Consider the following 82989-nt stretch of genomic DNA (forward strand, 5'->3'; position numbering starts at 1 on the left):
GCGCTACAACTCCCTGACCTCCGCGGCGATCTTGTCGCTGTCGCGATCGCGGGCAGAGGGTCCGACAAGATCAGCCGAGCAGCGCGTCCACGAAGGCGCCCGGCTCGAACGGCGCCAGGTGGTCGGCCCCTTCACCCAGCCCGACCAGCTTCACCGGCACCCCGAGCTCGCGCTGCACCTGGAACACGATGCCGCCCTTGGCGGTGCCGTCGAGCTTCGTCAGCACGATGCCGGTGATGTCCACCTGCTCGGCGAACACCCGAGCCTGGGTGAGCCCGTTCTGGCCGGTGGTGGCGTCGAGAACCAGCAGGACCTCGTCCACCACGGCCTGCTTCTCGACGACGCGCTTGACCTTGCCGAGCTCGTCCATCAGCCCGACCTTGGTGTGCAACCGGCCGGCCGTGTCGATCAGCACCGTGTCGACGCCGGAGTCCATGCCGCGCTTGACCGCGTCGAACGCCACCGAAGCCGGGTCGCCGCCCTCGGGCCCGCGCACGGTCTCCGCACCGACCCGCTTGCCCCAGGTCTCCAGCTGGTCGGCGGCAGCGGCGCGGAACGTGTCGGCGGCCCCCAGCAGCACCGTGCGCCCGTCAGCCACGAGCACGCGTGCGAGCTTGCCGGTGGTGGTGGTCTTGCCGACACCGTTGACGCCCACCACGAGCAGCACAGCGGGCTTCCCGGAGTGCGGCAGCGCCTTCAGGGACCGGTCCATCGACGGATCGAGCGCTTCGACGAGCACCGAGCGCAGCAAGGCCTGAGCCTCAGCCTCGGTCCGCACACCGGAGCCGGCGATCTTCGTGCGCAGCTTGTCCACGATCTCGGTGGTGGTGGCCGCGCCGAGGTCGGCGATCAGCAGCGTGTCCTCGACGTCCTGCCAGGAGTCCTCATCCAGGTCGCCGGCACCCAGCAGCCCGAGCAGCGAGGACCCGAACGCGTTGCGCGACTTCGAGAGCTTCCCGCGCAGCCGCTCCAGACGTCCCTCGGTGGGCTCGATCTCCTCGACCTCGGACGCCTCTTCCGGCAGGTCGACCTCGACGAAGCCGCGCTTCACCGAGTCGCGCGGCACGGAGGCGTCGTCCCCCACCCCCGGCTGGCCGTCCACCTCGGTCCGCTCGGCCACCGGATGCTCGACCGGTTCGGCGACGTCCGGCTTGGCCGGGGCCAGCGAGATCCCGGACGTGGCCTCGTAACCGCCAGGGCGGGGCGCCTCCTCCTTCTGGGTCAGGCTGATGCGACGGCGACGCGTCAGCACCACGCCGGTCACCAGCGCGGCGATCAGCACGACCGCAACGACGATGAGGATCAGGACAAGGGAAGATGTCGGCACGGCCTTATGGTTTCACAGGGTGCCATGTGACCTGCCAACCACATATTGCTCATTTAGGCGAAGATTTCACCAAAGCCCTTGCGCGCGACCACGGTGTGGAATACACCACACGTCGTGAGGGTGATCGGACTGATTTCCGGCACGTCGATGGACGGCATCGACGTGGCCGTCGCAGACCTGTCGATCAACGGCGACGTCGTCGAGCTCGTGCCGGTGCAGTGCGCCGAGCACCCCTTCCCCAAGGACCTGCTGGAGAAACCGCGGGACCTCGCCGAAGTGTGCGCCTTCGACACGTCGCTCGGGCAGGCTTTCGGCGAAGTCGCCGCCGGGTACCTTCCGGCAGACCTGATCTCCTCGCTAGGCCAGACCGTCCACCACGAGGTGCAGGACGGCGACTGCCTCGGCACGCTGCAGCTCGGGCAGCCGGCGTGGATCGCTGAACGCACCGGTGTTCCCGTCATCGCCGATCTGCGCGTGCGCGACGTCGCCGCCGGCGGCCAGGGAGCCCCGCTGGCGAGCACCCTCGACGCGCTCTGGCTGGCCGGTGACGCCCCCGCCGTCGCGTTGAACATCGGCGGTATCGCGAACATCACCGTCGTCCGGCCGGGAACCCCGCCGATCGCCTACGACACGGGGCCTGGCAACGCGCTGATGGACGCCGTCATGGAGGTCATCTCCAACGGCCAGAGGCGGCAGGACACCAACGGCGAGTTCGCGCGCAGGGGCACCGTCCGGGAGGACATCCTCAAGAAGCTGCTCGCGGACCCGTACTACTCGAAGCCCTGGCCCAAGTCGACGGGCAAGGAGCACTTCAACGCCGGGTACCTGCAGGGGTTCCCGACCGTGCCCGCCGAGGACATGCTGAGAACGCTCGTCGAGGTGACCGCCCGCACCATCGCGGACGCCTGCCGCGCCCACGACGCCAGCACCGTCGTCGCGTCCGGTGGCGGCATGCGCAACCCGGTGCTCGTCGAGGCGCTCGCGAAGGCGCTCGACCCGATCCCGCTGCGGATCAGCGACTCGCTGGGCCTGCCGCGCGACGGCAAGGAGGCCTACCTCGCCGCGCTGCTCGGATTCCTGACGTGGCACGGAGTTCCAGGCAACACGCCGTCCGCGACCGGTGCGTCCGGGCCGCGGCTGCTCGGGAGCATCACGCCCGGCAACGGGCCGCTGCGGCTGCCTGAGCCCGTCACCACCGCCGTGACCAAGCTGAAAGTGGGGGAACCGAAATGCGTGGACTAGATCTCGCGATCATCGCCCTGTTCCTCGTCGGCATGCCGTTGCTCGGCACGTGGATCGGCGGCAGGCAGAGATCGTCCACCGACTACTTCGTCAGCGAGAAGCGCATCTCGTGGTGGGTCGTCTGCCTGTCGGTCGTGTCCGCGGAGACGTCGACGCTCACCGTGCTGAGCGTGCCGGTGATCGCCTACATGGCGACGCCGGCGCAGGGCGGCATGACGTACCTGACGCTCGCGCTGGGCTACATCGTCGGTCGCATCATCGTCAGCTTCGTGCTGCTGCCGCGCTACGTCGCCGGTGACCTCGTCACGGCGTACGCGTTCCTGGGCAAGCGGTACGGCGACGGCATGCGTGCCACGGCGTCCGTCACGTTCCTCTTCACCCGCCTGCTCGCGGACGGCATCCGGCTCTTCGCGACGGCGATTCCGATCAAGGTCGTGCTGGCGCAGTACGGGATCACGGCTTCGTACTGGGCCATCGTGCTCGCGCTCGGCATCGCGATGGTCTTCTACAGCTTCTTCGGCGGCGCCCGCGCGGTCGTGTGGGTCGACGCCATCCAGATGCTCTGGTACGTCCTCGGCGGCGTCGTGGTGATCTGGGTGCTGGCCGGTCAGCTGCCGGACGGCTGGTTCTCGAAGGCCGCGGACGCCAACAAGTTCCAGCTCTTCGACTTCGCCTCGTCACCGCTGACGGGCTCGTTCCCGTTCATCGCGGCGTTCTTCGGTGGCGCGTTGCTCTCGATGGCGTCGCACGGCGCGGACCAGATGATCGTGCAACGGTTGATGGCCACGCGTGACGTGAAGTCCGCGCAGAAGGCGTTGATCGCCTCCGGTGTCGTGGTGTTCCTGCAGTTCGCGTTCTTCCTCTTCATCGGCGTGATGATGTGGGCGTTCTACAACGGCGTCGACCCGGTGAAGGACCTGAAGCTCAGCAACAAGGACGAGCTCTTCGCCCACTTCATCGTCAACGACCTGCCGTCGGGGCTCTCCGGCTTCGTGATCGCCGGCATCCTCGCGGCCGCGCTGTCGTCGTCGTTGGGCGCCTTGGCTTCCTCGACCGTGACGGACGTCTACGAACGCGTCCGCAAGACCCCGATGACCGACGACGAACGCCTGCGCCACGGCCGGATCTGGACGCTCGTGTGGGCGGGACTGCTGATCGTCTGCGCAGGCCTGTTCGCCTCCTCGAACAAGACCACGGCGGATCCGATCGTGGTGCAGGCGCTCGGCATCGCCGGCTACACCTACGGCGCGCTGCTCGGGGCCTTCCTCCTCGGCCTGATCTTCAGGCGCGTCACGCAGGCGGACGCGATCATCGCGTTCGTGACGACGGTGCTGGTCGTCGGTTTCGTGATTCTCGGGGTCAAGTTCGTCGGCAGCACACCGACGATCGACTTCGCGAAGGCCGACGCGACCAGGAAGTCCTTGACCGGCTGGTGGAACACGCCCCTGGGGGTGGCGGTCACCTTGCTGGTGGGTGGGTTGTTGTCGTTGCGGCACTCACGCGGTGTGCCGGTACGAGACGAGCTCGATGTGGAGGCGAAAGCCTAGGCGGGCGAACATGTTCTGCGACGACTCGTTGCCCGAGTAGATCGACGCGGCGGCCTGCGGTCGTGCTCCGTGGTCCGCCGCGAGCTTCCACAGCAGTTCCGTGATCAACGCGGCGCCCACGCCCTGGCCGCGAACATCCGGTTCGACGGCCACGAAGTCGATGTAGTACTCCTCGGGCTGGGCCTTGCCCGCCGCGTACCCGATGACGCGTTCGCCGTCCATGGCGACGACGACGGTGCGGTTCTCCGGTTTGGATTCGACGAGTTGCTTGCCGGACAGGTACGTCCGCGGGAAACATCGCTCGTGCAACACGGCCACGGCCTCGTGCACGTAACGGTCGGTGGGCAGCACGCGCATCTCACGTTCGCTGGGGCACTTCGCGTCCCTCAGCAGCAACGTGCGCAGCTCCCCGTTGTCCAGTATGTGGATCGCACTGGCTTTGCCGGCGCTGAAGCCGTGGCGTTCGGCGAACGCCGCCAGCCGCCGGTGGGCGGTGTGCCCGTAGAGCTCGAGGTCGGTGATGCCGGTGAGGAGTTCGGCGGCGCGCCGGAACATCGCGTCGGCGGTCTGGTCCCAGATGCGGCTGCCCGCCGGGTGGTTGACCGGTACGTCGACGAACGGCCCGTGCAGCCACGCGCGGCCCAGGTCAGCGTCGATCTCCACGCTGAGCATGCCCGTGATGTTGTCGTCGGCGTCGACGGCCACCACCGTGCAGTCGGCCCAGCTGGGCTCGAACTCGCCGAGTTCCGCGCGGAGCTCGTCGACTGTCTCACCGAGGTACCCGATGTGATGCGCGTTGTCGGCCTGGAGCCGGACCAGCAGCGCCATCGTGGCGCCGAGGTCGCCAGGTTCGGCGAAACGGATGTCGTACATGGAAGGAATGGTTGCTCCCTCGACGGCTCGGCGCGAGGGAGTTTTCGGCCGGGTAAAATGGCGCGGATGTCCGCGAAATCGCGCTCGTCGATCTCCGGCACGGTCCACGGGCCCGTCACCCAGATCGGCAACGTGCGCGGCGACGTGCACATCAGCACGTCACCAGGGGTGTCCTGGCCCGTGCACGTGGGCGTCGTCCCACGTCAGTCCGACTGCTACCAGGACCGCCCCACGACCCGTCTGACCGGCCTCGCGGTGCTGCGCGGTATGGGAGGCGTCGGCAAGGTGCTCGGTCCGCAACGCTCTCCAGCCGCAACGACCTCGCGAGCCTGCGCAGGACCGCAGGCGATCCCCTCGGCTCCGTTCGAGAACTGGAAGAACTCTTGACCGATCAGCGGGCGGCGCTCGGCGCCGACCACCCCGACACCCAGACCTCTCGGAACAGCCTGGCGGAAAGCCTCCTGGACGCGGGCGATCCGGCCGGTGCCGTCCGCGAGTTCGAACGGCTCGCCGAGGACCAGGGCCGCCGGTACGGCGTACGGCACCCGGAAACGCTGACAACGCGGACCAACCTGGCCAGGACCAGGGCTCACGCGGGCGATTTCAAGCGAGCGATCACGGAGTTCAGGGCGCTCGTCGAGGACTACACCGACGTCGCGGGTGCGGACCACCCCCAGACCCTCGACGCGCGGCTGAACCTGGCGAGGATGCTCGGCGCCGCATCGCAGTTCGCGAAGGCCATCCGCGCCTGCGAGCCGCTGCTGCGCGACCAGGTCCGCGTGCTGGGCCCTGAGCACGCCGACACGGTGGAGACCTGGCAGCTGCTGGCCAACCTGCGCTACCGGACGGGCGACGTCGAAGGGGCGATCGAGGAGCAGGAACAGTTGCTGGCGGCACTGTCGCGCACCCTCATGCCCACCCACGACCGGATCACCAAGCTGAAGCGCGACATCGCGTTCTTGAAGAGATCCACCTGAGGTACGCCTCACACGACCGGGCCGCCACCCAGATTCGGGCTTGCAGGGCTGGTGAGGGTGGGGGACTCTTCTACAGTGAGTGAGGAAACGATCCAACTCGATCTCAACGAAACCGGGGTGGCCGTCGACCTGCCCTTGCCGACGAACAACCGGGACGGCGTCCAGGGTGTTCCGTACCGGCCGGTCGAATTCCGTGACGATGACCTGCCCACCGCACTCGAGCGCGCGGCCGCGTGGTTGCGGCAGACGCAAGAGTGGCTGGGCGAGCCCGTGGACGTCATCGCAGTTCATCTCGACTACGACGACACCCATGGCAACCCGTACTACGACCTCAAGCTGCTGTGCAACGACGAGGACCTCGCGGGCGTGCCGAAGGTCATGCGAGAACACGAAGGGGCCGCTACCGGTCAGTAGCTTTTCCGGCTACCGTTCGGAAGCATGTCGGATCGCGTATATCCCCCGGTGATCGCCGCAGCCAAGCTCATGTTCAAGCTGCTGGACCTGCAGATCACCGTCGAAGGGGCGCACCACGTCCCGCGTACCGGAGGAGCGGTGCTGGCGTCCAACCACGTCAGCTACCTCGACTTCATCTTCGCGGGCTACGGCGCGCGTCCTTCGGGGCGCCTCACGCGGTTCATGGCGAAGCACGAGATCTTCGCCAACAAGATCGCAGGCCCGCTCATGCGCGGCATGCACCACATCCCCGTCGACCGGAGCGCGGGCCAGGCCTCCTTCCAGCAGGCCCTGTCCGCGCTCCGCACCGGCGAGGTCGTCGGGATCTTCCCCGAGGCCACCATCAGCCGGTCGTTCACGGTCAAGGACATCAAGTCCGGCGCCAACCGCCTGGCGCACGAGGCCGGAGTGCCGCTCGTCCCGATGGCGCTGTGGGGCACCCAGCGCCTGTGGACCAAGGGCCGGCCCAAGAACCTGACGCAACGGCACGTGCCGATCAAGATCCTCATCGGCGAGCCGTTCGAGCCCTCCCCCGGCGACTCCGGTGACGCGTTGCTGCGCAAGCGCATGCAGGACCTGCTGGACGTCGCGCAGGCGAGCTACCCCGTCGAGCCGGGCGCGTGGTGGGCGCCGGCACACCTGGGCGGCGGCGCACCGACGCCGGAAGAGGCGGCGCGACTCGACGCCAGCGGGCGCTGACCTGCGGATACAAGGTTTTCACAAGCCTCGTCGGGCAGAGTGGTCTCTGCGCACCCGAAGAGGTGAGGCTGAACTGGGGGACTTCACCTCTTCTGGCGCAAGGGCTGCGTCTGCCCGGTGATATGGGGGACCTCCCTCCCCTGAGAGGAAGGTCACCGAGCCAGACGCGGCCCGACGTGAGAGGCCGCGGCCGGGGTTGGTCTTAGCCCCCCAGGCACCGCTCCGGCCGCCCTCTTCACGCCTCGGCTTCCGCCGCCTCCGCAGCTTCCGGCACAGCAGCCTCAACGGGCTTGGCAGGCTCGTCGCCACGCGTGCGCAGCCGCTGCGAGATCACCTGCGAGATGCCGTCACCGCGCATCGAAACGCCGTAGAGGGCGTCCGCGATCTCCATGGTCGGCTTCTGGTGCGTGATGATCAGCAACTGCGATCGTTCCCGCAGCTGTTCGAACAGGCTGATCAGCCGGTGCAGGTTCGTGTCGTCCAGCGCCGCCTCGACCTCGTCCATCACGTAGAACGGCGAGGGGCGGGCACGGAAGATCGCGACCAGCATCGCGACCGCGGCCAGCGACTTCTCGCCACCGGACAGCAGCGACAGGCGCTTGACCTTCTTGCCGGGCGGGCGGGCCTCCAGCTCGATGCCGGTGGTCAGCATGTCCTCGGGCTCGGTCAGCACCAGGCGGCCCTCGCCGCCGGGGAACAGGACCTTGAAGACGATCTCGAACTCGCGCGCCACGTCCTCGTAGGCCGACGTGAAGACCTCCAGGATCTTGTCGTCGACCTCCTTCACGACCGTGAGCAGGTCACGGCGGGTGTCCTTGATGTCCTCCAGCTGCGTCGAGAGGAACTTGTAGCGCTCCTCGAGCGCGGCGAACTCCTCCAGCGCGAGCGGGTTGACCTTGCCGAGCAGCGACAGGTCGCGCTCGGCACGCTTGGCGCGGCGGGCCTGGGTGTCGCGGTCGTACGGCATCGGCTGCGGCTCGGAGACCTGCTCACCGCGTTCCTTCGCGGCCTGGTACTCGGCCATCTCGCCGGCTGACGGCGGCACAGGCTGGTCAGGGCCGTACTCGGCGATGAGGTCGTCGAGGCCGATACCGAAGTCCTCGGCGATCTTGGTCTCGAGCTGTTCGATGCGCAGGCGCTGCTCGGCGCGCAGGACCTCGTCGCGGTGCACGGCGTCGACGAGCTTCTCCAGCTCGCCGGACATCTCGCGCACCAGGTTGCGCACCTGGGTCAGCAGCAGCTCGTGCTGCGTGCGGCGTTCCTGGGCCTGGTCGCGCTCACGGGCGGCGCGGGCCAGCGAAATTTCGATGCGTTCCAGCGCCTGCTCGCCACCACGGACCACGGCCTTCGCGACCTGGGCACCGCGCGCACGGTGCTGCGTGGCGCGGGCGTGGCGTTCGCGGGCCTCACGCTCGGCGCGCGCGGCACGGCGCAGACCGTCCGCTTTACCCTGCAACGCCCGTGCGCGCTCCTCGGCGGTGCGCTGCACCAGGCGGGCGTCCATCTCGGCCTGGCGGGCCTGGGCGAGCTCAGCGGCCAGCGCGTCGCGCTGGTCGGTGTCCGGCTCGTCGTCGAGGGTCTGCTCCTCCTCGGCCATCAGCAGCCGCTCTTCGAGCTCGCCCAGCTTCAGCAGGGCTTCCTCCCGCGACCGCTCGACCTTCGAGCGCTGCTCGGCGATGCGGTTGACCTCGGCCTCCGCCGACCGCACCGCCGCGGCCATCCGGTTCAGCCGCTCGCCGGAGCGCGCCTGGCGAACCTTGGCCTCCTGCATGGCCTCCTTGACCGCGTCGAGCACCTTGCGGCGGGCCTGCTGCTCGGCGCGGGCGCCTTCCAGCGCCGCCGAAGCGTGCTCCAGTGCGCGTTCCGCCGTCGCCAGCTGCTCCTGGGCCTCGTCGACGGCCGCCTGCACCTCGATGACGCTCTGGCCCTGGCCGCCGGAACCACCGACCGCCCAGTCCGTGCCGAAGAGGTCGCCGTCTCGGGTCACGGCGCGGACGTTCAGCCGGGCCGCGGTGTCCAGATCCTCGACGACCGCAAGGCGATCCAGCGCGCGGGTCAGTGCCGGACGCAACGCCTCGGGCGCGTGCACGACGTCGACGGCCCACCGCGCGCCGTGCGGGAGATGACCCCACTGCGACGTGTCCACAGTGGACCCGTGGGAGCCGATCAGCACACCCGCGCGACCGGCGTCCTTCTCCTTCAACAGCTTCAGGGCATGCAACGCGCCTTCACCGGACGACACCGCGACGGCGTCCGCGATGGGGCCGAGCGCGGCGGCCATCGCCACCTCGTAGCCCGGTTCGACGGTCAACAGCGCCGCGACCGACCCCAGCAGGCCCGGCACGTCGGACGCGAGCAGCGCGCCGGCACCGTCCTTGCGGGTCAGGCCGAGCGAAAGCGCGTCGACACGGGCACGCCACGACGCGATGTCGCGTTCCGCGGTGCGTTCGGCCTTCACCAGCTCCTCGACGCGCTGCCTCGCCGCGTCGTCGGCCTGCACGGCCTGGCGGTGGCGCTCGTCGAGGTCGTGGTCGTCCTCGTCCTCGGTGCCGGTGATCTCGCGTGCCTCGGCCAGTTCCATCGACGCGAACTCGACGCGCTCGGTGGCCTCGGAGAGCGTGACGGAGAGGCGCTCGATCTCCTCGGCGGTGGCGTTCGTCTTGCTGCGCAACGCTTCCACCTGACCGGAGAGCCGCGCGAGGCCCTCCCGGCGGTCGGCGATCGCGCGGACGGCGGCCATGTGCGCCTTCTCCGCCTGGGAGACCATGCGCTCCAGCTCCGACCGCGTCTCGACGGCCTCGGCCAGCGCGATGCGCGCCTCGGTCACGCCCTCCTGGAGCTCCAGCTCCATCGCGGCGGTCTCCTCGGCCTCGCGCTCGAGGTCGTCGGGATCGCGGCCGCGCGACGGCGCGTCCAGCTCGGCGGACAGGTGCCGCGCTCGTTCCGCGGCGAGGCGCACGGTGCCGCGAAGACGCTCCTCCAGAGCGGACAGCCGGTACCAGGTGTCCTGCGCGGCCTGCAGCTTCGGCGTGTCGGCGGCGACGCGCTCCTCCAGCTCGTTCTGCTGGTACTGCGCGGCCTGCAACGACTTCTCGACCTCGGCGCGGCGCTCGCGGGCCTTCGCCTCGTCGTGTTCCTCCTGCGCGATGGCTTCCCGCTGCGTGACGAGGTCGTCGGCGAGCAGGCGGAGCTTGCTGTCCCGCAGCTCGGACTGCACGACCTGGGCGCGGCGGGCGATCTCGGCCTGCTTGCCCAGCGGCTTGAGCTGACGGCGGAGCTCAGCGGTGAGGTCGGTGAGGCGCGTCAGGTTCGCCTGCATCGCCTCCAGCTTGCGCAGCGCCTTTTCCTTGCGCTTGCGGTGCTTGAGGACACCGGCGGCCTCTTCGACGAACGCGCGCCGTTCCTCCGGTTTGGACTCGAGGATCGCGGCGAGCTGGCCCTGACCGACGATCACGTGCATCTCGCGGCCGATGCCGGAGTCCGAGAGCAGTTCCTGGATGTCCATCAGGCGGCACGAGTTGCCGTTGATCTCGTACTCGGTGGCGCCCTCGCGGAACATGCGGCGCGTGATCGACACCTCGGTGTACTCGATCGGCAGGACGCCGTCGGAGTTGTCGATCGTGAGCGTCACCTCGGCGCGGCCGAGCGGCGCGCGGCCGGACGTGCCGGCGAAGATGACGTCCTCCATCTTGCCGCCGCGCAGGTCCTTGGCACCCTGCGTGCCCATCACCCAGCGCAGCGCGTCGAGCACGTTGGACTTGCCGGACCCGTTGGGGCCGACCACACAGGTGATGCCGGGCTCGAAGCGCAGCGTGGTAGCCGAGGCGAAGGACTTGAAGCCCTTCAGCGTCAGGCTCTTGAGATGCACGCGGGGCAGAGTACCCAAACGCTTGCGGGTGATGCGGGACGCGGGCCGTGGCCTGCGTTTCTATGGACGGAGAGTAACCAGAGGCCCGCTCTCGTCCGACACTTCCAGGCGATCGATCCGATCGAGCCGGAACGACGTGGAACCGGGAATCCGCTCGTCAGGCGCGTGGTCCGAGCCCCACCAGCCACCGATCTCGCGCTGGCCGTCCCGGTCGAACACCATGACCTTGCAGCGCGCGCCCGGCCTCACGTTGTGGAGCGTGAACCACATCTCGGTGCCCCAGGACTTGGTGACCATGGAGACGCTGGCGTTCACGCCCGTCGCCTGGTCCTGCGCGGCCCACGTCGGCGCAGACGGGGGCTTCAGGAACAACACGCCGCCGGCCAGCGCCAGCACCGCCAGGACGGCCGCGCAGAGGATCAGCACGCGACGGTGGTGGTTCGGTCTGGGCGGGGCGGGGATCTCGTCGAGGTTCTCGACGTCCGCCAGGCTCAGGCGGCCGAGCAGTCCCGGCAGCGGGGCGAGCCGCAGCATCTCGGCCTGGCAGGTGTCGCAGCTGCCGAGGTGCCGTTCGAACGCGGACCGTTCCTTGAGCTCGAGCGATCCGAAGAGGTAGGCGCCGACGTCGACGGTGTGCTGGCAGCTCACGCCTCGGTCACCCCTCTCTCCTCCAGTGCGTCGCGCAGCGCCCGCAGCGCGTAGAAGCAGCGCGACTTGACCGTGCCCGGCGGGATGCCGAGCGTCTTGGCGGCCTCCGCGACGGTGCGGCGGCGGTAGTAGAGCTCGATGACGACCGTCCGGTGCTCAGGCGTGAGCGCCCGCAGCGCCGACGCGATCTGCCACGTCTGCAGCACGTGTTCGACCTCGTCGCCGACCGGCGGCAGATCCACCGGTTCGAGCGGCACCTCGGTCGCACGTGCGTTGCGCCGGCGATATCCGGAGATCACCAGGTTGCGGGCGACCGTGTAGAGCCACGGTGCCGCGTCGTCCGGGTTCAGCTCGTCGTAGTGCCGCCAGGCGCGGAGCAAGGTCTCCTGCACGACGTCCTCCGCCTGCTGGTAGTCGCCGTCGACCAGCCGCAGCACGTAGTGCAGCAGCGGGCCTCTCCAGCGGTCGTACAGCTGGATGAGGACGTCTTCGGCGGAGTCCACGCTCCCTTACTACGCCACTTCTTTCGGAAAGGTTCAGCGCTCGGAGAACCCGGTCAGGTCACCCCTGGCCTCGGACCACTGCTCACCGACAGATTCGACGTGTCCGGGGGTTTCACCCGAACGGAGAGCCTTCAGCAGTTGTTCACACTTCTCGCGCGGACCCTCGGCAACGACCTCGACCCGTCCGTCAGGCCGGTTCGAAGCGCTGCCCACCAGGCCCAGCTCTAGCGCCCTGGCTCGCGTCCACCAGCGAAAACCGACACCCTGAACCCGTCCACGCACCCACGCGTTTAGTCGCACGTCCACCTCCGAATGGTTGCGTAGTCACCCAAGGTGACCGAAGAGGCACTCGGGGCTTATCACCCATTAGTGGTACGGTGCCGACCCGTGAGTGCCCGCAGCCTCTTACTCGGCCTGCTGATCGGCGCAACCGGCGTCGGCGGTCTCGCCGTCACCGGTACCTCCCCTCTCGGCCTCGGGTTCACGCCCGCCGCGCAGCAGGAGAGCACCGACGCAGCGAACCAGTTCGGTACCGGCAGCGCCGCCGCACCCAACAGACAGACGCCGGCCGGCAACCCCGGTGTAGGCGCCCCCGCTGAGTCCGCGCCGTCTCCCGCTCCCACCACTTCTTCGACGACGGCGGCTCCCACTTCCTCTTCTACTTCGTCAGCGGCTCCCACCACCACGACAACGCCTCCCGAAGCACCGAAGCCGCCCGCCCAGCCACCGCAGCCGCCGTCCGGCCAGACACCGGAGCAGGCCGTCCTCAAGCTCGTGAACGACCAGCGCGCCGTGAAGGGCTGCAAAGCCCTCGTCATCGACGACCGCATCACGACCGCAGCGCAGGCGCACAGCACGGACATGGCGAACAAGAACTACTTCTCGCACACGTCGCAGGACGGCAGGACCTTCGACCAGCGCATGAAGGACGCGAGCTACCCGAAGCCCGGCGGCGAGAACATCGCGATGGGCTATCCCACCCCCGCGGCGGTGATGGACGGCTGGATGAAGTCCCAGGGTCACCGGGAAAACATCCTGAACTGTGAATTCGCGACCATGGGCGTCGGCCTCGACACCCGCGGGAACTACTGGACCCAGAACTTCGGCTTCTGACGCTTGAGCAGGGGAAACTTCGTGTACGAGAGCCCGGAACCGGACTCGCGCTCGCGCTTTCGCGGTGCACCTCAGATCATCCTCGCCGCGTCCGGCGTCGTACTGGCGACCGTCTTCGCAGCCGTGGCCTCGCTCGCGGCCGGCTCGGACAGCGCCTCCCAGACCCCGTCCACGCAGCCGCCGCGCAAGGAGGCCGTGCGCGACGCGCTGAGCATCGTGCCGACGTCCGCGCCCACGTCCTCGGTGGAGCCGACCTCGTCGACCTCCTCGGAGACCGCGACGTCGACCACCACGACGACGAAGAAGCCCACGCGCGTCACGACCATCACGCGCCCCGACGGCACCACGACCACCGTGACGACCGAAGAGCCGCCGCCGGTCACCACGACGACCACGAAGCAGGATCCGGTCACGACGACACCGCCGCCGGTCACGACGACGACCACCACGCCGCCGCCGGACCCGACAACAACGACTTCGCCCGCTTAGGGTTACGCCCGTCACCGCCCAGTGACGCAGAGCTACACGAAGGTGTGGCGTAGCTGAGGCTTTGGTGCGTTTCCGCCGATAACTCGAACGCAAGACCATCCGACCGGGTTTCCCACGAGGAGATGGGTGTGTTCGAGGAAGATCATCCGCAGTCACCAACCGAGCCCGCGCCGCAGAAGAAGCGCGTGGGCACGGCCGTCATGCTGGCTGCGGGCGGTGTGGTCGTGGCGACCCTGTTCGCGACCGTCGCGTCCATGCTGGCCGCGAGCGGCCAGGAGGCGAACCCGGAACGCAGGTCCGCGGACGTCGTCGAGACCATCACCAGCGTGGCGCCTGACGGCAGCACCAGCACGGTCGTCGTCACCGTGCCCTCCAGCACCGCCGCCTCGTCGGCCAAGCCGGACCGCAAGCAGGCCGCGCGCCCGAACGAGCAGCCCAAGCCGGACGCTCCGGTGCAGCAACCGCAGGTGACGACCAACCCGGGCGAGCCGTCGCAGCCGCAGAGCAACCCGCCCACGTCGTGGACGGAGCCGACGACGTCTTCCACTTCTTCGACGTCGCAGACGACCGCGCCGCCGTCGTCGTCCGCGAGCTCCAGCTCGGCAGTGCCGGACCCGAAGCCCTAGTTCAGAGCTCGAACCGGTAACCCATCCCGGGTTCGGTCAGCAGGTGCCGGGGCCGCGCGGGCTCCGGCTCCAGCTTGCGCCGCAGCTGCGCGAGGTAAACCCGCAGGTAGTGGGTCTCCTTCTCGTACGCAGGTCCCCACACGTCACGCAACAGCTGCTTCTGCGCGACGAGCTTCCCGGCGTTGCGCGCCAGCACCTCCAGCAGTCCCCATTCGGTGGGCGTGAGGTGCACCTCGACGTCGTCCTTCAACACCCGCTTGGCCGCCAGGTCGACGGTGAACGACGCGGTCTTCACGATCGGCTCGTCCTCGGGCCCCGCGACGGCCGAGCGGCGGACCGCGGCACGCAGGCGGGCCAGGAGCTCGTCCATGCCGAACGGCTTGGTCACGTAGTCGTCGGCGCCGGCGTCGAGGGCGTCGACCTTGTCGGTCGAGCCGCTGCGGGCGGAGAGCACGATGATCGGCAGGGTGGTCCAGCCGCGCAGGCCCGCGATGACGTCGGTGCCGTCCATGTCCGGCAAACCCAGGTCGAGGACGACGACGTCGGGCTTGCCGTCGGCGGCCAGGCGCAGGGCCGTGGCGCCGTCGGGGGCCGTGAGCACCTCGTAGCCGCGGGCCGTGAGGTTGATCCGCAGCGCGCGCACGATCTGCGGTTCGTCGTCGACCACCAGTACCTTCGTCACGAAGCCCTCTCATCGACCGGGAGCGAGATCACCACGGTGAGGCCGCCGCCAGGCGTGTCCTCCATGCTGATCGTGCCTTCCATCGCCTCGGTGAAGCCCTTCGCCACGCTCAGACCGAGACCAACGCCACCCGGCGTGCGGTCGCCGAGGCGCTGGAACGGGGCGAAGACCTGGTCGGCCGTGCCGCGGGGCAGGCCGCGGCCGTGGTCGACGACGCGCAGCTCCACCTCGGAACCGTGTGCCGACGCCCGGAGTGCCACGGCACCGGCGTAGCGCAGCGCGTTGCCCACGACGTTCGCGATGACCCGTTCGAGGAGCCCGACGTCGGCCCGCACGGGAGGCAGCGCCTCCGGGACGTCCACCTCGATGTCGCCGTTCAGGCCGCTCAACGCCCGTGCCACGGCCTCGTAGTAGCCGACGGCGCGGAACTGCGGCTCCACGGCTCCGGTCGCCAGCCGCGAGGAGTCGAGCAGGTTGTCGACGAGGCCGGTGAGCCGGTCCGCGGACTCCTCGACGGCCTCCAGCAGCTCGGCGGTGTCGGACTCGGACAGCTGGAGCTCCGGGTCGCGCAACGAGCCCACGGAGGCCTTGATCGAGGTCAGCGGTGTGCGGAGGTCGTGACCGACAGCGCTCAGGAGCGCCGTGCGCAGCTCGGTCCGAGACGCCTGACGTTGAGCTTCCACAGCTTGCTCGGCCATGCGTTGTTGCCGTAGCGCCAGCAGCGCTTGGCCTGCGGCCGCCTCCAGCACACGGCGGTCGGACGCGGGCAACGACCGGCCGCGCAACGCCAGGTGCACGTCCGGGGTCACCGCGATGTCGACGTCAGCCTCCTCCGGCTCGTCGCACGGGTTCGCGCCAACGCACGCCACGCGCTGCCACTCGCCGTCGGCGCGCTCCAGCAGTGCGACGGAGATCAGGCCGAAGTTCTCCTTCACCTTCTCGAGGAGCCGCACGAGCGGATACGGGTTCGTGAGCACAGTGCGCGCGTACGACGCGAGAAGCGTGGCCTCGGTGCGTGCCCGAGCTGCTTGCGTCGCACGGCGGGCGGCGTAATCCACCACCAACGCGGTGGAGACACCGACGATGATCATCGCGAAGAAGGTGAGCACGTTCTGCTGCGCGTCGATGGTGAACGTGTGGACGGGCTCGGTGAAGAAGAAGTTCAGCAGCAACGCGCTGACCAGCGCGGTAGTGATCGCCGGGCCGAGTCCGCCGACGATGGCGACGACGAGCGTGACCAGCAGGTAGGCGATGACGTTCGTGGAGAAGTTCAGGCTGCCCCGCATCGACGCGCCGGCCGCCGTGACCAGCGCGGGACCCGCGATCGTGAGGAACCAGCCCCACGCGAGCCTGCCCGGCTTGAGCGGACTGCCCGCGAGCCGTGCGCGCCAGCCGCTGGTCGTGGCCGCGTGCGTGACCATGTGCACGTCGATCGCGCCGGACTCCTGCACCACGGTGGAGCCGATACCAGCGGAGAACACGCGCGCGAACCGTGAACGGCGTGATGTGCCGACCACGAGCTGCGTGGCGTTCACACCGCGTGAGAACTCCAGCAAGGCCGTGGGCACGTCATCGCCGACGACGGTGTGGAAGGTGGCGCCGACGTCCTCCGCGAGTTTGCGGTACCTCGTCAGTGCGTGTGGGTCGGCTCCTGCGAGCCCATCACCGCGAAGGACGTGCACGACCAGAAGGTCGCCTCCCGCGCGCGTGGCGATGCGACGAGCGCGCCGGATCAGCGTCTCGCTCTCATCACCGCCGGTGATGGCGACGACGACACGTTCGCGCGTCTCCCATGTGTCGGTGATCTGCTGTTCGGCCCGGTAGCGCAGCAACGCGACGTCGACCTGGTCTGCGACCCACAACAACGCGAGCTCACGGAGTGCGGTGAGGTTGCCGACGCGGAAGTAGTTTCCGAGGGCGGCGTCGATCTTGGTGGCCGCGTAGACGTCGCCGTGGGCGAGCCTGCGGCGCAGTGCTTCCGGCGTGAGGTCGACGAGCTGCATCTGGCCGGCTTTGCGCACGACCTCGTCCGGCACCGTTTCCCGCTGAGGAACGCCGGTTATGCGGTGCACGACGTCGTTGAGCGATTCCAGGTGCTGCACGTTGACGGTGGAGAGCACGTCAATCCCGGCTTCGAGGAGTTCCTCGACGTCCTGCCACCTTTTTGCATTACGGGATCCCGGCGCGTTCGTGTGCGCGAGCTCGTCGACGACCGCGACCTCGGGCGCACGGGCCAGCACGGCGTCGACGTCCATCTCGGTCAGCTCGACACCACGGTGGGTGAAGCGCCTGCGCGGCACGATTTCCAGACCGTCGACCAGTTCAGCGGTCTTGGCACGGCCGTGGGTCTCCACAAATCCGATGACCACATCTGTGCCGCGTTCGCGGCGCCTGTGGGCCTCATCGAGCATCGAGAACGTCTTGCCGACACCGGGAGCGGCTCCGAAGAAGATGCGGAGCTCCCCACGCCTGGGTTTCGCACTCACCGGACCAGTCTGCTCCTGGCCCCGCATGGGCTGTTCGGGGGTACGCACTGCGCCGCCCGGCGACTCACGTGCTCCTTCCCACATCTTTGACCACAGATCTGTCTCGTTGAATCATGCTTCAGCACGGCGCCCGTTCGAGTGAGCCCCACTGCGCTTTTTACGCCGTTTACCAGCACATTTAACTGTGCTGGACGCGCGCCGTGACACCCCGCGTCACCACAACGGCCGAATGGGTTATCGGCAGTTGGCGGATAGCGCGCAGAGCGTGAATGAGGGAAAGTGCCAGGGTTCGTGTCCGAATTCGGACAATCACATGCGCGCGGAGAAACGATGCCCACCACCGTCACCAACCACGAGGCACTTCAACTCGTGGTGGCCGTGCACCGGCTGGTGCGAAGTCTTCGGCAGGCCGCTCCGGCCCGTCGTTTGCAACCCACCCAGTTATTGGTGCTGTCAGAACTGAGCGCCCACGGCCCGATGCGGATCGGCGAGATCGCGGTGCGCGCGCTGTGTTCGCAGCCGACCGCGACAACCGTCGTGACCAGCCTCGAGTCCACCGGCCTCGTACGTCGCGAGCCCGACGCCGCCGACGGCAGAGCGACGATAGTCGTGCTGACCGAAGTCGGTCGCGAGACGATCCTGTCGCTGGCTCACGGCGAGGCCGAGCTATTGAGTGAAAGAATGTCCGAACTTTCGCCGGAAGACAGAGAACTCCTGCGTTCGGCCATGCCGGTATTGCGCCACCTGGCGGAACCGCAGGAAAACAAGTAGGAGCGGGACCCCCCGACGGGTCCCGCTCCTCGCCATTACTTGCTGGGTGACACAGAAGTCGGTGCCACCGAGTTCGAAGGTGCGCTTCCAGAACTCGACGGCGGTGCACTCTCCGTCGATGACGGAGCGACAACGCTCGGTGCCACCGTGTAACAGCTGCCGTTTTCGTAGTCGATCTTCGGCCGCGGATACCGGTTAGCCGGAATCATCGGCTGCGGGTCGTCTCCGTTGCAGCCGTAGTACTGCCGGGGCGCGTTGATGGGATTGCCGTCCTGGTCGTACAACAGCACGTTGGTGAGCAACTTGCCGTTCTCGTCGTACGCGTAGATGTTCTCGTAGCTCTGCATGGCCGGCGGCTGATACACCTGCCGCGACGAGCTGTACGCGAGGTTGTTCGCAGTCACGTCGATCACCTGGAACAGCAGCCCGATCGCCAGCGCGGACGCCGGCAGGCTGAACCACAGCCACCGCCGGTCGACCTTGGCGCGCGGCCCAGCGAACACCGACAGCACGGCGATCCCGGCGATGAACAGGAACCCGAGGATGTCGCGGCTGGCGAGCAACACGGCCCCGAGCCCGAGCAGGCCGGCCCGCGCCAGCCACCACGCGGGCTGCAGCGACTTGAGGTAGGTCAGCGCCCGCTCCCCCGGCGTGCCTTCCTCCGGCGTCAGCCACTGCTGGATCTTGCGAGTCTCCGGCAGGTCCATGATCTCCTGCTGAGCCGGCCCGCGATCGTGCACCAGCGCCAGGCTGAGCACCAGGAGCACCGCCGGCAGCAGGAGGATCGCCGACTGCCGCAGCACCGCCGTCCCCGCCAGCAACGTGACAGCCGTGGCGATCGCCAGCCCCCAAGCCGCCACCCGAGGCCTGGTGACCAGCTGCTTCTTGGTGGTGACCGGCAGCCGTTCGGTCCGCGGCGGGTACCCGGCGGCCTGCCGGAGCTCCTGCGCGTACTGCTCGGGCGATCCCAGCCGCTGCTCGAGGGTCTCGTTCTCCCCCAGTTCGGTGGACAGCTCGGCGACGTGCGCCTCGACGTCCTCCATGATCTCGGCGACCTCGTTGGGCGGCAGGTCGTCGAGGGCCGCACGCATCCCGGCCAGGTAGTACTCGACACCGAGCGCTTGCGTGTTCATGCTGCGACCTCCTCAAGCAGGCCGTCCAGCGTGCTGGCGAACGACCTCCACGTCTCCCTCGACTCAGCCAGGCGCGCCCGCCCGGTCTCGTTGATGCTGTAGTACTTGCGGTGCGGCCCCTCTTCACTCGGCACCACGTACGAGGTCAGCATCCCCGCGTTGTAGAGCCGTCGCAGCGTGCCGTACACCGACGCGTCCCCCACGTCGTTCAATCCCCCGGCGCGCAGTCTGCGCACCACGTCGTACCCGTACCCGTCGTCCTTGCGCAGAACCGCAAGCACGGCCAGATCCAGCACCCCTTTGAGCAGCTGACTGGTGTCCATGACCCCTCCGACCCGCTGTTGCGCCGTGAACACTACTACGCATCGCACAGTACTGTCGAATGCGCTGTCGGTCGGTGTCGCGCCGTGCGGGGTGTGTTCATCTGCTGTCGCTGGTCGCCGTTCCACATCGGGCTGCAAGTGCAGTTCAGCGGACTGTTCGGTGGCTCGAACGTGTTCCTGGACGGCACCGGCGGCCATCTCGGCGGGCGCTATCCGGACCGGCCGCGGCGCCGCCTCGGCCGGTCCGCGGTGGTGATCGGGGTGGTGCACGCCGGCTGTGTGCGGGACTTCGACGACGGCTTGGTGCGGGACGTGCGCGACGGCAGAGGCGGGGTCTGCGAGGAGATCGAGGGCGCCTTCACCAAGGGCAGGACGATCATCCGGCTGCTGAACGGCACTCCGATGTCCACCGCGACGCCCGCCGCGACGGACCTGCCCCGTTCGATCAGGGGGTTCGCCCACCTGCAGGTCCACACCATTCAGGACGGCCACGGCTTCGGCGCGTTGCTCGACGAGGTCGACGCTCCGGCGACCAGCGCCACCCGACCGAGTGAACGTTGTCCGGATTCAGCCGGACGGCCGTCTAGTAGGTGTCACAAAATCATGGTCATCTTCGCCGCGCCAATGAGGAAGCGCGCGAGGGAGCAACGGGAGAAAGCCGCGAATATGCAGGTCAGGACCGCAGTAATGAGAGGACTGAAGCCGTCCAGCCGCAGATCACCGACATGTCCGCCACTCGACGTGGCCTGGCGATGGCGAGCGTGGAACCGGTGACCGCAGCCGCCCCGCACGAACGACCCGGCCGTGTGCCGCACACCGAACGATGAGGCGGTCGGCCACACCGCCCGAACGATGCGGAGGTCGGCTGCACACCCGAACGACGCGCCGTGCTGCAGCACCACCCGAACAGTGCGGCGGTGGGCCGCACTCACGTTCGCGATCACCGATGCTGCCGCACGACCCGAACAGTGCGGCGGGGGCCGCACTCACGTTCGCGATCACCGATGCGGTCGGCCCGCCCACCGTCGAAGCCGCGTTCCGGCAGCACCGGGGCACGCCACCAGGTCGCTGACGAGGTGCAGCCGCAGGTCCGCCCGCAGGTGCAACGCCTGCCGGACGCCCGCCGAGGTCAGAGCCGCGGCCGGGGCTGGCAGCGCGGGCACGAGTACGAGGACCGGTTCATGAACGGCTCGCGCACGATCGCCGCCCCGCACCGCTTGCACGGCCGGTTCTCCTGCCCGTAGGCGTTCAGCGACCGGTCGAAGTACCCGGACTGACCGTTGATGTTGACGTACAGGGCGTCGAAGGACGTGCCGCCCTGCCCGAGCGCCTCGCGCATCACGTCGGTCGCGTGGTCCAGCAGCTCGGCGGCCTTCGCCTTGGTCAGCTTGTCGGTCATGCGGGTGCCGTGCAGCCGGGCACGCCACAGGGCCTCGTCGGCGTAGATGTTGCCGATGCCGGAGACCAGGGTCTGGTCGAGGAGGGCGCGTTTGATCTCCGTGTGACGCAGGCGCAACGCGCGCACGGCAGCATCGCGGGAGAACAGCGGGTCCATCGGGTCGCGGGCGATGTGGGCGACCGAGTCGGGAACGAGGGTGCCGTCGACTTCCACCAGTTCGGCCAGGGCGAGGCCGCCGAAGGTTCGTTGGTCGACAAAGCGCAGTTCCGGGCCGTTGTCAGCGAAGCGGAACCGTACGCGGAGGTGCTTCTCGTCCGGGGCCGTGGAGGGCTGGACGAGCATTTGGCCGCTCATGCCCAGGTGGGCCAGCATGGCGGCTTTGTCAGCCAGTTCTACCCAGAGGTACTTGCCGCGGCGCCTGGCAGCTGCCATTGGCTGGCCTGCCAGGCGCGCGCAGAAGTCCGCAGAGCCCAGGTCGTGCCGGCGGATCGCTCTCGGGTGGAGTACTTCCACCGAAGAGATGATCCGGCCGACGACATGGGCTTCAAGGCCGAGGCGGACCACCTCGACCTCTGGGAGTTCGGGCACGTCAGGCTTCGGACTTGCCCTCGTCGACGGGCTGTGCCTCGATCACGGCAGCCTGCGGCTTGGTGGGCTTGAGCACCCACACGCCGGCACGGCTCGTGTCCCTGACCAGCACAAGTCCCTGGATGCCTCCGTTGCGGGAGGTGTTCACCGGGCCGCGAGCGGAGCGGCTGCGGCGGTTCGTGCGGTACCTGGTCGCATACATTGCGTGTCTCAGTCTTCCTCGGATGGGAGGGTCCCTGGCGTCACCGAGGCGCCGTTCTGTCCGTTTGCGGATGCGGCCGACTCCTGCTCGGCCTTGACCCGCTCCGACAGAACATGATAAGCCGCTTCAGCGGCTTTCTGCTCGGCTTCCTTCTTGGTGCGCCCATCACCCTTGCCGTAGGGCTGGCCACCGACGAGCACCGTGGCGGTGAACTCCTTGCGGTGGTCCGGCCCCTGGTCGTCCACGCGGTACTCCGGGACGCCGAGACTGGCTTGAGCGGTGAGCTCCTGCAGGCTTGTCTTCCAGTCCAGTCCAGCACCGAGAAGCGGAGCTTTGGCCAAGAGTGGATCGAACAGCCGGTGAACGAACGTTCGTGCGGTATCGATACCGAACTGCAGGTACACCGCACCGATGACGGCTTCCAGGCCGTCGGCGAGGATGCTCGCCTTGTCCCTGCCGCCGGTCAGCTCTTCGCCGCGGCCGAGCAGCAGGTGTGCTCCCAAACCGCCTTCTCCCAGGTCACGCGCTACGCCCGCGAGTGCGTGCATGTTCACCACGCTGGCGCGGAGCTTCGCGAGCTGTCCCTCGGGAAGATCGGGGTGAGTGCGGTAGAGGTGGTCGGTGACGACCAACCCGAGCACGGCGTCTCCCAGGAACTCGAGACGCTCGTTCGGCGGCAGACCGCCGTTCTCGTACGCGTAGGACCGGTGGGTGAGTGCAAGCCCGAGCAGCTCGGCGTCCAGGTGGACGCCGAGCGCTTCGGACAAAGTCGCGCGGTCGGCTTGCGGAGCGCGCGGCGGCTTTCCCCCCACTACGTTGCCGAGGAGATCAGGCCGGCTGAGCGACCTGGCGGCCAGCGTACTGACCACAGGCCGGGCAGGCGACGTGCTGCGGCTTCGGCTGGCGGCAAGCCTTGTTGGAGCACGCCACCAGGTGCACGGCAGACGTCTTCCACTGGGAACGGCGCGCACGGGTGTTCGAGCGCGACATCTTCCGCTTCGGGACGGCCACGACTACTTCTCCTCGTTGTTGTCATCGCTGAACCGCTCTTGCAACGCGGCCCAACGAGGGTCGATCGTCTCATGCCCGTGGTCGGGCCCGAGCTCCGCCCACCTGCCGCCACACTCGGAGCAAAGCCCCTTGCAGTCCGGCTCGCAGAGCGGCGCCTGCGGCAGCGCGAGGACGATGGCGTCCCGCACCACAGGTTCGAGGTCGATCAGATCGTTGACGATCCGGCTGACCTCGTCTTCGTCCGTGGTCTCGTCAGTGGTGCTGTCCGGCCACGCGTACAACTCCGTGATCCGGACCTCTACCTCGTCGGCGATCGGCTCGAGGCACCTCGAGCAGTCACCGGTGACCTTGGCATACGCGGTCCCCGACACGAGCACGCCCTCCACGACCGACTCGGTCAGGAGGTCGAGCTCCACCTCTCCGCCATCCGGCACCGCGATCACCCCGAGCAGCCCTACGCCTGCTGCGGGAACCGACCGGACGAAGGGTCGGCTAGACCCGGCGCGACGGCCGAGGTCCCTGGTGTCGATGACCCAGGGTCCTGATGCTGTGGGACGCGTGGACGCGTGACGATGCTCAGTCATGATCAGATTGGTTGCCGGCGGGGACCTACCACGTCCAGCCGGTCCAGGGTACGGGACGACGGGCTCACGCGTGAAATCGGCAGGTGATCGCACCTGTCAGACGTAGCGCGAATCACACGTTCAGTCGTGCCGAACCCCGGCTGGTTCGTCAGGAACCGTAGTCGAACGGTGCGGCAGCCCCTGCGACGGCAGGCCCGCGCAGGTGCGAACGGCCCTTGCCGACCGACCTGAGCGTGTGCGCAAGGAGGTCCTCGAAGTCCGCGAGCTTGCTGTCCACGTACGCGTCGCACTCCGAACGCAGCCGGATGGCCTCGCTCTGCGCCGCGTCGAGCACGCGCGCCGACTCGGCGTGCGCCGCCCGGACGACCTCCTGCTCGTTGACGAGCCTGGCCTGCTCGGCCCGGCCGTCCTCGGTGGCGCGCTCGTAGTTGGCACGGCCCGCCTGGATCATCCGCTCGGCCTCGCTGTGGGCACGACCCACCAGGTCGTCGTACTCCTGCCGGCCGGCGGCGACTGTGCGCTCCGCCTGGTCCTCCGCCTCGGCGATCATCCGCTCGGCACGGGCGCGGGCGTCGGACAGCATCGCCTCCGCCTCGGCCTGGGCCTCCGCGAGAATCCGCTCGGCGTCCGCTCGCGCCTTCGACACACCGGCCTCGGCCTCGTGCTTGGCCTTGCCGACGACCTCGTCGCGGTGGTCCAGCACGTCCTGCGCGTCGTCGAGCTCCGCGGGAATCGCGTCACGCACGTCGTCGAGCAGTTCGAGCACATCCCCGCGCGGCACGACGCAGCCCGAGGTCATCGGTACTCCGCGCGCTTCCTCGACGATCGTGACGAGCTCGTCGAGTGCCTCGAACACCCGGTACACGTCTCACTCCCTAACCCACCTGTTGCTCCCACTCACAAGTGTGCCCTGCGGATCTCCCCGAAAGAGGGAGATCGGCAGGGCGTGTCAGGATTTGGCGTGACCATCACGATCAGGCGGGCGACCGCCGCCGATGTCGACCCGATCGTGGCGATGCTGGCGGACGATCCGCTGGGCGCCACGCGCGAGAAGCCGGGCGATCCGGCGTATCTCAAGGCCTTCGAGGTGATCGACGCCGACCCGCACCAGTTCCTCGCGGTGGCCGACGCCGGCGGTGAGGTCGTCGGCACGCTCCAGCTCACGTTCACGTCCGGTCTGTCGCGCCTGGGCATGACCCGCGCGACCGTCGAGGCCGTCCGGGTGCGTTCCGACCAGCGCGGCAGCGGCCTCGGCGAACGCCTGGTGAGGTGGGCGATCGACGAGGCGCGCGCACGCGGCTGTGGTCTGGTGCAGCTGACGACGGACGCGTCACGCGTGGACGCACACCGGTTCTACGAGCGGCTCGGGTTCACCGCGTCCCACGTGGGAATGAAGCTGTCGCTCTAGCGGGTTTCGGCGAGGCGCTGCTGCAGCCGCTGCTCGACGATCGCGGGCAGCAGCGTGGACACGTCGCCGCCGTACGTCGCCACTTCCTTGACCAGCGAGGACGCCAGGAACGAGTACTGCGGGCTGGCCTGCATGAACAGCGTGTCGACACCCGTGAGCTGGTGGTTCATCTGCGCCATCTGCAGCTCGTAGTCGTAGTCGCTGACCGCGCGCAGGCCCTTCACGATGGCCTTGATGTCGTTCTCGCGGCAGTAGTCGACCAGGAGGCCGTGCCAGGCGTCGACGCGCACGTTGTCCCACTGCTTGGTGACTTCGCGGAGCATGTCCTGGCGCTCTTCAACGCTGAACAAGGTGCGCTTGTTCTTGTTGATGAGCACGGCGACGACGACCTCGTCGAAGAGGTGCGCGGCTCTCCCGATGATGTCCAGGTGGCCGTTCGTTACCGGGTCGTAGGAGCCGGGGTACACGGCACGCGTCATGAGGCGGACGTTAGCACCCGATCGGACGCCTCCAGGCGTGTCCGTGGTTCTCATCACCCATCAGCACGTAGCCGCCCCCAGTAGACCGCGGTGTCGCCGTACCGCTTGGCGCGCAAGGGTTCTACTCCGTCCGGCCACCCTGGTTCGGCGCTCTTCGAACCACGCTCCACGATGAGCACCGCGTCCTCGGCGAGCCGACCGGCGAGCCCGTGCAGGACCTTGGTGAGCTCCTCGTCCGTCACCGCGTACGGCGGGTCGGCGAACACGACGTCGAACTTCTCGCCCTCGGCCGTGACGTACGCCTCGGCGCTGCGGTTCGCGATCGTGGTGTTGCCGAAGCCGAGGTCCTTGGCGTTGGCCTTGAGCACGTCGGCCGCCCGCCGGTCCGACTCCACGAAGGTCGCGTGCCCGGCACCGCGGGACAGGGCCTCGAAGCCGAGCGCGCCCGACCCCGCGTACAGGTCCAGCACGTTCGCTCCGTCGAGGTCCATCATCGACTCCAGCGAGCTGAAGAGGGCCTCACGCACCCGCTCGGACGTGGGCCTGGTGCCCTTGGGCGGCACCTTGAGCCTGCGGCCTCCCGCGGTCCCGGCAACGATTCGTGTCACCTGCTCATCGTCCCAGGTGGGCTCCGCCGTTCACCGCCAGCACCTGCCCGGTGATGTGGCCCGCGTGCTCCGAGGCGAGGAACGCCACGAGCGCCGCCACGTCCTGCGGCGTGCCCGCGCGGCCGTTCTTGGTCTGCCCGATGAGCGTGTTCAACCGCTCCTCGGTCATCGAGTCGCCGAAGAACTCCGTGTCGACGATCAGTCCCGGCGAGACGACGTTGGCGGTGATTCCGCGCGGGCCGAGCTCGCCCGCGAGGTCCGCGGTCCACGCCTCGATCGCGGCCTTCGAGGCGCCGTAGCTGCCGCCGCCCCTGCGACCCGCGATGGAGCCGATGTTGATCACGCGGCCGTTGTCGGCGAGCCTCGGCGCGAGTGCCTCGGTGACGAGCACCGCGCTGACGACGTTGGCCTCGTAGTTGGCGAGCCACCGCGACTTGGTGTCGGCGTGGCTGATGACGCCGCCCGCGTTGTTGACCAGAACGTCCACCTTGGACGGAAGGCTGCCGAGCGCCTCGCTGACCGCGTCCGGGTCGGTGGCGTCGAACGCGGCGTGGCGGACATCCGGAACCTCGGCGAGCACTTCCGCGCGGCGGCCGGTGATCGTGACGTCCAGACCCTGTCCGGCAAGTGCGAGGGCGATGGCCCGGCCGATGCCGGTGCCACCGCCCGTGACTACTGCAGTGCGCATGTTCTCCCCAACGAAAGTCATCAGGAGAGAGCCTGCCACCACCCGTCAACCTCATTTGGCGCGTCGACGTCGACCCGCTCCCCCGGCCGCGGCACGGCGAGCTTCAGGCCGCGCGCCTTGGCTTCCCGCCACACGCGGTCGACCGGCTCGGTCCAGGAGTGCAGCGCGAGGTTGAACGTGGCCCAGTGCACCGGGATCAGCAGGCCGCCGCCGAGATCCTCGAACGCCTGCACCCCTTCCTCCGGCGTCATGTGGATGTCCGGCCAGGCGTCGTTGTACGCGCCGACCTGCATGAGCACCGCGTCGAACGGGCCGTGTGCCTCGCCGATCGTCTTGTAGCCGGGGAAGTACCCCGTGTCGCCGCTGTAGAACACCGAGCGAGACCCGCGAGCGATCACCCAGGACGCCCACAGCGTGACGTTTCGCTGCACGGAGCGGCCCGAGAAGTGTTGTGCCGCGGTGCAGGTGAGCGTGAAGCCGTCGACGGAGAACGACTCGTCCCAGTCCAGCTCGACGATCCGCTCCTCCGGAACGTCCCACCGCCGCAGGTGCGCGCCGAGGCCCAGCGGCACCACGAACACCGCGGACGAACCCGTGACCAGCGCCTGCACGGTTTCCATGTCGAGGTGGTCGTAGTGGTCGTGCGACACCACCACCGCGCTCAAGGCGGGCAAATCCGACAACTGGTGCGGAACCGGATGCAGACGGCGGGGGCCGAGGTGCGCGGAAGGCGAGACGCGGTCGCTCCACACGGGATCGACCAGCACCGCGGCGCCGTCGATCTCGATCAGCGCGGAAGCGTGGCCGTACCAGGTGATGTGCAGGCCAGAGGTCACCGGCGCGGCGGGACCGACGAGGGGCACGGCGGCGGACGGCTTGCGGTCCTCGCCGCCGAAGATGAAGTCGCGCAAGGAGAAGGAGTCGCGGTCCGGGACCGTGCTGACCACCTTGTCGTTGTGGAACTTGCCGTCGCGGTAGCGCGGTGAGCGCGCCATCCGAGCCGGATCCGGCTTGCCGCCCAGCTGCTTCGGCACGTCCCGCAACGCCCACGCCACGCCCGCCAGTCCGAGCAGGCCGGCCAACGCCTTCTTCATGTCACAACCCTTCCCCTGACCCCGTGCCCGGTGCAACGCAGGGAATGGTCGTGGAGTTCCGCACGGCGCGCAGAACGACGCGGGGCCCGGCCGAAGCCGGGCCCCGCACGCTCACTCCAGCACGATCAGGAGGTCGCCGCCCTCGACCTGCTGGGCGCCGCGCAACGCCAGGCGCTGCACGCGTCCCGCCTTCGGGGCGGTGATCGCGGCCTCCATTTTCATGGCCTCGATCGTCGCGACGGTCTGGCCGGCCTCCACGCTGTCGCCCTCGGCCACCGCCGCCGTCACCACTCCCGCGAACGGGGCCGCGACGTGGTTCGGGTTGGCGCGGTCGGCCTTCTCCGCGGCCGGGATGTCGGCGGCCACGGAGCGGTCGCGGACCTGGATCGGGCGCAGCTGGCCGTTCAGGGTCGCCATGACCGTGCGGAGGCCGCGCGCGTCGGCCTCGGAGATCGCCTCCAGGCCGATCAGCAGCCGGACACCCGGCTCCAGGTCGACGGAGTACTCCTCACCCGGTCGCAGGCCGTAGAAGAAGTCCTTGGACCGCAACACCGACGTGTCGCCGTAGGCGTCGCGGTGGGCGCGGAACTCCTTCGTGGGCCCCGGGAAGAGCAGGCGGTTCAGCGTCGCGCGGCGGTCGTCGACGAGTCCCGCCTCGTCCTCCGGCGAGAGCTCCTCGATCGGCTTCGGTGCCGTCCGGCCGGCCAGAGCCTTGGTGCGGAACGGCTCCGGCCACCCGCCGGGCGGATCGCCCAGCTCGCCGTGCAGGAAGCCGATCACCGACGCCGGGATGTCGAACTTGCCGGGGTCGGCCTCGAAGTCCTCCGGGGACACGCCCGCGCCCACGAGGTGCAGTGCGAGGTCGCCGACGACCTTGGACGACGGCGTCACCTTCACAAGGTGGCCGAGCATGCGGTCGGCGGCCGCGTACATGGACTCGATCTCCTCGAACTTCTCGCCCAGGCCCAGTGCGACGGCCTGGGTGCGCAGGTTCGAGAGCTGACCACCGGGGATCTCGTGGTGGTAGACGCGGCCGGTCGGGCCGGGGATGCCGGACTCGAACGGCGCGTAGATCTTGCGCACGGCCTCCCAGTACGGCTCGAGGTCGCACACGTTCTGCAGGTCGAGGCCCGTGGCGTGCTCGGTGTGGTCGGTCAGCGCCACGATCGACGACAGCGGCGGCTGCGACGTCGTGCCCGCCATCGACGCGGTCGCGCCGTCGATCGCGTCCACACCGGCCTGGATCGCGGCCAGGTAGGTCGCCAGCTGGCCACCGGCCGTGTCGTGCGTGTGGAGGTGGACCGGGAGGTCGAACTCCTTGCGCAGAGCCGAGATCAGGCGAGCGGCGGCCGGGGCCCGCAGGAGCCCCGCCATGTCCTTCACCGCCAGGACGTGCGCACCCGCGCCGACGATCTGCTCGGCCAGCTTGAGGTAGTAGTCCAGTGTGTACAGACGTTCGTCCGGGTTGGACAGGTCGCTCGTGTAGCAGAGGGCGACCTCGGCGACGGCCGTGCCGGTCTCGCGCACCGCCTCGATGGCCGGGCGCATCTGCTCGACGTCGTTCAGCGCGTCGAAGATCCGGAAGATGTCGATGCCGGTGTCCGTGGCCTCCTGCACGAACGCCTTGGTGACCGCCTCGGGGTACGGCGTGTAGCCGACCGTGTTGCGGCCGCGCAGCAGCATCTGCAGGTTGATGTTCGGCACGGCCTCGCGCAGTGCGGCCAGGCGCTCCCACGGGTCCTCGGCGAGGAACCGCAGCGCCACGTCGTAGGTCGCGCCGCCCCAGCACTCCAGGGACAGCAGCTCCGGCGTCATGCGCGCGACGTGCGGTGCGACGGCGAGCAGGTCCTTGGTGCGTACTCGGGTGGCGAGCAGCGACTGGTGCGCGTCGCGGAACGTCGTGTCCGTGACACCGACGGCCTTGCTCTCGCGCATCCAGCGCGCGAAGCCCTCGGGGCCCAGCTCCACGAGCCGCTGCTTCGACCCGGCCGGCGGTTCGGCGTTGAGGTCGATGATCGGCAGCTTCTCCCGCGGGTCCACCGCGGTCGGGCGGGTGCCGTTCGGGTGGTTGACCGTGACGTCCGCGAGGTAGGTCAGCAGGCGCGTGCCGCGGTCGGCCGAGTGGCGCGCGGTCAGCAGGTGGGGGCGCTTCTCGATGAACGACGTGGTGACGCGGCCCTCGTAGAAGTCCGGGTCGTCGAGCACCGCCTGCAGGAACGGGATGTTCGTGGAGACACCGCGGATGCGGAACTCCGCGATCGCCCGGCGCGCACGGGCCACGGCGAGGGCGAAGTTGCGGCCGCGGCAGGTGAGCTTCACGAGCATCGAGTCGAAGTGGGCGCCGATGGCCATGCCGGCGCCGGCCGTGCCGCCGTCGAGGCGGATGCCGGAACCACCCGGCGAGCGGTAGGCGCTGATCATGCCGGTGTCCGGGCGGAAGCCGTTGGCGGGGTCTTCCGTGGTGATGCGGCACTGCAGCGCCGCGCCGCGCAGCTGGACGGTGTCCTGGCTGAGCCCGAGGTCCTCCAGCGTCTCGCCGGACGCGATGCGCATCTGCGACTGCACCAGGTCGACGTCGGTCACCTCTTCGGTGACCGTGTGCTCGACCTGGATGCGCGGGTTCATCTCGATGAAGACGTAGTGGCCCTGCGGGTCGAGCAGGAACTCGACGGTGCCCGCGTTGCGGTAGCCGATGTGGCGGGCGAACTTCACCGCGTCGTTGCAGATGCGCTCGCGCAGCTCGGGGTCGAGGTTCGGCGCGGGAGCGATCTCGATGACCTTCTGGTGACGCCGCTGCACCGAGCAGTCGCGCTCGAACAGGTGGATCACGTTGCCCTGGCCGTCGGCGAGGATCTGCACCTCGATGTGGCGCGGCTCGACCACGGCCTGCTCGAGGAACACCGTCGGGTCGCCGAACGCCGACTCCGCCTCGCGCGACGCCGCTTCGAGCGCCTCACGCAGCGCGGCCGGGTCGTCGACCTTGCGCATGCCGCGGCCACCGCCACCGGCGACGGCCTTCACGAACACGGGGAAGCGCATCGACTTCGACGCTTCGAGCAGCACGCCGATGTCCGACGACGGCGCGCTCGACTCCAGCACCGGCAGCCCGGCCTCGCGGGCGGCGGCGATGGCACGCGCCTTGTTGCCCGTGAGCTCCAGCACCTCGGCGACGGGGCCGATGAACGTCAGGCCCGCCTCCCGGCACGCCATCGCGAGCTCGGGGTTCTCGGACAGGAAGCCGTAACCCGGGTAGATCGCGTCGGCGCCGGCCTTGCGGGCAGCCTTGATGATCTCGTCAACAGAGAGGTACGCGCGAACAGGATGACCGGGCTCGCCGATCTCGTACGACTCGTCCGCCTTCAACCGGTGCAGGGAGTTGCGGTCTTCGTGAGGGAAAACGGCGACCGTTCCCGCGCCCAGTTCGTAGGCGGCCCGGAACGCGCGAATCGCGATCTCGCCGCGGTTGGCGACAAGAACCTTGCGGAACATCCGTAGCCCTCCCGGATTTGCTCGTCGGTCAGTTCGGGCACGTTACCGTGCGACTCTTGCCTGTTGGGAGGACTGTCTCACGTGATGGGTGTCATCCTGATCGGTCTTGCCCGTGAGGATTCTCGCGGTTTGGGAGCTAGGTTGATACCCACCACCCGGTCAGACTCCGCCCGGTAGTGGGTTTAACCAGATCGAGTGACGATCTTGGTAACTATCTCGGTAGGGTGAGCCATATGGCCGGGGCTGATGGAGCCGGGCAGCCTACTGCCCGCACACCGCATTTCGACGTTGTCCTTCGTGGTTACAACCAGCGACAGGTGAACGAACGAGTCACCCGCTTGGAGTTCGACCTCAAGAACTCGAACCGCTCCCGTGACGCGGCCGCCGCCCAGGTGGGGGAGCTCACGAAGCTCCTGAACGCGACGCGTGCCGAGCTCGACAAGACCAAGATGCAGCTGTCGAACCTCGCCAACAGCCCCGTCAGCGCGTCGAACGTCACCGAGCGTGTTCGCGTGATGATGAGCCTGGCCGAGGAAGAGATCGCGGACATCCGCAAGGACGCCCTCGACAAGGCCGCCGCCACGCGCGGCGAGGCCGAGAAGTGGGCGGCGGAGCAGCGCGAGAAGCACAACCGCCTGCTCGCCGAGACCGAGGCCCGCCGCAAGCAGCTGGAGGTCGGCCACCAGCAGCGCACGGCTGAGCTCGAACAGCAGTTCGCCTCCCGCAGGTCCGAGCTGGAGGCCGAGCACGAGGCGTTGCGCGCGAAGCTGACCGCCGAGCACGAGGCCCTGGTCGCCGAGGTGCGCGCGGAAGGCGAGCGCGTGGCCGCCGAGTTCGAGAAGAAGTCGGCCGACCTGGACACCCGCCGCGTGGAGCTCGACCAGAAGTACAAGGCCTACCACGACGAGCTGGACAAGGAGTACGACGGCCTCAAGGCGACGCTGACCGCCGAGCACAAGAAGGTGCTGGCGGACGCGAAGGCCGAGGCCGAGCGGATCGCCGCCGAGTCCGAGGCCACGCGGGTCGAGGCGCTGCGGAAGCTCGACGAAGCGCTGAAGGCCAAGCAGGCCGAGGCCGAGAAGGCGATCGCCGAGCTCGAGGCGGAGTCGCAGGCGTTGGCCGAGAAGATCACCTCCGAAGCGTCCGCGCAGGCAACCGCCCTGGTCAGCGCGGCGGAGGAGAAGGCCGAGACGGTCGTGCGCGAGGCCTCCGGCAAGGCCGAGTCGACGCTGGCCGAAGCCACGCAGAAGGCCGAGACGGTCGTGCGTGAGGCCGACGAGAAGGCCACCACGCTGGTCCGCGACGCCGAAGCAAAGACCTCCGCCCTGGTCCGTGAGGCCGAGGAGAGGTCAGCGGCCGCGGTGGCCGAGGCCGACCAGCGCGCTGCCGCCGCGGCCGAGAAGGAAGCGGCACTGCGTTCGGCGCACGACAACCTCGCCACGCAGTTCCACGCCGCGCAGGCAGCGGTCGAGGCGGCGATGTCGGTGCTGAAGCCGCTGGACTCCGAGGGCTCCAACGACTCGGACGACTCGGACGACGGCGAGACCCAGCAGCTGCCGAAGCCGCGATAGGTCAGCCGGGGAACGGTGGCCGGCTGCTCGTGCCCCAGCTGGTGAAGCACTTGCCGTTCGGCGCGTAGTCGCTCGCGAACCCGATGAGCGACTTTCCGTCGAGCGACGCGACATCGGCGGGGTGGAAGTTCAGGCAGACGGGCTGCTTGGCCCGCGCGCACTCGGACAGGTACCACCACGTCTCGCCGGCGTCGTCGCTGCGCCAGATGCGGCCCTTCACCGTCTCTTCCCGCAGGCCGACCGAGCCGGCCCACAGCTTGTGCTCGCAGGCATGTCCCGACCTGGCGCGGGAGCTCGTAGAGATGGCCGCGGCAGAGCACCATGGTGCTGGCCGGGTCGGTGAACTCGCTGATCTTCTTGAACTTCTTGCCGGATTTGGGGCGCGCAGGTGGAAGGTACGGCTCGGGGCGGGTGTTGCTGGCGCAGCGCGAAAGACTGGTGTGGCGGTGGGGATCGCGGTGATCGGGTGGCGCGGTCCGGCAATCTGGTCCAGCAGCGTGGTTCGGCAGCGCGACCCAGCAGCGCGACGTTCACCGGTGCCCAGCCGCGCGGCACACGCGCGGCTACGTCTTCTCCAGGAAGTCCGCCCTCTCCTCCGTCAGCAACGTCGCCACCATGCCCGCCAGGCCGGGGTGCTTCTCCAGGTCCGGGTCCTCGTCCACGACGTGCTGGGCCGCCAGGCGGGCCTCCGCGATGATGTCCTCGTCGCGCAGCAGGGAGAGCATCTTCAGGGCTGAGCGGCGGCCCGACTGCGCGGCGCCGAGGATGTCGCCCTCGCGGCGGAGCTCGAGGTCCAGCTGGGCCAGTTCGAAGCCGTCCAGAGTGGACTCGACGGCGCGGAGGCGTTCCATCGTCGCGGTCATCTCGGGCATCTCGGTCACCAGCAGGCAGAGGCCGGGGGCGCTGCCTCGGCCCACTCGGCCGCGCAGCTGGTGGAGCTGTGAGACGCCGAAGCGGTCGGCGTCCATGATGGCCATGACGGTGGCGTTCGGGACGTTCACACCCACCTCGATGACGGTGGTGGCGACCAGGACCTGGACCTGGTTGGCCGCGAAGGCTCGCATCACGGCGTCCTTCTCGTCCGGGGGCATGCGGCCGTGCAGGATTTCCACGCGCAGGCCGCGCAACGGGCCCTGCGCCAGCATGTTCGCCACGTCGATCACGGAGAGGGCCGGGCGCTTGTCCTCGTCGTCGGACTTCGCGGGCTCCTCGTCGCCGATGCGCGGGCAGACGAAGTAGGCCTGGTGGCCTGCGGCCACCTCCTCGCGGACGCGGGCGAAGGCGCGGTCCAGCCACGCGGGCTTTTCTCGGACGGGGACGACCGAGGTTTTGATGGGTGAGCGGCCGCCTGGGAGCTCGCGCAGTGCCGACACTTCGAGGTCGCCGTAGACGGTCATGGCCACCGTGCGCGGGATCGGGGTCGCGGTCATCACCAGGACGTGCGGGTTCTCCACGGAGCCGCGGGCGCGCAGGGCGTCGCGTTGTTCCACGCCGAAGCGGTGTTGTTCGTCGACGACGACCAGGCCCAGCGAGTGGAACTCCACCTTGTCCTGGATGATCGCGTGCGTGCCGACGACGATGCCCGCCTCGCCGGTCACGATGTCCAGCAGGGCCTGGCGGCGCTGCGCCGTGTTCATCGAGCCGGTCAGCAACGTGACGCGCGTGGCGACGTCGGCGCCGCCCAGCTGGCCGGCCTGGGCCAGGTCGCCGAGCATCTCCTGCAGCGAGCGGGCGTGTTGTGCCGCAAGGACTTCCGTCGGGGCGAGCATCGCCGACTGACGGCCCGCGTCGACGGCCTGCAGCATCGCTCGCAGCGCGACCATGGTCTTGCCGCTACCGACTTCTCCTTGCAGGAGGCGGTTCATCGGCACCGTGGCTTCGAGGTCTGCTGCGATCTGCTCGCCCACCTCCACCTGGCCCGCCGTCAGCTTGAACGGCAGGCGCGCGTCGAACGCGTCCAGGATGCCGCCGGAACGACGTGCGCACGACGGCGCCGGACGAGCTGTGGAGGCCTTGCGGCGCTGCGCCAGGGCCAGCTGCACGGCAAGAGCCTCGTCCCACTTCAGGCGTTGCTGCGCCACGGAGATCTGCGCCCAGCTCTCCGGGCGGTGGATCGCCCGCAGCGCCTCCTCCAGCCCGATCAGGCCGTGCTCCTCGCGGAACGCGAGCGGCAGCGGGTCCTCGGGCACGCCGTCCCAGATCTCCAGCAGCTGCTTCACGCAGTTCGCGATGTTCCAGGTGTTGATGTGCTGCGAGGCCGGGTAGACGGGCAGGAACGCCTGCAGGAACTCGGAGCCGTCCGACTCGGGGGTGAGGATCTCGAACGCCGGGTGCACCAGCTGCAGGTTCTGGCGGTAACGGCCGACCTTGCCCGCGAACAGGGCCCTGGTGCCGGGCAGGAGCTCCTGCTCGGCCACGAAGGCCACCTTGCCGAAGAACACCAGGTGCAGTTCGGAGGTGCCGTCCGTGATCACCGCCTCGGTCATGTGGCCGTGCCTGGCCTTCATGCGGCGCTTGGTGCACTTGCGGACCTCGGCCTGCACCGTGACGTGCTCGTCGATTTCCAGCGACCTGATGTCGGTCAGCTGCCCGCGCTCGTCGTAGCGGCGCGGGTAGTGGCGCAGCAGGTCACCGACCGTCGTGAGGCCGAGGCCGGTCTCCAGTGCGTCGGCGGTCTTCTTGCCGAGCAGCGGCTGCAGCTTGTCGTCGAAGGAGATCATCGCGTCCCATTGAACTACTCGACACCGACAAAGATGACCGCGTCGGGCTGGCCGCCCGGATAAGCGGTCACCTCGACCTCCGGATGGGTCACCCGCAGGTGGTCCTCCAGCACGTCGGCCAGGCCGTCCGGGGCATCGGCGCCCAGGATCACCGTCACCAGTTCGCCGCCGCCGTTCAGCATGCGGTCGACCAGGCGGCAGGAGAGATCCAGCAACGACTCCGGCGTGGCCGGGCCGGGCTCGATCAGCACGACCTCGCCGTCCAGCATGCCCAGCACATCGCCCGGCTGGCAGCGGCCCACCCACGTGATGGCCTCGTCGGCGGCGATCGACAGCTCGCCGCGGCGGGTGGCGGCAGCGGCCTCGGCCATGGCGACGACGTCGTCGCCGGCGCGGCGGGACGCGTCGTGCACGGCCAGCGCGGAGAGGGCCTGCACGGGCGAGAACGTCGGCACCACCACCACGTCCTGCCCTGCGGCCTGTGCGTACGCCACGGCTTCGTCGAGAACCTCGACGAGGTCCGGATCACCCGGCAGAACCGCGACGTGACGCGCGCGCGTCGACACGATGGCCGACAACAGGTCCGTGGGCGTCGCCGAAGCAGAGGCCAGATCGAACACCGTGGCGCCTTCCGCCCGGAACAGGTCCACGGCGCCGCTCACCACCACCACGATCGCCCGGTCGCGCACGAACCGTGAAGCCTGCGCCGCGATCTGGTCGGCGAACCGCGCCACCGTGATGCGGTGCGGACGCCCGGCGCGCACACCCGCCTCGACGGCCGCGCCGATGTCGTTGCAGTGCACGTGCACGGTCCACAGAGAAGCGCCGTCGCCCACGACCGACACGCAGTCGCCGAGCAGGTTCAACGACGCGCGCAGCTCCGCGACGGCCTCCTCCGAGGTGCCGTCGAGCAGGTACATGACCTCGTACTCGAACTCCGATGAGCCGCTCTCGCGCTCGGTCGTCAGCGACTCGGGCGTGCGCGGCACCAGCGGTGCGTCCGTCGGCGTTTCCACGGTCTGACCGGTGATCACCGCGGCCAGTGTGTCCAACAACACAACGAGACCGCGTCCGCCTGCGTCGACCACCCCGGCCTTGGCCAGCACCGCGAGCTGACGCGGTGTGTCGGCCAACGCGACGGCACCCGCGCGCGACGCCGCCATCACCACCTCGTCGAGGTCGTCCGACGGGCAGTCGCGAGCGGCCTCCGCGGCGGCGTGCAGCACTGTCAGGACCGTGCCGGGAACCGGATTGGACACAGCGGCGGTGGCCAGCTCGTCAGCCCGGTGCAGCGCCTTGCGCAGTGCGGATCCCGTGACGACGGACACCTCCTGCACTGACTCCGCCAGGCCCCTGAGCACCTGGGACAGGATCACGCCGGAGTTGCCGCGGGCCCCGGCCAGCGCGCCGCGGGCCAGCGCGGACAGCGCGTCACCCACCGTGGCGATGGGCGAGCGCAGCAGCGCGTCGAGCGCCGACTGCATCGTGTGCAGCAGGTTGGTGCCTGTGTCACCATCCGGCACGGGAAAGACGTTGATCTGGTCGATCGACTCCCGGTTGGCGTCCAGCGACCGCACGCACGCGTCCGCCCACCTGCGCACCGCGACCGCATCCATGACCTGCATGGCGGCGAGAGTATCCACCCGGTTTGGTCGCTGGTGAGGCCACCGGCTACCCTGATTGGGTTGCCGTGCCCGGTTGAGGCTTGTGCACGCTTGCGCGCCCACCGGGACGCGAGACACCCGCTTGAGGAACCTGAAGGAGTGGCTGACGTGGCTGCCGTGTGCGACGTCTGTGGCAAGGGGCCGGGCTTCGGCCATTCGGTTTCGCACTCCCAGCGGAAGACGAACCGCCGCTGGAACCCGAACATCCAGTCTGTGCGCGCGAAGGTCTCGGCCTCGCAGCGCCAGCGCATCAACGTGTGCACCTCGTGCCTCAAGGCCGGCAAGGTCGTGCGCGGCTGATAACGCCACAGCTCGTTAGTTCGAGAGGAGCCCGGCTTCGGCCGGGCTCCTCTCGCGTTTCAGGGCCCGGTGCACGAACATCAGGCAGGCCGCACCGCTGAGCAACGCCCCGGTACCGCTCAGCGCAAACACCGCTCGCGGCCCCATGACCAGCAACAACCCGCCTGCGGCAGCCGTTCTGAGCAGGTTCGCGCCCATCACCGGCGACGAGACCGCGGCGAAGGCCCGCCCGCGCATCTCCTCAGGTGTGCGCAACCGCACGATCGCGTTCGCCGTCACGTTGTCGACGCCGTTCGAGACACCGCCGATGAACCAGCCGATCCCCGCGGCCACCACGTACGGGAACGCGGCGGGGATCAGGACCGCGATCCCGGTGGTGATGCCGGTGATGGCGAGTGCGTGAGCCGCCTGCGAAACCGTCCCGAGCCGCGCGGCCAGCCGGTTGCCGACGAGAATGCCGACCATCCAGCACGCCTGCATCGCGCCCAGCAGGAACTCGTCGCCGTGCAGCACGAACCGCACGAACGCGGGGGTCGGCCACGTTGATCACCACGACGGCACCGACGAAGAACGCCAGCCCGAGGATCGCCGCGAACAGCACGGGATCCCGCCGGACGTGCCGGATCCCCGCGAGCGCGCTCGGCCGCTGCTCGTGCTCGCCGGAAGGTCTGCGGTCCGACCGCACGAACGCCAGCAACACCGCGTAGACACCGAAGGTGGCGCCGTCGATGAGCAGCGCGGCGGGATGCCCGAAGATCCCGGCGAGCAGCGCGCCACCGGTCACGCCCGCGATGTTGCCGACGCTGCGCGCGGTGCCCAGCCACGCATAACCACGCGTGGCTTCTTCTTCGCCCGCGATGTGCGGCACCAGAGCGGCGATCGCGGGCATGGCGATGGCACGACCGCAGCCGGAGAGGAACACGAGCGCCAGCACGAAGGCGGGCTGGCCCATCAACGGTGCGATGGCCGCGATCGCGATGCCCTGGAACAGCAACGCGATGGTCAGCAGTCTGCGGTTGGGCAGCCGGTCGACGAGCACACCCGCGAGCGGCGCACCGAGCACGAGCGGCAGCAGTTCGGCGACCAGGATCGCGGCGACCAGCAACGGGCTGATCGCCGTGGCCCAGAACAGCAGCACGAGCAGCGACAACGAGCTGCCGAACTCGGAGACGGCCGCTCCCGCGGCCGTCAACGTCAGATCACGTCTCGCGTGCGGAACTACGGAAGCTTCCAGTCGACCGGCTCCGCGCCCTGCTTCTCCAGCAGTTCGTTGGCGCGGCTGAACGGCTTCGAGCCGAAGAACCCGGCGTGCGCGGACAGCGGCGACGGGTGCGCGGACTCGATGCAGGGCAACGGCTCGAGCAACGGACGCAGGTTGCGCGCGTTGCGGCCCCACAGAATCGAGACCAGCGGTGCGTCGCGAGAGGCGAGCGCCTTGATCGCCTGCTCCGTCACGGCCTCCCAGCCCTTGCCCTGGTGGGAGTTCGCCTTGCCGGGCTGCACGGTCAGCGCCCTGTTGAGCAGCAGCACGCCGCGCTCGGACCACGGGGTCAGGTCGCCGTTGGACGGCAGCGGATGACCGAGGTCCTCCGCATATTCCTTGTAGATGTTGACCAGCGACTTCGGGATCGGCCGCACGTCGGGGGCTACGGAGAACGACAGGCCGACCGCGTGGCCGGGCGTCGGGTACGGGTCCTGGCCGACGATCAGCACCTTCACCTGGTGGAACGGCTGCTTGAACGCGCGCAGCACGTTGTCGCCCGCGGGGAGGTAGGTGCGGCCGGCGGCGACCTCCGCGCGCAGGAACTCACCCATGGCGGCGATCTGATCAGCAACGGGGGCGAGAGCTTCAGCCCAGCCGGCTTCGACGATTTCGTTGAGGGGACGAGCCACGGCTGTGAACCCTATCTCACTCAATCCAGACGACGGAGCTTCTCCCGGTACAGCGCGATGTTCTGCACATATTTCTCGACGATGAATGCCCACGCCTGTTCTGGCACAACAAATCCAGCACGCTCGCGGGCAGGAACTCCCAGCACCATCGTGCGTTCACGAACATGGCCGTCGAACGAGACCACCGCGCCGGCACCGACGATCGCGCCCTTTTCCACGATGGAACCGTTGAGCACCACGGAACCTGACGCGATCAGGCAGTCGTCGGCGACCGTCGCGCCCTCGATGTGCACGTTGTGGCCGATGACGCACGACGAACCGATGTGCACCGGGTGGACCTCGGTGCAGTGGATCACGGTGCCGTCCTGGATCGACGTGCGCTCGTCCACGACGATGCGGCCGTAGTCGCCGCGCAGCACGGCTTGAGGCCACACCGACGAATGCGCGCCGATGCGCACGTCGCCGATCACAGTCGCATCCGGGTGCACGTACGCGTCCGGGTGGATCTGCGGCGTGTACTCCCCCAACGCATAGATGGCCATGCGCCCGAACCTACAACGGCTTCCCGAAGCAACGACTCTCCGGGTGGTCGCGGTACACGCCGAAGTTGTCGATCCGCACGTAACCGCTGGTGGTGTACAGGCTGATCGCCTCGGGCTGGCGCAGGCCGGTTTCCAGCACCATCCGCCGAAGGCCCGCCTCGCGCGCGGTTTCCTCCAGGTTGGCGAGCACGAGGCGGGAGTAGCCCTTCCCGCGCACGGAGTCGACGACGTACATCCGCTTGATCTCGGCGGCACCTTCGAGCTCGTCGTTGATCCGCCAGCCACCGCACGCGACGGGAACGCCGTCGAGGTAGCCGATCACGAAGTAGCCGAGGGGTGCGGCGAACTGCGCCGGGTCGACCGGTGTGACGTCCACGTCGCCGTACCGGTCGACGTAGACCTGCTGCAGGTCGGCGATCATCTTGACCGAATCTGGATGGTCATACGCGCGCGTGCATAGTTCCACATCGACCAGTTTACGCGCGCCAGTGCTCCCAGCCAGGCGGTTTTTCGTAAACCCTGCCGTCGACGGTCACGCCCTCGCCCGCACGGACCGTGCCGATCGTCGTCCAGCCCTCCGGCACCGCCTTGGGTCCGGGGAACGTCGCCGCGAGGGCGTGATCCTCGCCTCCGGTCAGCGCCCAGTGCCGTGCGTCACCGCCGAGCGCCGAGGCGACGTCGAGCAGCCGCGGGTGCAACGGCAGCAGCTCGGTGCGGATGTCGATCGCCACGCCCGACGAGTCCGCGATGTGGCCGAGGTCCTGCAGCAGGCCGTCCGAGACGTCGATCATCGACGTGGCCCCCGCCTCCGCGGCCTTCGGACCCTCCTCGTACGGCGGCTCCGGCGTGCGCTGGGCGTTGACTATCCCGACCGGCGAACGGAAGCCGCGACTCAGCACGGCCAGCCCGGCGGCGGCCCAGCCGAGCCGTCCGGCCACCGCGACGACGTCACCGACGAGCGCGCCGGACCGCGTGATCGGCTCCAGCCCGTTCATGTCGCCCATCGCGGTGATCGAGATCACCAGCGTGGCGGAGCTGACCATGTCGCCGCCGACGATGCCCGCGCCGGCCTGCGCCGCCTCCTGCCAGAGGCCCGACATGATCCCCTCGACGACCGACGCGGGGGTGTCCGCGGGGCAGGCGAACCCGACGAGCAGAGCGGACGGCAACGCACCCATCGCCACGACGTCGGCGAGGTTCACCGCGGCCGCTTTTCGGCCCACCTGCTCGGGACTGGACCAGTCGAGTCTGAAGTGGACACCCTCGACCAGCACGTCCATCGACGCGACGACGCGCCCGTCCGGGACGGCGACCACTGCCGCGTCGTCACCGGGACCGAGGATCGTCGTCTCGGGTTGCGCCCGACCGGTCGTCACCCGGTGGATGAGATTGAACTCACCCACTTCGGCGACCGTCTCCGCGTCGCGCGGCGGCTCCGGACGCAAAGTTGCCTCCCAATCTGAGCATTCGGAACCCCAACTGGGGTACGTTGCGTGACACGTTCCTACCTCGACCCAACCTGTCGCGACGAAGGGGCACGCCGTGGTGCATGCATACATCCTCATCCAGACCGAGGTCGGCAAGGCCGCTGCAGTCGCCTCCGAGATCTCCGGGATCGCCGGGGTAGCCACCGCAGAGGACGTCACCGGTCCTTACGACGTCATCGTCCGCGCCGAAGCGGACACCGTCGACCAGCTCGGCCAGCTCGTGGTCGCGCGCATCCAGAACGTCGAAGGCATCACCCGGACGCTGACCTGCCCGGTGGTGCATCTCTAGCTCGTGCTGTCATAGCCGGGTGACTCAGCAGGAATCCACGTCGGCGCTGTCCCGGCCGTTGCTCGCGGCGGTCGGGCTCGCCGTGCTGCTCGCCATCGGTGTCGCCACGCTCGGTCTGGTGCTGGGCACGGGAAACCAGTCGGAGGACGTCCCCGGTCGCACGGGTCCCCTCGCGCTGGTCTCGATCGACGCACCGGACGCGGCCTCGCAGCCGTGCACGTCGCTGATCGAGAAGCTGCCGGTGGGGCTGCCGTCCGGGAAGGACATGCTGCCGCGCCGGGAGATCGCCTCGCCCGCGCCGCCCGCCGCGGTCGCGTGGGGTGACGCCAAACACGATCCGGTGGTGCTGCGGTGCGGCCTGCCCCGGCCCTCCGAACTCACGGCGACCTCGCAGCTGCGGGTGATCTCGGACGTGCAGTGGCTGCAGCTGCCCGGTTCCGGCAGCTCGACGTGGGTGATCGTGGACCGCGGTGTGTACGTCGCGCTGACGGTGCCCGACGACGCGGGCACCGGTGCGCTCCAGGACGTTTCCACGACGGTCCGCGACCTGCTGCCGAAGCAGCCGGTCAAGACCGAGGCGCGGTGACCACCAGCCTTTGCGGTGAAGGCTGGTGGTCACCGCGCTTGGCCCTAACGCAGGCCTGAACCGCGCGCGATCGCCGTCTCGATCAGCGTGGTCAGCAACGTGGTGTAGTCCACGCCCGTCGCCGCCCACGCCTTGGGGTACATGGAGATCGGTGTGAAGCCCGGCATCGTGTTGAGCTCGTTGATGATCAGCTCGTTCTGCTCGGTGAGGAAGAAGTCCACCCGGGACAGACCCTGGCAGTCGAGCGCCTTGAACGCCGTGACGGCCATCTCGCGCAGCTGCGCGGTGATGTCGTCGTCGAGCTTCGCCGGGATGTCGGCCTCGTAGGAGTCGTCGACGTACTTGGCGTTGAAGTCGTACCACTCGACGCCCTCGCCGACCGGCCGCAGCTCGGCGGGCAGCGACGCCTCGACGCGGCCGTCCGGGTACTCGAGCACGGCGCACTCGATCTCGCGCACGTTGGGGACGGCGGCCTCGACGATTACCTTGGGGTCGTGCTGGCGCGCCTCGAAGATCGCGGCGTCGAGGTCGGCCCAGTCGCTGATCTTGGAGATGCCGACGGACGAGCCGGCGCGCGACGGCTTCACGAACACCGGCAGGCCGAGGTGCTCGCGCTCGTCGAGGGTCAGCGTGGTGGCGGCGCGGTCGAGCGCGACGAACCTGCCGACCGGCAGGCCCTCCGCCTGGAGGATCTTCTTGGCGAAGATCTTGTCCATGGCGGCGGCGCTGGCGAACACGCCCGGCCCGACGTACGGGAGGCCGCCCAGCTCGAGCAGACCCTGGATGGTGCCGTCCTCACCCCACGCGCCGTGCAGCAGCGGGAAGACCACGTCGACGTCCTTGAGAGCCTGGCCCGGCTCGATCGCGACGACGTCGGTGCGGTTGCGCAGTGTCGGGAGGTTGCCCGTGCCCGCCTCGAGCGCGGTCGGGTCCGTGCCGAGCGCCCACTGACCCTGCGGCGTGATGCCGACCGGCACCACCTCGAAGCGATCGGCGTCCAGGAAGGGCAGGACGCTCTTGGCGGACTGGCAGGAGACCTCGTGCTCGGAGCTGCGGCCGCCGAACACCACGGCCACCCTCGTCTTGCGCTGCGTCATGGGGCCCGACCCTACCCGTTTGGGCGATTGTGCCTACTCGCCAGTTCTAACCTGGACGACGTGCTGAAGATCAAACCACTCGACCTGGACGAGGCCGCCGGACTCCGCGGTTACGCGGACGTGCGGATCGCGGCCCAGGCCGTCGACCATCCCGGCGAACCCGCGTCGAGCAGGGACCGGATCATCGCGTCGCTGCGGGAGGCCAGTCCCGACTTCAGCGAGTTCGTCAGGCTCGTCGCACTGCGTGATGGCGAGGTCGTGGGCATCGCGGCGGTGGGACTGCGGACGCGGCTGGCGGTCGGCTCGATCACGGTGCACCCGCGGTACCGCAGGCAGGGCATCGGCACCGCGCTGCTGGACGCGTTGCTGCCCGAGTTGCGCGCGGGTGGCCGGGAAGCGCTGGAGAACCGGGTCGTGACCAAGGGCAGCGCGGGCGAGCACTGGGCGCTCGCGCGCGGGTTCCACGTGACCGCGTCCCGAGTCGTGCAGCGGCTGACCGTCGCGGACGTCGAGCCCGAATCCTGGGAGCTGTCCGCACCCGTCGGCTACCGGGTGGAGCGGTGGATCGGCGCGACGCCAGAGCACCTGCTGGTGTCGGTGGCCTCGACGCGGCGGGCGATTCACGACGCGCCCGACACGGCTCGCGATCCGGAATGGACGCCGGAACTGGTTCGTGCCGCGGAGGCGGAGGACCTGGCGGCCGGCGTCGAGCACCGCGTCGTCGTCGCGGTCGAGGAGGCCACGGGTCTCGTCGTGGCGTTCACCGACGTGCAGCTGTATCCGGACGACTTCGAGCACACGGTCTGGCACGACACGGTGGTCGCACCCCGGCATCGCGCGCGAGGGCTCGCCCGGTTCGTCAAGGCGCACATGCTGCGATGGCTGCTCACCGACCGGCCGGAGCTCGAACGCATCGACACCGGAACGGCGGCGGCCAACTTCCCCATGATCCGCGTGAACGAGCGGCTCGGGTTCGTCACGGCCCGCGAGGTCGTCGTGGTCAGCCGTTCCGTCTGAGCAGCTCGGTCAGCACCGGCAACGCGGACACGAGCTGCTCCCGCGAACACGCGCTGTACCCGATGGCGAGCCCGTGGAACTTGGCCCGGTTCACGTAGTGCCTGGCCAGGCCGTCCACCTTCAGCCCGCGTTCGAGGGCGAGCCGCATGATCTCCCGCTCCTCCTCCAGGCTGGGCAGCAGCACGACGACGTGCGCGCCCGCGTCGTCACCGATCATCGTGATGCCCGCGGCTGCGAACGTGTCGACGATCAACGCTCGACGCTCGGACAGTTCGCGACGCAGCTTGCGCAGGTGCCGGCCGAGGTCGCCGGTGCGGGCCAGCTCCACGACGACCCGTTGCCCCGCGGCGGCCGGGCTGGTGCCGGTCAGGTCGCGGTGTTCGAGGATCGTCGTGGCGATGTGCTCGGGAGCGACCATCCAGCCCGCACCCAGCGTCGGGGTGAGGATCTTGCTCGTGGTGCCGAGGTGGACGACGACGTCCGGGGCCAAAGCCGCGAGTGACGGCAGCGGTGCCACGTCGTAGCGGAGCTCGCCGTCGTAGTCGTCCTCGATGACCAGCCAGCCGTCCCTCCTCGCTCGCTCGACCAGCGCGACCCGCCGCCCGGCCGACATGCGCCCGCCGAGCGGGTACTGGTGGGCGGGCGAGCAGTAGACGGCCTTCACGCCGGGCGGAACCGCCTCGGGGAGCAGTCCTTCCGCGTCGACGGCGGCCTGGACGACCTTCAGGCCGGCGGCGCGGAAGACGCCCACCGCACGCTGGTAACCCGGCTCCTCGACGGCCACGGCATCACCGCGCCGCAGCACGGACACCGCGATCTCGGTCAGCACCGCCGTGGTGCCGCCCGTCGCGAGCACGGGGTCGGCGTTGACGGCGAGCCCGCGGTGGCGCAGCAGGTGTTCGGCGATCGCCTCGCGGTACTCGGGCAGGCCCGCGCGTTCGGGACGGGACAGCGGCGGTGCGTCGGCCGCGGCGCGCCACGCCCTGCGCCAGGCCGCGCGGTCGAGGCCACCTGCCCACGGTGCCCCGGTGCCGAGGTCGACGAAGTCGGTGATGGCGGGGACGACAGCCTTGCGCGAACGTTTGCGCAACGGGCCGGGCGGGGTCGTCGTGACGTAGGTGCCAGAACCGTGACGGCCCGCGATCCAGCCTTCGGCGTGCAGCTGCTCGTAGGCGGCGGCGGTCACCGTGCGGGACACACCGAGCGAGTCGGCCAACGCGCGCGTGGACGGGAGACGATCGCCCGCACGCAGCCGTCCTTCCGACGCCGCGGAGCGCAGGGCGTCGGCGAGCTGGACGGCGAGTGGTTCGGCCGACTCGCGGTCCAACGCGACGGGCAGCGCGGTCTCAGCCAAAGTGGCCTTCCCAAATTGATCAGAACTGGCGCTTCAATGATGCCACTTCTGTCGTCAGAGTGGGAGCATGTCCACTGAGCTGCAGCTCTCCCCCACCCCGCGCAGCACCGTCATCCGCGGCAAGAAGCGAGCCGTCCAAGACCGCCAGGTGCTCTACGACATCCTCGACGCGGGCCTGGTCTGCCATCTGGCCGTGGAGGTCGACGGGGCTCCGTTCCTCATCCCCACCGCGTACGGGAGGGACGGCAACCGCATCTTCCTGCACGGGTCGACGGGCTCACGGTCCATCAGGAGCATGCTGGAAGGCAAGCAGGTTTGCGTCGCGGTCACGCTCGTGGACGGCGTCGTCTACTCACGGTCGGTGTTCCACCACTCGATGAACTACCGGTCGGCGATCATCCACGGCACCGCGAAGATCGCCGAGGACCCCGAACACGCGCTGAAGGTGATCGTCGAGCACGTCACGCCCGGCAGCTGGGACTACGCCAGGCAGCCCTCCAAGAAGGAGCTGGCGCAGACGGCCGCGCTGGAGATCGACCTCACCGAGGCGAGCGTGAAGGTGCGCGACGGCGGACCCGGCGAGGAGCCCTCCGACCTGGAGGCGAACCTCGTGTGGGCCGGGCACATGCCGCTCGTCCAGTCGTGGGGCACCCCGGTTCCGCACGAGACGGACAAGCCGGTGCCACCGCACGTCAGCGGACGGGTCCGTTGACCGGGTCGTAGCGGTACGGGGTCATGGCGCGGGTGCCGTGACGGTAGACGTGGATCGACACGGCCGGGTCCACACCGTCGTTGCGCACCTGGTGCACGTAGCCGGGTCCCCACACGCGCGACTGACCGGCGTGAAGGGAGTGCACGACCTGGATGCGGGTCGTCACCACCTCGGTCAGCAGGCCGCTGACCACGGTGAACGCGCCGGAGGTCGTGGCGTGGTCGTGCAGCGAGGCCGTCTGACCGGGGAGCCAGCTCATCAGCCAGATCTCCTGGTCGTCGGTCTTGTCGACCAGCGCCGAGAAACGCTCTTCCGGGTCGTACCGGAGCAGGTGCTTCCAGCGGTCGCGGTCGGCCGCCCACGCCAGCGCCACCCGCACGGGGTGCAGCAACGCGGAGTTTTCAGGCAGAACGAGGCTGTTCTCAGGAACGGCGAACATCGGGAGAAAGTCCTTACCAGGCGAGCGCGAAAGAGGACGCGGGACTATCGCCAGGTACAACAGCAACATGCGTTGAAGGACATGACGCAGAGGGTCCCGGAACCGGGACCCTCTGTCAATCCAGGCCCAGAGCTTGGGACACGTCCTTCACCAGATCGTGGGTGTCCTCACAGCCGGCCGAGAACCGCACCAGTCCCTCCGGGACCGGATCACCCCACTGCGCGCGCCGGTCCGCACTGGAGTGCAGGCCACCGAACGACGTCGCCGCCGACACGAGCCGTGACTTGCGGAGGAACGCCTCCACCGCCTCCTCGGACTCCAGCTCGAACGTCAGCACGCCGTTGAACCGCCGCATCTGCTGCGCCGCGAGCAGGTGTGCCGGATCCGCCGGGTCGCCTGGCCAGCGCAACCCGGCGACCCGGCCCGAGAGCAACTCGTACAGCGCGGCGGCGTTCTTGGCCTGCCGTTCCAGCCGCAGATCCAGAGTCCCGAGGCCGCGCAGCGCCAGCCAAGTCTCAAAGGGACCGGGGATCGCGCCGTTCAACGCCCGCGCGTTGCGGAACGACGTGGCCAGGTCCGGGGAAGCCGCCGTCAGGTGTCCGAAGAGGACGTCGCTGTGCCCGGCGACGGCCTTGGTGTCGGACGACACCACGATGTCGGCGCCGAGTTCCAATGGCCGCTGTCCCAACGGTGTCGCGGTCGTGTTGTCCACAGCCACGAGCGCACCCGCCGCATGCGCCGCCTCGGCCAGCGTCGCGATGTCACACACGTCCAGGCCGGGATTCGACGGCGTCTCCAGCAACACCAGCCGCACGCCGTCGAAGGACGGGTACGGCCCGGCCGTGGGCACCTCGACGAGGTTGATGTCCATTTCGGACGCGAACCGCCGCGCCACGAAATACCCGTCGGACGGCAGCATCAGGGTGTCCCCTGTGGACAGCAGGGTCCGCAGCAGGGTCGAGATCGCCGCCATCCCCGACGGGAAGATGACGCACTCGCCGCCCTCCAGCGATCCCAGCGCGGACTCCAGAGCGCGCCAGGTCGGATTGCTGCTCCGGCCGTAGGTGTCCTGCCCGCCGAGGTGGTACACCGAGGCGAACACCGGCTGCGCGCCGAACGGCTCACCCGGCCCGCCCGAAACCGAGTGCACCACTCGGGTGCCGTCACCATAGGAATTGTTCACTGGCGTTCGTGTTTCCGATCGCGTCCAAGCAGCGCCGCCCCCAGATCGCGCGCGCTGAGCCCGTCATGACACACCATGTGTACGCCTTCGGTGATCGGCATGTCGACGTCATTGGCCCGTGCCAGTTCACGAATCGATGAACATGACTTCACACCTTCGGCGACCTGACCGTGCGCGGCCTCCTGCGCCTGCTCCAGAGTCTCGCCCTTGCCCAACCGCTCGCCGAAGGTCCGGTTGCGCGACAACGGCGACGCGCACGTGGCCACCAGGTCGCCCAGCCCGGCCAGACCGGCGAACGTCAGCGGGTCCGCGCCCAGCGCCGCGCCCAGCCGTGCGGTCTCCGCCAGGCCACGCGTGATGATCGACGCCATCGTGTTGTCGCCGTAACCGAGACCGGCCGCCATGCCGCACGCCAGCGCGATGACGTTCTTGCACGCCCCGCCCAGCTCGCAGCCGACCACGTCGGTGTTGGTGTACGGGCGGAAGTACGAGTTCGAGCACGCGTGCTGCAGGTCGACCGCGCGGTCGTGGTCCGTGCAGGCGATGACGGTCGCGGTCGGCTGCCCGACGGCGATCTCCTTGGCCAGGTTGGGCCCCGACACCACGGCCACCTGCGACTCGTCGACGCCGGCGACCTCGCGGATCACCTCGCTCATCCGCTTCAGCGTGCCGAGCTCGACGCCCTTGGACAGCGACACCAGGGTCGCGTCCGCCGGCAGCAGCTCCTTCCACGCCGACAGGTTCACCCGCAACGTCTGCGACGGCACGGCGAGCACCACGGCGTCGGCACCGTCCAGCGCCTTCGCCGGGTCGGAGGTCGCCTCCAGGTTGGCCGGCAACGAGATGCCGGGCAGGTAGTCGGCGTTCACGCGGGTCTCGGTGATCGCCGACGCGACCTCCTGCCGCCGCGCCCACAGCACGACCTCGGGGCCGGAGTCCGCGATGACCTTCGCGAACGTCGTGCCCCACGAACCGGCGCCGAGCACCGCAACGCGTTCGATCCCCATGCTCAGGCCTTCCTCGGTCCGTAGAAGCCCTCGGGCGCCTGCTCCTGGCGAACCTCGGCGAGCTGGTTCTTCACGTGGCTCATCAGCAGATCGGTGACCTCGCGCAGCAACGGCAGGGTCTCCTCCTCGCCGCGGTAGGCGGACAGGTCGACCGGTTCACCGACGAAGTGCGTGATCGTCTTGCGCGGGAACGGCCGGAACTTCTTCTGGTAGTGGTTGTAGAGGTCCAGCGTGCCCCAGCGGGCGACCGGGATGACCGGGCCGTCGTGCTGCAGCGCGAGCCGTGCCACGCCGGTGCGGGAGTTCGCGGGCCAGCCGTCGGGGTCCCTGGTGATCGTGCCCTCCGGGTAGATCACCACGACCTGCCCGGTCGCCAGCGCCTTGTGCGCCTCGCGCAGGCTCTGCTGCGCGTCCGAGGTGCCGCGGTAGACCGGGATCTGCTTCGCGCCCCTCAGGATCGAGCCCATGATCGGCACGTTCCACAGGCTGTGCTTCGCGAGGAAGTGCGGCACGCGGTCGTTCTTGTGCACGAACACCGCGTCGTAGCACGGGTCGAGGTGCGAGATGTGGTTCATCACGAGCAGCGCCGACCCTTGGCGCGGGATGCGGTCGCTGTGCAGGATCCGGTGCCTGCCCAGCACGAACGACATGGGGTAGAGGATCGCCGCGGCGACCCCGACCCAGAAGCCGCCCTTCTCCTTGGCCACGTGAACCTCTCCTCACTCCCGGAACCTGCGCCCATGAGCACAGTAGTGCCCCGACCACAATCCTCACCCCTCGCTTCCGGCGTCCGGCAGGGCACCTCGCGGCGTCGACCCCCGGTCCCCATATGTCCAATATGGGGAGCGGTGTCGACGCCACGATGCACCCGTCTGACCGGCGAAATCGAGGGGTGAAGGTTAGTGGTCGACGCACCCGTCGCCGGATCGTGGACCATGACGGGGTGCGGGATGAAGTTGACCTCGTGGTGCCGGTCAAAACGCTCGACCGGGCCAAGACCAGGCTGACCAGCGCCACCGGCGGAGATCCGGTGTCGCACGCGGCGCTGGCGCTCGCGCTCGCCATGGACACGGTGAGCGCCGCTCTGGCCACGCCCGGTGTCCGCCGCGTGGTCACCGTCACATCGGACCCAGCTGTCGCCGCCGAGATGGCCGCGCTGGGTGTCGAGGCGATACCGGAACCCGCCGAGCCCGGACTCAACGAGGCGCTGATGCACGGCGCCCGCGCGCTCCGGTCCAACCGCGTCGGCGCGCTGCAGGCCGACCTGCCCGCGCTCAAGCCCGGCGAGCTCCAGGCCGCGCTCGAAGCCGCGGCCGGGCGGCGCGCTTTCGTCCCGGACCGGCAGGGCACCGGAACCACGTTGCTGCTCGCGGCACCCGGCGGCGAGCTCGACCCGAGGTTCGGCGTCGGCTCGGCGGGGCACCACCGGATTTCCGGCGCGATCGCGCTGTTCGGACCGTGGCCGTCGCTGCGCTGTGACGTGGACACAGAAGAGGATCTGCGCCTGGCGCTGACGCTCGGTCTCGGTGTGCACACCGCGAACGCCTTGCCCGCCTGGACAACCTGAGCCGTCCTCACGCGTCTTCCGGGTCGCTGGATGATCACGACTTGGGAGACTGATGCGAGCGCTCATCGCGCTGGCGGCGATCACGGCCATCGCGGGCTGTGTCGCCGCCGTACCGATCGACCGGCCGTCCGGCTACACCGCGCCGAACAAGCTCGACTCGTGCCGCGTGGACCTTCCCCAGGACTGGAAGGACGAACTCTCACGCAACACAACGGTGGCCGGTTCCCACGAGAAGGTCACCATCGTCGCCGCCAACGCGAACGCCGACGTGACGCTCGTGAAGACCACGCGCAACAGGACCACCGAACTCGTGTTGCGCGACCGCGAGAAGCGCCAGCAGGTCATGGCGGTGCAGGACGACGCACAACTCCACGGCGTCGAGTTCGACGGCCGCTGGGTGACGTTCTCCACGACCCCGAGCCCGTCCGACCGCACCACGACCACCTACGCGTGGGACTCGCGCAACGACGGCGCGCCCGTGCGGATCGGCGGCAGCGGTGCCGTGGTGCACAACGGGAAGGCCGCCTGGGCCGACAGCAAAGGCGTGCACCTGTACGACCTCGCGAAGAAGAAGGACAGGATCGTCGGGCAGGGCGAGGAGCCGCTGTTCCTCGGCGACGCGGTCATGTGGCTGCAGGACGGGAAGTTCCGCGCCGAGGTGGCGTTACCGGAACAGCTCCGCGACGCGCGGCCGAGCGGGAGCGCGGCGTCCGACGGCCGCACGGTGGTGTGGGCGCAGGGCGACGCGCTGCACGGCTGGCGTGAGGGCTGGACCGAACCGCGCGAGCTCGCCGGGATCAGGACCGCGCCCAAAACCGAAGGCATCCTCTTCCCGCGGGTCAGCGGCGACTTCGTGTCGTGGCAGTCGGAGTCGTCGTACGTCACGGACATCCGCAGCGGCGCGACCATGCACACGACCGACGGCGCCTATTGGCTGGAAGTGCACGGCGGTGCTTTGACGCAGCAAGGATGGCGCGGCGTGGCGGCCGCTCCCCTGTCGTCGCTTTCACCGTTGCCCCGCTGTTGAAGCAGTGACGAACAACACGAAAGTGTTGTTCAGGGCAACGCAACGGGGAACCCCTGCACCTTTACATCCGTATCCCCTGATGCAAACGGCGTACCCCCCGATGCCGTTCCCCGACGCATGCCCAGAGGTGTACCTGCATGAATTCGTTGACGCACGCCGACTACCTGGCGTTGCGCCGCTTTCCCGCTCTTGACGGCCTGCGGGCCATTGCCGCGGTGCTGGTGGTGTTCTTCCACTACGGGGGCCCGGACTGGCTGCAGGGCTGGGCGGGAGTCCAGATGTTCTTCGTTCTCAGCGGATTCCTCATCATGACGCTGATGCTGCGTGAGGAACGCGGCACAGGACGGATTTCGCTCAAGGAGTTCTACCTGCGCCGGGCGTTCCGGATTCTGCCGGTCTACTTCGTGATCCTGCTGGTCACCGCCGCCGGTTCGGCGATCGCGGGCACGTTCCTCAGCAACGGGATCGGGCCGGCGCTCAAGTACTTCCTCACCTTCACCAACGAGTTCGCCGGCGCCAGCCCGTACGGGCAGTCCTGGTCTCTGGGCATCGAGCAGAAGTTCTACGTGGTCTGGCCGCTGGTGGCGATCGCGCTGGGCACCGTCGTGCTCAGGCGCCGCGCCGGCGCCGCCCTCCTCGGCATGCTGCTCGCGCTCGTGATCGTCAGCTTCACCGTCTCGCACAGCAACCCCGGCTGGCCGCTGCACTACTTCTCGATCCTGACCGGCGTCCTGCTCGCCATCGCGCTGCACAGCCCGCGCGGGTTCGCGTTGCTGCGCCCCCTCACGAACCCGGTCGCGCAGGTGATCGTCTCGATCGGATTCGTCGGCGTGCACCTGAGCGTGAAGCCGATCGCCGCGTTCCTCGACGGGACCAACGGGATTCCCGGCCACGTCCTGGTCATCCCGGTGTACGCGCTCGCGACGGCGGTGCTGCTCACCGCGCTTGCCGCGCCTGGGCCGGCGACGACGTTCCTCTCCACGAAGCCGATGCAGTTCGTGGGTGAGCGCTCGTACTCGCTCTACCTCGTGCAGACGATCGCCGCGACGGTCATCGCGTTCTTCTGGCCCGCCCTGTCCGGTATCGGACAGTCCGTGGTGGTCACCGCGCTGGGGCTGGCGCTGGCGAGTGTCCTGTACACGACCGTGGAGATCCCGATGATCAACCTCGGTCGTCGCGTGATCACCCGCCAGCGCGCGGCGGCCACCGTCAAGGCGGCCGTGGTTCAGCAGGGTGCGCCGCAGCCTCCCACGCCGCAGTCCGAGTCGTTGCGGTTGGCGACCATCGGGCAGGCCCAGCCGTAGAACGGGTTCGGGGCGAGCGGCACGGGTTCCCGGTCGCTCTCCCTGGCCAGTTCCCTGGCGTGGTGCGCGGTGAGCGTCACGTTCGTGCCGCTCGCCTGGGCGTCGTAGGCGCCCTTCTCCAGCTCCAGGATCTCGACACCGCGCGAGATGTCGGCGACGAACACGGTGTTGCGGTGCCAGTACGGCGCCCACGACGTCGCGGTGTCCGGCCGCCAGTAGCCGATCTGGATCGGCTTGGCGGGGTTGGAGATGTCGAGGAACCGGGTGCCCTGGTTGTACCAGGAGTAGGCCACGATCCTCTTCTGCACGTCGAAGTAGTGCGCGGAGCACGTGACGTTGCCGGGGATGGTGCCCTCCTGGTCGTCCGGGCTCCAGATGCCGACGGTCCTCATCTCCTTGGGCCGCTCACCCCAGCCCTCACCGTTGTGCGTGCCCTGCAGCGAGGAGATGACGAACCGGCCCTCGGTCTTGCACGTGGGCGAACCGAACGCCTCCTCGGTGTGCAGCAGCAGCGAGCCGGCCGGGTTCTCCCGCGTGGGCTGCGGGCCGTCGCCGAGCGTGCGGCCGGCCGGGCGGAACGAGTTGTGCGTGAACGAGGTCGGCATGTCGGCCTTCGGGACGCCGCCGCCCGCGTAGGCGACCGGGTCCCACGCCTTCGCCTCGCGGTACTTGCCGCTCAACGGGTCGCGGTGCCAGCCCTGCGTGTAGTAGCCGCGCGTGCCGTCGTCGCCCGCGACCCACGCGATGCCCTGGGCGTCGACCTGGACGTCGTGCGTGATCTTGCCTTCGCCCGCCTTGCCGCGGACGTCGACGGAGACGGGGAGCTCCTTCGGGGTCTTCGGATCGCGGATGTCGGTGACGAAGATCCGGCCGGTCCTGGCGTCCGACCGGTCGAGCCCCGCCGTCCAGAGGAACTGACAGTCGTTGATGCAGGTGCTGGTGTGACCGGTGTTCTGCCGGTGGAAGCTGAGGATCTTGAGGTCGGCCGGGTCCACAGCGGACACGATGTAGTTGCCGGTCGGGCGGTCGCCCGGCAGCGCCCGGCCGAACGAGTTGACCTCGCGTGCCAGGAACGCGAGCTTGCGCTTGGGGTCGACGTTGATGTCCTCGTTCTCCCAGAAGCGCTTCGCCGGGTCGTCCCCCGGCAGCGCCATCTCCTGCTTGGTGAGGTGGTCGAGGAGCTTCGGCTGGTCCAGATCGGTCACGTCGAACGTCTTCAGCCCGGTCTCCATGCTGACGAACGCCACGTCGCGAGGCCCGTACTGGGCGAACGCGATCGAGATGGCCCGTTCGGTGCCGGGGAGTGACGCCTTCAGGCGGACGTTCTTCGCCGCCGCCTGCAGGCGTGGTTTGTCCACCTTCGGAGTCCTGGGTTCGGCCGAGGCAGCCGAGGCCAGTCCTGCCGTGGTGAAGGCCAACAGGGTCACCGCAGTCAATGTGGCAATAACCTTCATGGTTCGACACTGGCAGCGCCTCGAACGAGACGGTCAGGTCCGAACGTCTAGGCTTCTGGGCCGTGCAGGCGACCGTGTCTACGTTTAACAGTGACGGTTCTGCCGTCGTCCTGCGCGATGACGGCGTTCTGGTCGATGTGAGCGCTGCCGCGGTCACCGCGGGTGGCTGGCGAATGCTGCGTCCGGGGCAGCGGGTGACCCTCGAACGTAGTCCCGACGGGGCGATCGTCGCCCTTCGCATGCCTGTCCTGTGACGAGGAGTTCACCAGTCAGACGTTCTCGACAGGGGCGCTCGCGGCAATAGTGCGGAACAATGCGGGGCGTGAGCACGGAGAACAACGACGGCAAGGCGACACCCTCCCGGCGCCGCTCGGCGCGAGCCAAGGCGACGCCCCCGCCCGCGGCGACTCCGCGCCGGCAGCCTCGCGCGGCGACCAGGCGGGCCTCCAACCCGCCGCGGACGAAGACCCAGCCGAACCAGCCGGTCGCGACGCCGGTACGGGGTGTCCCGTCGGCGCCGCCCGCGGTGACGTCCAGCACCCTGCCCACCGACCTGCCGGACGACCGGTACTTCAACCGTGAACTGTCCTGGTTGGACTTCAACTCCCGCGTGCTCGCGCTGGCGGAGGACTCCTCGCAGCCGCTGCTGGAGCGCGCGAAGTTCCTCGCGATCTTCGCCTCGAACCTGGACGAGTTCTACATGGTCAGGGTCGCGGGCCTGAAGCGGCGGGCGGAGACCGGTCTCACGGTGCGCAGCGCGGACGGGCTCACGCCGCTCGAGCAGCTCGTGGCGATCTCCAAGCGCTCACAGGAACTCGTCGAGCAGCACGCCCGCGCGTTCCTCGACCACATCCGGCCGGGGCTGGAAGAGCACCGGATCAGCATCGTGACGTGGGGCGACCTCACCGACTACGACCGGCTGCGCCTCTCCAACTACTTCAGCGAGCAGGTTTTCCCGGTCCTCACGCCGCTCGCGGTCGACCCGGCGCACCCGTTCCCCTACATCTCCGGGCTGTCGCTGAACCTCGCGGTGACCGTGCGCGACCCCGAGGGTGGCGGCGAGCGGTTCGCCCGTGTGAAGGTGCCGGACAACGTGCCGCGCCTCGTGCGCGTGGAGGGGGACCGTTCGTCGTCCTCCGCGACCTTCCTGCCGCTGGAGGAGCTCATCGCCGCGCACCTGGGCGAGCTGTTCACCGGCATGGAGGTCATCGAGTGCCACGCGTTCCGCGTGACGCGCAACGCGGACCTGGAGGTCGAGGAGGACCGCGACGAGGACCTGTTGCAGGCGCTGGAACGCGAGCTCGCCCGGCGCCGGTTCGGCCCGCCGGTGCGTCTCGAGGTCGCCGACGACATGACCGAGCACATGCTCGAGCTGCTCCTGCGGGAGATGGACGTCGACCCGCACGACGTCGTCACCGTGCCCGGCCTGCTCGACCTGTCGTGCCTGTGGCAGCTCTACGGCATCGACCGCAAGACGTTGAAGGACCCGGCGTTCGTGCCGGCGACGCACCCAGCGTTCGGTGAGCGCGAGACGCCGAAGAGCGTTTTCGCGACGCTGCGCGAGGGCGACGTCCTCGTGCACCACCCGTACGACTCGTTCTCGACGTCGGTGCAGCGCTTCATCGAACAGGCCGCCGCCGACCCGCACGTGCTGGCCATCAAGCAGACCCTGTACCGCACCTCGGGTGACTCGCCCATCGTGGACGCGCTGATCGACGCGGCCGAGGCGGGCAAGCAGGTCGTGGCGCTGGTGGAGATCAAGGCGCGCTTCGACGAGCAGGCGAACATCAAGTGGGCGCGCACGCTGGAGAAGGCGGGCGTGCACGTCGTCTACGGCCTGGTGGGCCTCAAGACGCACTGCAAGACCTCGTTGGTGGTGCGCCAGGAGGGGTCGACGATCCGCCGCTACTGCCACATCGGCACCGGCAACTACAACCCGAAGACGGCCCGGTTGTACGAGGACGTCGGCATCCTGACGGCCGAGCCGACGATCGGCGCGGACCTCACGGACCTGTTCAACGTGCTGACCGGCTACGCGCGCCAGGACGAGTACCGCGCGTTGATGGTGGCGCCCTACGGCGTTCGCAAGGGCATCGTCGAGCGGATCAACCTCGAGATCGAGCACGCGCAGGCCGGCAGGCCCTCCGGTGTGCGCATCAAGGTGAACTCGCTCGTGGACGAGCAGGTCATCGACGCGCTGTACCGCGCTTCCCAGGCAGGTGTGCCCGTCGACGTGGTCGTGCGCGGCATCTGCGGCCTGAAGCCGGGGGTGAAGGGGATGTCGGAGAACATCCGGGTGCGCTCGATCCTCGGCCGGTTCCTGGAGCACTCGCGCATCTTCCACTTCGTCGGCTGCGACGAGTACTGGATCGGCAGCGCGGACATGATGCACCGCAACCTCGACCGCCGCGTCGAGGTCGCCGTGCGGGTCATCAACCCGCGCCTGACCTCACAGCTGGAAGCCGTGTTCACCTCGGCGCTGGACCCGCAGACGCGCTGCTGGGTGCTGCGTTCCGACGGAGAATGGGAAGCGTCGCCGTCGGACGGATCCTCCGTTCGCGACCATCAGATGGAACTGCTGCACAAGCACGGAGCTCTTGGGTGATCAAAGCTGCTGGGGCGGTGCTCTGGCGCGATGCCGACGGTGACGTCGAAGTCGCGGTCGTGCACCGTCACCGTTATGACGACTGGTCGTTGCCGAAGGGAAAGCTGGACCGGGGTGAGACGGTCCCTGCCTGCGCGGTGCGCGAGGTCTTCGAGGAGACCGGCTATTCGTGCGTCCTCGGCCGTCACCTGAAGCAGGTGTCGTATTCGGTGAAGTCGGTGCCGAAGACCGTCGACTACTACGCCGCCGAGGCCGTTTCGGGTTCTTTCGCCGCCAATGACGAGGTGGACTCGCTCAAATGGCTGCCGGTGGCCGACGCTTCAGCGTTGCTGACCTACGAGCCGGATCGCGAGGTGCTGGCGGAGTTCACCCGTCTGCCCGCCGATCTGTTGCTGGTGTTGCTGGTGCGGCACGCGAAGGCGGGAAAGCGGTCCGAGTGGGACGATGACGACGACCTGAGGCCGCTCTCAGACGCCGGCTGGCGGCAGGCGACGGCGCTCCGCTCTTTGCTGCCCGTGTGGTCACCCACGCGCGTCCACACAGCTCCCAGGGTGCGTTGCGTGGACACCGTTCGGGCCGTGGCCGAGGATCTCTCGGTCGAGATGGTCGAGGAGCCGCGGCTGTCCGAGGAGGGCTACTGGCCCGACCCGGAGGCGGGTCTCGTGCGGCTGCTGGAGATCGCCGCCGACGAGGGCAGGGCCGTCGTGTCCTCACAGGGTGGCGTCATCCCGTCCGTGGTGCGGACGCTGGCCGAACTGGGCGGGCTGCGGCTCGACGAGATCCCGTGCAAGAAGGGCAGCGTGTGGGTGCTGGCCTTCACCAGGCCGTTCGGCGCCTGGTCCACTTCGGACTCGCCTTCGCGCTGGCCAACGCTGGTGTCGGCGCACTACCTGGCCTCGGCACTACCCCGCCCCTGACCGCTCTGAAGAACCTTTTCACGCCGCCGTCTTCCCCGCCCCCGAAAGTTCGCCTCAGGCAACGAGTTGGGCGTGGGAGGCGGCGGTTTCGCTTGTGCGGGACCCGTTCGCAGGCGTGAATGCGTTATTTCTATTGGCGCCCAGGTGACAGCGGCCGAAACACACGAAGGCCCCGGTGTGCGCACACCGAGGCCTTCCGCGTGTTGTACCGAAGTGACGCAGCCTCCTCTAAGAGGAGGCCCGTCTCACTTCTTCTTGGCAGCCGTCTTGCGAGCCGCGGGCGCCTTGGCGGCCGTGGTCTTCGCAGCGGGCTTCGCCGCAGCCGTGGTCTTGGCAGCGGGCTTCTTGGCAGCGGTCGCCTTCGCGGCCGGCTTCGCAGCGGCCTTCGTCGCGGTCGCCTTCGCGGGCGCCTTGGCAGCCGTGGTCTTGGCGGCAGCCGTGGTGGTGCGACGGGTCGCGGGCGCCTTGGTGGCGGCCGCGGCCGTGCGAGTGCGCGTCGTGGTGGCGCGCGTGGTCGTGGCCTTGGTCGCCGGAGCCTTGGCAGCCGCGGGCTTCGCGGCGGCGGCGGCGGGCTTCGCAGCCGGCTTGGCGGCAACGGCCTTCGGCAGCTTCTTCGCACCGCTGATGACGTCCTTGAACGTCGAGCCGGGGCGGAACGCGGGCACGTTGGTCTTCTTGACCTTCACGGTCTCGCCCGTGCGCGGGTTGCGCGCGGTGCGAGCCGCACGGGCACGCTTCTCGAAGACGCCGAAGCCCGTGATGTTGACCTTCTCGCCCTTGTTGACGCTGCGGACGATCACGTCCACGAGGCCGTCAACAGCAGCGCCAGCGGTCTTCTTGTCTCCCAGGCGCTCGGCGAGCGCCTCGATGAGCTGGGCCTTATTCACCGTCAGTCCCTCCCAGGACGCTCACGGCCCTAAGAGACGGGCCGACTAGAACGCAACGGTAGGCCCAAAACGCGAGAAATACCAATCGCCACGCCAGATTTTTCGTTGTGGCGTGGCTAATTGCGCCCCTTCGAGGGACAGGAGGCGCCGGATTCGCCCCTCTGGAGGGGAGAATCCGGCCCCCTCTCAGACCGCCTGAAGCGGATCCGTTGTGGGCAACCAAGTCTGGCGATCGCCCTCGAATGCGCTGATCTCGGCCTCGTGGCGGAGCGTCAAAGCGATGTCGTCGAGGCCTTCCAACAGGCGCCAGCGGGTGTAGTCGTCGATCTCGAACGGGGCAACCAAGTCCTTGGCGCGGACGGTCTTGTCGGTGAGGTCCACGGTGACCGGCGTGCCGGGCTCCGACTCGAGCAGCTTCCAGAGCAGCTCGACATCGGACTGGCTGCACTGCGCCGCCACGAGGCCCTGCTTGCCCGAGTTGCCCCGGAAGATGTCGGCGAACCGGGACGACACGACCACGCGGAAGCCGTAGTCCATCAACGCCCAGACGGCGTGTTCCCGAGAGGACCCGGTGCCGAAGTCGGGGCCCGCCACGAGGACGCTGCCCGCCTTGAACGGCTCCTGGTTGAGGACGAAGTGCTCGTCACCGCGCCAGGCGGCGAAGAGCCCGTCCTCGAACCCGCTGCGGGTCACGCGCTTGAGGTAGACGGCCGGGATGATCTGGTCGGTGTCCACGTTGGACCTGCGCAGCGGCACGCCGACGCCCGTGTGGGTGGTGAAGGCTTCCATGGTCAGTTCTCCAGGTCTGCGGGGGCGGAGAGGGTGCCGCGCACGGCCGTGGCGGCCGCCACGAGGGGCGAGACGAGATGCGTCCTGCCGCCCTTGCCCTGCCTGCCCTCGAAGTTGCGGTTCGAGGTCGACGCGCTGCGCTCGCCGGGGGCGAGCTGATCCGGGTTCATGCCAAGGCACATCGAGCAGCCCGCCTGGCGCCACTCGGCGCCCGCGTCGAGGAAGACCTTGTCCAGCCCCTCTTCCTCGGCCTGCTTGCGCACCCGCATCGAACCGGGGACGACCAGCATCCGTACTCCCGAAGCGACGTGCTTGCCCTTGAGCACGTCCGCGGCGGCCCGCAGGTCCTCGATGCGGCCGTTCGTGCACGAGCCGAGGAAGACGGTGTCCACGCGGATGTCGCGCAGCGGCGTGCCCGGCTCCAGGCCCATGTACGACAGCGCCTTCTCGGCGGCCACGCGCTCGTTCTCGTCCGCGATCTGCTCGGGGTCGGGGATGCTCGCGCCCAGCGGCAGGCCCTGCCCGGGGTTCGTGCCCCACGTGACGAACGGCGTCAGCTCGTCGGCGTCGATGTGAACTTCCGCATCGAAAGTCGCGTCGTCGTCAGTGCGCAGCGTCTTCCAGTAGGCGACGGCCGCGTCCCAGTCCGCGCCGGACGGTGCGTGCGGACGACCCTTGATGTAGTCGAAAGTCGTCTCGTCCGGTGCGATCATGCCGGCGCGCGCGCCCGCCTCGATCGACATGTTGCAGACCGTCATGCGCGCTTCCATCGAGAGGTTCTCGATGGCGCGGCCGCGGTACTCGAGCACATAGCCCTGCCCGCCGCCGGTTCCGATCTTCGCGATGACCGCGAGAATGATGTCCTTGGCCGTGACGCCGGGCTGGAGAGCACCGTCGACGTTGATGGCCATCGTCTTGAACGGACGCAACGGCAACGTCTGCGTCGCCATCACGTGTTCCACCTCGGACGTGCCGATGCCGAACGCCAGCGCGCCGAACGCACCGTGCGTGGACGTGTGGCTGTCGCCGCACACAACGGTCATGCCGGGCTGCGTGAGGCCGAGCTGCGGGCCCACCACGTGGACGATGCCCTGCTCCAGGTCGCCCATCGGGTGCAGCCGCACGCCGAACTCCGCGCAGTTGCGGCGAAGCGTCTCGACCTGCAGGCGCGAAACTGGGTCCGCGATCGGCTTGTCGATGTCGACGGTCGGGACGTTGTGGTCCTCGGTGGCGATCGTCAGGTCGGGCCTGCGCAGCTTGCGGTTGGCGAGGCGCAGCCCGTCGAACGCCTGGGGGCTGGTGACTTCGTGCAGCAGATGGAGGTCGATGTAGAGGAGGTCCGGCTCCGCACCACTGCCGTGGCGCACAACGTGTGCCTCCCACACCTTCTCCGCGAGCGTGCGGCTCATCGCGACATCTCCTACATCCTGGTCCCACATCATGGACGTGCCGACAGATCTGGACTTCTCACTGTCTGGGAAGTTAGTATCGGCTTGTGGGACAGCATAGCGGGATCGGCGTGCTGGACAAGGCAGTGGCCGTCTTGAACGCCGTAGCAAAAGATCCATGTGGCCTGGCCGAGTTGTGCAATCGCACCGGCCTGCCGCGAGCGACCGCGCACCGCCTGGCCGTGGGCCTCGAGGTGCACCGGTTGCTGCGCCGCGGCTCCGACGGCCGCTGGCGTCCTGGCGCGGCACTGGCAGAACTGGCGGGCGGGGCAACGGACCCGTTGCTCGACGCCGCCTCCTCCGTGCTGCCACGCCTGCGCGACATCACCGGCGAGAGCGTCCAGCTCTACCGCCGCGACGGCATGCAGCGCGTCTGCGTCTCGGCCGCCGAGCCTCCCTCCGGCTTGCGCGACACCGTCCCCATCGGCGCCCGCCTCCCGATGACCGCCGGCTCCGGCGCCAAGGTCCTGGCCGCCTGGTCGGACCCTGGCACCCAGCGCGCCGTTCTCGCCGACGCCGTTTACGGCGAACGCACTCTCCTGGAAGTCCGCCGCCGAGGCTGGGCACAAAGCGTGGCCGAACGCGAACCAGGCGTGGCCTCGGTCTCAGCCCCAGTGCGAGACTCCTCCGGCACCGTGGTGGCAGCCGTCTCCGTAAGCGGCCCCATCGACCGAATGGGCCGACGTCCTGGCGCCCGCTGGGCAGCCGACCTCCTAGCAGCAGCCGAGGCCCTCCAAAGCCGCCTCTAAAGCACCAACGCCAAGCGGCCGTCCTCCCCACAGGGAAGGGCGGCCGCACGCGTAACCACCCAACGACACGCCGCAACTCCCCCACGACACGCGGTACAACCCCGGATGCCCGCCAGAGCACGCCAAGGCGCACAGCGATGGCGATGGCGGCCACAACCGGCCGGCGAAGGACGCACAAGGCACAGCGACACCGCGACACAACCGCCGCGGCCACAACGGGGCAGGGCCGGAACGAAGCCCGCAAGCGCCCAACGATTCGACGCGCGAACGTCAGCACAGCCCCCGTGAGGTCCATCGGATCGTGAGCCGCGCGAACGCCACCGCAAGCCCTGCGAGGCGATCGGATTGTGATCCCCACGCAAACCCGGGATACCCCGGTCACAGTTAGCCGCCTCACCCGGCAGGTATCCCACCAACATTCCCAGGCGGGCGAAACGAAGCCCAAAGAATTGGCATCCACCATTCCAAGGTGATCCCAGTCTCACCCAGGGATTCCGGCGAGCGAAGCGAAGCCCCCACTCCCACGATGTTCAACCTACGGGGGTCCGGGGGGCGAAGCCCTCCCGGCTGGGGGTCTGGGGGCTCGGCCCCCAGAAGACAAATGCGAAAGAGGCCCGTCGACGTTTTCCGTCGACAGGCCTCTCCCACCTCTGTAGCCCCGAAGGGATTCGAACCCTCGCTACCGCCTTGAGAGGGCGGCGTCCTAGGCCGCTAGACGACGGGGCCCTAGAACTTCCTGCTGGTTTTGAACCTTATCAGATCACTCTGTCCGGTCCAAATCCGGCTATTCAGTTCTTCTTCTTGCTTTGTTACCGGCTCCGGAAGCTTACCCGAGGGCAGTTCTTCCGCAGCAGCTGGGGTACCAGGACTCGAACCTAGACTAACTGAACCAGAATCAGTCGTGCTGCCAATTACACCATACCCCATTGGCTTTCACGATCGACTTCGGTTCCCCGTGGAGTTCCGAGCCCCTCGTTGCTGCCGGGAGAAATACTAGACCACGTGGCCACCAGAAGTGAAATCGGCCCCCACCTGCAGGCAAACGAGCAGGTGAGGGCCGGTCTCAGGGCTGTTCCGCCGAGAGGTCAGGCGGTGGCGGCGGAGAGCTCGCACACGAGGAGCTCCGGAAGTTCCGCCAGCGACGTGATCGAGGACAGGCCGGCGGGCAACGTGCCGCCGGTCGGACCTGTCCGGTTGATCCAAACGCCGTGCATCCCGGCGTCACGGGCACCGATGGCGTCGGCGTGCAGGCGGTCTCCCACGTGAACCGTGTCGCCGGGCGGGACGCCCAGGGCCAGGCACGCCGTGTGGAAGATCACGCGGTCCGGCTTGGCGCAGCCCACCTCACCCGCGATCAGGACGGCGTCGAAGTAGGCCGAGAGTCCGAGCTGGGCGATCTTCACGCGCTGGTGACGGCCAGAGGCGTTGCTGATCGCGGCGATCGGAAGGCCCGTGGCGCGCAGCCAGTCGAGCATCGGGATCACGTCCGGGAAAAGACACCACCCCGCGGAGAGGACCTCCTGGCGGAACAGCTCACGGCGGGTGGCTTCCTCCAGCGTCAGCTCTTCGCCGAGAGCGGCGAAGAAGGCCTGGGTGCGGATGTTGCGCATCGACTCGTACTGGAGTTCACCAGCCAACTGGCGGGACACGTGGTCGTCGGTGATTCGCTGCCACAACGACCAGGCGTCGGCGTTACCGACCATCGAGGCCAACGCGGCGCGCGATGAAGTGCTGTAGTCGACAAGTGTGTCGTCGACATCCAGGCAGACAGCGCGGATCTCGCCGGTTCTCTTACGCGTGAAAGTCGGGGACGCAGTTGTCACCCCGTGAGGCTAGGTGTGAGTGGGCCTCGTCCGATTCGGCTAACGAGGTGATTCCTATAGGTCCTTGCACGATCAAGAAGACCTTGAGGCTCCGAACGAACTAGTCAGACTCGTCCGGGCGCCAAAAGCAATCACCCGGTCGAGTGTTGTTGGGCAACCGTGCAGTTGCCCGAACGGGCCGTTCCGCGAACGCGACACCATAGCCCGTACAAGGACATTTCGCACAAGCCGCAACCGTTTTGGGGCCTGGGTTCCCAGACTGTCCACAGTGGAGCCAGGCGGAGCGAGCCGCGTCACCCCCGAACCAGCTTGACGCACCCGGCGATCAAGAGCATGCTGGGTTTATTCAACAGCAGTTGAAAAGAGGGGATCGACATGGAGAGGACCACCTGCCTCGTCGTCGGAGGCGGACCTGCGGGAATGGTGCTGGGGCTGCTGCTGGCGCGCGGTGGCGTGGAGGTCACGGTGCTGGAGAAGCACGCCGACTTCCTGCGCGACTTCCGCGGCGACACGGTGCACGCGTCGACGCTCACGCTCATGGACGAACTGGGGCTGGGGCCCGCGTTCGAGCAGGTGCCGCACCAGGACGTGGACAAGATCGAGGCGCTGCTCGACGGCGGCGCCAAGGCCACGATCGCCGACCTGTCGCGGCTTCCCGGCCCGAACAAGCGCATCGCGATGGTGCCGCAGTGGGACTTCCTGGACCTGCTGGCGGACGCGGGCAAGCTCGAGCCGTCGTTCACGTTGAGGATGAACACCGAGGTCACCGGGATCACCAAGCAGGGCAACAGGGTCACGGGCGTGACCTACCGCGACCGCGTCGACGGGCACGAGGGCGAGATCGCCGCGGACCTCGTCGTCGCGGCGGACGGGCGTGGCTCGATCCTGCGCGCTGCGGTCGACCTGCCGGTCTACCGCTTCGGCGCGCCGATGGACGTGTGGTGGTTCCGCTTGCCGCGCAACGAGAGCGACCCCGTCAAGGGTGGCGCCGGGCGGTTCAGCGCCGGCAGCGGCATGGTGCTCATCCCGCGCGGCGAGTACTTCCAGTGCGCCTTCCTGATCCGCAAGGGCACGGACCGGCAGCTGCGCGCGGAAGGCGTGGAGAAGTTCCGCGAGCGCGTGGTCACGCTCATCCCGTGGCTCGCCGACCGCGTGCACCACATCGAGTCGATCGACGACGCGAAGCTGCTCGACGTGAAACTGGACCGGTTGCGGCGCTGGCACGTCGACGGCCTGTTGTGCATCGGTGACGCGGCGCACGCGATGTCGCCGGTCGGCGGGGTGGGGATCAACCTGGCCGTGCAGGACGCGGTCGCCACCGCCAGGCTGCTCGCGAGGCCGTTGCGCCAGGGCAGGGTGACGAGCGAGACGCTCGCGAAGGTGCGCAGGCGGCGCCTGTTCCCGACGATGGTGATCCAGACGATGCAGCGGGTGATCCACCGGCTGTTCCTCGGCCGCAAGCTCAACAGCGCCGAGACGGTCTCGTCGACCGGCATGCCGTTCATGCTCGAGGCCGCCCAGCGGTTGCCGTTCCTGCAGGCGGTACCGGCCTACGTGATCGCGATCGGCCCTCGCCCGGAGCACGCGCCGGAGTTCGCACGCAGGAAGCCGCAGACGATCGCCAGGTCGTGACCGTTCTAAGTCGCCACGAAAGCCTCGGAGGACTCGCCGAGCACCATCGCCACGGCGTGGGCCCGGTCCCGGGCACCCAGCTTGCGCAGGATCGCCTTCACGTGGGTCTTCACGGTGTCGTTGCTGATGAAGAGCCGCTGGGCGATGCGGGCGTTGTCCATGCCCTTCGCCATCTCGGCCAGCACGTCGAACTCGCGGGCCGACAGCTGGGCGAGCGAGGCGGGCGGAGGCATCCGCGCCGGCAGGCGGGCCAGCGATCCCACCCGCGCGTCGATCGTGGCGGGAGCGCCCCGCACCGCGGCCGCGATCAGGGGTAACAGCTCGGCCACTGGCGAGGTTTTCAGCAGGTAGGCCACGGCGCCGGCGTCCAGCGCCGCGCGGGCCCAGCTCGGACTGTCCGCATTGGACAGCACGACGACACGGGCGCTCGGCCGGTACTGCGCCGTGTCCCGCACGGTGCGCAGCGGCCCGGCGCCCGGCACGTCGAAGTCCGTGACGACCAGGTCCACCAGGACGCTGCGCAAACAACGCGCGGCATCAGCCACGGTGTGGGCGATGCCCACAACGCGGAAGCAGTGCGTGCGATGCAGCGAGATGCGCAGCCCCTCGGTGATGAGCTGCGAACCGTCGACGAGCAACACACGGGTGGACGCCAGGTCCGTCATGACACCGGGAAGTTACTAGCGGGTACCCGGGTGCGTAAGCTGCCGAGCGCCGGATTGCTCCGTACGGCTACCTATTTGCGACCGGATTGGTGAGCGTGCCAAGGCCGTCCACAGTCACGGAGACCGTCTGTCCGGCCCTCATCGGTCCGACGCCGGCCGGCGTCCCGGTGAGGATCACGTCGCCGGGAAGCAGCGTCATGATCCCGGAGACGTACGCGATGAGCGACGGAATGTCGTGCACCATCAACGAAGTACGCCCGTCCTGCTTGACCTCCCCGTCGAGCTCGGTGACGACGCGGACGTCGGAGGGGTCGAACTCGGTCTCGATGAACGGACCCATCGGGCAGAACGTGTCAAAACCCTTGGCACGCGTGAACTGCACGTCCTTCTTCTGCAGGTCGCGCGCGGTGACATCGTTGGCGATGGTGTAGCCCATCACCACGCTCATCGCCTTGGCCTTCGAGACCTCGCGGCACGGCTGGCCGATGATGACCGCCAGCTCGCCCTCGAAGTCCACGCGCTCGGACGCGGCCGGGATCTTGATCTCGACGTTCGGCCCGACGACCGACGTGTTGGGCTTCAGGAAGACCAGCGGTTCCGCGGGGACCTCGTTGCCGAGCTCCGCCGCGTGGTCCGCGTAGTTGCGGCCGATGCCGATGATCTTGGTCGGCAGGATCGGCGCCAGCAGCCTGACGTCGGCCAAGGGCCACTTGCGGCCGGTGAACGTGGGCGTGCCGAAGGGGTGTTCGGCGATCTCTGCGGCTTCCTCGCCGTGAACGGCGACGAAAGCAACGCCTTGAGGATGAGCGATTCGGGCAATGCGCACGTATACAACCTTAGACGGTGTCCCTGCAGACGCCCCGGCGCTTCCTCCGGGGCAACACACACTCTGTACTGGTTACCCGTTCAAAGCGCTGCTCGCATCGACTTGTGCACCAGTGCGTCACAGAGGGCGAGCCAGCTCGCCTCGACGATGTTGCCGTGCACCCCCACGGTGGTCCACTCGCGCTCGCCGTCCGTGGACTCGACCAGCACGCGCGTCACCGCGTCCGTACCGGGGTGCTCGGTGAGGATGCGCACCTTGTAGTCGGCCAGCTCCACGCTGTCCAACCAGGACAGGTGCGGCAGCAACGCCTTGCGCAGCGCCGCGTCCAGCGCGTGCACGGGACCGTTGCCCTCGGCGGTGGCGATGACCCGCTCCCCCGCCACGTGCACCTTGACCGTGGCCTCGGACACGATCTCGCCGTCCGAGCGGTGGTCCAGCACGACCCGGTAGGACTCGAGCGTGAAGGGAGGAGTGTCCAGTTCGGACAGCTCTGAGCGCAGCAGCAGCTCCATCGAGGCGTCGGCGGCCTCGAACGACCAGCCCTTCGCCTCCAGCTCCTTCACGCGCTTCAACGCGCTGCCGACTTCGGTTGACCGGCCGGTCAGGTCGAGCCCGAACTCACGTCCCTTGAGCTCGATGCTCGCCCGACCGGCCATCTCGGTGACCAGCACCCGCATGTCGTTGCCGACGCGGTCCGGAACGATGTGGTTGTACAGCTCCGGATCCACCTTGATCGCGCTCGCGTGCAGACCCGCCTTGTGAGCGAATGCTGACGACCCGACATAAGCCTGGTGGGTGTCGGGTGCGATGTTCGCGATCTCGGCCAACGCATGGGAGACGCGGGTGAGCTCGGCCAGCGCCCCGGTCGGGAGCACCTCCATGCCGAGCTTGGTCACGAGGTTTCCCACGACGGCGAACAGGTCGGCGTTGCCTGCTCGCTCGCCATAACCGTTGGCGGTGCACTGAACGTGCGTCGCGCCCGCCTGAACGGCCGCGATGGTGTTCGCCACGGCGCAGGACGTGTCGTCCTGGCAGTGGATTCCGACTCGGAAGCCGGTCTTCTTGACGACCTCGGCCACCGTCTCGGCGAGCCCCAACGGCAGCTGACCGCCGTTCGTGTCGCACAGCACGACGACGTCGGCGCCACCCTCCACAGCGGACTCAAGCACCCTGAGGCTGGTGTCCGGCGAGAACGCGTAGCCGTCGAAGAAGTGCTCGGCGTCGAGGAAGACTCGCCTGCCGTGTTCCTTGAGGTGCTTGACGGTGTCGCGCACCATCCTCAGGTTCTCGTCGGTGTCCGTGCGCAGCGCCCGCTCGATGTGCCTGAGGTCCGATTTGGCCACCAACGTGACCACCGGGGCCTGGGAGTCGAGAAGTGCCTTGACCTGGGGGTCTTCCTCGACCTTGACCCCTGCCTTGCGGGTCGCTCCGAACGCGACCAGCTTGGCGTGCTTGAGCTCCAGGTCACCGGCCGCCGCGCGGGCGAAGAACTCGGTGTCCTTGGGCAGAGCGCCGGGCCAGCCGCCCTCGATGAAACCGACGCCGAGCGAGTCCAGCAGCCGTGCGACAGCGAGCTTGTCCGTGACGGAGTACGAAATTCCCTCACGTTGGGCGCCATCGCGCAGCGTCGTGTCGTAGACGTGGAACTCGTCGGTCGGGCCGGCCATCGGGGTCATCTCCTCATCCGGACAAACAAAAAGACCCCCCGCGGGATGCGAGAGGTCTGCGCGTCGGGTGCCAAGGGGCGGCACTACCCGACGCGCTCGTCGATAATGATGGCGAGGTGCTGAGCCATGTAGCGGATGCTGCCACAGCTCAGCACGACGTACCAAGCGCCGGGAGGAAATCTCCCACTATCTGGTCACGCTCACGCCTGCGACAGGTACTTCGCGAAGGCCTCGATCGAGGCCGGGTTGCGCGGGCCTTCGACCAGCGCGGCGTACGGAAGTGCGAAGAAGCGCTTGTTCTTGATCGCCGGTGAGTTCGCGAGCGGAGCGAAGCCCTCCAGGAACGCCTGCTTCTGCGCGGGCGTGTTCGCCTCACCGTCCGCGTAGTCCACGATCAGCACGACGTCCGGGTCGCGCTGCACGACGGTCTCCCAGTTGACCGTGGTCCAGCTGTCGTCGAGGTCGCCGAAGATGTTGTCGCCGCCCGCCTTGCCGATGACGTCCTGCGGCGCGGCGTTCTTGCCGGACGTGAACGGCTGGTCCTGGCCGCTGTCGTAGAGGAACACCTTCGGGCGCGGCTTGCCGGCCATCAGCTTGCCCGCGTTCTCGATCTGCTGCTGGTAGCCCTTGATGAGCTCCTCGGCCTCAGCCTCGACGCGGAAGATCTTCCCGAGGTTGCGCAGGTCCGTGTACAACGCGTCGAGGGCGGGCATGATGCCGCGCTGCTTGCCGACGCCGTTGCGGCACGCCTCGGTGAGCAGGTAGCTCGGGATTCCGAGCTGCTTCAGGGCGTCCGGGGTGAAGCCGGTGCTCTCGCTGAAGCCGTAGCTCCAGCCCGCGAAGACGAGGTCGGCGTTGGCGCCCTGCACGACCTCCTTGGAGATCTTGTCGGCGAGCTTGCGCGTGCTGTCGAAGTCGGACTTCCACGGTGAGGTCTGCAGGTCGACCGTGTTGTTGCCGTCCACCACGTAGCCGGCCATGCGGTCCTTCAGCCCCAGCGCGAACATCAGCTCGGTGATGCCGGTGTCGTTGGTGACCACTTGGGACGGCACCTTGTCGAACGTGACCTGCTGGCCGCAGTTCGTGATGGTCACCGGGTCCGACTTCGAGGCGTCCTGCGCGACCGTGGCACCGCAGCCGGAGACGAGCAGCAGGGCGGCTGTGGCGAGGGCGGTTCTCAAGGGGTGACCTCCTGGTCGAACAGGAGCTGGGGAACTCCCGTGGTGGGGTGTCGGACGACGTGTGCCGTGACGTGGAAAACCTTGGCGATCAGTTCGGGCACGAGGACTTCCTCGGGCGTGCCGTGCGCGACGACGCGGCCTTCTTCGAGCACGTACAGACGGTCGCAGTAGGACGCGGCGAGGTTCAGGTCGTGCAGGACGGTGAGAACCGTGACGCCGAGGCCGCGTGCGAGCGCGAGGACGTCGAGCTGGTGCCGGATGTCGAGGTGGTTGGTCGGCTCGTCCAGCACGAGCACGCGCGGCTCCTGTGCGACGGCACGCGCGATGAGCACGCGCTGGCGTTCACCGCCGGAGAGGCTGAGGAAACCCCGGCCCGCCAGATGCGAGACGTCCACTGTGGCCAGTGCATCGGCGACGATGCGGCGGTCCGCCTCCGGATCGCGGTCGTGCGGCAGACGGCCCATCTCCACCACCTCGGCCACCGTGAAGTCGAACTCGACCTGTGACTCCTGGGTGAGCGCGGCGAGGTCGCGGGCGATCTTCTGTCGCTTGTGGACGCTCTCGCCGTCGAGCAGGACGATGCCGGCGTGCGGTTTCAGGGCGCGGTAGACGCAACGCAGCGTCGTGGACTTGCCGCTGCCGTTCGGCCCGACGATGCCGACGACCTCGTTCGAGGCGTGCAGCGAGATGTCCTCGACGATGTTCTGGACGGTGACACCGGTGAGCTCGACGCGCATCAGCGCCCTCCGAACACGTACGCCCTGCGGCGCATCAGGAAGATGAAACACGGCACACCGAGGGCGGCGGTGATGACGCCGAGCGGCAGTTCCTCCGGCGCCGCGAGCATGCGTGCGGCCACGTCCACCCACACCAGGAAGCTCGCGCCGGCGAGTGGCGCGAGGGCCAGCACCTTGCGGTGATCGGCGCCCACGACCATGCGGGTGAGGTGCGGCAGCATCAGCCCGACGAAGCCGACCGCGCCGCTGACGGCCACCAGCACGCCGGTGATGGCCGCGGTGACGACGAACAGGTGCGTGCGGAACCGGTTGACCTCGATGCCGAGCGTGGTCGCGGTCTCGTCGCCCATCGCCAGCGCGTTGAGCTGCCGCGCCCTGGTCGTCAGGTAGACGACCCCGGCCGCGGTCACGGCGGTGGCGACCGGCAGAGACTGCCAGTTGGCCCCGCCGAGGCTGCCGAGCAACCAGAACATGGCCGCCCGCGCCGCCTCACCGCGCGGCGCCTGGAACACCAGCAGCATGGCCACGGCCGAGAAGCCGTACGCGAGCGCGGTTCCGGTCAGCACCAGCCGCAACGGCGTGAGCCCCCGGCTCGACCGCGCGGTGATGTACACCAGCGCCGTGGCACCGAGCCCCGTCAGGAACGCTCCGGCCGAGAGCGCGTAGACACCCAGACCGGAGAGCACGCCGAGCGTCGCCACCGCCGTCGCGCCCACGCTGGCGCCGGACGAGATGCCGAGCACGTACGGGTCGGCCAGCGCGTTGCGGACCATGGCCTGGATGGCGACGCCGACCGTGCTGAGGCCGGCGCCGACCACCGCGGCCAGCAGCACGCGGGGCAGCCGGATGTCCCAGACGATGTGGTACTGCCCGGCGAGGTCGGCGGGGACGGTGCCGCCGGTCAGCGCCGCCCACAGCAGTTCGAGGGTGACGTCGAACGGTACGGAGACGGGGCCGAGCGCCACACCCGCGACGATGCTGACGGCGAGCACGCCGACGAGCGCGCTGATCTTCCCGATCACATGTTCCCTTCCCGCAGTCCACGGCAGGAGTCGGAGTTCCTCTGCAGCCGTGTGCGGGTGTTCGGGCTCGCCCCTGGTGGGGCCTACCGTTGCGGGTCAGCGCCGGACTTCGACCGGACTTCCCCCGTGCACGACGTACGCACTCTAACCCGAGGCGGTCAGAGCACACCTCCCGCACCGAAATCGGGCTCGAAGCGGCGGAAGTACTCCATGCAGTTCGCCATCTGGTGCTCGACGAGGCCGAACTTCGGGGTGTCGTGCGGTTCCAGCATCGCGAGCACGTCGACGGACTCGGTCGCCTTCTCACCGGGGACGAGGATCTCGGCCCGGTCGCCCGGGAAGATCGACACCTTGTGCCCGACGTGCCACACGTCCCGCCGCGATCCCTTGACCAGCACCTTCCACGGCGGGCTGTGCTGCTCGGGGTCCTCGAGCAGGCCGCGGATCTTGAGCAGCGCGTCGAACACGGACTCACCGGTGGACATCTTGCGGCCGAACGGACCGTAGACGGCCATCGTGATCTCTTTCATGGTTCGCGCCTGCCACACGACGCGGCCCACCCAGACCTGTTCCTTGCCCGACTCGGGATCCTTGCCGTAGAGCGGGACGTCCCGCGAGACCGCCGGGAACTCACCGTCCTTCGTCCACTCCGGAAGATCCTCCACCGGCTGTTGCGGGGCCGCAGGTCGGTGCGGTGGCGGCGAAACGGGCGGCCTCATCGCGCGCGGCGGTTGCGGTGGGCGTGGCATCTGGCGCTGCGGCGGACGCATCGGCGGTTGTTGGGGGTGCATGGGGACAAGCTCCTAGAAATCGCCGTGACGTCAGCTGTGTCGGTCGAGGATGTCGCGCATCATCTGTCTCTGTTCGTTCATCGCGCGCTGCATCGCCTGCTGTTCCAGAGGAGGCAGCTGCGGCAGCATGTCCTGCATCCTGGCGACCGAGGCCTGCAGCTGGAAGTACTGGCTCTTGGAGGGTTCCGGCAACTGCTCCGGTTCCCTGACCCTGGGCTGCTCGTCCGGCTCGCGTTTCGGTTCCTCCGCGGGAGGGTCCGGCTCCCGCTGCGGCTCTGGCTCGCGGTCGTGCGGCACGGGATCGTCCGGATCGGTGCGCTGCGGACCGAACGGCTCGTCGGGGTGCGGGTTGTTGTAGTCCGGTGTGTGCGACGGCGGCTCGTAGTCCGCCCGGTGCCACGGCGGGAGCCCGTCGTCGACGTGCTTGCCGACCTGCGTGCCCATCTGCTCGGCCGCTTCGCGCGCGGACATCTCGGCTGTCTCTCGCAGCACCGCCTTCTCCGCCGTGCCTGCCAGCCCGGCGCCGCCGGTCGCGATGCCGAGACCGACGTCGCCGACCAGCTGACCGAACGCCGCGAACGGGTCCTTCTTCCACTGTTCGACGTTGAGGATGCCCTTGACGGCCTCGGTCGGATGCGTGGCCATGTGGACCATGCCCCCGGCCTGCTGCATCAGGTGGGCCGCGTAGTCACCGGGGTGGGCCACGTTGTAGGGGTCGAGCGGGTTCATCACCCGCGCCACCTTGACCAGGCCGAGCACGGCCTGGCCCATACCGGAGTGCACCGACACGACCTGGTCCACGGTCTTCTCGATGCTGTCCTCGATCGAGGCACCGAGCTTGGAGAGGAACCCCGGTTCCTCGGGAGCCTTGTCCTTCGCCCTGGTGACGACGGCGGCCGCCTCAGCGGCCGCACTGCGCAGGGCGTTGCGCGCGTCGGCGAGCATCCGCTCGGCCGCCTCCCGCTGGGCCTTGCCGGGATCGCTGAACGGGGCGAGCGGTGCGGGCGCCGAGTCACCGCTGACCTGTGCGGCCATGAACGCCTTCTCGAACTGCGACGCCGCAGCATCGTACTGGCGCTCGGCGTCCTTGGTGACCTTCTTCGCCTCGTTGTGGAGACGGATCGCCTCCGCGGCTTCGCGTTGCGCGCGCTCGACCGCGCCTTTGTAGGTCGTCAGCGCCTCCACGACGGGCCCGAACGCCTCGGCGGCGTCCCGCCACTTCGGCGTCTCCTTGGCGAAGTACTGCTGGAACTTCTCCGCCGCCGCACCCGTCCAGTGGCCGACGTCCAGTTTGGACAGACCGCCGTACGCCTCCTGACAGGCGGTGCCGAGCTTGCGCAGCCCGCTCGCGGTCTCGTCGAGAGTCGCGACGTCGCCGGGGACGAGCTCCTTCGGGTCGTCGGTGTCGCCGAGCTCACTGCGCCCGAACCAGCTCACGCGCGATCACCGGCCTTCTTGAACGACGTCTCCTCACCGGTGACGTCCTCGACCGCCGAGTCCCACGAGTTCTCGAGGCCCTTCGCGGCCTTGTCCCACTCCTTCTCCATCGAGGTCAACTGCGTGTACGGCTTGCCGAGCTCCTCCCAGGACTGCTTGGTCGGGTCCACCTGTGAGCCGGGGTCGCCGAGCAGCAGCTGGAAACCCTGCTTGAGCTTGTCCTCGGCCTGCTCGTACACGCTGCGCGTGTCGCTGAGCGCCGAGACCATCTCGGTGCCTTCCTCGACGAGGTGCCGCACTCCCCACTTCCAGCGGTCGAAGAACTCCTCCAGCGCCTCGGCGAGCACCTCGTCACCGCACTCGTCCTGGCTGGGGCAGAGGAACCCGAGGCTGGTGGTGCTGGCCATGAGGTGGCCGCCGTCGGGCGCGAACTCCTTCAACGCCGCGACCGTGTCGTTGACGCCCTTGATCGCCTGACCCATCGCGCCGAGGTCGACGCCGAACCCGGTCACGCGTCCACCGCCAGCTCGTCGGCGACGATGCCGCGCACCGGCGGCAGGCTCATCATGTGCTCGGCCCCGTTGTCGAACACGACACCGGTGTTCCTCGGCAACGCGGGCAGGTAGTGGTCGAGCAACCGTTCGCCCGTGACCGCCAGGTAGTGGGCCTCGGTGCTCTCGCCCCTGGCCGCGAGGTGCTCCTGCAACCGCTCGGGGCTCGAGAACGCGGCGAGCCAGTTCAGTCCCTCGATGGAGACGACCGGCAGGGACAGCGGGTCGATCCGCTGCAGGTAGACCGTGCTCTCCCGGAAGGCCCGCAGGAACGCCTCCGGGTTTCCCCCACCCTCGCGGTAGCGCCGCGCGTGCGCCACCGCCTCGTTTTCGTCGTGCATGCCTCTCCCGTTCCACCAATCCCCCCAGATCGGCAGCGCCGTACGTTACCGGTGGCTCACTGTCCGTGCCTGAGCAGTCGATCAACTGAGGTCCGCGTCACTTCGGGAAAAAAGATCCGGGGTCGTGTCGATCCGGCGGCAGACCCGTTCGACCTCGGGATGTCAGGCACCGCAACACCGCGGAACAGGGAGACACACCATGAAGTTCATGCTGATCTGGCGCGCGACCGACGAGGCCTTCGCGAACCTGGGCGACGTCGACTTCGACAAGATGCTGGAGACGGTCGGCCGCTTCAACGACGAGATGATCCGCGCCGGCGTCCTGCTCTCCGCGGAGGGCCTGGCCGATGCCTCAGAGGGCGTGGTCGTCGACTTCTCCAGCGAGCCGCCGGTCGTGACGGACGGCCCGTACGGCGAGACCAAGGAGCTGTTCAACGGCTTCTACATCATCAACGTCGCTTCCAAGGAGGAGGCGATCGAGTGGGCCAGGCGCGCGCCGATCACCGGTCCCGGCTTCAAGACCGAGATCCGCCGAGTCCCCACGATCGACGAGTTCCCCCAGGACAACCCGTGGATCCAGAAGGAGCGCGCGTGGCGTGAGCGCACCGGTCAGCTCTGACCCGCGCTGAAGAACGCCGAAGCCCGGCCGGAGAACTCCGGCCGGGCTTCAAACGTCTGCGAGAACTCAGCCCGTGCGCACGTTCGACGACACGAGCGCCGCGAGCCTGTCACCGATCGCGTAGGTCGCGCCCGGCGACTGGTGGTCGCGCGTCGCCAGGTCGAACGCCACGGAGGCCTCGATCCGGCGCGACGCCTCGTGCTCGCCGAGGTGGTCGAGCAGCAGCGCCACGGACAGCACCGCGGCGGTCGGGTCCGCGATGCCCTGGCCCGCGATGTCCGGTGCCGAGCCGTGCACGGGCTCGAACATCGACGGGTTGCGGCGCGTCACGTCCAGGTTGCCCGACGCGGCCAGGCCGATTCCGCCCGTCACGGCGGCGGCGAGGTCGGTCAGGATGTCGCCGAACAGGTTGTCCGTCACGATCACGTCGTAACGGCCCGGGTCGGTGACCATGTGGATCGTGGCCGCGTCGACGTGCTGGTATGCCACGGTCACGTCCGGGTGCTGCAGCGAAACCTCCTCCACGACGCGCGACCACAGCGAGCCGGCGTGCGTGAGGACGTTCGTCTTGTGCACCAGCGTCAGATGGCGACGCTGACGAACCGACGCGCGGGCGAAGGCGTCGCGGACGACGCGCTCCACACCGAACGACGTGTTGAGCGAGACCTCGGTGGCGATCTCGTGCGGGGTGTCCTTGCGCAGCAAGCCACCGTTGCCCGCGTACGGGCCCTCGGTGCCCTCGCGGACCACCACCATGTCGATCTCCGGCGGGTCCGCGAGCGGGCTGCGGACACCGGGGTAGAGACGAGCGGGGCGGAGGTTCACGTGGTGGTCGAGTTCGAAGCGCAGCCGCAGCAGCAGCCCGCGCTCCAGAATTCCGCTCGGCACCGACGGGTCGCCCACCGCGCCGAGCAGGATCGCGTCGTGCTGGCGAAGCTCTCCCAGCACCGACTCGGGCAACAACTCTCCCGTGGCGTGCCAGCGCGCCGCGCCGAGGTCGTAGCGAGTGATCTCGGCCGCCGGAACGACCTCGTTGAGGACCTTCAGGGCCTCAGCGATGACCTCGGGCCCGATCCCGTCTCCTGGGATCACTGCGAGCCGCATCCACACACCTCCCAGGTGTCCGTCCCCAATTAGTGGGACTACTTTCCTTCGCGAAAGGCTACCGGCATCACGGCCACTCGCCGCATGCCGGACACCCCTTCGGGGTGTTGTCTCCCGTACTGCGGGACACCCACACGGCCCATTCCGCACTTTCGGGTGTCACTCGATCGCAGGAACGGTGTCGCGTCAAGGGGTGACAGCGGCCAGTTCCACCCGTGACATGCCGGAGGCCCGGCTTCTCGGGAGAAACCGGGCCTCTCGGACGAACGTCGGATCAGTAGGCGGAACCGCGCCCGCTCGACTTCACCGTGACGACCGACGCGCGGTCGCCGCTGGCGTTGTGGTGGTTGAGCACCAGCAGGCCCTCGGACTTGTCGGCCTTCAGCGCAGCCTCGTCCTTGTTCACCACGAGCGCGGTGCCCGGCTTGGCGAGGTACGAGAGCGCCGCGTCGCCGCCGCCCTGCGTCCACAGACCCGGCTTGAGCGGGTCGAAGGACAGGTTGCGGTCGATCACGTCGATCAGGCCGTTCGCGTTGCCCGGCGCCACGTAGTAGCCGGTGGTGCCGGCGACGTACGAGATGCGCGAGGTGTCCTTCGTCGGGTCGATGCCGAGCGCCGTGAGGAGCACCGGCAGGACCGCGACGTTGGTGTCGGCGGTGTTCGTGTCGACGTCACCGAACAGGCCGTTGACCGCCTGGATGTCGACCGTCGCGCCCGTCTTGAGGTCGACCGTCGTGGCGACCAGCAGGTCGGTGTCGGTCAGGCGGGACGCGTAGGTCTCGAAGTCGGCGGTCCCGTCGCCGTTCGTGTCGATGTCGATGAACGGAACGGTGTTGGTGCCGAGGTTGTACCAGTTGCCCCAGGTCGCGATGCCGAACGCGAGCATCGCCTCCTCCGGCTTGCCCTGCGCCTTGGCGAGCGGGGCCGTGGAGGCCGCGCCGACGTAACGCAGGTCGCCGCCCTTGGCGGTCTCGTTGAGCGCGCAGTTCTCGGTGACGTTGCGGCGGCAGTCGCGCAGCTTCGGCGACTGGGCCTGCAGCTCGAGAACGCTGACCAGCGAGCGGTACGCCTGCGAGCCGGTGCCCTGGTCGACGCCGCGGCCGACGAGGTTCAGGATCGCCTGCGTGTCCTTGCCGCGGAAGCGGACGCTGCCCGCGGTGTGGATGTCCGCCACCGGCTTGGGCGCCGAGTAGACCGACAGGCGCAGCGGCACCGTGGCACCCGCGGTCGGCGTGAGGGTCACGCGGCCGGAGGCGTCCGCGACGAACTGGCGCGCCACGTCGAGCTGCGTCGGCGTGACGGTCGAGTCCATCGTCTTGCGCAGCGCCTTGGGGTCGTCGATCTTCAGGGTGACCTTGACGCGCGCGACGCCGCGCGGGCTCAGCTTCACCTTGTCCTGCGAGAGCACGTAGCTCACGCCGGGGATCGACGTGGCGGCGGTGTAGCCCACCTTGTACTCGACGGACTTCGTCGACTTGTTGACGATCTTGATCGTCTTGGTCTTCGAGACCGGCCTGGAGACCTCGACGACGCCGAAGTTCGCGCTCACGTAGCCGGGGTCGTCCTCGACGAACGCCAGGACCTGGTTGTCCAGCGCCGCCTTGCCGTCCACGCGGCCGGTGCCGACGCGGTTGGGCGCGAAGGTCTTGCCGTTCTCCTTCACGTCCGCGCCCGCGGTGTTCATGATCGCGGCCTTGACCTCCTCCAGCGACCAGTCCGGGTGCGTCTGGCGCACCAGGGCGGCGATGCCGGCGACGTGCGGGGACGCCATCGACGTACCGGAGATCACCGAGCGGTCGTTGCCGGAACCGACGGCGGTCGAGGAGATCGTGTCACCGGGCGCCGCGACGTCCGGCTTGATCGACTTGCCGCGCGTGCCACGGCTCGTGAACGAGCTCGGGGTGTCCGAAATGGACTGGTCGTAGGTCGGCACCGTGGTGCGCAGGTTGCCCGCGAGCCTCACGGTCAGCGTGCCCGCGTCCAGCAGCGGGCGCACCTGGTTGGTGGCGTCGCCGGTGAACTGGAACGCCGGAATGGTCGCGTTGCCGGCGATGCCCGCGTTGAAGTTGTTCAAAGTCGACGAAAGCAGCACGCCCTCGGCACCGGCGGCCTGCGCGTTGTTGGTGCGGCCGCCCGAACCACAACGGCGGGTCGCGTCGTTGTCGTCCCACTCCAGCCACACGAACTTGCCGGCGAGGTTCTCCGTGATCGGCTGGCAGCCGTCGAGGTTGCCCGCCTGGGTGAGCTTCACGACCGGCCGGGTCTTGTCGTAGCCGAGGTAACCGGTGAAGTTCTGGCTGTACTGGCCCGGCTTCGCCTGGCCGTTGGCCTCGGCACCGTCGCGCAGCACGAACGAGTCACGGGTGGACGCGACGGTCAGCGCCTCCGGCGTGTTGCCCGGCGAGCCGCCGATGTCGTAGAGGTCGCCGCCGTTGCCCGCGGAGAACACCGGCATGACGCCGGCGCGGTACAGCTTCTTGACGAACAGGCTGTCGGGGTCGTCCGGGGCGCCGTAGTCGGAGCCGAGCGACAGGTTGACCACGTCGAGGTGGTCGGAGAAGTCGCCGTCGCCGTCGGGGTCGAGCGACCAGTCGAGCGCCTGCGAGGTGACGTTGGTCGACCCGTCGCAGCCGAAGACCTTCAGCGCGTATATGAGGGCCTTCGGCGCGGTGCCGGGGCCGATCTTCATCGCGTCGAGCTTCTCGGCGTCGAGCTTGGTGTAGTCGCCCTTGAACGTGCTGCCGTCGGCGTTCTCGCCGAAACCGGCGGTGGTGCCGGCGACGTGCGAGCCGTGGCCGTTGCAGTCGATGGGGTTCGGGTCGGGCTTCGGCGTGTTGATCGCCGGGTCCTTGCTCGCCCCGTCGTACTCCTCACCGACGAAGTCGTAGCCGCCGACGACCTTCGCGGTCGGGAAGTTCGGGTCGGCCGCGCGCGGGTTGACGGCGCGGAACGCCTCGACCGTGCCGGGGCCGCCGAAGTTCGCGTGGGTGTAGTCGACGCCGGTGTCGATGATGCCGACCCGGACGTCGTCACCGAGCTTGCCGTACTGCTGCCAGACGTTGAGCGTCTTGGTGAGCTGCACCGCGCTCGAGTTCGTCCGCTTCTTCGGCACGACCGGGTAGACCGCCGTGACGTCCGGGCGGTTCGCCAGCTCACGGACCTTCGCGGCGTCCGCCGTGACGACCACGCCGGGAACGCCGTTGGAGGTGCGGTAGAGCTCCTTGGTGGCGGTGTCCTTCGACTTGAGCTCGCCGACGACCTGGTCGACCGAGGCCGACACGTCCTTGCGCGCCTGCTTGGCCGCCTGCTTGGCGGCCTCCTTGCCCTGCGGCTTCTTCTCCTCGAAGGCGTCAACGGCAGGCTTGCGGTCCAGCGCGACGAACGCGGTGACCTTGCCGGACTGGTTCAGCCGGGGAGAAACCTTGAGCTGCAGTGCTTTCGCGTCGAGCTTCTGCGCGCCCTTCACCGGCTGCGCGAGCGGTTCGCTCTGCGCCTGCGCCGTGGCGGGTGCGATCAGCAGTGTGGTGATGGCGGAGAACACCACCAGACTTGATCGTCTCTTCACAACGTTGCCCCAAACGAGGTGTGTGCTTTCGACCCGAATACACAGTGCCGCGCCCTCTACGGCACCGGGTCAACCTCGTGGGGAACCTAATCGCTGACTACGCCTCTGCGACTGCCCCGAAAGTATGAAGTTGTCTACAGATAGTTGCCTGTTACGCGTTCGTTGTGAACGGCGATAGCCACGGGAAGGGGACTTTGCAGTCCCCTTCCCGGTTTGTCGTGACTATCCGAAGTCGACACTCCGCACGGTGCGGGCACCCACGGCCGCCCCGATCGGGTCGAGCACGGCGGTGTCGACCGGACGGTCCACCCGCAGCACCATGACGGCGTCCGCACCGGTCTGGCTGATCTGCGCGGCCTCGATGTTCACGCCGGCCTCGCCGAGCAGCGTGCCGACCGTGCCCATGACACCCGGACGATCCGGGTACTCCAGCAGCAGCACGGTTCCCTCGGCCCGCAGGTCGAAGTTGCGGCCGTTGATGTTCACCAGCTTCTCGACCTGGGCGATGCCGCTGACCGTGCCGGAGACGCTGTTGGTGGTGCCGTCCGCGTGGACCGCCTTCACCGTGACGAGGCTGCGGTGGTTCGGGCTCTCGGTCTCCTTGACCAGCTGGACGTTGACGCCCAGGTCCTCGGCGAGACGGGGCGCGTTCACGAACGTGACCTGCGACTCGACGACCTTGGCGAAGACACCGCGCAGTGCGGCGAGCGGCAGCACCTCGACGTCCTCATTGGACAGTTCGCCGCGGACCTCGACGGTGACGCTGGTCGGGGCCTTCGGCGACAGTGCACTGAGGACGGTGCCGAGCTTCTGCACGAGCGGCAGGTACGGGCGCACCTCTTCGCCGACCGCACCACCCTGGACGTTGACGGCGTCCGGCACGAAGTCACCGGCGAGCGCGAGGATGACGCTCTTCGCGACGTCGGTGCCCGCGCGGTCCTGCGCCTCGGCCGTGGAGGCGCCGAGGTGCGGGGTGACGACGATGCCCGGAACGTTGAACAGCGGGTTCTCGGTCGTGGGCTCGGTGGAGAAGACGTCGATGCCGGCGCCGCCGACCTGCCCCTCCCTCACCGCTTCCGCGAGAGCTTCCTCGTCGATGAGACCACCGCGTGCAGCGTTGACGATGATGACGCCGCGCTTGGCCTTCGCCAGCTGCTCGGCGCCGATGAGCCCCTTGGTCTCCGGCGTCTTCGGCAGGTGGATGCTGATGAAGTCGGACCGCTCGAGAAGCTCCTCGAGGGTGACGAGCTCGATGCCGAGCTGCGCCGCGCGCTGAGCGGACACGTAGGGGTCGTAGGCGATGAGCTCGGTGCCGAACGCGGCGATGCGCTGCGCGAACAGCTGACCGATCTTGCCGAGGCCGACGACACCGACCGTCTTGCCGTTGAGCTCGACGCCGTTGAACTTGCTGCGCTTCCACTCGTGGTTCTGCAGCGTCTCGTGGGCGGCCGGAATCTGCCGCGCAACGCTCAGAAGAAGCGCGACGGCGTGCTCGGCGGCACTGACGATGTTGGACGTCGGGGCGTTGACGACCATCACACCGCTGGCCGTGGCGGCCGGCACCTCGACGTTGTCCAGGCCGACGCCCGCACGGGCCACGACCTTGAGCTTGCGAGTGGCGGCGAACACCTCGGCGTTGACCTGGGTGGCGGACCTGACGAGCAGGGCGTCCGCGTCCTGCACGGCCTCGAGGAGGGCCGCGCGGTCTGTGCCGTCTACGTGGCGCACTTCCACGCCGTCGCCGAGAGCGTCCAGGACGGACGGTGCGAGCTTCTCGGCGATGAGGACAACAGGTCGGCTCGTGTTGGTCACGGACATCGCTCCCAGAACGGTCGGATCGTGGGGCGCGGGCGTGGTCGGGGGCGGCTGGCCCGCGCCGACCGGGCACCGCAATGTGTCCGGACTGTTAACGAGCATAGACAGGGGGCTTGCCTGGGCCTTTGGCGGGTGGCTCAGGTCACTGCGGTGTCTTGTGGGGTGGGACGCGGTTTGCGGTTGTTGCCGTTGGGGGCGCGGGTTGGGCGGGCGGTCGGCGCGGGGGCGCGGGTTGGCCGGGTGGTTGGGAGTGCGGGCTGGCTGGGTGGTCGCGGTAGGGGCGCGGGCTGGCCGGGGTCGGCGTGGGGGCGCGGGTTGGCCAGGCAGCCGCGGTGGGGAGCACGAGCTGGCCGGGGTCGGCGTGGGGGCGCGGGTTGGCCAGGCAGCCGCGGTGGGGAGCACGAGCTGGCCGGGTAGTCGCCGTGGGAACAGGGTTGACCGGGTAGTCGCGGGATAGCTGGGTGGTCACCGCCGGAGAGCCGGGGCCGGCCAGGTAGTCATCGTGGGGAACACAGGACGGCCAGGTAGTCACCGTAGGCGCCCGGACCCACCGGGTGGTCTCCCTGGGGCGCGGGATGACCAGGTAGTCGGAGCGCGGACTGGCCGGGCGATCACCGTGGAGGCACGGGGTGGCCAGGTAGGCGCGCGGACTCGCCGGGTGGCCGCCGTGGGGCGCAAGTTGCGGTTGGCACCGCGGTGGTGCTGGTTGGTGGTTCAGTGGCGGTTCCAGCGGAGGGGTCGCTTGACTTGCGGGCGTCACCTCGCGCAGGTGGTTGCGCGGGCCTTGACGAGCCGGGTCGTTTCATCGCCGCTTCGCGACGATTGCGATTGGGGCTTGACTTCGGGGCCCTTGCGAGGCGCTGGTCGGCCTTTAAAAGCCGGGCATGTGAAGCGCCCGGCCGATCCGAACACGGTAGCACCTCGCACCCAAAGTCAAGCCCCAATCGCGAGCGTGCGTGGTTGCGTTTGTTTGTTCGGGTGCGGGAGTTATCGGTTGCACGGCCGTTCATTGCCCATTACGGCTCGCTCCGCTTCGCCACGGGTGACGGTTCGGTCGATCCGTTCATCCGATTGTGTATGGCCCGAGCTGTTATCTTGTCGTGATCTTGCGGTAGATTAGAACACGTGAGCGACACCCGACTCCTCTCCACCGACGAGCTGCTGCGCGGCATCGTCGACGAGGTGACGGAAATCCGGATTCGCGAACATTCGGTGATGCAGAAAATCGCCGAATTGGATCGGCGTGGGGCCGCGGCCGAGCTGGGGTACAAGGATGTGCCGCACGTGCTGCGGCA

At 68.9% G+C, this 82989-nt stretch carries 80 protein-coding genes, 2 tRNA genes, 1 pseudogene and 1 riboswitch; of the genes and pseudogenes, 26 read left to right on the forward strand and 57 right to left on the reverse strand.

Annotated features, from left to right (window positions below):
- Positions 1–70: 70 nt before the first annotated feature.
- Positions 71–1327, reverse strand: a complete 1257-nt coding sequence (ftsY, locus tag C8D87_RS34815) for a signal recognition particle-docking protein FtsY (protein WP_112229969.1) — start codon at positions 1325–1327, stop codon at positions 71–73.
- Between the two features lie 120 nt (positions 1328–1447).
- On the opposite strand from ftsY, the gene C8D87_RS34820 reads away from it, so the two are divergent.
- Together C8D87_RS34820 and C8D87_RS34825 are read left to right on the forward strand one after the other, a co-directional pair.
- Complete coding sequence (locus C8D87_RS34820) at positions 1448–2569, forward strand: anhydro-N-acetylmuramic acid kinase (RefSeq protein ID WP_112230100.1); 1122 nt, start codon at positions 1448–1450, stop codon at positions 2567–2569.
- Positions 2557–4116 carry a sodium:solute symporter gene (locus C8D87_RS34825; RefSeq protein WP_112229971.1) on the forward strand — a complete coding sequence of 520 codons (1560 nt, stop codon included), beginning with the start codon at positions 2557–2559 and terminating at the stop codon, positions 4114–4116. Before C8D87_RS34820 ends, C8D87_RS34825 begins: the two co-directional genes overlap by 13 nt.
- Here C8D87_RS34825 and C8D87_RS34830 read toward each other — a convergent pair.
- Positions 4066–4989: a GNAT family N-acetyltransferase gene (locus C8D87_RS34830; RefSeq protein ID WP_112229973.1), complete on the reverse strand. Its 924-nt coding sequence runs from the start codon at positions 4987–4989 to the stop codon at positions 4066–4068. The two genes, C8D87_RS34825 and C8D87_RS34830, sit on opposite strands and share 51 nt — an antisense overlap.
- Before the next feature lie 66 nt (positions 4990–5055).
- Between C8D87_RS34830 and C8D87_RS46380 the strand changes: the two genes are divergently transcribed.
- From C8D87_RS46380 to C8D87_RS34845, 4 genes are all read left to right on the forward strand, one after another.
- Positions 5056–5376 carry a hypothetical protein gene (locus C8D87_RS46380; RefSeq protein ID WP_170166696.1) on the forward strand — a complete coding sequence of 107 codons (321 nt, stop codon included), beginning with the start codon at positions 5056–5058 and terminating at the stop codon, positions 5374–5376.
- Positions 5319–5966 (forward strand): tetratricopeptide repeat protein, encoded by a 648-nt coding sequence (locus C8D87_RS34835; RefSeq protein WP_411711523.1) that lies wholly within the window; start codon positions 5319–5321, stop codon positions 5964–5966. The genes C8D87_RS46380 and C8D87_RS34835 overlap by 58 nt, the downstream gene beginning before the upstream one ends.
- Before the next feature lie 75 nt (positions 5967–6041).
- The gene (locus tag C8D87_RS34840) at positions 6042–6380 is read left to right on the forward strand and encodes a hypothetical protein (protein ID WP_109634128.1); all 339 of its coding nucleotides are present in this window, start codon (positions 6042–6044) and stop codon (positions 6378–6380) included.
- Positions 6381–6404: 24 nt separating this feature from the next.
- Positions 6405–7118 (forward strand): lysophospholipid acyltransferase family protein, encoded by a 714-nt coding sequence (locus tag C8D87_RS34845; protein WP_112229977.1) that lies wholly within the window; start codon positions 6405–6407, stop codon positions 7116–7118.
- Positions 7119–7353: 235 nt separating this feature from the next.
- Here C8D87_RS34845 and smc read toward each other — a convergent pair whose 3' ends face one another.
- Genes smc through C8D87_RS34865 form a run of 4 tightly spaced genes read right to left on the reverse strand, consistent with a single transcriptional unit; the run spans position 7354 to position 12443 of the window.
- On the reverse strand, positions 7354–10986 hold the full coding sequence (gene smc / locus C8D87_RS34850; RefSeq protein ID WP_112229979.1) for a chromosome segregation protein SMC: 3633 nt from the start codon (positions 10984–10986) through the stop codon (positions 7354–7356).
- 60 nt (positions 10987–11046) lie between these two features.
- Positions 11047–11634: an anti-sigma factor family protein gene (locus C8D87_RS34855; RefSeq protein ID WP_112229981.1), complete on the reverse strand. Its 588-nt coding sequence runs from the start codon at positions 11632–11634 to the stop codon at positions 11047–11049.
- Positions 11631–12137, reverse strand: coding sequence for a sigma-70 family RNA polymerase sigma factor (locus C8D87_RS34860; RefSeq protein WP_109634138.1), 507 nt, complete (start codon positions 12135–12137; stop codon positions 11631–11633). The genes C8D87_RS34855 and C8D87_RS34860 overlap by 4 nt, the downstream gene beginning before the upstream one ends.
- Positions 12138–12170: 33 nt before the next feature.
- The gene (locus C8D87_RS34865) at positions 12171–12443 is read right to left on the reverse strand and encodes an acylphosphatase (protein WP_109634140.1); all 273 of its coding nucleotides are present in this window, start codon (positions 12441–12443) and stop codon (positions 12171–12173) included.
- A gap of 81 nt (positions 12444–12524) precedes the next feature.
- On the opposite strand from C8D87_RS34865, the gene C8D87_RS34870 reads away from it, so the two are divergent.
- The gene (locus C8D87_RS34870) at positions 12525–13250 is read left to right on the forward strand and encodes a CAP domain-containing protein (RefSeq protein WP_112229983.1); all 726 of its coding nucleotides are present in this window, start codon (positions 12525–12527) and stop codon (positions 13248–13250) included.
- Positions 13251–13321: 71 nt separating this feature from the next.
- Here the strand turns inward: C8D87_RS34870 and C8D87_RS34875 are convergent, their stop codons facing one another.
- Positions 13322–13699, reverse strand: a complete 378-nt coding sequence (locus tag C8D87_RS34875) for a hypothetical protein (RefSeq protein WP_112229985.1) — start codon at positions 13697–13699, stop codon at positions 13322–13324.
- 168 nt (positions 13700–13867) lie between these two features.
- Here C8D87_RS34875 and C8D87_RS34880 point away from each other — a divergent pair, with 168 nt between their 5' ends.
- A complete protein-coding gene (locus tag C8D87_RS34880; RefSeq protein ID WP_146231453.1) occupies positions 13868–14365 on the forward strand; it encodes a hypothetical protein in 498 nt (165 codons plus the stop codon).
- Position 14366: 1 nt separating this feature from the next.
- On the opposite strand, the gene C8D87_RS34885 is transcribed toward C8D87_RS34880, so the two are convergent.
- Positions 14367–15047 (reverse strand): response regulator, encoded by a 681-nt coding sequence (locus C8D87_RS34885; RefSeq protein WP_112229987.1) that lies wholly within the window; start codon positions 15045–15047, stop codon positions 14367–14369.
- Entirely contained in the window at positions 15044–17560 is a 2517-nt protein-coding gene (locus tag C8D87_RS34890) for a DUF4118 domain-containing protein (RefSeq protein ID WP_112229989.1), read from the reverse strand. Before C8D87_RS34890 ends, C8D87_RS34885 begins: the two co-directional genes overlap by 4 nt.
- A 303-nt stretch (positions 17561–17863) precedes the next feature.
- On the opposite strand from C8D87_RS34890, the gene C8D87_RS34895 reads away from it, so the two are divergent.
- Positions 17864–18304 (forward strand): MarR family winged helix-turn-helix transcriptional regulator, encoded by a 441-nt coding sequence (locus C8D87_RS34895; protein WP_109634153.1) that lies wholly within the window; start codon positions 17864–17866, stop codon positions 18302–18304.
- A gap of 35 nt (positions 18305–18339) precedes the next feature.
- On the opposite strand, the gene C8D87_RS34900 is transcribed toward C8D87_RS34895, so the two are convergent.
- Together C8D87_RS34900 and C8D87_RS34905 are read right to left on the reverse strand one after the other, a co-directional pair.
- Complete coding sequence (locus tag C8D87_RS34900) at positions 18340–19437, reverse strand: HAAS signaling domain-containing protein (RefSeq protein ID WP_112229991.1); 1098 nt, start codon at positions 19435–19437, stop codon at positions 18340–18342.
- Entirely contained in the window at positions 19434–19760 is a 327-nt protein-coding gene (locus C8D87_RS34905; RefSeq protein ID WP_089954763.1) for a PadR family transcriptional regulator, read from the reverse strand. The genes C8D87_RS34900 and C8D87_RS34905 overlap by 4 nt, the downstream gene beginning before the upstream one ends.
- Positions 19761–19853: 93 nt before the next feature.
- Between C8D87_RS34905 and C8D87_RS45395 the strand changes: the two genes are divergently transcribed.
- A complete protein-coding gene (locus tag C8D87_RS45395) occupies positions 19854–20534 on the forward strand; it encodes a hypothetical protein (protein WP_146771956.1) in 681 nt (226 codons plus the stop codon).
- Between the two features lie 355 nt (positions 20535–20889).
- On the opposite strand, the gene mutM is transcribed toward C8D87_RS45395, so the two are convergent.
- The 6 genes from mutM to C8D87_RS34945 form a co-directional block, all read right to left on the reverse strand.
- Positions 20890–21747: a bifunctional DNA-formamidopyrimidine glycosylase/DNA-(apurinic or apyrimidinic site) lyase gene (mutM, locus tag C8D87_RS34920; RefSeq protein WP_112229997.1), complete on the reverse strand. Its 858-nt coding sequence runs from the start codon at positions 21745–21747 to the stop codon at positions 20890–20892.
- 1 nt (position 21748) lies between these two features.
- Positions 21749–21949 (reverse strand): hypothetical protein, encoded by a 201-nt coding sequence (locus tag C8D87_RS34925; RefSeq protein ID WP_109634163.1) that lies wholly within the window; start codon positions 21947–21949, stop codon positions 21749–21751.
- Between the two features lie 8 nt (positions 21950–21957).
- Positions 21958–22761: a ribonuclease III gene (rnc, locus tag C8D87_RS34930; RefSeq protein WP_109634165.1), complete on the reverse strand. Its 804-nt coding sequence runs from the start codon at positions 22759–22761 to the stop codon at positions 21958–21960.
- A gap of 16 nt (positions 22762–22777) precedes the next feature.
- A complete protein-coding gene (rpmF, locus tag C8D87_RS34935) occupies positions 22778–22960 on the reverse strand; it encodes a 50S ribosomal protein L32 (RefSeq protein ID WP_030467958.1) in 183 nt (60 codons plus the stop codon).
- 2 nt (positions 22961–22962) lie between these two features.
- Entirely contained in the window at positions 22963–23544 is a 582-nt protein-coding gene (locus C8D87_RS34940) for a YceD family protein (RefSeq protein ID WP_109634167.1), read from the reverse strand.
- Between the two features lie 148 nt (positions 23545–23692).
- Positions 23693–24409, reverse strand: coding sequence for a DivIVA domain-containing protein (locus C8D87_RS34945; RefSeq protein ID WP_109634170.1), 717 nt, complete (start codon positions 24407–24409; stop codon positions 23693–23695).
- Between the two features lie 102 nt (positions 24410–24511).
- Here C8D87_RS34945 and C8D87_RS34950 point away from each other — a divergent pair, with 102 nt between their 5' ends.
- Positions 24512–24952 carry a GNAT family N-acetyltransferase gene (locus C8D87_RS34950; protein WP_325049745.1) on the forward strand — a complete coding sequence of 147 codons (441 nt, stop codon included), beginning with the start codon at positions 24512–24514 and terminating at the stop codon, positions 24950–24952.
- On the opposite strand, the gene coaD is transcribed toward C8D87_RS34950, so the two are convergent.
- From coaD to C8D87_RS34975, 5 genes are all read right to left on the reverse strand, one after another.
- Positions 24949–25431 (reverse strand): pantetheine-phosphate adenylyltransferase, encoded by a 483-nt coding sequence (gene coaD, locus C8D87_RS34955; protein WP_109634172.1) that lies wholly within the window; start codon positions 25429–25431, stop codon positions 24949–24951. The genes C8D87_RS34950 and coaD overlap by 4 nt on opposite strands.
- A 53-nt stretch (positions 25432–25484) precedes the next feature.
- Positions 25485–26039, reverse strand: a complete 555-nt coding sequence (gene rsmD, locus C8D87_RS34960; RefSeq protein ID WP_109634175.1) for a 16S rRNA (guanine(966)-N(2))-methyltransferase RsmD — start codon at positions 26037–26039, stop codon at positions 25485–25487.
- 4 nt (positions 26040–26043) lie between these two features.
- Positions 26044–26727, reverse strand: coding sequence for an SDR family NAD(P)-dependent oxidoreductase (locus C8D87_RS34965; protein ID WP_109635219.1), 684 nt, complete (start codon positions 26725–26727; stop codon positions 26044–26046).
- Positions 26728–26747: 20 nt separating this feature from the next.
- On the reverse strand, positions 26748–27821 hold the full coding sequence (locus C8D87_RS34970; RefSeq protein ID WP_112229999.1) for an MBL fold metallo-hydrolase: 1074 nt from the start codon (positions 27819–27821) through the stop codon (positions 26748–26750).
- Positions 27822–27932: 111 nt separating this feature from the next.
- On the reverse strand, positions 27933–31310 hold the full coding sequence (locus tag C8D87_RS34975; RefSeq protein WP_112230001.1) for a pyruvate carboxylase: 3378 nt from the start codon (positions 31308–31310) through the stop codon (positions 27933–27935).
- A gap of 317 nt (positions 31311–31627) precedes the next feature.
- Here C8D87_RS34975 and C8D87_RS34980 point away from each other — a divergent pair, with 317 nt between their 5' ends.
- Positions 31628–32881 (forward strand): coiled-coil domain-containing protein, encoded by a 1254-nt coding sequence (locus tag C8D87_RS34980; protein ID WP_146771957.1) that lies wholly within the window; start codon positions 31628–31630, stop codon positions 32879–32881.
- A 1-nt stretch (position 32882) separates the two neighbouring features.
- On the opposite strand, the gene C8D87_RS34985 is transcribed toward C8D87_RS34980, so the two are convergent.
- From C8D87_RS34985 to C8D87_RS34995, 3 genes are all read right to left on the reverse strand, one after another.
- Positions 32883–33101, reverse strand: a complete 219-nt coding sequence (locus C8D87_RS34985; RefSeq protein WP_112230005.1) for a hypothetical protein — start codon at positions 33099–33101, stop codon at positions 32883–32885.
- A gap of 343 nt (positions 33102–33444) precedes the next feature.
- Entirely contained in the window at positions 33445–35601 is a 2157-nt protein-coding gene (recG, locus tag C8D87_RS34990) for an ATP-dependent DNA helicase RecG (RefSeq protein WP_112230007.1), read from the reverse strand.
- Between the two features lie 14 nt (positions 35602–35615).
- Entirely contained in the window at positions 35616–37226 is a 1611-nt protein-coding gene (locus C8D87_RS34995; RefSeq protein ID WP_112230009.1) for a DAK2 domain-containing protein, read from the reverse strand.
- Positions 37227–37373: 147 nt separating this feature from the next.
- On the opposite strand from C8D87_RS34995, the gene rpmB reads away from it, so the two are divergent.
- On the forward strand, positions 37374–37565 hold the full coding sequence (gene rpmB / locus C8D87_RS35000) for a 50S ribosomal protein L28 (RefSeq protein WP_030467945.1): 192 nt from the start codon (positions 37374–37376) through the stop codon (positions 37563–37565).
- A gap of 15 nt (positions 37566–37580) precedes the next feature.
- Here rpmB and C8D87_RS48985 read toward each other — a convergent pair whose 3' ends face one another.
- The 6 genes and pseudogenes from C8D87_RS48985 to C8D87_RS35030 all read right to left on the reverse strand — a co-directional run bounded on the left by C8D87_RS48985 (position 37581) and on the right by C8D87_RS35030 (position 41445).
- Complete coding sequence (locus tag C8D87_RS48985) at positions 37581–38045, reverse strand: MFS transporter (protein WP_325049743.1); 465 nt, start codon at positions 38043–38045, stop codon at positions 37581–37583.
- Positions 38046–38121: 76 nt separating this feature from the next.
- Positions 38122–38757, reverse strand: a pseudogene (locus tag C8D87_RS35010) (MFS transporter); the annotation flags it as partial.
- A gap of 26 nt (positions 38758–38783) precedes the next feature.
- Positions 38784–39458: a uracil-DNA glycosylase gene (locus C8D87_RS35015; RefSeq protein ID WP_112230015.1), complete on the reverse strand. Its 675-nt coding sequence runs from the start codon at positions 39456–39458 to the stop codon at positions 38784–38786.
- Between the two features lie 20 nt (positions 39459–39478).
- On the reverse strand, positions 39479–40000 hold the full coding sequence (locus tag C8D87_RS35020; RefSeq protein ID WP_109634195.1) for a gamma carbonic anhydrase family protein: 522 nt from the start codon (positions 39998–40000) through the stop codon (positions 39479–39481).
- Positions 40001–40010: 10 nt separating this feature from the next.
- The gene (locus C8D87_RS35025; RefSeq protein ID WP_211337223.1) at positions 40011–40421 is read right to left on the reverse strand and encodes a GNAT family N-acetyltransferase; all 411 of its coding nucleotides are present in this window, start codon (positions 40419–40421) and stop codon (positions 40011–40013) included.
- Positions 40422–40476: 55 nt separating this feature from the next.
- Positions 40477–41445 carry a thiamine-phosphate kinase gene (locus C8D87_RS35030; RefSeq protein ID WP_109634200.1) on the reverse strand — a complete coding sequence of 323 codons (969 nt, stop codon included), beginning with the start codon at positions 41443–41445 and terminating at the stop codon, positions 40477–40479.
- Positions 41446–41542: 97 nt separating this feature from the next.
- Between C8D87_RS35030 and C8D87_RS35035 the strand changes: the two genes are divergently transcribed.
- Together C8D87_RS35035 and C8D87_RS35040 are read left to right on the forward strand one after the other, a co-directional pair.
- The gene (locus C8D87_RS35035) at positions 41543–41776 is read left to right on the forward strand and encodes an Lrp/AsnC ligand binding domain-containing protein (protein ID WP_089925682.1); all 234 of its coding nucleotides are present in this window, start codon (positions 41543–41545) and stop codon (positions 41774–41776) included.
- Between the two features lie 19 nt (positions 41777–41795).
- On the forward strand, positions 41796–42362 hold the full coding sequence (locus C8D87_RS35040) for a DUF3515 domain-containing protein (RefSeq protein WP_233439344.1): 567 nt from the start codon (positions 41796–41798) through the stop codon (positions 42360–42362).
- Between the two features lie 44 nt (positions 42363–42406).
- On the opposite strand, the gene C8D87_RS35045 is transcribed toward C8D87_RS35040, so the two are convergent.
- On the reverse strand, positions 42407–43459 hold the full coding sequence (locus tag C8D87_RS35045; protein WP_109634202.1) for a D-alanine--D-alanine ligase family protein: 1053 nt from the start codon (positions 43457–43459) through the stop codon (positions 42407–42409).
- Between the two features lie 60 nt (positions 43460–43519).
- Between C8D87_RS35045 and C8D87_RS35050 the strand changes: the two genes are divergently transcribed.
- On the forward strand, positions 43520–44476 hold the full coding sequence (locus tag C8D87_RS35050) for a GNAT family N-acetyltransferase (RefSeq protein ID WP_170166699.1): 957 nt from the start codon (positions 43520–43522) through the stop codon (positions 44474–44476).
- On the opposite strand, the gene pdxR is transcribed toward C8D87_RS35050, so the two are convergent.
- Positions 44460–45830, reverse strand: a complete 1371-nt coding sequence (gene pdxR, locus C8D87_RS35055; RefSeq protein WP_109634208.1) for a MocR-like pyridoxine biosynthesis transcription factor PdxR — start codon at positions 45828–45830, stop codon at positions 44460–44462. The genes C8D87_RS35050 and pdxR overlap by 17 nt on opposite strands.
- Before the next feature lie 67 nt (positions 45831–45897).
- Between pdxR and C8D87_RS35060 the strand changes: the two genes are divergently transcribed.
- Positions 45898–46542, forward strand: a complete 645-nt coding sequence (locus C8D87_RS35060; protein ID WP_112230019.1) for a pyridoxamine 5'-phosphate oxidase family protein — start codon at positions 45898–45900, stop codon at positions 46540–46542.
- Here the strand turns inward: C8D87_RS35060 and C8D87_RS35065 are convergent.
- The 4 genes from C8D87_RS35065 to C8D87_RS35080 form a co-directional block, all read right to left on the reverse strand.
- Complete coding sequence (locus C8D87_RS35065) at positions 46523–46981, reverse strand: cysteine dioxygenase (RefSeq protein WP_109634212.1); 459 nt, start codon at positions 46979–46981, stop codon at positions 46523–46525. The two genes, C8D87_RS35060 and C8D87_RS35065, sit on opposite strands and share 20 nt — an antisense overlap.
- Before the next feature lie 115 nt (positions 46982–47096).
- A complete protein-coding gene (locus C8D87_RS35070) occupies positions 47097–48164 on the reverse strand; it encodes a cystathionine gamma-lyase (protein WP_109634214.1) in 1068 nt (355 codons plus the stop codon).
- Entirely contained in the window at positions 48161–49171 is a 1011-nt protein-coding gene (locus tag C8D87_RS35075; protein ID WP_109634217.1) for an NAD(P)H-dependent glycerol-3-phosphate dehydrogenase, read from the reverse strand. The genes C8D87_RS35070 and C8D87_RS35075 overlap by 4 nt, the downstream gene beginning before the upstream one ends.
- A 2-nt stretch (positions 49172–49173) precedes the next feature.
- Complete coding sequence (locus C8D87_RS35080) at positions 49174–49821, reverse strand: lysophospholipid acyltransferase family protein (RefSeq protein WP_109635225.1); 648 nt, start codon at positions 49819–49821, stop codon at positions 49174–49176.
- A gap of 293 nt (positions 49822–50114) precedes the next feature.
- Between C8D87_RS35080 and cofC the strand changes: the two genes are divergently transcribed.
- From cofC to C8D87_RS35095, 3 genes are all read left to right on the forward strand, one after another.
- Positions 50115–50738 (forward strand): 2-phospho-L-lactate guanylyltransferase, encoded by a 624-nt coding sequence (gene cofC, locus C8D87_RS35085; RefSeq protein ID WP_233442445.1) that lies wholly within the window; start codon positions 50115–50117, stop codon positions 50736–50738.
- Between the two features lie 52 nt (positions 50739–50790).
- Complete coding sequence (locus tag C8D87_RS35090) at positions 50791–51765, forward strand: hypothetical protein (protein WP_112230021.1); 975 nt, start codon at positions 50791–50793, stop codon at positions 51763–51765.
- 137 nt (positions 51766–51902) lie between these two features.
- On the forward strand, positions 51903–53069 hold the full coding sequence (locus C8D87_RS35095; RefSeq protein WP_112230023.1) for an acyltransferase family protein: 1167 nt from the start codon (positions 51903–51905) through the stop codon (positions 53067–53069).
- Here the strand turns inward: C8D87_RS35095 and C8D87_RS35100 are convergent.
- Positions 52991–54496: an LVIVD repeat-containing protein gene (locus tag C8D87_RS35100; RefSeq protein WP_112230025.1), complete on the reverse strand. Its 1506-nt coding sequence runs from the start codon at positions 54494–54496 to the stop codon at positions 52991–52993. The genes C8D87_RS35095 and C8D87_RS35100 overlap by 79 nt on opposite strands.
- An 89-nt stretch (positions 54497–54585) precedes the next feature.
- Between C8D87_RS35100 and C8D87_RS35105 the strand changes: the two genes are divergently transcribed.
- Genes C8D87_RS35105 through C8D87_RS35115 form a run of 3 tightly spaced genes read left to right on the forward strand, consistent with a single transcriptional unit; the run spans position 54586 to position 58045 of the window.
- Positions 54586–54777 (forward strand): cold-shock protein, encoded by a 192-nt coding sequence (locus C8D87_RS35105; protein WP_112230027.1) that lies wholly within the window; start codon positions 54586–54588, stop codon positions 54775–54777.
- Positions 54778–54836: 59 nt separating this feature from the next.
- Positions 54837–57128, forward strand: coding sequence for an RNA degradosome polyphosphate kinase (locus tag C8D87_RS35110; RefSeq protein ID WP_109634231.1), 2292 nt, complete (start codon positions 54837–54839; stop codon positions 57126–57128).
- A complete protein-coding gene (locus tag C8D87_RS35115; protein WP_233439406.1) occupies positions 57128–58045 on the forward strand; it encodes an NUDIX hydrolase in 918 nt (305 codons plus the stop codon). Before C8D87_RS35110 ends, C8D87_RS35115 begins: the two co-directional genes overlap by 1 nt.
- Positions 58046–58290: 245 nt before the next feature.
- Here the strand turns inward: C8D87_RS35115 and C8D87_RS35120 are convergent, their stop codons facing one another.
- The 3 genes from C8D87_RS35120 to leuC all read right to left on the reverse strand — a co-directional run bounded on the left by C8D87_RS35120 (position 58291) and on the right by leuC (position 61130).
- Entirely contained in the window at positions 58291–58932 is a 642-nt protein-coding gene (locus tag C8D87_RS35120) for an HU family DNA-binding protein (RefSeq protein WP_112230030.1), read from the reverse strand.
- Between the two features lie 186 nt (positions 58933–59118).
- A complete protein-coding gene (gene leuD / locus C8D87_RS35125; protein WP_109634239.1) occupies positions 59119–59721 on the reverse strand; it encodes a 3-isopropylmalate dehydratase small subunit in 603 nt (200 codons plus the stop codon).
- A 2-nt stretch (positions 59722–59723) separates the two neighbouring features.
- Positions 59724–61130 carry a 3-isopropylmalate dehydratase large subunit gene (leuC, locus tag C8D87_RS35130; protein WP_109634241.1) on the reverse strand — a complete coding sequence of 469 codons (1407 nt, stop codon included), beginning with the start codon at positions 61128–61130 and terminating at the stop codon, positions 59724–59726.
- Between the two features lie 86 nt (positions 61131–61216).
- On the opposite strand from leuC, the gene C8D87_RS35135 reads away from it, so the two are divergent.
- Entirely contained in the window at positions 61217–61918 is a 702-nt protein-coding gene (locus C8D87_RS35135; protein ID WP_170154825.1) for an IclR family transcriptional regulator, read from the forward strand.
- Between the two features lie 653 nt (positions 61919–62571).
- Here C8D87_RS35135 and C8D87_RS35140 read toward each other — a convergent pair.
- The 3 genes from C8D87_RS35140 to C8D87_RS35150 all read right to left on the reverse strand — a co-directional run bounded on the left by C8D87_RS35140 (position 62572) and on the right by C8D87_RS35150 (position 63741).
- Positions 62572–62644: transfer RNA gene (locus C8D87_RS35140), tRNA-Glu, on the reverse strand.
- Between the two features lie 128 nt (positions 62645–62772).
- Positions 62773–62844, reverse strand: a tRNA-Gln gene (locus C8D87_RS35145).
- Positions 62845–63003: 159 nt separating this feature from the next.
- Entirely contained in the window at positions 63004–63741 is a 738-nt protein-coding gene (locus C8D87_RS35150) for an HAD family hydrolase (RefSeq protein WP_112230032.1), read from the reverse strand.
- Positions 63742–64116: 375 nt separating this feature from the next.
- Between C8D87_RS35150 and C8D87_RS35155 the strand changes: the two genes are divergently transcribed.
- Positions 64117–65373: an FAD-dependent oxidoreductase gene (locus tag C8D87_RS35155; RefSeq protein WP_112230034.1), complete on the forward strand. Its 1257-nt coding sequence runs from the start codon at positions 64117–64119 to the stop codon at positions 65371–65373.
- Between the two features lie 5 nt (positions 65374–65378).
- Here the strand turns inward: C8D87_RS35155 and C8D87_RS35160 are convergent, their stop codons facing one another.
- The 10 genes from C8D87_RS35160 to C8D87_RS35210 form a co-directional block, all read right to left on the reverse strand.
- Positions 65379–66038 (reverse strand): response regulator transcription factor, encoded by a 660-nt coding sequence (locus tag C8D87_RS35160; RefSeq protein ID WP_109634247.1) that lies wholly within the window; start codon positions 66036–66038, stop codon positions 65379–65381.
- Between the two features lie 67 nt (positions 66039–66105).
- Positions 66106–66864: a fumarylacetoacetate hydrolase family protein gene (locus tag C8D87_RS35165; protein WP_109634250.1), complete on the reverse strand. Its 759-nt coding sequence runs from the start codon at positions 66862–66864 to the stop codon at positions 66106–66108.
- A gap of 80 nt (positions 66865–66944) precedes the next feature.
- Positions 66945–68531, reverse strand: a complete 1587-nt coding sequence (gene cimA, locus C8D87_RS35170) for a citramalate synthase (protein ID WP_233439358.1) — start codon at positions 68529–68531, stop codon at positions 66945–66947.
- Between the two features lie 200 nt (positions 68532–68731).
- The gene (locus tag C8D87_RS35175) at positions 68732–69712 is read right to left on the reverse strand and encodes an ABC transporter substrate-binding protein (protein WP_112230036.1); all 981 of its coding nucleotides are present in this window, start codon (positions 69710–69712) and stop codon (positions 68732–68734) included.
- Positions 69709–70449, reverse strand: coding sequence for an ABC transporter ATP-binding protein (locus tag C8D87_RS35180; RefSeq protein WP_112230038.1), 741 nt, complete (start codon positions 70447–70449; stop codon positions 69709–69711). The genes C8D87_RS35175 and C8D87_RS35180 overlap by 4 nt, the downstream gene beginning before the upstream one ends.
- A complete protein-coding gene (locus tag C8D87_RS35185; RefSeq protein ID WP_233442446.1) occupies positions 70449–71471 on the reverse strand; it encodes a FecCD family ABC transporter permease in 1023 nt (340 codons plus the stop codon). Before C8D87_RS35185 ends, C8D87_RS35180 begins: the two co-directional genes overlap by 1 nt.
- A 35-nt stretch (positions 71472–71506) precedes the next feature.
- A riboswitch (cobalamin riboswitch) is annotated at positions 71507–71656 on the reverse strand.
- On the reverse strand, positions 71630–72136 hold the full coding sequence (locus C8D87_RS35190; RefSeq protein WP_112230040.1) for a hypothetical protein: 507 nt from the start codon (positions 72134–72136) through the stop codon (positions 71630–71632). Its footprint overlaps the riboswitch before it by 27 nt.
- Positions 72137–72292: 156 nt before the next feature.
- Entirely contained in the window at positions 72293–73699 is a 1407-nt protein-coding gene (locus C8D87_RS46390) for a putative T7SS-secreted protein (protein ID WP_170166700.1), read from the reverse strand.
- On the reverse strand, positions 73696–74211 hold the full coding sequence (locus tag C8D87_RS35205) for a hypothetical protein (RefSeq protein WP_112230042.1): 516 nt from the start codon (positions 74209–74211) through the stop codon (positions 73696–73698). Before C8D87_RS35205 ends, C8D87_RS46390 begins: the two co-directional genes overlap by 4 nt.
- A complete protein-coding gene (locus C8D87_RS35210) occupies positions 74208–74591 on the reverse strand; it encodes an SseB family protein (RefSeq protein WP_109634264.1) in 384 nt (127 codons plus the stop codon). Before C8D87_RS35210 ends, C8D87_RS35205 begins: the two co-directional genes overlap by 4 nt.
- A gap of 199 nt (positions 74592–74790) precedes the next feature.
- Here C8D87_RS35210 and C8D87_RS35215 point away from each other — a divergent pair, with 199 nt between their 5' ends.
- Positions 74791–75210, forward strand: a complete 420-nt coding sequence (locus tag C8D87_RS35215) for a YciI family protein (RefSeq protein WP_109634266.1) — start codon at positions 74791–74793, stop codon at positions 75208–75210.
- 66 nt (positions 75211–75276) lie between these two features.
- On the opposite strand, the gene C8D87_RS35220 is transcribed toward C8D87_RS35215, so the two are convergent.
- From C8D87_RS35220 to serA, 3 genes are all read right to left on the reverse strand, one after another.
- On the reverse strand, positions 75277–76314 hold the full coding sequence (locus C8D87_RS35220) for a 3-isopropylmalate dehydrogenase (protein WP_109634268.1): 1038 nt from the start codon (positions 76312–76314) through the stop codon (positions 75277–75279).
- A gap of 274 nt (positions 76315–76588) precedes the next feature.
- A complete protein-coding gene (locus C8D87_RS35225) occupies positions 76589–79861 on the reverse strand; it encodes a S8 family serine peptidase (RefSeq protein WP_411711524.1) in 3273 nt (1090 codons plus the stop codon).
- A 240-nt stretch (positions 79862–80101) separates the two neighbouring features.
- The gene (gene serA, locus C8D87_RS35230; protein WP_112230107.1) at positions 80102–81691 is read right to left on the reverse strand and encodes a phosphoglycerate dehydrogenase; all 1590 of its coding nucleotides are present in this window, start codon (positions 81689–81691) and stop codon (positions 80102–80104) included.
- Positions 81692–82989: the final 1298 nt, after the last annotated feature.

The sequence above is a fragment of the Lentzea atacamensis genome (genome assembly GCF_003269295.1).
Lineage (GTDB): Bacteria > Actinomycetota > Actinomycetes > Mycobacteriales > Pseudonocardiaceae > Lentzea > Lentzea atacamensis.

What these genes read in the sequence shown, in the direction of transcription:
- C8D87_RS35215 (WP_109634266.1), top strand. Translation starts at nt 74,791, where the DNA reads ATGAAGTTCATGCTGATCTGGCGCGCGACCGACGAGGCCTTCGCGAAC.
- C8D87_RS34995 (WP_112230009.1), bottom strand. Translation starts at nt 37,226, where the DNA reads ATGCAGGTCATGGATGCGGTCGCGGTGCGCAGGTGGGCGGACGCGTGC.
- leuD (WP_109634239.1), bottom strand. Translation starts at nt 59,721, where the DNA reads ATGGAAGCCTTCACCACCCACACGGGCGTCGGCGTGCCGCTGCGCAGG.
- C8D87_RS35110 (WP_109634231.1), top strand. Translation starts at nt 54,837, where the DNA reads ATGCGGGGCGTGAGCACGGAGAACAACGACGGCAAGGCGACACCCTCC.
- C8D87_RS34845 (WP_112229977.1), top strand. Translation starts at nt 6,405, where the DNA reads ATGTCGGATCGCGTATATCCCCCGGTGATCGCCGCAGCCAAGCTCATG.
- C8D87_RS34900 (WP_112229991.1), bottom strand. Translation starts at nt 19,437, where the DNA reads ATGAACACGCAAGCGCTCGGTGTCGAGTACTACCTGGCCGGGATGCGT.
- C8D87_RS46380 (WP_170166696.1), top strand. Translation starts at nt 5,056, where the DNA reads ATGTCCGCGAAATCGCGCTCGTCGATCTCCGGCACGGTCCACGGGCCC.
- C8D87_RS35020 (WP_109634195.1), bottom strand. Translation starts at nt 40,000, where the DNA reads ATGGCCATCTATGCGTTGGGGGAGTACACGCCGCAGATCCACCCGGAC.
- C8D87_RS35160 (WP_109634247.1), bottom strand. Translation starts at nt 66,038, where the DNA reads ATGACGGACCTGGCGTCCACCCGTGTGTTGCTCGTCGACGGTTCGCAG.
- C8D87_RS35045 (WP_109634202.1), bottom strand. Translation starts at nt 43,459, where the DNA reads ATGACGCAGCGCAAGACGAGGGTGGCCGTGGTGTTCGGCGGCCGCAGC.
- C8D87_RS34970 (WP_112229999.1), bottom strand. Translation starts at nt 27,821, where the DNA reads ATGAAGAAGGCGTTGGCCGGCCTGCTCGGACTGGCGGGCGTGGCGTGG.
- C8D87_RS35065 (WP_109634212.1), bottom strand. Translation starts at nt 46,981, where the DNA reads ATGTTCGCCGTTCCTGAGAACAGCCTCGTTCTGCCTGAAAACTCCGCG.
- C8D87_RS34890 (WP_112229989.1), bottom strand. Translation starts at nt 17,560, where the DNA reads ATGCGGGGCCAGGAGCAGACTGGTCCGGTGAGTGCGAAACCCAGGCGT.
- C8D87_RS35075 (WP_109634217.1), bottom strand. Translation starts at nt 49,171, where the DNA reads ATGGGGATCGAACGCGTTGCGGTGCTCGGCGCCGGTTCGTGGGGCACG.
- C8D87_RS35220 (WP_109634268.1), bottom strand. Translation starts at nt 76,314, where the DNA reads ATGCGGCTCGCAGTGATCCCAGGAGACGGGATCGGGCCCGAGGTCATC.
- C8D87_RS34825 (WP_112229971.1), top strand. Translation starts at nt 2,557, where the DNA reads ATGCGTGGACTAGATCTCGCGATCATCGCCCTGTTCCTCGTCGGCATG.
- C8D87_RS35080 (WP_109635225.1), bottom strand. Translation starts at nt 49,821, where the DNA reads ATGTCGTTCGTGCTGGGCAGGCACCGGATCCTGCACAGCGACCGCATC.
- C8D87_RS34940 (WP_109634167.1), bottom strand. Translation starts at nt 23,544, where the DNA reads ATGACTGAGCATCGTCACGCGTCCACGCGTCCCACAGCATCAGGACCC.
- coaD (WP_109634172.1), bottom strand. Translation starts at nt 25,431, where the DNA reads ATGACGCGTGCCGTGTACCCCGGCTCCTACGACCCGGTAACGAACGGC.
- C8D87_RS34905 (WP_089954763.1), bottom strand. Translation starts at nt 19,760, where the DNA reads ATGGACACCAGTCAGCTGCTCAAAGGGGTGCTGGATCTGGCCGTGCTT.
- C8D87_RS34975 (WP_112230001.1), bottom strand. Translation starts at nt 31,310, where the DNA reads ATGTTCCGCAAGGTTCTTGTCGCCAACCGCGGCGAGATCGCGATTCGC.
- C8D87_RS35210 (WP_109634264.1), bottom strand. Translation starts at nt 74,591, where the DNA reads ATGCACGACGAAAACGAGGCGGTGGCGCACGCGCGGCGCTACCGCGAG.
- C8D87_RS35090 (WP_112230021.1), top strand. Translation starts at nt 50,791, where the DNA reads ATGCGAGCGCTCATCGCGCTGGCGGCGATCACGGCCATCGCGGGCTGT.
- C8D87_RS34925 (WP_109634163.1), bottom strand. Translation starts at nt 21,949, where the DNA reads ATGTATGCGACCAGGTACCGCACGAACCGCCGCAGCCGCTCCGCTCGC.
- recG (WP_112230007.1), bottom strand. Translation starts at nt 35,601, where the DNA reads ATGATCTCCTTCGACGACAAGCTGCAGCCGCTGCTCGGCAAGAAGACC.
- C8D87_RS34830 (WP_112229973.1), bottom strand. Translation starts at nt 4,989, where the DNA reads ATGTACGACATCCGTTTCGCCGAACCTGGCGACCTCGGCGCCACGATG.
- C8D87_RS34965 (WP_109635219.1), bottom strand. Translation starts at nt 26,727, where the DNA reads ATGCGCACTGCAGTAGTCACGGGCGGTGGCACCGGCATCGGCCGGGCC.
- leuC (WP_109634241.1), bottom strand. Translation starts at nt 61,130, where the DNA reads ATGAGCCGCACGCTCGCGGAGAAGGTGTGGGAGGCACACGTTGTGCGC.
- C8D87_RS35025 (WP_211337223.1), bottom strand. Translation starts at nt 40,421, where the DNA reads ATGATCGCCGACCTGCAGCAGGTCTACGTCGACCGGTACGGCGACGTG.
- C8D87_RS34895 (WP_109634153.1), top strand. Translation starts at nt 17,864, where the DNA reads ATGCCCACCACCGTCACCAACCACGAGGCACTTCAACTCGTGGTGGCC.
- C8D87_RS35180 (WP_112230038.1), bottom strand. Translation starts at nt 70,449, where the DNA reads ATGCGCGTCGAGCTCACCGGTGTCACCGTCCAGAACATCGTCGAGGAC.
- C8D87_RS35060 (WP_112230019.1), top strand. Translation starts at nt 45,898, where the DNA reads ATGTCCACTGAGCTGCAGCTCTCCCCCACCCCGCGCAGCACCGTCATC.
- cimA (WP_233439358.1), bottom strand. Translation starts at nt 68,531, where the DNA reads ATGGCCGGCCCGACCGACGAGTTCCACGTCTACGACACGACGCTGCGC.
- C8D87_RS35155 (WP_112230034.1), top strand. Translation starts at nt 64,117, where the DNA reads ATGGAGAGGACCACCTGCCTCGTCGTCGGAGGCGGACCTGCGGGAATG.
- C8D87_RS35095 (WP_112230023.1), top strand. Translation starts at nt 51,903, where the DNA reads ATGAATTCGTTGACGCACGCCGACTACCTGGCGTTGCGCCGCTTTCCC.
- C8D87_RS48985 (WP_325049743.1), bottom strand. Translation starts at nt 38,045, where the DNA reads ATGCAGGCGTGCTGGATGGTCGGCATTCTCGTCGGCAACCGGCTGGCC.